The sequence below is a fragment of the Neobacillus cucumis genome, assembly GCF_002860255.1.
Classification (GTDB): domain Bacteria; phylum Bacillota; class Bacilli; order Bacillales; family Cytobacillaceae; genus Neobacillus; species Neobacillus cucumis_A.
In genome coordinates this window covers 1-115,343 of sequence record NZ_PGVE01000037.1, presented here as the reverse complement: position 1 = coordinate 115,343, position 115,343 = coordinate 1, and the positions used below count along the sequence as shown (strand labels likewise).

Annotated in this window: 111 protein-coding genes, 2 pseudogenes and 1 riboswitch (1 of these 114 running past the window's edge); of the genes and pseudogenes, 22 read left to right on the top strand and 91 right to left on the bottom strand. The window is 38.6% G+C overall.

Features of this window, described 5'->3' with window-relative positions; translation table 11 throughout:
* The 15 genes from argF to CVD27_RS09000 form a co-directional block, all read right to left on the bottom strand.
* Nucleotides 1-196, bottom strand: the start of a protein-coding gene (gene argF / locus CVD27_RS09070) for an ornithine carbamoyltransferase (protein WP_257984306.1). 722 nt of this gene lie to the left of the window's left edge; the window shows 196 of its 918 coding nt (coding positions 1-196); its start codon is at nucleotides 194-196; its stop codon lies off the left edge, out of view.
* Between the two features lie 43 nt (nucleotides 197-239).
* Nucleotides 240-3,476 (bottom strand): carbamoyl-phosphate synthase (glutamine-hydrolyzing) large subunit, encoded by a 3,237-nt coding sequence (gene carB, locus CVD27_RS09065; protein ID WP_101647575.1) that lies wholly within the window; start codon nucleotides 3,474-3,476, stop codon nucleotides 240-242.
* Nucleotides 3,463-4,539: a carbamoyl phosphate synthase small subunit gene (locus CVD27_RS09060; RefSeq protein ID WP_101647614.1), complete on the bottom strand. Its 1,077-nt coding sequence runs from the start codon at nucleotides 4,537-4,539 to the stop codon at nucleotides 3,463-3,465. The genes carB and CVD27_RS09060 overlap by 14 nt, the downstream gene beginning before the upstream one ends.
* Before the next feature lie 5 nt (nucleotides 4,540-4,544).
* Nucleotides 4,545-5,744 (bottom strand): acetylornithine transaminase, encoded by a 1,200-nt coding sequence (locus CVD27_RS09055; protein ID WP_101647574.1) that lies wholly within the window; start codon nucleotides 5,742-5,744, stop codon nucleotides 4,545-4,547.
* The gene (gene argB / locus CVD27_RS09050) at nucleotides 5,744-6,541 is read right to left on the bottom strand and encodes an acetylglutamate kinase (protein WP_101647573.1); all 798 of its coding nucleotides are present in this window, start codon (nucleotides 6,539-6,541) and stop codon (nucleotides 5,744-5,746) included. The genes CVD27_RS09055 and argB overlap by 1 nt, the downstream gene beginning before the upstream one ends.
* Before the next feature lie 13 nt (nucleotides 6,542-6,554).
* Complete coding sequence (gene argJ, locus CVD27_RS09045; RefSeq protein WP_101647572.1) at nucleotides 6,555-7,817, bottom strand: bifunctional glutamate N-acetyltransferase/amino-acid acetyltransferase ArgJ; 1,263 nt, start codon at nucleotides 7,815-7,817, stop codon at nucleotides 6,555-6,557.
* 40 nt (nucleotides 7,818-7,857) lie between these two features.
* Nucleotides 7,858-8,895: an N-acetyl-gamma-glutamyl-phosphate reductase gene (gene argC, locus CVD27_RS09040; RefSeq protein ID WP_101647571.1), complete on the bottom strand. Its 1,038-nt coding sequence runs from the start codon at nucleotides 8,893-8,895 to the stop codon at nucleotides 7,858-7,860.
* Between the two features lie 237 nt (nucleotides 8,896-9,132).
* Nucleotides 9,133-9,897: a type I 3-dehydroquinate dehydratase gene (gene aroD / locus CVD27_RS09035; protein WP_101647570.1), complete on the bottom strand. Its 765-nt coding sequence runs from the start codon at nucleotides 9,895-9,897 to the stop codon at nucleotides 9,133-9,135.
* Nucleotides 9,898-9,952: 55 nt separating this feature from the next.
* Nucleotides 9,953-10,510, bottom strand: coding sequence for a shikimate kinase (locus CVD27_RS09030; protein WP_101647569.1), 558 nt, complete (start codon nucleotides 10,508-10,510; stop codon nucleotides 9,953-9,955).
* A gap of 186 nt (nucleotides 10,511-10,696) precedes the next feature.
* Nucleotides 10,697-11,596: a nickel transporter permease gene (gene nikC / locus CVD27_RS09025; RefSeq protein WP_374703057.1), complete on the bottom strand. Its 900-nt coding sequence runs from the start codon at nucleotides 11,594-11,596 to the stop codon at nucleotides 10,697-10,699.
* Between the two features lie 16 nt (nucleotides 11,597-11,612).
* Complete coding sequence (locus CVD27_RS09020; RefSeq protein ID WP_101647568.1) at nucleotides 11,613-12,620, bottom strand: ABC transporter permease; 1,008 nt, start codon at nucleotides 12,618-12,620, stop codon at nucleotides 11,613-11,615.
* Nucleotides 12,621-12,750: 130 nt separating this feature from the next.
* Nucleotides 12,751-14,370, bottom strand: coding sequence for an ABC transporter substrate-binding protein (locus CVD27_RS09015; RefSeq protein ID WP_101647567.1), 1,620 nt, complete (start codon nucleotides 14,368-14,370; stop codon nucleotides 12,751-12,753).
* Nucleotides 14,371-14,420: 50 nt separating this feature from the next.
* A complete protein-coding gene (locus CVD27_RS09010) occupies nucleotides 14,421-15,389 on the bottom strand; it encodes an ABC transporter ATP-binding protein (protein WP_101647566.1) in 969 nt (322 codons plus the stop codon).
* Nucleotides 15,370-16,377, bottom strand: coding sequence for an ABC transporter ATP-binding protein (locus CVD27_RS09005; RefSeq protein ID WP_101647565.1), 1,008 nt, complete (start codon nucleotides 16,375-16,377; stop codon nucleotides 15,370-15,372). The genes CVD27_RS09010 and CVD27_RS09005 overlap by 20 nt, the downstream gene beginning before the upstream one ends.
* A gap of 231 nt (nucleotides 16,378-16,608) precedes the next feature.
* Nucleotides 16,609-17,373, bottom strand: a complete 765-nt coding sequence (locus tag CVD27_RS09000) for a MerR family transcriptional regulator (RefSeq protein WP_101647564.1) — start codon at nucleotides 17,371-17,373, stop codon at nucleotides 16,609-16,611.
* A 352-nt stretch (nucleotides 17,374-17,725) separates the two neighbouring features.
* On the opposite strand from CVD27_RS09000, the gene CVD27_RS08995 reads away from it, so the two are divergent.
* Nucleotides 17,726-19,222: a peptide MFS transporter gene (locus CVD27_RS08995; RefSeq protein ID WP_101647563.1), complete on the top strand. Its 1,497-nt coding sequence runs from the start codon at nucleotides 17,726-17,728 to the stop codon at nucleotides 19,220-19,222.
* A gap of 52 nt (nucleotides 19,223-19,274) precedes the next feature.
* Here CVD27_RS08995 and CVD27_RS08990 read toward each other — a convergent pair whose 3' ends face one another.
* The 19 genes from CVD27_RS08990 to CVD27_RS08900 all read right to left on the bottom strand — a co-directional run bounded on the left by CVD27_RS08990 (nucleotide 19,275) and on the right by CVD27_RS08900 (nucleotide 40,552).
* Nucleotides 19,275-19,490, bottom strand: coding sequence for a hypothetical protein (locus tag CVD27_RS08990; RefSeq protein ID WP_257984305.1), 216 nt, complete (start codon nucleotides 19,488-19,490; stop codon nucleotides 19,275-19,277).
* A gap of 155 nt (nucleotides 19,491-19,645) precedes the next feature.
* Nucleotides 19,646-20,389: an amino acid ABC transporter ATP-binding protein gene (locus CVD27_RS08985; RefSeq protein ID WP_101647561.1), complete on the bottom strand. Its 744-nt coding sequence runs from the start codon at nucleotides 20,387-20,389 to the stop codon at nucleotides 19,646-19,648.
* A gap of 15 nt (nucleotides 20,390-20,404) precedes the next feature.
* Nucleotides 20,405-21,064, bottom strand: a complete 660-nt coding sequence (locus tag CVD27_RS08980) for an amino acid ABC transporter permease (RefSeq protein WP_101647560.1) — start codon at nucleotides 21,062-21,064, stop codon at nucleotides 20,405-20,407.
* Nucleotides 21,065-21,163: 99 nt separating this feature from the next.
* Nucleotides 21,164-21,943 (bottom strand): amino acid ABC transporter substrate-binding protein, encoded by a 780-nt coding sequence (locus tag CVD27_RS08975; protein WP_180960207.1) that lies wholly within the window; start codon nucleotides 21,941-21,943, stop codon nucleotides 21,164-21,166.
* Between the two features lie 177 nt (nucleotides 21,944-22,120).
* Nucleotides 22,121-23,050: a ketopantoate reductase family protein gene (locus CVD27_RS08970; protein ID WP_101647558.1), complete on the bottom strand. Its 930-nt coding sequence runs from the start codon at nucleotides 23,048-23,050 to the stop codon at nucleotides 22,121-22,123.
* Nucleotides 23,051-23,061: 11 nt separating this feature from the next.
* Nucleotides 23,062-24,132 carry a branched-chain amino acid aminotransferase gene (locus CVD27_RS08965; protein ID WP_101647557.1) on the bottom strand — a complete coding sequence of 357 codons (1,071 nt, stop codon included), beginning with the start codon at nucleotides 24,130-24,132 and terminating at the stop codon, nucleotides 23,062-23,064.
* A gap of 236 nt (nucleotides 24,133-24,368) precedes the next feature.
* On the bottom strand, nucleotides 24,369-25,397 hold the full coding sequence (gene dmpG / locus CVD27_RS08960) for a 4-hydroxy-2-oxovalerate aldolase (protein WP_101647556.1): 1,029 nt from the start codon (nucleotides 25,395-25,397) through the stop codon (nucleotides 24,369-24,371).
* 23 nt (nucleotides 25,398-25,420) lie between these two features.
* Complete coding sequence (locus CVD27_RS08955) at nucleotides 25,421-26,308, bottom strand: acetaldehyde dehydrogenase (acetylating) (protein WP_101647555.1); 888 nt, start codon at nucleotides 26,306-26,308, stop codon at nucleotides 25,421-25,423.
* Nucleotides 26,309-26,358: 50 nt separating this feature from the next.
* Nucleotides 26,359-27,138 (bottom strand): IclR family transcriptional regulator, encoded by a 780-nt coding sequence (locus CVD27_RS08950; protein ID WP_101647554.1) that lies wholly within the window; start codon nucleotides 27,136-27,138, stop codon nucleotides 26,359-26,361.
* Between the two features lie 249 nt (nucleotides 27,139-27,387).
* A complete protein-coding gene (locus CVD27_RS08945) occupies nucleotides 27,388-28,071 on the bottom strand; it encodes a DUF2294 domain-containing protein (RefSeq protein WP_257984304.1) in 684 nt (227 codons plus the stop codon).
* Between the two features lie 96 nt (nucleotides 28,072-28,167).
* On the bottom strand, nucleotides 28,168-28,860 hold the full coding sequence (locus CVD27_RS08940; RefSeq protein WP_101647552.1) for a Na-translocating system protein MpsC family protein: 693 nt from the start codon (nucleotides 28,858-28,860) through the stop codon (nucleotides 28,168-28,170).
* Nucleotides 28,861-29,110: 250 nt separating this feature from the next.
* A complete protein-coding gene (locus tag CVD27_RS08935) occupies nucleotides 29,111-30,241 on the bottom strand; it encodes an ATP-binding protein (protein WP_101647551.1) in 1,131 nt (376 codons plus the stop codon).
* A gap of 259 nt (nucleotides 30,242-30,500) precedes the next feature.
* Nucleotides 30,501-31,961 carry a protein adenylyltransferase SelO gene (locus tag CVD27_RS08930; RefSeq protein WP_101647550.1) on the bottom strand — a complete coding sequence of 487 codons (1,461 nt, stop codon included), beginning with the start codon at nucleotides 31,959-31,961 and terminating at the stop codon, nucleotides 30,501-30,503.
* A gap of 161 nt (nucleotides 31,962-32,122) precedes the next feature.
* Nucleotides 32,123-32,752, bottom strand: a complete 630-nt coding sequence (locus tag CVD27_RS08925) for a nucleotidyltransferase family protein (RefSeq protein ID WP_101647549.1) — start codon at nucleotides 32,750-32,752, stop codon at nucleotides 32,123-32,125.
* A gap of 69 nt (nucleotides 32,753-32,821) precedes the next feature.
* Nucleotides 32,822-34,516, bottom strand: coding sequence for a sigma-54 interaction domain-containing protein (locus tag CVD27_RS08920; protein ID WP_101647548.1), 1,695 nt, complete (start codon nucleotides 34,514-34,516; stop codon nucleotides 32,822-32,824).
* A 331-nt stretch (nucleotides 34,517-34,847) separates the two neighbouring features.
* Nucleotides 34,848-36,311 (bottom strand): sodium/proline symporter PutP, encoded by a 1,464-nt coding sequence (gene putP / locus CVD27_RS08915; protein WP_101647547.1) that lies wholly within the window; start codon nucleotides 36,309-36,311, stop codon nucleotides 34,848-34,850.
* 116 nt (nucleotides 36,312-36,427) lie between these two features.
* Entirely contained in the window at nucleotides 36,428-37,999 is a 1,572-nt protein-coding gene (gene pruA, locus CVD27_RS08910) for an L-glutamate gamma-semialdehyde dehydrogenase (RefSeq protein ID WP_101647546.1), read from the bottom strand.
* A 27-nt stretch (nucleotides 38,000-38,026) separates the two neighbouring features.
* A complete protein-coding gene (locus tag CVD27_RS08905; RefSeq protein ID WP_101647545.1) occupies nucleotides 38,027-38,941 on the bottom strand; it encodes a proline dehydrogenase family protein in 915 nt (304 codons plus the stop codon).
* Between the two features lie 384 nt (nucleotides 38,942-39,325).
* Entirely contained in the window at nucleotides 39,326-40,552 is a 1,227-nt protein-coding gene (locus tag CVD27_RS08900) for a C40 family peptidase (RefSeq protein WP_101647544.1), read from the bottom strand.
* 351 nt (nucleotides 40,553-40,903) lie between these two features.
* On the opposite strand from CVD27_RS08900, the gene CVD27_RS08895 reads away from it, so the two are divergent.
* Complete coding sequence (locus CVD27_RS08895) at nucleotides 40,904-41,566, top strand: glycosyltransferase family 2 protein (RefSeq protein ID WP_101647543.1); 663 nt, start codon at nucleotides 40,904-40,906, stop codon at nucleotides 41,564-41,566.
* 98 nt (nucleotides 41,567-41,664) lie between these two features.
* Here CVD27_RS08895 and CVD27_RS08890 read toward each other — a convergent pair whose 3' ends face one another.
* From CVD27_RS08890 to CVD27_RS08870, 5 genes are all read right to left on the bottom strand, one after another.
* A complete protein-coding gene (locus tag CVD27_RS08890; protein ID WP_101647542.1) occupies nucleotides 41,665-42,393 on the bottom strand; it encodes an amino acid ABC transporter ATP-binding protein in 729 nt (242 codons plus the stop codon).
* Nucleotides 42,390-43,034, bottom strand: coding sequence for an amino acid ABC transporter permease (locus CVD27_RS08885; protein ID WP_101647541.1), 645 nt, complete (start codon nucleotides 43,032-43,034; stop codon nucleotides 42,390-42,392). The genes CVD27_RS08890 and CVD27_RS08885 overlap by 4 nt, the downstream gene beginning before the upstream one ends.
* 58 nt (nucleotides 43,035-43,092) lie before the next feature.
* Nucleotides 43,093-43,863, bottom strand: coding sequence for a transporter substrate-binding domain-containing protein (locus CVD27_RS08880; RefSeq protein WP_101647540.1), 771 nt, complete (start codon nucleotides 43,861-43,863; stop codon nucleotides 43,093-43,095).
* Between the two features lie 217 nt (nucleotides 43,864-44,080).
* Nucleotides 44,081-44,647 (bottom strand): DUF4256 domain-containing protein, encoded by a 567-nt coding sequence (locus tag CVD27_RS08875; protein WP_101647539.1) that lies wholly within the window; start codon nucleotides 44,645-44,647, stop codon nucleotides 44,081-44,083.
* A gap of 78 nt (nucleotides 44,648-44,725) precedes the next feature.
* Nucleotides 44,726-46,111 carry an aminotransferase-like domain-containing protein gene (locus tag CVD27_RS08870; protein ID WP_101647538.1) on the bottom strand — a complete coding sequence of 462 codons (1,386 nt, stop codon included), beginning with the start codon at nucleotides 46,109-46,111 and terminating at the stop codon, nucleotides 44,726-44,728.
* A gap of 113 nt (nucleotides 46,112-46,224) precedes the next feature.
* Between CVD27_RS08870 and CVD27_RS08865 the strand changes: the two genes are divergently transcribed.
* Nucleotides 46,225-46,944, top strand: a complete 720-nt coding sequence (locus tag CVD27_RS08865) for an AzlC family ABC transporter permease (RefSeq protein WP_101647537.1) — start codon at nucleotides 46,225-46,227, stop codon at nucleotides 46,942-46,944.
* Nucleotides 46,935-47,261, top strand: coding sequence for an AzlD domain-containing protein (locus CVD27_RS08860; protein WP_101647536.1), 327 nt, complete (start codon nucleotides 46,935-46,937; stop codon nucleotides 47,259-47,261). Before CVD27_RS08865 ends, CVD27_RS08860 begins: the two co-directional genes overlap by 10 nt.
* An 89-nt stretch (nucleotides 47,262-47,350) precedes the next feature.
* On the opposite strand, the gene CVD27_RS08855 is transcribed toward CVD27_RS08860, so the two are convergent.
* The 9 genes from CVD27_RS08855 to cax all read right to left on the bottom strand — a co-directional run bounded on the left by CVD27_RS08855 (nucleotide 47,351) and on the right by cax (nucleotide 57,142).
* Entirely contained in the window at nucleotides 47,351-48,364 is a 1,014-nt protein-coding gene (locus tag CVD27_RS08855) for a tRNA dihydrouridine synthase (protein WP_101647612.1), read from the bottom strand.
* Between the two features lie 224 nt (nucleotides 48,365-48,588).
* A complete protein-coding gene (rlmD, locus tag CVD27_RS08850; RefSeq protein ID WP_101647535.1) occupies nucleotides 48,589-49,977 on the bottom strand; it encodes a 23S rRNA (uracil(1939)-C(5))-methyltransferase RlmD in 1,389 nt (462 codons plus the stop codon).
* Nucleotides 49,978-50,068: 91 nt separating this feature from the next.
* Entirely contained in the window at nucleotides 50,069-50,806 is a 738-nt protein-coding gene (gene pdaA, locus CVD27_RS08845; RefSeq protein WP_374703058.1) for a delta-lactam-biosynthetic de-N-acetylase, read from the bottom strand.
* A 94-nt stretch (nucleotides 50,807-50,900) separates the two neighbouring features.
* On the bottom strand, nucleotides 50,901-51,866 hold the full coding sequence (locus CVD27_RS08840) for a nuclease-related domain-containing protein (RefSeq protein ID WP_101647533.1): 966 nt from the start codon (nucleotides 51,864-51,866) through the stop codon (nucleotides 50,901-50,903).
* 267 nt (nucleotides 51,867-52,133) lie between these two features.
* Entirely contained in the window at nucleotides 52,134-53,678 is a 1,545-nt protein-coding gene (locus CVD27_RS08835) for a fumarate hydratase (RefSeq protein ID WP_101647532.1), read from the bottom strand.
* A 168-nt stretch (nucleotides 53,679-53,846) separates the two neighbouring features.
* Nucleotides 53,847-54,044, bottom strand: a complete 198-nt coding sequence (locus CVD27_RS08830) for an SE1561 family protein (RefSeq protein WP_101647611.1) — start codon at nucleotides 54,042-54,044, stop codon at nucleotides 53,847-53,849.
* Between the two features lie 129 nt (nucleotides 54,045-54,173).
* The gene (locus CVD27_RS08825) at nucleotides 54,174-54,983 is read right to left on the bottom strand and encodes a YfkD famly protein (protein WP_101647531.1); all 810 of its coding nucleotides are present in this window, start codon (nucleotides 54,981-54,983) and stop codon (nucleotides 54,174-54,176) included.
* A 102-nt stretch (nucleotides 54,984-55,085) separates the two neighbouring features.
* Nucleotides 55,086-55,706: a YczE/YyaS/YitT family protein gene (locus CVD27_RS08820; protein ID WP_101647530.1), complete on the bottom strand. Its 621-nt coding sequence runs from the start codon at nucleotides 55,704-55,706 to the stop codon at nucleotides 55,086-55,088.
* Nucleotides 55,707-56,083: 377 nt separating this feature from the next.
* The gene (cax, locus tag CVD27_RS08815) at nucleotides 56,084-57,142 is read right to left on the bottom strand and encodes a calcium/proton exchanger (protein ID WP_101647529.1); all 1,059 of its coding nucleotides are present in this window, start codon (nucleotides 57,140-57,142) and stop codon (nucleotides 56,084-56,086) included.
* A 168-nt stretch (nucleotides 57,143-57,310) separates the two neighbouring features.
* Between cax and CVD27_RS08810 the strand changes: the two genes are divergently transcribed.
* Nucleotides 57,311-58,489: an MFS transporter gene (locus CVD27_RS08810; protein WP_101647528.1), complete on the top strand. Its 1,179-nt coding sequence runs from the start codon at nucleotides 57,311-57,313 to the stop codon at nucleotides 58,487-58,489.
* Nucleotides 58,490-58,675: 186 nt separating this feature from the next.
* A complete protein-coding gene (locus CVD27_RS08805; RefSeq protein WP_101647527.1) occupies nucleotides 58,676-60,592 on the top strand; it encodes a heavy metal translocating P-type ATPase in 1,917 nt (638 codons plus the stop codon).
* 233 nt (nucleotides 60,593-60,825) lie between these two features.
* Here the strand turns inward: CVD27_RS08805 and CVD27_RS08800 are convergent, their stop codons facing one another.
* The gene (locus CVD27_RS08800; RefSeq protein ID WP_101647526.1) at nucleotides 60,826-61,662 is read right to left on the bottom strand and encodes a YihY/virulence factor BrkB family protein; all 837 of its coding nucleotides are present in this window, start codon (nucleotides 61,660-61,662) and stop codon (nucleotides 60,826-60,828) included.
* 14 nt (nucleotides 61,663-61,676) lie between these two features.
* A complete protein-coding gene (locus CVD27_RS08795; RefSeq protein WP_101647525.1) occupies nucleotides 61,677-62,051 on the bottom strand; it encodes a YtxH domain-containing protein in 375 nt (124 codons plus the stop codon).
* Nucleotides 62,052-62,274: 223 nt separating this feature from the next.
* Here CVD27_RS08795 and CVD27_RS08790 point away from each other — a divergent pair, with 223 nt between their 5' ends.
* On the top strand, nucleotides 62,275-62,499 hold the full coding sequence (locus CVD27_RS08790; protein WP_101647524.1) for a DUF1128 domain-containing protein: 225 nt from the start codon (nucleotides 62,275-62,277) through the stop codon (nucleotides 62,497-62,499).
* 47 nt (nucleotides 62,500-62,546) lie between these two features.
* Here CVD27_RS08790 and map read toward each other — a convergent pair whose 3' ends face one another.
* Nucleotides 62,547-63,293 carry a type I methionyl aminopeptidase gene (map, locus tag CVD27_RS08785; RefSeq protein WP_101647523.1) on the bottom strand — a complete coding sequence of 249 codons (747 nt, stop codon included), beginning with the start codon at nucleotides 63,291-63,293 and terminating at the stop codon, nucleotides 62,547-62,549.
* A 305-nt stretch (nucleotides 63,294-63,598) separates the two neighbouring features.
* Between map and CVD27_RS08780 the strand changes: the two genes are divergently transcribed.
* The gene (locus CVD27_RS08780) at nucleotides 63,599-63,928 is read left to right on the top strand and encodes a helix-turn-helix domain-containing protein (RefSeq protein ID WP_101647522.1); all 330 of its coding nucleotides are present in this window, start codon (nucleotides 63,599-63,601) and stop codon (nucleotides 63,926-63,928) included.
* A 53-nt stretch (nucleotides 63,929-63,981) separates the two neighbouring features.
* Here CVD27_RS08780 and CVD27_RS08775 read toward each other — a convergent pair whose 3' ends face one another.
* A complete protein-coding gene (locus tag CVD27_RS08775; RefSeq protein WP_257984303.1) occupies nucleotides 63,982-64,104 on the bottom strand; it encodes an anti-repressor SinI family protein in 123 nt (40 codons plus the stop codon).
* A gap of 31 nt (nucleotides 64,105-64,135) precedes the next feature.
* Nucleotides 64,136-64,225, bottom strand: a riboswitch (cyclic di-GMP riboswitch).
* A gap of 453 nt (nucleotides 64,226-64,678) precedes the next feature.
* Complete coding sequence (locus CVD27_RS08770) at nucleotides 64,679-65,059, bottom strand: DnaJ family domain-containing protein (RefSeq protein ID WP_101647520.1); 381 nt, start codon at nucleotides 65,057-65,059, stop codon at nucleotides 64,679-64,681.
* Nucleotides 65,060-65,198: 139 nt separating this feature from the next.
* Here CVD27_RS08770 and CVD27_RS08765 point away from each other — a divergent pair, with 139 nt between their 5' ends.
* Nucleotides 65,199-65,402, top strand: coding sequence for a hypothetical protein (locus CVD27_RS08765; protein WP_101647519.1), 204 nt, complete (start codon nucleotides 65,199-65,201; stop codon nucleotides 65,400-65,402).
* Nucleotides 65,403-65,415: 13 nt separating this feature from the next.
* Here CVD27_RS08765 and hutH read toward each other — a convergent pair whose 3' ends face one another.
* Complete coding sequence (gene hutH, locus CVD27_RS08760) at nucleotides 65,416-66,933, bottom strand: histidine ammonia-lyase (protein ID WP_101647518.1); 1,518 nt, start codon at nucleotides 66,931-66,933, stop codon at nucleotides 65,416-65,418.
* Between the two features lie 318 nt (nucleotides 66,934-67,251).
* Here hutH and CVD27_RS08755 point away from each other — a divergent pair, with 318 nt between their 5' ends.
* From CVD27_RS08755 to CVD27_RS08735, 5 genes are all read left to right on the top strand, one after another.
* Entirely contained in the window at nucleotides 67,252-69,342 is a 2,091-nt protein-coding gene (locus CVD27_RS08755; protein ID WP_101647517.1) for a DNA topoisomerase III, read from the top strand.
* A 107-nt stretch (nucleotides 69,343-69,449) separates the two neighbouring features.
* Nucleotides 69,450-70,721, top strand: a complete 1,272-nt coding sequence (locus CVD27_RS08750; protein ID WP_101647516.1) for an MDR family MFS transporter — start codon at nucleotides 69,450-69,452, stop codon at nucleotides 70,719-70,721.
* Between the two features lie 84 nt (nucleotides 70,722-70,805).
* A complete protein-coding gene (locus CVD27_RS08745; RefSeq protein ID WP_101647515.1) occupies nucleotides 70,806-72,038 on the top strand; it encodes an aminopeptidase in 1,233 nt (410 codons plus the stop codon).
* Nucleotides 72,039-72,461: 423 nt separating this feature from the next.
* Complete coding sequence (gene mscL / locus CVD27_RS08740) at nucleotides 72,462-72,854, top strand: large-conductance mechanosensitive channel protein MscL (RefSeq protein WP_101647514.1); 393 nt, start codon at nucleotides 72,462-72,464, stop codon at nucleotides 72,852-72,854.
* An 88-nt stretch (nucleotides 72,855-72,942) separates the two neighbouring features.
* Complete coding sequence (locus tag CVD27_RS08735; RefSeq protein ID WP_257984302.1) at nucleotides 72,943-73,581, top strand: Bax inhibitor-1/YccA family protein; 639 nt, start codon at nucleotides 72,943-72,945, stop codon at nucleotides 73,579-73,581.
* 221 nt (nucleotides 73,582-73,802) lie between these two features.
* Here CVD27_RS08735 and CVD27_RS08730 read toward each other — a convergent pair whose 3' ends face one another.
* From CVD27_RS08730 to safA, 12 genes and pseudogenes are all read right to left on the bottom strand, one after another.
* Entirely contained in the window at nucleotides 73,803-75,542 is a 1,740-nt protein-coding gene (locus tag CVD27_RS08730) for an aromatic amino acid hydroxylase (RefSeq protein ID WP_101647513.1), read from the bottom strand.
* Nucleotides 75,543-75,588: 46 nt separating this feature from the next.
* Nucleotides 75,589-75,975 (bottom strand): annotated as a pseudogene (locus tag CVD27_RS08725) (sigma-70 family RNA polymerase sigma factor); the annotation flags it as partial.
* A 26-nt stretch (nucleotides 75,976-76,001) separates the two neighbouring features.
* Nucleotides 76,002-77,336, bottom strand: a complete 1,335-nt coding sequence (locus CVD27_RS08720; protein WP_101647512.1) for a polysaccharide biosynthesis protein — start codon at nucleotides 77,334-77,336, stop codon at nucleotides 76,002-76,004.
* A gap of 104 nt (nucleotides 77,337-77,440) precedes the next feature.
* Nucleotides 77,441-79,201: an FTR1 family iron permease gene (locus CVD27_RS08715; RefSeq protein WP_101647511.1), complete on the bottom strand. Its 1,761-nt coding sequence runs from the start codon at nucleotides 79,199-79,201 to the stop codon at nucleotides 77,441-77,443.
* Between the two features lie 34 nt (nucleotides 79,202-79,235).
* Nucleotides 79,236-80,525 (bottom strand): iron uptake transporter deferrochelatase/peroxidase subunit, encoded by a 1,290-nt coding sequence (efeB, locus tag CVD27_RS08710; RefSeq protein WP_101647510.1) that lies wholly within the window; start codon nucleotides 80,523-80,525, stop codon nucleotides 79,236-79,238.
* Complete coding sequence (gene efeO, locus CVD27_RS08705) at nucleotides 80,526-81,374, bottom strand: iron uptake system protein EfeO (RefSeq protein WP_101647509.1); 849 nt, start codon at nucleotides 81,372-81,374, stop codon at nucleotides 80,526-80,528.
* A gap of 131 nt (nucleotides 81,375-81,505) precedes the next feature.
* Nucleotides 81,506-82,138 (bottom strand): response regulator transcription factor, encoded by a 633-nt coding sequence (locus tag CVD27_RS08700; RefSeq protein WP_101647508.1) that lies wholly within the window; start codon nucleotides 82,136-82,138, stop codon nucleotides 81,506-81,508.
* Nucleotides 82,135-83,181, bottom strand: coding sequence for a sensor histidine kinase (locus CVD27_RS08695; RefSeq protein WP_101647507.1), 1,047 nt, complete (start codon nucleotides 83,179-83,181; stop codon nucleotides 82,135-82,137). Before CVD27_RS08695 ends, CVD27_RS08700 begins: the two co-directional genes overlap by 4 nt.
* On the bottom strand, nucleotides 83,178-83,912 hold the full coding sequence (gene liaF, locus CVD27_RS08690; protein WP_101647506.1) for a cell wall-active antibiotics response protein LiaF: 735 nt from the start codon (nucleotides 83,910-83,912) through the stop codon (nucleotides 83,178-83,180). The genes CVD27_RS08695 and liaF overlap by 4 nt, the downstream gene beginning before the upstream one ends.
* Before the next feature lie 123 nt (nucleotides 83,913-84,035).
* Nucleotides 84,036-84,680: a PspA/IM30 family protein gene (locus tag CVD27_RS08685; protein WP_101647505.1), complete on the bottom strand. Its 645-nt coding sequence runs from the start codon at nucleotides 84,678-84,680 to the stop codon at nucleotides 84,036-84,038.
* A gap of 36 nt (nucleotides 84,681-84,716) precedes the next feature.
* Nucleotides 84,717-85,061, bottom strand: a complete 345-nt coding sequence (locus tag CVD27_RS08680) for a lmo0954 family membrane protein (RefSeq protein WP_101647504.1) — start codon at nucleotides 85,059-85,061, stop codon at nucleotides 84,717-84,719.
* A gap of 151 nt (nucleotides 85,062-85,212) precedes the next feature.
* Nucleotides 85,213-85,824 carry a SafA/ExsA family spore coat assembly protein gene (safA, locus tag CVD27_RS08675; protein WP_101647503.1) on the bottom strand — a complete coding sequence of 204 codons (612 nt, stop codon included), beginning with the start codon at nucleotides 85,822-85,824 and terminating at the stop codon, nucleotides 85,213-85,215.
* Between the two features lie 144 nt (nucleotides 85,825-85,968).
* On the opposite strand from safA, the gene CVD27_RS08670 reads away from it, so the two are divergent.
* From CVD27_RS08670 to CVD27_RS08665, 3 genes are all read left to right on the top strand, one after another.
* Entirely contained in the window at nucleotides 85,969-86,337 is a 369-nt protein-coding gene (locus tag CVD27_RS08670) for a DUF1360 domain-containing protein (RefSeq protein ID WP_101647609.1), read from the top strand.
* Between the two features lie 80 nt (nucleotides 86,338-86,417).
* A complete protein-coding gene (locus CVD27_RS28000) occupies nucleotides 86,418-86,564 on the top strand; it encodes a hypothetical protein (protein WP_180960203.1) in 147 nt (48 codons plus the stop codon).
* A 149-nt stretch (nucleotides 86,565-86,713) separates the two neighbouring features.
* A complete protein-coding gene (locus tag CVD27_RS08665; protein WP_101647502.1) occupies nucleotides 86,714-88,246 on the top strand; it encodes an FAD-dependent oxidoreductase in 1,533 nt (510 codons plus the stop codon).
* A gap of 41 nt (nucleotides 88,247-88,287) precedes the next feature.
* Here the strand turns inward: CVD27_RS08665 and CVD27_RS28695 are convergent, their stop codons facing one another.
* The 5 genes from CVD27_RS28695 to CVD27_RS08645 form a co-directional block, all read right to left on the bottom strand.
* Nucleotides 88,288-88,422, bottom strand: coding sequence for a hypothetical protein (locus CVD27_RS28695; protein WP_257984301.1), 135 nt, complete (start codon nucleotides 88,420-88,422; stop codon nucleotides 88,288-88,290).
* A gap of 55 nt (nucleotides 88,423-88,477) precedes the next feature.
* On the bottom strand, nucleotides 88,478-89,947 hold the full coding sequence (locus CVD27_RS08660; protein ID WP_101647501.1) for an amidase family protein: 1,470 nt from the start codon (nucleotides 89,945-89,947) through the stop codon (nucleotides 88,478-88,480).
* Nucleotides 89,948-90,044: 97 nt separating this feature from the next.
* Complete coding sequence (locus CVD27_RS08655) at nucleotides 90,045-91,190, bottom strand: DEAD/DEAH box helicase (protein WP_101647500.1); 1,146 nt, start codon at nucleotides 91,188-91,190, stop codon at nucleotides 90,045-90,047.
* 100 nt (nucleotides 91,191-91,290) lie between these two features.
* A complete protein-coding gene (locus CVD27_RS08650) occupies nucleotides 91,291-91,590 on the bottom strand; it encodes a DUF5658 family protein (protein WP_101647499.1) in 300 nt (99 codons plus the stop codon).
* Between the two features lie 114 nt (nucleotides 91,591-91,704).
* Nucleotides 91,705-92,544, bottom strand: coding sequence for an MBL fold metallo-hydrolase (locus tag CVD27_RS08645; RefSeq protein ID WP_374703056.1), 840 nt, complete (start codon nucleotides 92,542-92,544; stop codon nucleotides 91,705-91,707).
* Between the two features lie 242 nt (nucleotides 92,545-92,786).
* On the opposite strand from CVD27_RS08645, the gene CVD27_RS08640 reads away from it, so the two are divergent.
* A complete protein-coding gene (locus CVD27_RS08640; RefSeq protein ID WP_101647498.1) occupies nucleotides 92,787-93,140 on the top strand; it encodes a hypothetical protein in 354 nt (117 codons plus the stop codon).
* Between the two features lie 47 nt (nucleotides 93,141-93,187).
* Here the strand turns inward: CVD27_RS08640 and CVD27_RS08635 are convergent, their stop codons facing one another.
* From CVD27_RS08635 to CVD27_RS08625, 3 genes are all read right to left on the bottom strand, one after another.
* Nucleotides 93,188-95,155, bottom strand: coding sequence for a WG repeat-containing protein (locus tag CVD27_RS08635; protein ID WP_101647497.1), 1,968 nt, complete (start codon nucleotides 95,153-95,155; stop codon nucleotides 93,188-93,190).
* A gap of 75 nt (nucleotides 95,156-95,230) precedes the next feature.
* The gene (locus CVD27_RS08630) at nucleotides 95,231-96,247 is read right to left on the bottom strand and encodes a 4Fe-4S binding protein (protein WP_101647496.1); all 1,017 of its coding nucleotides are present in this window, start codon (nucleotides 96,245-96,247) and stop codon (nucleotides 95,231-95,233) included.
* A 207-nt stretch (nucleotides 96,248-96,454) separates the two neighbouring features.
* Entirely contained in the window at nucleotides 96,455-97,441 is a 987-nt protein-coding gene (locus CVD27_RS08625) for a Gfo/Idh/MocA family protein (RefSeq protein WP_257984300.1), read from the bottom strand.
* 223 nt (nucleotides 97,442-97,664) lie between these two features.
* Between CVD27_RS08625 and CVD27_RS08620 the strand changes: the two genes are divergently transcribed.
* Nucleotides 97,665-99,323: a glutamine--tRNA ligase/YqeY domain fusion protein gene (locus tag CVD27_RS08620; protein ID WP_101647495.1), complete on the top strand. Its 1,659-nt coding sequence runs from the start codon at nucleotides 97,665-97,667 to the stop codon at nucleotides 99,321-99,323.
* Nucleotides 99,324-99,502: 179 nt separating this feature from the next.
* Here CVD27_RS08620 and CVD27_RS08615 read toward each other — a convergent pair whose 3' ends face one another.
* The 6 genes and pseudogenes from CVD27_RS08615 to CVD27_RS08595 all read right to left on the bottom strand — a co-directional run.
* Entirely contained in the window at nucleotides 99,503-99,997 is a 495-nt protein-coding gene (locus tag CVD27_RS08615; RefSeq protein WP_101647494.1) for a carbonic anhydrase, read from the bottom strand.
* Nucleotides 99,998-100,086: 89 nt separating this feature from the next.
* Nucleotides 100,087-100,452 carry a DUF2294 domain-containing protein gene (locus CVD27_RS08610; protein WP_101647493.1) on the bottom strand — a complete coding sequence of 122 codons (366 nt, stop codon included), beginning with the start codon at nucleotides 100,450-100,452 and terminating at the stop codon, nucleotides 100,087-100,089.
* A gap of 178 nt (nucleotides 100,453-100,630) precedes the next feature.
* Nucleotides 100,631-103,243 (bottom strand): DUF2309 domain-containing protein, encoded by a 2,613-nt coding sequence (locus CVD27_RS08605; RefSeq protein ID WP_101647492.1) that lies wholly within the window; start codon nucleotides 103,241-103,243, stop codon nucleotides 100,631-100,633.
* The gene (locus CVD27_RS08600; RefSeq protein ID WP_101647491.1) at nucleotides 103,240-104,763 is read right to left on the bottom strand and encodes an NADH dehydrogenase subunit 5; all 1,524 of its coding nucleotides are present in this window, start codon (nucleotides 104,761-104,763) and stop codon (nucleotides 103,240-103,242) included. Before CVD27_RS08600 ends, CVD27_RS08605 begins: the two co-directional genes overlap by 4 nt.
* 390 nt (nucleotides 104,764-105,153) lie before the next feature.
* On the bottom strand, nucleotides 105,154-105,285 hold the full coding sequence (locus tag CVD27_RS28690; RefSeq protein ID WP_257984307.1) for a hypothetical protein: 132 nt from the start codon (nucleotides 105,283-105,285) through the stop codon (nucleotides 105,154-105,156).
* Nucleotides 105,281-105,874 (bottom strand): annotated as a pseudogene (locus CVD27_RS08595) (ketopantoate reductase C-terminal domain-containing protein); the annotation flags it as partial. The gene CVD27_RS28690 and the pseudogene CVD27_RS08595, both read right to left, overlap by 5 nt.
* Before the next feature lie 176 nt (nucleotides 105,875-106,050).
* Between CVD27_RS08595 and CVD27_RS08590 the strand changes: the two are divergent.
* The 3 genes from CVD27_RS08590 (at nucleotide 106,051) to CVD27_RS27995 (ending at nucleotide 107,278) form a co-directional block, all read left to right on the top strand.
* Nucleotides 106,051-106,416 (top strand): DUF2294 domain-containing protein, encoded by a 366-nt coding sequence (locus CVD27_RS08590; RefSeq protein WP_101647490.1) that lies wholly within the window; start codon nucleotides 106,051-106,053, stop codon nucleotides 106,414-106,416.
* A 136-nt stretch (nucleotides 106,417-106,552) separates the two neighbouring features.
* Entirely contained in the window at nucleotides 106,553-107,017 is a 465-nt protein-coding gene (locus tag CVD27_RS08585) for a low molecular weight protein-tyrosine-phosphatase (RefSeq protein WP_101647489.1), read from the top strand.
* 102 nt (nucleotides 107,018-107,119) lie between these two features.
* Entirely contained in the window at nucleotides 107,120-107,278 is a 159-nt protein-coding gene (locus CVD27_RS27995) for a hypothetical protein (protein ID WP_180960202.1), read from the top strand.
* A 40-nt stretch (nucleotides 107,279-107,318) separates the two neighbouring features.
* Here CVD27_RS27995 and CVD27_RS08580 read toward each other — a convergent pair whose 3' ends face one another.
* From CVD27_RS08580 to CVD27_RS08530, 11 genes are read right to left on the bottom strand one after another with little or no spacing between them, the layout of a single operon-like run.
* Nucleotides 107,319-108,347, bottom strand: a complete 1,029-nt coding sequence (locus tag CVD27_RS08580) for a PAS domain-containing sensor histidine kinase (protein WP_101647488.1) — start codon at nucleotides 108,345-108,347, stop codon at nucleotides 107,319-107,321.
* 6 nt (nucleotides 108,348-108,353) lie between these two features.
* Complete coding sequence (locus CVD27_RS08575) at nucleotides 108,354-108,818, bottom strand: GAF domain-containing protein (protein ID WP_101647487.1); 465 nt, start codon at nucleotides 108,816-108,818, stop codon at nucleotides 108,354-108,356.
* 12 nt (nucleotides 108,819-108,830) lie between these two features.
* Nucleotides 108,831-109,484 carry a response regulator gene (locus CVD27_RS08570; RefSeq protein ID WP_101647486.1) on the bottom strand — a complete coding sequence of 218 codons (654 nt, stop codon included), beginning with the start codon at nucleotides 109,482-109,484 and terminating at the stop codon, nucleotides 108,831-108,833.
* A gap of 14 nt (nucleotides 109,485-109,498) precedes the next feature.
* Nucleotides 109,499-110,158: a sensor histidine kinase gene (locus CVD27_RS08565; protein ID WP_101647485.1), complete on the bottom strand. Its 660-nt coding sequence runs from the start codon at nucleotides 110,156-110,158 to the stop codon at nucleotides 109,499-109,501.
* Between the two features lie 50 nt (nucleotides 110,159-110,208).
* The gene (locus CVD27_RS08560; RefSeq protein ID WP_101647484.1) at nucleotides 110,209-110,490 is read right to left on the bottom strand and encodes a hypothetical protein; all 282 of its coding nucleotides are present in this window, start codon (nucleotides 110,488-110,490) and stop codon (nucleotides 110,209-110,211) included.
* On the bottom strand, nucleotides 110,477-110,788 hold the full coding sequence (locus tag CVD27_RS08555; RefSeq protein ID WP_101647483.1) for a hypothetical protein: 312 nt from the start codon (nucleotides 110,786-110,788) through the stop codon (nucleotides 110,477-110,479). Before CVD27_RS08555 ends, CVD27_RS08560 begins: the two co-directional genes overlap by 14 nt.
* Nucleotides 110,781-110,972 (bottom strand): hypothetical protein, encoded by a 192-nt coding sequence (locus CVD27_RS08550; RefSeq protein WP_101647482.1) that lies wholly within the window; start codon nucleotides 110,970-110,972, stop codon nucleotides 110,781-110,783. The genes CVD27_RS08555 and CVD27_RS08550 overlap by 8 nt, the downstream gene beginning before the upstream one ends.
* On the bottom strand, nucleotides 110,962-111,486 hold the full coding sequence (locus CVD27_RS08545) for a Rieske (2Fe-2S) protein (RefSeq protein WP_101647481.1): 525 nt from the start codon (nucleotides 111,484-111,486) through the stop codon (nucleotides 110,962-110,964). The genes CVD27_RS08550 and CVD27_RS08545 overlap by 11 nt, the downstream gene beginning before the upstream one ends.
* An 11-nt stretch (nucleotides 111,487-111,497) precedes the next feature.
* Nucleotides 111,498-112,058, bottom strand: coding sequence for a 4Fe-4S dicluster domain-containing protein (locus CVD27_RS08540; RefSeq protein ID WP_101647480.1), 561 nt, complete (start codon nucleotides 112,056-112,058; stop codon nucleotides 111,498-111,500).
* Nucleotides 112,058-114,226 carry a molybdopterin oxidoreductase family protein gene (locus tag CVD27_RS08535; protein ID WP_101647479.1) on the bottom strand — a complete coding sequence of 723 codons (2,169 nt, stop codon included), beginning with the start codon at nucleotides 114,224-114,226 and terminating at the stop codon, nucleotides 112,058-112,060. Before CVD27_RS08535 ends, CVD27_RS08540 begins: the two co-directional genes overlap by 1 nt.
* Nucleotides 114,213-115,298 carry a hypothetical protein gene (locus tag CVD27_RS08530; RefSeq protein ID WP_101647478.1) on the bottom strand — a complete coding sequence of 362 codons (1,086 nt, stop codon included), beginning with the start codon at nucleotides 115,296-115,298 and terminating at the stop codon, nucleotides 114,213-114,215. Before CVD27_RS08530 ends, CVD27_RS08535 begins: the two co-directional genes overlap by 14 nt.
* Between the last annotated feature and the right edge of the window lie 45 nt (nucleotides 115,299-115,343).

The following is a 115,343-nucleotide window of genomic DNA, read 5'->3' as shown; positions in this document are numbered from 1 at the left end:
CTCCTAGCTGGAGCATCCCCACTTCAAAGGAAACTCTTGTACGTGTAGAGGACTTTTCAAATATCATCCCTAATACTTTTCCGCTTAAGAATGAATGAGGTTTACCTTGTTTTTGTAATTTTTTTAATTCCACTGCTTCATTAAGCAGATAAAGGATTTGATCGGTACTATAATCGGCTAGCTGCAAAAAATTCATACCCTTAAATGTTTGTTTGCTGCCGATGCTTTTTCCGTCCGTATTAATTGCTTCTAACATGAACGGCACCTTCTTTCTCATAATTGTAATACTCGCTAACCGTTCGTACTTCGTATTCAGCCCCAAGCTTCTTTTGCACACCTAATGTTGTTTCAATTGTATCTAGATGTGTAAACACAGGTACTTTATAGCGGACTGCATACTCACGTATTTGGAAACCAAATTTGTTTTTATTACGACCTTGGTTCGGTATATTAATAACAGCCTGAATCGGCTTATTTCGGAAAATATCACTTAAATCATTTTCATCTTGAACCACTAAATCTATATCAAAGCCATTTGACTTCAGAAACAGAGCCGTTCCTTCTGTGGCTGCAAGCTTGTAATCTTCGTTTACCAATTCCTTTAAAATGGCAAGACTATCAGTTTTTTCTCTGTCCGAAATCGAGCAAAGGAGATAACTTTCTTCTTTGACTCCATTGATTAAAGGTACAGATTTTTGCAGGGCTGCCTGAAAAGTAGTTCCGATTCCAAGTGCCTCGCCTGTTGACTTCATTTCAGGTCCGAGTACATGATCGACTCCCTTAAGCTTACTTGACGAAAATACAGGTGCTTTAACGGCAAAGTAACCAGGTTCTGATAATAATCCTAGATCTTGGCTTAACTCTGAAAGTGAATCACCTAATTGAACATTAGTTGCCCACTCGATCATTGGAACCCCAGTGACTTTACTAATAATCGGCACTGTTCTTGATGAGCGTGGATTTACTTCAAGCACATAAACTGTCTCATCATAAATAACAAACTGGATATTCATGATGCCCACAACTGGTGCTGACTTTGCGATTCTGCCTGCATAATCAATTAATGTTTCTTTTACTTTGTTAGTAAGTGAAATAGGTGGAAATACCGTGATACTGTCACCGGAATGAACCCCTGCTTTTTCGATATGTTCAAAAATCCCAGGAACTACAATCTGATTTCCATCACTAATGACATCCACTTCACACTCTTGACCTGGTAAAAACTTATCTACTAATAACGGCCACATCTCTGCATGTGAATTTCCCTCAAGCTGGGCAATATATTGTGACAATTCTTCTTCTGAAAAAATGGTAAACATCGATTGACCGCCAATAACATACGATGGACGGACAAGCACCGGGTAACCTAAGACTGATGCTGCTTTGAACAGTTCTTCTGGATGAGAGACAGTTTTCCCTTCAATATGTGGAATAGCTAATTCATCTAGAAGTTGATAAAATTCCTTTCGATCCTCTAAACGATCCACATTCTTAACTGTTGTCCCTAAGATCTTGATTCCTTCTTCTTCTAAATCATGAGCTAGATTAATCGCAGTTTGACCGCCAAACTGGATTAACACGCCATCCACTTTTTCTTTTTCAATTACATGTAAGACATCTTCAGCTGCGAGCGGTTCAAAATACAAGCTGTCGGCAACCGAATAGTCCGTACTTACTGTTTCTGGGTTGTTATTAATTACGACGGCTGCAAAACCTTTTTTCTTGAGAGCTTTAGCCGCGTGAACAGAGCAATAATCAAATTCGATTCCTTGCCCGATACGAATCGGACCAGAACCAATAACAAGAATCTTTTTCTTATCTGTGATGTCTACCTCATCACTGCCATGCCAAGTGGAATAATAGTATGGTGTCACGGCATCAAATTCTGCAGAACAAGTATCTACCATTTTGTAGCCAGGCTTCCACCCAAGCTCTTTCCACTTGTCTCTTACTTGTTTTTCAGGGATTTGAAAGATTTGTGCTAATAATTTGTCAGCTACATTGTTTCGTTTGGCTTTTTTAAGCAGGTCGATTGGAACAGTCATCCATTGATAGGAAGCTAGTTCCTTTTCTAACGCAACGATTGAGCTAATTTTGTGTAAAAACCAGAGGTCAACTTCAGTTAGTTCTTGTATTTTTTGAAGAGTGATGCCTCTTCTAAATGCTTCGGCAATGACAAATAGCCGCTTGTCATTTGCTGTTTTAAGAAGATCAAACAACGAGGACTCATCTAATGACTCATTAGCTGTTTGACAGAGACCGTAAACATTCATTTCCATAGAACGGATGGCTTTGTTTAAAGCCCCTTCAAACGTTCGGTCAATTGCCATAACTTCCCCAGTTGCTTTCATTTGTGTTCCTAGTGTCCGGTCTGCTTCAGGGAATTTATCAAATGGAAAGCGAGGCAGTTTCACCACAATATAATCAATCGCAGGCTCAAAAGAAGCAAATGTATTACCTGTTATCGGGTTCACAATCTCATCAAGATGATAACCAATTGCACACTTTGCTGCCATTCTTGCGATCGGATATCCAGTTGCCTTTGAAGCAAGCGCCGATGAACGGCTTACCCTTGGATTTACCTCGATAATATAGTATTGATTGGATTCAGGATTTAGTGCTAACTGGATATTGCATCCGCCGATAATCTCTAATTCTCTTATTACTTTTATCGAAACGTCACGAAGCATTTGATATTGTACATCTGTTAATGTTTGTGAAGGAGCAACAACGATGGAATCACCTGTATGAACACCAACAGGATCCATATTTTCCATATTACAAACAATAATGCACGTATCATTTGCATCTCTCATGACCTCATATTCAATTTCCTTCCAGCCTTTAATGCTTTTTTCGACTAAGACTTGATGAATAGGGCTAGCTGCTAAACCTTTTTTTAGCACAATTTCGAGTTCCTCATCGTTATAGGCAAAGCCTCCTCCCTCCCCACCAAGGGTATAAGCAGGACGGATAATGACAGGGAACCCAATTTTTCGAACAAACTGAACTCCTTCTTCATAAGTGTGAATGATCTCAGATTCTGGGACTGGTTCACCAATTTTTAGCATGAGGTTACGGAACTTCTCACGGTCCTCACCATTTTTAATGGATGCCACAGAAGTCCCTAATAATTGCACATTATATTTATCTAAGATTTTTTGTTCAAAGAGCTGGACGGTTAAATTTAATCCTGTTTGACCGCCAAGTGTACCAATTACACCATCTGGCTGCTCTTTTTGGATGATTTTCTCAATCGTTTCTACATTTAATGGCTCAATGTATACTCTATCTGCAACTGCTTCATCTGTCATAATAGTAGCTGGATTATTATTAATGAGAACAACTTCAATTCCCTCTTCTTTTAAGGCGATACACGCCTGTGTGCCGGCATAGTCAAATTCTGCTGCCTGCCCTATCACAATTGGTCCTGAACCAATAACGAGTACTTTTTTTAGATTTTTATTTAACGGCATAAATGTTCTCTCCCAATGATGCGATCTGACTCACAAAATCTTTAAAAATATATTCCGTGTCGCTTGGACCAGGATGTGCTTCCGGATGAAATTGAACGGTTTGAATTGGATACAATTTATGTTGCAGCCCTTCAATCGACTGGTCATTTATATTTCGGTAGGTAACATTAAATACCTTTTGATCAATACTGTCGTCTAGCACAACATAGCTATGATTTTGTGCAGTTATTTTCACCTTTCCAGTGGTTAGTTCCTTAACCGGATGGTTTCCGCCTCGATGCCCGTAAGCAAGTTTTGTAGTTTTTGCCCCATATGACAATGCAATTAACTGATGCCCCAGGCAAATTCCTAGCGTTGGGAAGGCCTGTGTTATTTTTTTAATTTCCGGGAACCATGCTTTTAATTGCATTGGATCTCCAGGTCCATTACTTAATAAAATCCCATCTGGATTTAAAGATTTAATTTTCTCGAATGTAGTTGTGTAAGGAACAATGGTTACAGAACAGTTTTCCTCTAAAAGGGCATGAAGGATGGACTTCTTATATCCAAAATCCATTAGTACCACATGAGGACCATTATTCTTGAAATATTGAATCTTTTTAGTAGATACCTTATCCACCCACATCGTTACTTTTTGATCGCTAGGCAGATTGTTTCCCTTTTCTTTACCTAGATAGCCTTTTACTGTCCCACGGCTTCGTATGGTTTTGACAAGCCGTCTTGTATCTACCTCTGCAATCCCAGGAACTCCTGCACTTTTTAGCTTTTCTGAAAATTTATTTATAGATTGATAATGACTTGGCTCTTCACATAAATCACCAATAACAACTCCCGCTAATGCTGGAGTAATACTTTCATCATCTAATGCATTGGTTCCATAGTTTCCAATAATCGGATAGCAGAAAGTGATTATTTGCCCTGCATAGGATGGATCTGTGATGATTTCCTGATAACCAGTCATACTTGTATTAAAAACGACTTCTCCGAGAGAATCTTTTTCTGCACCTATCAATACACCTTCAAATACTTCTCCGGTTTCCAAAGTAAGATAACCTTTTTCCAAAATACTCACGCGCCTTTCTCTATACTTTGGAATGTTTTTTCCAAGCTTGCAGTAAATTCATTAATTTCTTCTTTTGATACTGTTAATGGCGGTAAAATACGAACAACATTAGGTCCTGCAGTTAAAATTAACAACTGATTAGTAATTGCTTTTTGCACGATGTCTAATGCATTGATATCTACTACTAAACCTTTTAGCAGCCCTTTACCGCGAATTTCTTTTATAAAAGTGTACTTCTCCTTTAGAACCTGAAGCTGCTGATCTAGATAATCAACCTTTCCCTTGACCTGTTCTAATAAGTTACTTTCAATAATATGAGATACTGTTGCAAGTCCGGCTGCTGTTGCCAATGGATTACCGCCAAAGGTACTGCCGTGACTACCCGGTTCAAACCCTTTTGCTGCCTCTTCTTTTGCTATGATGGCACCAATTGGAAAACCGGATCCTAAACCTTTTGCAATACTAATGACATCTGGTTCAATGGAATATTGTTCATAAGCAAATAATGTACCCGTTCTTCCGATGCCTGTTTGGATTTCATCCACCATTAGAAGAATCTGATTTTCTTTACAAATTTGTGCAAGTTTTGTTACCCATTCCGGATTTGCCGGTATAACCCCGCCTTCCCCTTGAATGAGTTCCAGTAAAACCGCTGCAGGTTTAAGGGTGGTAAGCTGTTCAAGTGCTGTCTCATCATTAAATGGAAGGTAGCTAAATCCAGGCATTAGCGGTGCAAAACCGTGCTGAATTTTTTCTTGGCCTGTTGCAGTTAATGTAGCTAAGGTTCTCCCATGAAATGATTGTTGAAAGGTAACAACTAGAGAAGAACTGCTTCCTTTTACTTTATTCGCGTATCTTCTTGCAAGTTTAATAGCAGCTTCGTTCGCTTCGGCACCGCTATTGCAAAAGAAGACCTGATCGCCACAGCTATTTGCTGTTAATACCGCTGCAAGCTGCTGTTGATTAGGAATGTTATATAGATTCGAACAATGCCACAAGTTTTGTAATTGTTCCTCCAGCTTTTCCTTTACTGGGTCTGGAACATGCCCTAAATTACAAGTTGCTATGCCAGAAGTGAAATCTAAGAACTGGTTTCCTTGATCATCCCACACGTAACTTCCTTTTCCCTTTACTAATGTGACAGGGAAACGGCTATATGTGGCCATTACTGGTGTGGTCAGGGAAACGGAAGTATCGTTAACCATTACGCTATCTCCTCTTCTAAGACAATTTTTGTACCGACGCATTTGCCGTTTGAATAATCCAATAGACTATTTTTTTCAAATCCATTAATGATTCCAACTTCAGGGATGTTATGAACAAGACCGTCAATTGCAGCTTGAACCTTTGGAATCATCCCGCCATATATAGTTTCGTCTTCTATCATTTGTTCAATAATGGCCTTTGAGACCTTATCGAGCTTTGTTTTTACTCCGTCATGATCAACTAAGATACCTGGAATATCACTGATGAAACAAAGGTTTGCTTCTAATGATTTGGCAATCGCTGAGGCCGCAATATCACCATTTATGTTGTAACGCTGCCCACTTGCATCGATTCCAACAGGAGAGATTACTGGAATAAAGCCTTGGTTGACAATACCTTCGATGATGCTGTGATTCACTTCAACGACTTCTCCTACAAATCCTAGTGTCTTTGCATTAGGTGTTGGCGCAGCCTTTAGCAAGCCTCCATCCACACCGCTAATCCCTAGAGCATTTCCGCCTACTTCTACAAGGTTTCTAACTACCTGTTTATTAACCGACCCGCTTAATACCATTTCAACAACATCTAACACTTGATGGTCCGTTACTCTTAGTCCGTTCACGAATTTGGTTTCAACGTTTAAACTTTTTAATAAGGAAGTAATTAATGGGCCTCCGCCATGAACGATAATTGGAGTCCACTCACTGGATTTATGCATTTTGACAATATCTTCATAAAAGGATCTTGGCAGATTTTCTAACACACTTCCGCCACACTTAATGACTAAATATTTCATTTTAAGTCCTCCCTTAAGTGCGGTAGGATGCATTAATTTTTACATAGTCATAAGTAAGGTCGCATCCCCAGGCTGTTGCACTGTATTCACCTTGATTTAAGTCAACATATATAACAACATTCTCTTGTTCTAAGTAGCTTTTTACTTCTTCTTCAACAATCTGGCATGGTAAGCCCTTTTCAAACACTTTATAATGGCCAATGGATACCTCTAATAAATTCGGGACAATTGGAACCCCACTGTATCCTGCGGCTGTGACAATTCGTCCCCAGTTAGGATCGGTTCCATAAATGGCTGTTTTTACGAGATTAGAGGAAATAATTGATTTACCAACAGTTTTAGCTGCATCTGTGCTGAAGGCCCCAGTTACTTGAACTTCTACAAGCTTGGTTGCCCCTTCCCCGTCTCTTGCAATCTTTTTGGCAAGTTCCTTACAGACAATTCCTAATCCCTCTACAAAGCTGCTCCAGTCAGGATGTTCCTTTGTTAGCTGTTCATTGCCTGCTAATCCGTTCGCCATAACTAATACCATGTCATTAGTACTTGTGTCTCCATCCACCGTTATCATGTTAAATGTTTGATTTGTAATATCCTTTAACGCAAATAACAGGTCTTCTTGGGCTATATTCGCATCCGTTGTCACAAAGCCAAGCATTGTCGCCATATTCGGATGGATCATCCCTGAACCTTTTGCAGCACCGCCGATTGAAATTGTTTTTCCACCTATTGTTAATTGAACGCCAATTTGTTTGATACATGTATCGGTTGTTAGAATCGCTTGTTTAAAATTCTCCTCGTGTTCATATTCAGATTCAAGAATTTGGCTTATTCCATTATTAATTGAATCCATTGGTAGTAATTCACCAATGACACCAGTTGAGGTAACTGCAACCAGATGAGGCTCTATGCCTAACTGGTCTGCGAAATTCTTTTGCATTTGGCTTGCATCAAGTAACCCCTGCTCACCTGTACAAGCATTGGCGTTACCGGAGTTGACAAGTATCGCTTGAATTTTATTTTCTTTTGCTATACTTTCTTGTGTTACGATTAGTGGCGCCGCTTGAAAAATATTAGTTGTATAAACTCCTGCTACTGCTGCTGGAACTTCCGATACGATATATCCTAAATCAAGGCGTTTCTTTTTAATTCCGCAATGCATACCGCCCGCTTTATACCCTTTTGGTAAGGTTACACTTTCATTTCCAAGTACAACGATCTTGTTGGTTGATGTGGCCTGTGTCAATTTTCTTTTCCCCCTTAAGTTTCCCCTTGGCATTTAACCGGGCATTTTAACTAGTAAATTATTAATCTTTTCATTATGGATACATTGGTAAATCAGTAAGCCCAGTTTGTTCATCCCAGCCATTCATGAGGTTGGCATTCTGAATCGCTTGACCTGCAGCTCCTTTTACTAAATTGTCGATAACGGAAATGACAGTTAACCGATTGGTCCGTTCATCCACATGCAAACCAATATCACAAAAGTTTGATCCCATAACTTCTTTTGTTGAAGGTATATTCCCTTCAGGGCGTACTCTTATAAAATGAGATTCTTGATAAAATTGTTTATATAAATCAATAACTTTTTTTGTTGGAATTTTTTCTTTCAGATGCACATACATCGTGCACATGATTCCCCTTGTCAAGGGAACAAGATGTGTTGTAAAGGTAATCGTTATTGGATTACCACCCTCATCTGAGAGAACTTGTTCTATTTCTGGTATATGTTGATGTTTTCCTAGTTTATAAGCTTTAACATTTTCATTAATCTCCGAGTAATGAGAAGTTAATGACAAACCTCTTCCGGCCCCAGATACCCCAGATTTCGCATCAATAATAATAAAATTTTCATCAGCTAATTTAGATTTTATGATTGGTAAAAGACCAAGAGTAGTTGCTGTCGGATAGCAGCCGGGATTAGCAATAAAGCTTGCCTCCCTAATTTCCTCTTTATAGATTTCACTTAAACCGTACACTGCCTGTTTTAAGTACTTCTCTTCTGGTGATGAATGTTTATACCAATTTTCGTACTCTTCAGCTGACCTTAGCCGGAAATCTCCGGAAAGGTCAATACACTTTATCCCGTTTTCAAGCAGCTGTGGTGCAAGTTTACTGCTTACACCTGAGGGGGTAGCAAGAAAAACAATTTCATTATCTTCACTTAATCTATTAGCATCAAATGTTTCAAGTGGTTGAACAACAATATCTGAAAGATGTGGATACACATCACTAAAATTAACCCCTGCTTGGGAGTTGGATACAACTGAACCAATCTCCAAATATGGGTGCTTATTGATTAACCTGATTAACTCGATTGATCCATAACCTGTTCCACCGATAATAGCAGCTTTCATTTCTTCAACTCCCAAGTCACTTTCATAATGAATTATTATACATACAACTATATAAATATTCAATACTTAAATGACCTAATTTTTGATTTTTACTGAAAATTTATGCGTTTCTTTTTGTAAACGCTTACATTTTCCTATGTAAGATTATACATTTTATATGCAAATAAAAGAAAATCCTATGATCCTATAAAAGAAAAAGTTCCTGATTATCCAGGAACTTCAAATGAAATAATATTGTTATAGACTAGTATGGAGCAGATTCAATACGTTTCGCAGTTCCTTAACCGCTACCTGCCCTGGTGCTGAAGCCTTTTTGGCCGCTCCAAAAGTTAAGGCTGAGCCAAAGATTTCTCCAGCTAAGCGGCTTATAACACCCTTCCCGGACATAGACATAGTAATGATTGGTCTATCAGCATATTGTTCGTTCATAGTAGCAGTGGCATCCAGCAATGTAAGTACATCAGACGTACTTTTAGGCATGACCGCTATTTTAGGAAGGTCCCCGTCCAATTCCTGTGCCTTACGTAAACGCGAAATTATTTCTTCTTTTGAAGGAGTTCCATGGAAATCATGATTAGAGATGATGACAAAAACTTTTTGAGCATGTGCTGCATCTATTAATGCTTTAACTTCATTTTCTTCATTAAATAGCTCAACATCTACAATATCCACCAGACCTGTTTTTACAATATTTTTATTTAACCCAAAATAAAAGGCATCGCTAACCTCTTTTTCCCCGCCCTCTTTAGCACTGCGGAATGTAAACACAAGTGGAATTCCTGAAAGAATCTCACGTATCTGGATTAAGGCCTCTTTTACCTTTTCTATTTCCTCCACATTTTCAAAAAAATCAACACGCCACTCTACTACATCCAAATCCAACGTTTTTAAATAGTTAGCTTCCTCGATTAGTTGTTCTAAGGTTAGCCCTACCATGGGAACACAAATTTTCGGAGCACCTTCTCCAATGGTAGTACCTCTGACTTCAATTATTTTTTTCATGTTTTCCCCAATCCTTTTTCTTCATTTAAAATATGAGTTCCTTGAGGTTACATTGTTACTTAACACCATATAATTCCCAGGCCAGCTTTAATGATTCGACAATATACTCTGCTATTTCTTCTGCATCCTGGTTATCGGTTGATACTTTAGAATGATGAACCGCATAAATCTCCTGACGCTTATAAAACAGTTCTTCGATTTCATCTAACGACTTACCTTGTAATACGGGCCGGCTGTCAATAATTAAACTAATTCGATCCTTCCAATTCTCCCAAGATAAGTCTAGAAAAATAACAAGGCAATTTTCTAAACATACTTGTTTGATTTCTTCCTGTAAAAATGCCCCTCCACCAAGAGAGATAACCTTCATCTTCTGCGAACATAAATTTGTAATTACACTTTTTTCCTTTTCACGAAAGGCCTTTTCTCCAATTTGATTAAATATTTGTGAAGTTGGCATGCCGTACTCTTTTTCTATTTCAGCATCAATATCAATGAAATCGCGATACAACTTTTTAGCGACCGCTTTTCCAATCGTTGTTTTTCCAACACCCATAAACCCTATAAAAACAATACTCATCTCTTTTAAAAAAGAAGAATCCCGATATACCATTTTTAATTCCCCCCTTAAAAAATGTATCTATAATTTTTTTTCAGAAATATATGACATTATCTTGTCATAATTATAATGTTTCACCCTATAGAAAAACAATGTTTATGTGAGAATTTGAGCGTAAACCAGCTACTCTAAAAGAAAAAGACCCCTTTGGAGTCTTATATTTAAAGCTTCTATTTATCTCTAATTTTTCATCTTTGGATCAAGTACATCCCGGAGACCATCCCCCATTAAATTAAACCCTAACACCGTCAGCATAATCGCTATTCCTGGAAAAAAGAGTGTCCAGGGAGCCTGGGTAATATAATTTTTTGAATCTGCCAGCATTTTCCCCCACTCCGGTGTCGGCGCCTGAGCTCCCATTCCAAGAAAGCCTAAGGCTGCTGCCTCAATTATAGAAGTGGCAATCGCTAAAGTTGCTTGAACAATAACCGGGGAAATACTATTAGGTAAAATATGCCGGATGAGGATTCGTGTATCCTTCATTCCCACTGCTCTTGCCGCCATAATATATTCTTCCTGTTTTACACTCAAGACTTTTGAACGGACAAGACGTCCAAAATTGGGAATATTAATCACTGCAATGGCTATTAAAGCATTCTGTAATGATGGACCAAGAATGGCAACAACTGCAATAGCTAATAAAATGCTGGGGAATGCAAGCATGATATCAAAAATGCGCGAGATAATTGTATCTATCCAACGGCCATAATACCCTGCTACGATTCCTAACATTGTTCCAAAAACAACCGATCCTAAAACGGAGAAAAAACCGACCCACAAGGATATTCTTGCTCCATAAACAATACGTGAGAAGATGTCCCGGCCAAAATCATCTGTGCCGAACCAATGATCATTTGAAGGAGGGAGCATTCTGTCTGCTAACACTTGCTCTTTAAAACTATATGGAGCAATGACAGGTGCCAAGATGGCTAAAATGATAAAAAAAATCACTATTCCCAAGCCAGCTAATGCTAATCGGTTTTTATAAAATGAAAGCCATGCTTCCTTCCAAGGTGGTATCTGCTGCTCTTCAACCATTACTGCAGTTATATTTACCTCTTTTTTTGCAAGTTCCGCCACTCAAAAACTCCCTCCTTTATTTTGTATATTTAATCCTTGGATCAACAAAGACGTATAATAAATCCACTATAAGATTAATAAGTACAAAGATGGCTGCAATGATTAAAATACCTGATTGAATCACTGGATAATCGCGATAACCAATCGCATCGTATAAATATCTTCCGATTCCCGGCCAGCCAAAAATTGTTTCAGTTAAGATTGCTCCGCCCAAAAGAAGGCCTGTTTGAAGCCCAATAATTGTTAGTACAGGAATAATGGCATTTTTTAATGAGTGCTTATAAACCACCCAAAACATACTTAATCCTTTTGCCCTTGCTGTACGGATGTAATCAGATTTCATCACTTCTAGCATAGTTGCACGAGTCATTCGTGCTATGATCGCCATTGGAATTGTTGCAAGAGCCAAGCTTGGCAGAATCAAATGTTTGAGGACCACAATAAACTGATCAAATCTTCCTTGTAATAACGTATCTATTAAATATAGATTTGTGATCGCCGAGACAGGATCTCTAACATCCTCTCTTCCTGTCGTTGGAAGCCAGCCTAAATGAATGGAGAATACCCACTGTTCCATTAGACCAAGCCAAAAAATAGGCAGTGATACCCCAATTAGGGCAAGGACCATCGCTGCATAGTCAAACCATGATCTCGAAAACCAGGCACTGATAATTCCGGCATTTACTCCAATGACCACGGCAATAAACATGGCAACAATCGTTAATTCAGCGGTTGCTGCCAGATAAGACCAAATTTCTTCATTAATTGGACCTCTCGTCCTCAGTGAGGTCCCTAGGTCTCCATGAAGTAATGCTTTAATATAATCTACATATTGTATGTACCATGGTCTGTCCAATCCTAATTCCTTTGTCAGGGTAGCAACCGATTCAGCCGTTGCTCTTTGTCCAAGAATCACCTGAGCTGGGTTCCCAGGAATAGCATGAATAATCGCAAAAACAACTAGAGTCATTCCAATTAAAACGGGGATTAAAGAGAATACACGACGGACAGTGTAAGTAAACACATTCTTCACCTCTTTTGTCAGAAAAGTGCAAGCGCCTTGGTCAGGAGCTGGAGCTGGACAATTCTCATAGTCAGATTTAATTTTCCTCTTGTTAAAAAGGGAGGGAAAATCCCTCCCCTTTGTATACCAATTATTTAAATTCTACTTTTGTTAATGCTTCTGAGCCTGTTGGATGTGGCAAGTAATTAACCACGTCTTTCCCTGCAGCTAATAATGGTGTGGAATGTACCAGTGGAACCCAAGGTGCATCATCATGGATAATGACCTGAGCTTGCTCGTAAAGAGCATTACGCTTAGCTTGGTCTGTTTCTGTCTGCGCCTTAATTAAAATATCATGTAATTGGTCATTGCTATAATAAGAATAGTTATTGCTTCCAATACTGTCTTTATCAAGCAAAGTGTATAAGAAGTTATCAGCGTCGCCATTATCACCTGTCCACCCAAGCATGAACATATCAAATTCACCTTTAGTTGCTTTATCTAAATAAGTTGCCCAATCCACAGATTGTATTTTGGCTTTAACACCAATTTTACTTAAGCTTTCTTGAATAACTTCTGCAACCTTCTGTGCTTCAGGCATATATGGACGCGCTACAGGCATAGCCCACAAGTCAGTTTCAAATCCTTTTTCGTAACCTGCTTCTTTTAGTAATTGTTTTGCTTTCTCTAAATCATATGGATATGGCTCGATTGACTTATTATAGCCTTCAATGGAAGGAGGCATTGGATTGGCAGCCTCTAAAGCCTTTCCTCCATAAAAAGCGTTGATAATAGCTTTTTTATCAATGGCGTAATTCATAGCCTGACGAACTAGTTTATTATCAAATGGTTTATGTGTGGTAGTTAATCCAATATACCCTACGTTCATAGATGGACGTTCAATTACTTGAAGCTTGTCATTAGCTTTTACTGTTGCCTCATCTGAATTGTTTAAACCATCCATTATGTCAATTTCTCCATTAGCAAGGGCGTTAAGACGGGCTGTATTTTCAGGAATGACACGGAAAATAACTTTGTTTAACTTAGGGTAGCCTTTTTGCCAGTAGTCCGGGTTTTTCTCAAGAGTGATTGTATCGTTTTGCTTCCATTCAACGAATTTAAATGGACCTGTTCCTACTGGATGTTCTCTAAATTTATCACCGTATTTTTTAACAGCCTCAGGACTCGCAATTCCAAACGGAGACATCGCCAAGTTCTTAAGGAATGGTGCTTGCGGTCTTGTCAAAACAAATTGTACTGTGTAATCATCGATGGCTTTCACTTCCTTAATAACGTGGCCTTTTTCCCCTTTAAAACCACCAAACATGGTATAGTAAGGAAAGCTGTCTGCGTTTCCATTCATCCAGCGGTCAAAGTTAAAAACAACCGCTTTTGCATTAAAATCCGTACCATCGTGGAATTTAACTCCTTGCCGAAGTTTAAATTTGTAAGTTAATCCATCAGGAGTAACTTCCCATGATTCAGCTAGTCCCGGATGAATAGTGGTATCTTGGTCACCATATTGAATTAATGTTTCAAAAATGTTTTCGGTTACTTTAAATGTTTCACCTTCGGTGGAGGTGATTGGATCGAGTGATGTTGAATCTCCACCACGGCCATAGACAAGTGTATCCTTTTTAGATACGTTTCCTGAAGTTGAATCTTTCTTTCCTCCTGTTGCTTCATTTGTTTTGCTGTTACAGCCAGCCAATAACATACTAAAGGCTAGTAGTGATATAAACAGCAGTTTAAAAGACCATTTTTTCTTCATAAACGTTTGTTACCCCCTATAACTTTATTTATTATCATAAATGAGACAAATCACTTGTTATATAAGTGACATGCAACAAAATGACCGTTTATATCTTGTTCTGCTGGTCTAGTTGTTTTACAAATATCCATCACATGTGAGCAGCGGGTGTGGAAAGCACAGCCTGCTGGAGGATTTGCCGGACTCGGAATCTCACCCTCAATTAAAATGGTCTTCTTTTCGATATCAGGGTCTGGGATAGGCACAGCCGAAAGCAGTGCTTTTGTGTAGGGGTGATATGAATTTTCATATAATTCCTCACTATCTGCTAACTCTATTAATCTTCCTAAATACATCACACCAACACGGTCACTTATATGTCGTACTACACCTAAATCATGTGCGATAAATATGTAGGTTAGTTGAAACTCTTTCTGTATATCCTTCATTAGGTTAAGAACTTGTGCCTGGATGGAAACGTCTAATGCTGACACAGGTTCATCAGCAATAATCAGCTTAGGTTTTGTCATCAACGCTTTGGCAATCCCAATTCGTTGACGCTGACCGCCGCTGAACTGGTGAGGATATCGCTTTGCATGATAGCTGCTTAAGCCAACCACCTCAAGCATTTCCCTTACTTGTTTTTTTCTCTCTTCTTTTGTTCCAATTCCATGGACAATGAGTGGTTCTTCTAGTATTTGCTCAATCGAATGTCTAGGATTTAGGGATGCATAGGGGTCTTGAAATACCATTTGAATATCACGCCGGATTTTCCTTAATTCAGCTTTTGACATACTAGTAATCTCTTTATCTTCAAAAACAACCTTACCTTCACTTGCTTCAATTAGACGCATTAGCAGACGGCCAGTCGTTGATTTTCCACAGCCGCTCTCTCCAACAATGCCCAATGTCTCTCCTTTTTTAACATAAAAAGAAACATCATCTACTGCTTTTACTTCACCTTGTTTCCTTCCAAAAAGTCCGCCAGTTATCGGAAAGTACTTTTTCAACCCATTTACCTCAAGAAGTAACTTCGACATGCTTGTCACTCCCCTCCTTCAATGTATATAGGAAACATCGAACTTCATGTTGGTCTTTTTCCAAATTAAATAATTTTGGTTCTTCTTCATGACACTTGCCAAAAGCATCTCGGCATCGTGGAGCGAATCGGCATCCATTTTGAATAGTTCCGGGGGCTGGAACTGTTCCTGGGATGCTATAAAGACGTTCTTTTTTTTCTCTTAGTTCAGGGACCGATTTTAATAGACCCTTTGTATAAGGATGCTGTGGATTTTTAAGGATTGTTCTGACATCACCATGTTCCACAATTTGACCAGAATACATGACAATTACCCGGTCACATATTTCTGCTACCACACCTAAATCATGGGTAATAAGAATAATGGATGTATTTGTTTTTTTATTTAAATCCTTCATTAAAGCAAGAATTTGCGCTTGAATGGTTACGTCAAGAGCTGTAGTAGGCTCATCGGCAATCAGCACTTTCGGATTGCACGCCATAGCCATCGCAATCATGATTCGTTGTCTCATCCCACCCGATAGTTGATGTGGATACTCTTTGAGGATTCCTTCTGCTCTCGGAATCCCTACCAGCCTTAATAACTCCATCCCCCGAACAAATGCCTCTCTTTTTGAAAGGCCTGTATGTAATCTTATAGCTTCAATGACCTGATTACCTATTGTGAATAAAGGATTCAAGGATGTCATTGGTTCCTGAAAGATCATTGAAATCTGATTCCCACGAACTTTGCGCCACTCTTTTTCGGAGATGTTTATTAAATCTTTACCTTCAAAAATAATTTGACCGTTCTCGACTTTTCCAGGCGGTGAAGGAATTAACCCCATAGTTGCTAAGGATGTTACACTCTTGCCGCTCCCCGATTCACCTACAATCCCAAGAATTTCCCCTTCTTTTAATTCAAAACTAATCCCATCAACAGCAGGTACGAGCTTTTTCCCAGATTGAAACGATACTTTTAAGTTCTTTATCTGTAAAATATTACTCACATTTACACCTACCTAATATCCTATTATTTATTTATTCGTCTTCTGAAATATCATAATATAACAAATTTTAAAATTATTATGACATATTTCAAATGAAGATTATTATCGAAATTTGTCAATAAGATAAAAAATATTAAAAAAATCGCCTTATACCACATTGTATTAAAGCGTTACTGCAACGTAGTATAAAGCGCTTAAGATTTCCCTTTTTCTCTTATTTTTATTTTAATATTATTTTCTTATCCCTGTGTAAACATAAATGGCGTCTCTTAAAAATTCTGCTGTACCAGGCTGTTCTTTATCATAGTATGCAGTAAATCTCTCATCATCTACATACATTTGAGCAAGATGAGCATGTGCCTCCTTACTGTATTCTGTCCAATAAAAGCATAACCACTGTTTATGCAGCTCTGCCGCTTTTTGAGCTAACTCCCCTGCAGGATTGCCTGTTTTAAACGCTTCTACTAAAGTTAAAGTGATCCGTTCCGCTAATGAAGTGACTTCCTCATGCTGCTCCTGCGTCATATTCATTACCTTCTGATTTGATTTCTCCACTTTATCATTTCCATATTTTTGGCGGATTTCTGTCCCATACTTTTTTTCGTTTTCCTCTATCATTTTTTTCTTAAACCCTTCGAACTTTTCTTTATTAGTCATCTTCAATCTCCCTTCCGTTGACGCAATGGTTTTATCGACATTGGCTATTAATAGCTCTAGTTGTCTCTTTTTCTCAAGGAGTTTCTCACGATGTTCTCTAAGTGCAGCGGCACCATCAAAGGACGGATTGGTGACAATTTCTTTAATTTTATCTAAGCTTACATCTAATTCCCTGTAAAATAGTATTTGCTGCAGCCGATTGACTTCCGCCTGGCCATAAATTCGATATCCCGACGAATTGATTCTTGCCGGCTTTAGAATCCCGATTTCGTCATAATATCTAAGTGTTCTAGTACTGATCCCGGCCAGACTAGCCAATTTTTGCACTGTATACTCCATTCGCTCACCTCCTCTTAACCTAACGATACACCTTTACGCAACGTCAAAGTCAATCACAAAGACGCTAATTTCTTTCAATCTTTTTAACCATTTATAGATGGAGGTTATAAAATGCCCTTTGGTTTCAAATAATAAACTTATTAATGTACAGCTTCTATTAATATATAAGAGTGAAAAATCATTTTAGTCAGAAATTATTCATTATTTTTAAAAAACTTTCTTTTTCTTTTCAGGATCAAGAATATATTGAGAAATCAAGGTTTTCATTTGTTATTCTCTTGATTACCAAAAAAAGTTTTTGACAATTCAAACACACAATAAGTATCATAGAATAATAAAAGGAGGTTGTACAATGTCAAATGTAAATAGGCAGAAAATTGTGGATAGTGTACCTCAGAAAGGATTCTTTGGACATCCTAAAGGGTTATTCACACTTTTCTTCACCGAATTCTGGGAGAGATTCTCTTATTACGGAATGAGAGCTATTCTCGTTTACTATATGTATTATAGTGTAACCAAGGGTGGTCTAGGAATGGACCAAACCTTAGCCCTGTCTATTATGTCTATATATGGTTCTCTCGTATATATGTCAGGGATTATCGGAGGTTGGTTCGCTGACCGTATCTTTGGTACCTCAAAAGCTGTATTCTATGGTGGAATACTAATTATGCTTGGTCACATTGCCCTAGCAATCCCTGGTAATATTGCCTTCTTCTTTGTTTCCATGGTACTGATTGTGTTGGGGACAGGATTATTAAAACCAAACGTTTCAACCGTTGTTGGTGAAATGTATGCTGAAAATGATAACCGTCGCGATGCCGGATTTAGTATTTTTTATATGGGTATTAATGCCGGTGCCTTCCTATCACCATTAATCGTTGGGTCAAAAGCAATCATGAATACAAGCTTCCACTTAGGTTTCGGTATCGCAGCTGTCGGTATGTTCCTTGGATTAATTGTATTCCTTGCCACAAAGAAAAAAAATCTTGGTCTTGCTGGGACAATGGTATCAAATCCGCTATCATCAGCTGAGAAGAAAAAAGTATATACTTATTTCGCACTTGCTGTTATTGTCATTGCTATTATTTGTTTTATTACGATTCCAAATGGACTTTTAACATTTGAAGCATTTATTAACATTGTCAGTATTTTGGGAATTTTAATTCCTGCTATTTATTTTATTCGCATGTACACTAGCCCAAAAACTACTTCTGTAGAACGTTCACGAGTAATTGCCTACATTCCATTGTTTATTGCATCCGTAATGTTCTGGGCTATTCAGGAGCAAGGCTCTACAATCCTTGCCAACTATGCGGATAAGCGTACACAATTAGATTTTGCTGGAATTAATATTTCTCCAGCATGGTTCCAATCGTTAAACCCATTATTTATTATTGTATTAGCTCCTGTATTCGCAGCGATTTGGGTGAAATTAGGTAAGCGCGAGCCTTCCATTCCTCAAAAGTTCTCATTGGGCTTATTATTTGCAGGGTTATCATTTATGGTTATTCTTATTCCTGCATACTTAGGAGGAACAGATTCTTTAGTAAACCCGTTATGGCTTGTTCTTAGTTATTTAATTGTTGTATTAGGTGAATTATGTTTATCACCTGTAGGATTATCTGCTACAACAAAATTAGCTCCAGCAGCCTTCTCTGCACAAACAATGAGTTTATGGTTCTTATCAAGTGCCGCTGCTCAAGCATTAAATGCGCAAGTTGTTAAATTCTATACACCAGCAACAGAAATGACATACTTCGGTGTCATTGGCGGTGCTTCCATCGTCCTCGGTATTATTCTATTAGCGATGTCACCAAAAATCCAAGGTCTAATGAAGGGTATCCGCTAATACTAAAAAAGGTGAAAGATCTCTAGTAAAGAGAACTTTCACCTTTTTTGATTTAATCATTTTTAAGGTCATTTAATTCATCGATTAACTGTTTAGTTCGTTTAGCATTTCCTTGTGCGAAATTTTCAAGACGTTCTTTTAATTCATTATTATTATGAATCCGTTCTGCTGTGATGAGATAAGTCCTCATCAAATTCTCTTCTATTTCTTTTGAGTTTTCAAGAATTGATACAAGGTTTTCCTCTTCTTTATTCTTTCTATCAAACATATTTAAATCCACCTGAGAAGGACCTCCTTTTTACTTTATCCTTCTCTTACTTAACCAAATTTATGTTATTAGAATAAATTACAATCCCTGTACAAATTTTAATTTACATATACAAAAAGGCCCACTCACTTTTATTGAGAATGGACCTTTACTGTTTATAAACTTCTGTTTAAAAAAGCCTTGGTTCGATCAAACTTGGGATTTGTAAAGAGTTGAGTTGGATGTCCCGACTCTATAATCTCCCCATTATCCATAAATATTACCCGGTTTGCTACTTCTTTTGCAAAACCCATTTCATGTGTAACCACAATCATTGTCATATGTTCTTCAGCCAAATCTTTCATTACTTGCAGTACTTCCCCTGTTAACTCCGGATCGAGGGCCGATGTTGGCTCATCAAACAATAGGATTTCAGGTCTCATCATAAGGGCACGTGCAATTGCTACCCTTTGCTTTTGACCACCTGATAAATTCGCCGGATAGGCCTTAGCACGATCTTTCAGACCAATTTTATTAAGAAGCTCTGAGCTTCGCATCTCAAGGTCAGCAGCTGATTCCTTTTTAACCAATTTAGGTGCAATCATCAAATTTTCCTGAACAGTAAGATGCGGAAACAGATTAAAGTGCTGAAAAACCATTCCCATCTTGGCCGTTATCTGTTTAATCTCAGGGCCCTTTGGATAAATTCCATCTTTCACCAAATAATCACCCGCAATATTAATACTGCCTGCGTCCACTTGTTCAAGATGAACAAGACTGCGGAGCATGGTACTCTTCCCTGAGCCAGATGGACCAATAACAGCTACTACATCATTTTTATTTACATCAAAGGTTATTTTTTTTAATACATCTAAATTCCCATAAGATTTTTTAAGATTTGATACTTCAATAATCGCCATATTCACCCTTACCTTCTATTCATATCTAAATCTATTTTCAATCCATTTAAATATAAGTGTTAATACCAGTGTCATTAAGAGGTATATAAACCCAGCAACAACGAATGGTACGATTGTAAAATCACGATTTACCGCGGTTTCAGCAAAGTGCAAGAGTTCTGGTACTGCCACTGCATAGAGAAGCGCCGTATCTTTTACTAATGTAACCGATTCATTTGCCACAGCGGGCAGGGCAATTCGAAACATTTGAGGCATGATGATTCTTGTGGTCATCTGCCATCTATTCAGCCCTAATACTTGGGATGCCTCATATTGCCCTTTATCAATTGCCAATAAACCTCCACGAAAAATCTCAGCAAAATAAGCTGCATAATTTAAAATAAACCCTAAACAAGCTGCAACAAAACGATCCAAGACTAAATATTCACCAATAACAGGAATCATCGGCAGCCCAAAACAAATGAATAATAATTGCAATAACAGTGGCGTTCCCCTCATGACATAAATATAGGCTTGGGCAAACCAGGACAAGGGTTTAATTTGGCTTCTAACTGCCAAAGTTAACAAAAAACCCATTGGTATAGAAATAATAATCGCAATGAAGAATAACAGAACGGTCATCTGGGCCCCTTCAAGCATGGGTTTCAGAATCGAAATAATGTAATTTATAGACATTCTAAAATTTCCTCCAATTAGAAAAGCGTTAGCAACATTACCAACTAACAAACAAAACAGGCTTTCCGGTGGAAATCCTGTTTTGCCTGCTTATCCATTTTACTTCAATACTTTATCTTCTCCAAACCACTTGGTGGATATTTTGGCCGCGGTACCGTCTGCATTCATATCGTCAAGGGCTTTTTGAAGCTTTTTAAGTAATTCTTCATTACCTTTTTTCACACCTACTCCATATTCCTCAGGAGCTAGTGATTCATCTAATATTTTAAAAGTATCTTTCTCTTTCGTCATATAATATTTAATAACGACCTCGTCAATAACTACTGCATCTAAACGGCCGCTTTTTAAATCGTTTAAAGCTAACACATTGTCTTTGAACTCTGTAACAGTCTTAATTTTTGATTTAATAGGGTTCGCATCTAATGCATCAGAAGCGGAAGAAAGTGATTGAAGACCAACAACTTTACCCTTTAAATCAGCAAGTTTAGCAATGTTCGAATCCTTGCGGGTTACAACTACCTGTGCATTTTTTAAATATGGCTTTGTGAATAGCACCTTTTTCTTTCGTTCGTCTGTAATTGTGTAGCCATTCCAAATAAGATCAATACGTCCGCTGCTTAGTTCAGACTCTTTGGTTTTCCAATCAATTGGCTGGAACTTTACCGTTTTTCCCATTTTTTCAGCAGCAGCTTTGGCGTAATCAATATCAAAGCCAACAATTTTGTTATTTTCATCTCTAAATCCCATTGGTGCAAATTTATCATCAATGCCAATGGTTAGCGTTTTGTCGTCTCCATTACCAGATGTTTTGCTTGAGCATGCTGCTAGAAGTGAGAATACAGCTGCGATTGCTAAAATCATCGTTACGATACGTTTCATCATGTATTACCACCTTTTTAAAGATAAGTTTATAAATCCTTTAGTACGTTACCATATTATCATACTACAACATTATAACATTATAATATTTTAAAACACAAATCATTTTTCTGGTAAAATAAAAAAAGGTTGCAACGCAAAGGAAACAGCCAAAAATAGACTGTTTCCTTTACATTTTCAACCTATCATTGTATAGCGATTTTCAATCAACTTAATTCTATGATACAACTCTTGATTAATCGGTGTCGGTACACCAAACCTTTTCCCCAGTTTAACTACGGTACCAGAAAATAGCTCTACTTCACTAATTCGTTTTGCCTCCACATCCTGGGCCATAGATGGCTTCCCATCTGGACTTAATGTACCTAATACCCCTAACCAATAATCTAAATCCTCTTCTGTTAGTTGAACTCCTGCTTTTTCTGAAAGAGAAATGACCTCTTTCATGGCCGAAATCATCTTCGATCTTGCCGGTCCCTCTTGCTGGACTTCACCATAATTACTTTCAAAGACGGCAACTGTCTGATTTACTCCTACATTGAGCATGAATTTCCCCCATAATCTTGTCAACATATCTGAATCTACCTTATAGGGAACTTCCATTTGTTCAAAAAACTCTGTTACCACATTCACTCTTTCAGAAATCAAACCTGTTTCGCTTTCTCCAAAGCAGATCATTCCCATATGGTCGTAAGTCAATTGGTTACCCACTTTAACCGCATCCATCCCTTGGGCCACACTATATAATATTTTATCCATCCCGTAAATCTCACCAATGATTTCTTCACTGGTGATTCCATTTAATAGAGATAAAATAATAGTGTTCTCTCCAACATGCTTTTGTACTGATTGAATTGCATCCTTTAAGCCATTAAATTTTACCGCCATTATTAGTAAATCGGCAGGCTCACACGGTTCTTCAGGTGTCACATAGTTGAAGTCACAGCACTCACCATTACAAAAAACCCCATTCTGTTGATAGCGTTGAATACGATTTTGATCAGCTATTATTCTTAAATCAGCCCGGGGCATTTTCTTAGCTAATTGGTGTCCAAATAAAATCCCTAATGCTCCCAGACCTATAATAGAGACTTTTTTTATGACCATGGCTTTTTACCTTAGACCCTTACTGCCCATCCAAAAGGATCTTCTTTTATGCCATTTTGGATTCCGGTTAATGTATCGTATACCTGCTTCGATACCGAACCAATCTCACCATTATTAATCACCATTTTCTCATTCTTCCATAATAATTCTCCAATTGGCGAGATAACTGCTGCGGTGCCTGAACCAAATGCTTCCTCTAGTACCCCATCCTGATAGGCTTGCTGAATTTCATGGATAGAAATCTTTCGCTCTACAATTGGAATATTCATATAATTCAAGAGCTCAATAACCGATTTACGGGTAATCCCTTCAAGGATACTACCATTCAAAGCTGGGGTAATAACCTCACCATTGATTTTAAAGAAGACGTTCATACTGCCAACCTCTTCAATATATTGATTTTCTTTTCCATCAAGCCATAACACCTGTGAATAACCATTTTCGCTCGCAATTTCGCCTGCCTTTAAGCTTGCTGCGTAGTTCCCCGCTGTCTTTGCATTTCCAGTTCCCCCAGCAACGGCACGTACATATTCACTTTCCACAGCGATTTTAACCGGATTGATCCCCTCTTTATAATAAGCACCTACAGGAGAAAGAATAATCATAAATTGATAAGTTTTTGCAGGATGTACACCCAAAAATGCTTCCGTTGCGATCATAAATGGGCGGATATAAAGGGATGTCCCTTCCGCAGTTGGGATCCAATCCCGTTCAATTTGAATTAATTGCTTTAAGGCACTTAGTGCACCTTCCTCATCAAGTTCTGGCATAACTAACCGGTCATTGGATCTGTTAAACCTTTTGAAATTTTCATCTGGTCTAAACAATAGAATCTGTTCATCCTTTGTCATATATGCTTTTAATCCTTCAAATACGGTTTGCCCATAGTGAAATACGGTCGCAGCCGGGTCTAAAGTAATTGGTTGATAAGGAACAATTCTTGGATCATGCCATCCTTTACCTTCTGTATAATTCCAGATAAACATGTGGTCAGTAAAGTACTTCCCAAACTCTAAATGGTCAAATGATGGCTTTTGTTTTTTTTCTGTGCTTAGGATTACTTCAAGTTTTAACTCCTTCATGATTATGGCTCCCATCCTTAGTTCTTTAAATCTTTTTAAAAAGTATAGTCACATAATTTTAATACTATTTTGATTATTTTAACATATTTTTCGCTTAATAGTTCAAATAAAAAATTATCCATAAAAAAATATTAGAACCACACTTCTTATATAAAAGAAAAAAAGCAAATAAACTTGTCAAAGACAGTGTCTACTTGCTTGCTAAACGATTAAAGTTTTAATTATGAAACTTTAAACTAACTTAATGTTACTTGTTTGTTATTTCTAGCAATTTCAGCTGCCACTTCGACAATCATATCCTCTTGGCCGCCAACTACTTTACGTTTTCCTAATTCTATTAAAATATCACGTGAATCGACACCGAATTTTGCTGCAGCACGTTTCGCATGAAGAGCAAAGCTGGAGTAAACTCCCGCATATCCTAGCGTTAAACTATCTTTAGTTATTTCCTGAGGAACTTGTAGGATAGGTGCTACAATGTCTTCTGCTAAATCCATCATCTTATATAAATCTACCCCTGTTTTTATCCCCATTCGTTCACAAACTGCGATCAACACTTCAGTCTGTGTATTTCCAGCACCCGCTCCAAGGCAGCGTACACTTCCATCAATCCGAGTTGCCCCTTCATCAATAGCTGCAAGTGTATTCGCCATCGCAAGTGATAAGTTGTTATGACCATGAAACCCCACATTAATACCAACAGATTGTTTTAAGGCACGAATCCGTTCACGTACTTGATCAGGTAATAAATAACCAGCAGAGTCTACTACATACACAGTATCGGCCCCATAGCTTTCCATTAATTGGGCTTGTTCTACTAATTTATCAACTGAAGCCATATGATTCATCATCAGAAATCCAACTGTTTCCATTCCTAGTTCTTTTGCGTAAGCAATATGTTGGGGAGCTACATCTGCCTCAGTCACATGGGTAGCAATACGTGCCATTTTAGCACCTAAATTGGCTGCTTCCTTTAATTCATGCAATGTGCCGATTCCAGGTAGAAGAAGCACAGCAATTTTAGATTTATCAACAACAGATACCGCTGCTTCAATTAATTCCATTTCATTCGTACGGGAAAGACCATATTGGAGAGAAGAACCTGCCAGCCCGTCCCCATGAGATACTTCAATAAAAGGTACGCCCGCATCGTTCAACGCTTTTGTAATTTTAAGTACTTGCTCGACTGTATATTGATGATTAATCGCATGACTTCCGTCCCGTAAAGCCACCTCGGTAATCAGGATCTCTCTCTCATTTGTCATTTTTATTACCCCTCTCTAACAGCTTAAACTGTTTCTTTCGTTAATAGTTTTTTCGCGAATGCTTCAGCAATTCTTACACCAGCAGAAGTCATGATATCAAGGTTACCAGCATACACCGGCAAGTAATCACCAGCACCTTCTACTTCAAGGAAGATAGTCACTTTATTGCCGTCGAAAATCGGTTCCGTACGAACACGGTAACCTGGCACATATGATTGAACCACCTTTTCCATTTCAGCGATTGATTGTCTAATCGCAGCTTCTTCCATTTTCCCTTCTTCCACTAGCGTATAAACCGTATCACGCATCACAATTGGCGGTTCTGCTGGATTCAAGATAATAATTGCTTTTCCTTTTTTAGCACCGCCTACGTTTTCAATTGCCCGCGCAGTGGTCTCAGTAAATTCATCAATATTTGCACGTGTTCCAGGACCTGCACTCTTACTAGCAATTGTTGCAACAATTTCTGCATATTCTACTGGAGCTACACGGTTTACTGCATGAACCATTGGAATCGTTGCCTGTCCGCCACAAGTAATTAGATTGATATTATCTTCTTCAAGGTGGTCTTCAATATTTACAGCTGCACATACATAAGGACCTACAGCAGCTGGTGTCATATCAATTACCTTTATGCCTGCCTCTTTTAAAACTTTGGCGTTATATATATGAGCTTTTGCGCTTGTTGCATCAAAAACAATGTCTGCTTCTAAATTAGGATCTGCCAGGAAACCATCAATTCCTGTCTCCACTCCGGCATAACCTAATTCTCGAGCACGGCGTAAACCGTCCGATTGAGGATCAATGCCAATTACGGCTGTTAATTCTAAAATTTTAGAACGCCCCAGTTTAATCATTAAATCTGTTCCAATGTTCCCAGAACCAAGGATGGCAACTTTTACTTTTGACAAAATACTTCTCCTCCTATACCCTCATTTATTATTTTTTCTCTGTACTTACTCTAATTAGATTGCAGCTTTCCTTTGTACCCCAACTGCCTTGATATCTCAGCTGCTGCATATTTAATACCCATAATTACTTTAGGCAGACGTTCTTCGTCTAACCTCATTTTAGGGGCTGCACAACTTATTGAAGCGATTACCTTTCCTTGATGATTAAAGATCGGTGCAGCCACACATTTAAGTCCTAACTCAATCTCTTCATCATCAAAGGCATAACCTTGCTCCCTGATAGCTGGTAAATGACTTTTAATCACCTCAATATTTGTCATTGTATATTCCGTGAATGCTTCTAAGCTGGAAGATGATAAAATTCGGTCCACTTCTTCTTCACTTAATTGGGACAGAATGGCTTTGCCAACTCCTGTACAATGAAATGGGGCTCTTTTGCCAATATGCGAATAGATCGTTAAGGCACTTTGACCTTCTACTTTATCAATGTAAATTAGTTCATCACGCTGCAAAGTCACTAAGTGAACAGTTTCATTTAGTTCATCAACAAGATCTTTTATGATCGGTCTGGCAATTCCTCCTATATCGAGATGTTTCCCTACGTAATTACCTAATTCAAAGAGTTTGATGCCTAGTTTATATTTCAGATTCTCTGTATTCTGTTCTAGATATCCACGGTGTTCCAAGGTTTTGATAATACCGTGAACGGTACTCTTTGATAGCTTTAATCTGTCGCTAATTTCTTTAATGCTTTGTTCCGAATGTGAAGTCAAAAATAATTCGAGGACATCTGCTGCTCTTTCTATTGATTGAATTAATCGTTCTGTCACTATGATCCTCCATTTCATTCGACATTATCGAATGTCATTCGTAAATATTAAGTACACTTTTATAGTACTCTCCGGGCATCTTTCTGTCAACGTTTTCATTTTTAATTTTTTCGATATAAAAGCCGTATTCTCCCCTTTGGAAAATACGGCTTATTTATCAATAATGATCAGGCTAAACAATCTCAAATTGTTTAAATTCGGTTTGATCCGGAATATAATCTAACGTTTTATGATTGAAATAACTGTGCATTACTTTAGAACAAAGCAGGTGATACTTCTATCTTCGTTAAAGTCCCAATCCACAAAAATATCTGCAACAGGATTTCTAAAGATTTCTTCAAAGCGGCCATCTCGGTGCAAATATGATTTTTCGAGTTCATCCTTGGTGACCAAAAGAGTCTGTTCGAATCCCTTTGCAATCAATGCCTTCTCTATTCGAACTAAAATTCCATCTCGTTTTACCAAAAAAATCTTCGGTGAAATAAAATAGGCTTCTGTTTTCTCCGGCCTTTTTTGTACCAATATACTAATTCTTTCAATCTCTTCGATTATAAGCTTCAGGTCAACATTGGCACCTTGATTCGGATAATCAAGTTCAGTGATAGCGCCTTCAAATTGAATAGTTATCATACCTGTATTTTGCGGATAGTTCCAATCATGGTAAAAGGATTCAATATCCTGTTCAAATTCAAGTTCTAGAATCCCCTTCAATTGGTTAAGAACAGTTTTCATAACTATATCTCGCGAAATTTCAATATTATCGGAATTACCGTGCTCCAATAAAGTAGATTCTAATGGAGACATAAATCCCCGTATGTAAAAAACCAAAAACCTATCATTCGCAAAAGCAGAACAAGATTCCGGTCCACGGCCAAAATTTTTTCTTAGCATTTTACTAGTTAAGCTGCTTATATCATTTAATTTCTGTTGCAATGGGAATGACATATGTGTTTAGACCTCACTTTCGAAAAAGGAAAAAAAACTGCCTGACATTATCATGCCCCGGCAGTAAGATTTTTACTGTTATATTCAGTTATATTCTTTGTTGAAACTAAAGATCAAATAACTTTTATTATTTTTACTGTCCCACATCATAAATATATCCTCGATCGACCGATTATACAGTTCTTCAAATAATTCCCTTTTCTGATAAAAACCCTTTTTGATTTCTCTAGCATAGGTAAATAACAAGTCGGAATTTCCCTGTTCTACCATCAAGTAGTCTAGTGGCAGCATAACTCCTTTTGATTCAATCGCACAGATATTCTGAGTGTACTTAACAACCTTTAACTCGCTGGGAATTTTATGAAGCTCGGAACCCACCATTTGAACTAATTGAAATAACTTCCTCTCAAAACTTTCATCTACCTTCACATCAGGATTGAAACTATTATTCACTAATAGCAATATACCCGAGTTCGAATTATAGTTCCAATCTTGGTAGAAGGAATCGAAAGTAATTCCTAAAACAAGCGATGATTCCTGCACTAACTCTTGAGACAAAGCGGTTATGACAGACCACCGAAAATTCATCAGCAAATTTAATTCTTGCTTTTCCGCTAAAATTTCTTCGGCCGGTGTCATAAAATTACGGATATAAACGTATAACCGGTTTGCTCTAAAGACGGTGTAACAGGTTTCAGGACCTTTACCAAACCCCCTCTTTATGATTTTACTAAAAGAACTGCTCAGAGACAGCAAATCTTCTTTAGTTGCAACCATTCAAATCCCCCTTGATACAATATAAAAAGGCCTAACTTCACAAAAAGGAAGTTAGGCCACGGTTAAGACGACATTAAAAAAATTAGTTTCTACCATTTACCATCACAATAAGAATATATTTTTATAATAAAAAAGACTTTAAATCAGTTTTTCAAAACTAATGACAGCAAGACATTAGACAAAATTGATAATAACATTAAATTCACAGGATAACAACAAAATTAGGCAAAAAATAGCCATGAATGAAAAATTATTGTTCAGAAGATAACGGAAATTCCACATGAAGAGTGGTTCCATTCTTATTACTCTCTATGTATAGATCCCCTTTATGTTCTTTTATAATTTCTCGGCTAACCAGCAACCCCAGACCCGTTCCATTTTCTTTTGTGGTAAAAAAAGGCTGCCCTATTTGATTAAGTATATCTTCGGGAATTCCGCATCCCTGATCGGTGATGCTAATTCGGACCTGACCACAGGCAAGAGGGCTCCCATTTATTTGCACCATCCCCCCCTCGGGCATTGCTTCAATTGCATTTTTTATAAAATTAATAAAAACTTGTTTCAATTGATTTTTATCCCCTGTTATCCATGTGTAAGAAAAATCAATCTGTGTTACTATTTGAATATTATTTAAGAGGGCCTGCGATACCATTAAGGTAATAACTTGCTCTAATAAACTTTGAAGGTTTACTCGCTCATATTTTTGTTTGGTTGGCTTTGCAAGGACCATTAATTCTTTTAGAATTTCTTCAATCCGGTCAATCTCGGAATTAATGATTTCAAAATAGATTCTATTTCCAACGTTTTCTCCCATTAATAATTGTAAAAATCCTTTTATAGCAGTGATGGGATTGCGGATTTCATGGGCAAGCCCGGCAGCCAGCTGACCAGCAGTAGCTTGTTTTTCCGATAAGCGAGATAAATTATTAATTAAGGTATGATACTCTTTTTCACGTTCCATGGTTAACCTGTTCTGTTTTATGGACGTTATATCCTTAATGACTAGATACGTGCCAAGGTAATCCTGTTCAAAAAAAATAGGAATTGAGGTGACATTTACATCTAAAATACTTCCATCAATGACTTGTACCTGAGCATCAAAGTTATCAAGTTTTTCCTGTTCTCTCCCTTTAAAGAAGGTTTGCTCTTGATTTAAAAAGTCTAAGACAAACAGTTTATTTAATGTTATCTGATGCAAAGTTTCCCTCGAATAACCTAAAAAGGGTTCACAAGCATGGCTGGAATATTCAATTTTTCCTTGCAGGTCAATCAAAATAAACGCATCTCGATTTTTCGCTAGGATCGAAAAGTCCTTATCCATGTTCGAATCTCTATATACTTTTAAAAGAACACTCTTTCGGTCGGTTCCATACATAACCATAAGGCAGACCCTCCTTTCTTAAATTTTTCATTTAAAAAAGCCACAATAAGAGCAGAGAATCCCCCTACATCTTACTGTGGCTTTAAAATCTAGCATTAACTTCTAGAATTCGTTACCATTTTAAGTTTTAACTATTTTCACAATTAACCAGTAGAATAGAGCGTTTACTCTATATCCACATTAACTATATTATATTTTTCCATTTTTAGCAATAAATTATCAGTATTTTCTTAAATTTCCATCAAAAAAACTTTTCCACTCATGTACCGCAAAAGGTTTGGTAAGGACGAGTAGACGACTCAGGCAGTGTACAGTATTCCTCCTGTCCCGGATTGTGTGCATACGGGTTTGAGAGAACTTGTAATAGTTTGTTCATTACACTGTAATCTCCTTGAGTAACTGCGGCTTCAAGCGCTTCCTCTACCCGGTGGTTTCGAGGAATTACCGCAGGGTTACTGGTCCGCATTAACTGATTTGATTCCTCTTCCGTTTCCTTCTGCCTACCAAGTCTCGCCTGCCACCGCTCCTTCCATTGTAAAAATTCAGGTGTCCCCAAAAACTTAATATCGTCATATTGAGCAAAAGTTAAAGCACGGAAAGTATTAGTGTAGTCGGCCTGACCATTATGCATTAAATTGAATAGCTCTTCAAATAATGATTCATCCTGTTCCTCTTCATTAAAAATCCCAAGTTTTGCTCTCATTCCTGCAAGCCAATTCGTTTGATACAATTTTATAAATTTGGATATCTCTTCTTGGGCTATTTGGACTGCTTGTTCTTGATTATCGTGGAGAAGCGGCAATAAGGTTTCTGCAAATCTTGCCAAATTCCATCCGCCTATATATGGCTGATTAGCATAGGCATATCGGCCCTCTCTGTCAATCGAACTGAATACGGTGGCTGGGTCATAAACATCCATAAAGGCACAAGGTCCATAATCGATGGTTTCTCCACTAATAGTCATATTGTCAGTGTTCATGACTCCATGAATGAAGCCAACCAGCTGCCATTTTGCAATGAGTGCAGCCTGTCGTTTAATTACTTCCTGAAGCAGCGAAAGATATGGTTTTTCGGATTCCTCAATGAGTATTGGATAATGGCGTTGTATAGTATAGTCAGCCAATGCCTTAAGATCTTCAATATTGCCTTTTCCTGCTGCGTATTGAAAAGTCCCAACACGGATATGACTTGCAGCCACTCGTGTAAGAATAGCACCAGGAAGCAAAGTTTCACGGATAATGGTCTCACCCGTTGTAACAACTGCTAAGCTGCGAGTGGTCGGAATTCCTAGCGCATGCATCGCTTCGCTGATAATATATTCACGAAGCATAGGTCCAAGCGCTGCCCGGCCATCCCCCCCTCGGGAGTATGGGGTCCTGCCAGATCCTTTGAGTTGGACATCAACCCGTTCACCTTGCGGGGTGATCTGCTCTCCAAGTAATATTGCCCGGCCATCTCCCAACATCGTAAAATGCCCAAATTGATGCCCGGCATAGGCTTCTGCAAGCGGTTCGGCCCCTTCAGGAATCTTATTGCCAGCAAACACAGCTGTCCCCTCTTCGCTCTGAAGAGTTTCAGGATTTAACCCTAAAAATACGGCCAATGGTTCATTAAGTACCACTAGGTTTGGTGAAGTTACAGGTTTGGGGTTCTGACTTGTGAAGAAGGACTCGGGAAGTCGGGAGTAACTATTATCAAAATTCCATCCTATTTTTGTCATGGCAACTCCTTTTCTCTATATTATCTTCATTTTATTATTATTCCTTGTAAATCCCTTTTTAATTTTTGCCTTCATATAGTTATTATACCTTTTCGCCTTTAAGGTAATGAGAAATATGCCTTAAGGAATATGAAAAGGCTGCTCCCAAGCAGAGAGTAGCCTCACTTAGAGTTAGCTATTATGTTTTGATAATCGTGTTTTGTATCTACATCCAAAATTGTACCTTCATCATCAACCGACACGTAAATATGTTGATCAGCGAATTTAAAAATCGGTTTTGCCCCCTGGTCACCAGTTATTGTTTTTAAATAAGGGAGCATTGAAGAAGAAATAAAAACGGGATGTCCAGGTGTTCCATTATAAGTTGGTTGAATAATACATTTGGATTGAGCGATTCCCTTTTCTATACTGACTTTGAGGATTTGATCGATTGTCGAAGCCTTTAGTAAGGGCTGGTCACCCAAGAATACTAAAACACCACTTGTTACATTATTAAAGTAATTTATGGCGGCCTTTATAGAACTACTTAAACCTTCTAAGAAGTGTCCATTAATGATCCAATTCAACCGTTCATCTTCAACATGGATAGCTTCTCTTAGTTCATGTTCTTTATAACCCACAACTGCTATGACCTCTTGAAACGGAAACGATAAAACTCTTGTTAAAACAACCTCAAGCATAGGTTTTCCATCAATCGGAAGCAAAGGTTTAAATTTTCCCATTCTTGAGGAAATACCCGCAGCTAAAACTACTGCTTTTATAGGAATCGAATTAATTTGTACCCCTACCACAGTTTTCCTCCTCTTTTACCAAAACGTGAGGTATAAAATGACACTCAAGATGGGGTTTAAGGTATAACCTCATCCTAAACCATATTCTTTTATTTTATTGTAAAGAGTCCCCCTAGAAATGCCGAGCAAACTGGCCGCCGCACTTTTATTTCCATACGTTTTTCTTAATGCCTCTTCTATTTGCAAGGCTTCGACATTCTTTGAGGAAATTTCCGCCGGGGTACCTTCCGCACCTTTTTCCTCGATCTCATTGCTATTAATGTTGCTCTTTATGTTCTCAGGCAATTGTTCAATTGTAATAGAAGGCTTGTCACTCAATAGAACGATCCGTTCGATGGTATTCCTGAGTTCACGTACATTTCCGGGCCAATCATAGTTCACTATATGCATCATTGTTTCTGGATGAACCTCTGGAACCATTTTTTTATATTTAGCGCTGAATTCTTTGATATATTTATCAACCAACGTGACAATATCCTCTTTTCTGGTCCGAAGCGGAGGAATGTCGATTGTTATTACAGAAAGATGAAAATAGAGCTTTTCATTTAGACTCCCTTCCCTTAGCAGCACATCAATGGGTTCAGACGTGGACGTTATAATCCGGGCAGGAGCAGCAATCTTCTCTATCCCTCCAACCCTATAGAAACTGTGATCAACTAGATATTCCAGCAACTTCCCCTGTATGGAAAGCGGCATTTTATCAACATCTTCAATATATAACGTACCATTAGACGCCTGCTCAATCCTGCCCATTTGCAAAGCTTGCTGTTCGGCGGTGTCGTTAACCTTTTGGAAACCAAAAAGTTCAATTTCTAATAGGGATGCGGGAATAACCGAACAATTCAAAGTGATAAAAGCACCATTTGCTTTTGCTCCCCCATAGTGAATCGCTTGCGCTAACATTTCCTTGCCTGAACCGGGTTCCCCTGTTAAATGGACCGGTATATCGGCATGCGCTACTTTTTGCGCAATTTTCAATGACTCTTGAAATCTCGGGCTTCCAGTTACCATCGTAGCAAACGGATTGGCTTTTGGGACGAGTAAAGGTGAGTTTGAGTCCAATTCTTCATTAAGCCGGATAATATTTGTAATATTATGTTCTGTAGCAATACCGCCAATAATTTTGTTTTCAACAATAATCGGTAAGGCATTAATTAGAACATGAGTTTCTTTATTTGGACGATGGTACTCACCTCTTACAAACCGCCCTTCATTCAGAATTCGATGAAGAATAACCGAGTCATCATTAAAATGCTCACCAATCTTCTTACCCAGGATAAATTCCTTTTTAATCTTGTAGGTCTCTTCTGCCGTTGTATTCCAGTAAACAACATTTCCTGATTCATCCACAGCCGTAACAGAATCGCTTATGGTCTCAGCCAACGTTTCAAAATAAGCTGATATCCTTTTATTCTTTTCCTTAAGTTTGTTAATTTCCTTCCCTGATGTTAGGACCCCCATGTATTCCCTTTCATTTTTAAAAAGGACCGGCCTCCTCCAGTCCACTTCCGGCGGGAAACCTTGATCAGCTAAAACCACTGTTGAAGGTAGCCATTTGAGATGCTGAAGCCAGTCAATCACAGGCAGGGAATCGTTCCCTAAAGCCATCAGGTTATATTCATAGTTATTAATGATAAAGTATGTTCCGCCTGCGACAATGACAAAATTATACTCGTTCAGTTTCTTTTTTATTTCATTTAATGGTGTACGATCATTTACAATTGTAAAGGAGTAATCCAATTGATATTGTGCACTTTTGAACATACTAAAATCCTTTCTCGCTTTTCTTTCACTTTAGCACAAAATAAAACGCTATATCCACTTAATTGAATTAAAGATTGTTTCAACGCCAATAAAGCAAAAACATTATTCACATTACTGATTTTGTCTGAATTTCTTAACAACGAATTAATCTTTGTTAGATATTTTAACTCACCTCATTATCAATCACAAAAGCTCAGACTAAGTATAAAAAAGCTGAACCCGTATAGAACGGGCTTCAGCTTTTTTATATGGGATTACTGAATACTTACCCACCGTCTTCTAGAATGTTACTAATCCAACATAATTAGGAATTTCTCTAAGGACAGAACGATTATGCTGATTGTTTGTATTGATCAAATTCTTTCTTTAACTGGTCACTCGGTTCCGGTGTAACTAGACTGACTAACCAGATAGCCGCCAACCCAACAACGAACCCTGGAATAATCTCGTAAAGACTTTTTGCCAATACAGGAACATTGGCCCAAACAATTACAGTAACTGCTCCCCCAACCATACCGGCAAGAGCTCCCCATCGATTCATTCGATTCCAGTAAAGGCTCAACAGAATAACTGGCCCAAAAGCCGCTCCAAAGCCTGCCCATGCATAAGCAACAAGGGAAAGAATAGTGCCATTTTTATTAAAGGCCAGTAATACAGCTATAAAGGAAACAACAAGGACTGAAAGTCTGCTTACAAGCAACAGCTCTTTTTCTGTTGCTGACCTGCGGAAAAAAGTCTTATAGACATCTTCTGTCAGAGAGCTTGCGGTAACCAAAAGTTGAGAAGAAATCGTACTCATGACGGCCGCTAATAAGGCCGCTAACAAAAACCCAGTAATGAGTGGATGGAATAGAATTTCACTTAATTTAATAAAAATTGTTTCTGGATCTGTAAGATGCAGTCCTTGCTTTGAAAAATAGGAAAGGCCAATAAAACCAGTAAACATCGCGCCACCGACAGAGAAAATCATCCATCCCATTCCTATTCTCCTAGCTTTCTTAATCTCTTTAACTGATGTGATTGCCATAAAACGAACAATGATATGAGGTTGTCCAAAATAACCTAACCCCCATGCCATTAAAGAAATAATCCCGAGCAAAGAAGTTCCTTTAAAAATATCAAATAATTTAGGATCAATGCCTTTTATTTCACCAAATGCGGAGTCAAAGCCGCCCACTTGCATAATCGTTACAGCGGGAACAAGAACTAGAGCAATCACCATGATTATTCCTTGAACAAAGTCAGTCCAACTAACCGCTAAAAATCCGCCAAATAAGGTATAGCCAATGACAACAGCAGCGATTATCCAAAGACCTGCCTGATAGTTAAGATTGAACGTTGACTCAAAAAGAACCCCGCCTGATACCATTCCAGAAGAAACATAAAAAGTAAAGAATACAATAATGACAAGTCCGGAAGTTAACCGCAGTATTGACGAGTTATCCCCAAAACGATTTTCCAAATAGGCTGGTATCGTCATTGAATTATTGGCGGTTTCCGTATAAATCCGCAATCTTGGAGCCACGTACAGCCAGTTTAAATATGCGCCTATTGTCAGACCGATGGCAATCCAGGATGCACTCAAACCTTGGGTAAACATCGCACCAGGAAGACCCATTAGCAGCCATCCACTCATATCAGATGCCCCTGCACTTAATGCGGTAACTGCTGCTCCCAGGCCCCTTCCACCAATCATATAATCTGATAGATTAGAAGTTCGTTTGTAGGCGAAATATCCAATTAAAAGCATTCCCACCATATAAATACCAATTGAAATAAGTATTTGTGTATTCAATCGTCATCCCCCATTCTCCGTATTACCCCATAATAACACGATCTCTTTCATAGAAGATACCCTTGGTTCAATTTCTCGGAAGAGCCCCCTCCCAGAGAGCTCTCCGATCCTCTTGGTTATGATAGTTTTTTAGATTTTAACTTAGCTTGAGTAAATAACAGTAAGTAATCGTATCCTCCTGCTTTTGAATCCGTGCCTGACATATTAAAACCGCCAAACGGGTGTGCTCCAACTAATGCACCGGTACACTTTTTATTGATATACAAGTTGCCACAATGCATATTTTCAAGAGCATAGTTGATTCTGTCCTCATCCTTTGAATGGTAAGCACCTGTCAAACCATACTCCGTATCGTTATAAATCTCAATAGCTTCCTTCCAGTCAGCAGCTTTTGTAATCGCTAGAACCGGCCCAAAGATTTCCTCCTGCATGATGCGGGCTTTTGAATCAACATCCGCAAAAATAGTTGGTTCAATATAAAAGCCGTTCCCTTCCGCTCTTGAACCGCCAGTAAGCAGTCTGCCTTCCGTTTTACCAATTTCAATATAGTCCATAATTTTATCGACCGATTTCTGATCGATTACTGGACCAATTGAACAGTTTTCTTCTGGTAGACCAATGGATAAGTTTCTTGTCAATTCTACTACCTTTTCTACCACTTGGTCATAAACTGATTCTACGATAATCGCTCTAGATCCAGCCGAGCATTTTTGTCCCTGAAAACCATAAGCTGAAGCAACAATAGCCGCAGCAGCTGCATCCAAGTCAGCTGTTTCATCAACAACAACACCGTCTTTCCCACCCATTTCGGCGATGACACGCTTTAACCATAACTGGCCAGGCTGTACCTTTGATGCCCGCTCATAAATCCGGCATCCTACAGCACGTGAGCCTGTAAACGAAATGAAACGTGTTTTTGGATGTTCGACCAGATACTCACCTACTTCGATTCCATCCCCAGGCAAAAAGTTAAGTACACCTGAAGGAAGTCCAACCTCTTCCATTAATTCCACAAATTTAGCTGCAATCACAGGAGTTGCATCTGCAGGCTTTAAAATCACGGTATTTCCAGATACAATCGCTGCTACTGTCGTACCTGCCATAATGGCCAATGGGAAGTTGAATGGAGATATGACAATACCAACACCAAGAGGGATGTAAGAAATCTGGTTATCTTCCCCTTCAATTTTAGTGAGCGGCTGATGAATGCTTGTTTCACTCAGACGAATCATTTCCCTGGCATAAAACTCCATAAAATCAATGGCTTCTGCTGTATCGGCATCAGCCTCTGCCCAGTTTTTACCTGACTCATATACAAGATAGGAGGAAAACTCATGCTTACGCTGTCTCATTAGGTCAGCTGCTTTGAATAAATACTCTGCACGTGCTGCAGGGGCAACCTTTTTCCAGGTTTCAAATGTTTTTAAAGCCTCCTGCACAGCCTTTTCAGCTAGCTCTTGATTTCCTTTACTAACAGTTCCAACAATTTCATCAACATTTCCAGGATTAATAGAAACGGTTTGCTCCTCGGTAAATAGCTTATCTTTCCCAACTACTATTGGATACTTTTCGCCAAGCTCCTTTTTTACTTTTGCAAGAGCTGCGTACATTGATTGTTTATTTTCCTCGATTGAAAAGTTTGTAAAGGGCTCGTTTTTAAATGTAGCTACTTGAATTGTTGTTGTCATAAGATTCCTACTCCTTTTATAAATTTGTTATTTTAATAGATTTTTAAGTACAAACCAGACATTTGCAGGTCTTTCTGCTAATCGTCTCATGAAATAACCAAACCAATCGACCCCATAAGGTACATACACTCGGACTTTTAAACCTTCTTTTACAAGTCTTGCTTGAATCTCTTCACAAATACCATAGAGCATTTGGAATTCAAATTGCTCTTTTGGTATTTGATGCTCACTAACGACAGACTTTGTATATTCAATCATTGTTTCATCATGGGTTGCAACGGCAGTATAATTACCGTTTAAAAGGTGCTGCCTAATAATTTTTTTGTAGTTTTCATCCACATCTTTTTTCTCAGGAAAGGCTACAGACGGTGATTCCTTGTAAGCCCCTTTCACAAGGCGCAAGTTTGCATTCAATTTATTTAAGTGGGCAATATCCTGCTGGGTCCTAAAAAGGTAAGCTTGAATAACAAGGCCAACATTGTCATATTCCTTGCGCAGCTCTTTGTAAATATCGATTGATATTTGACAATGCTCATAATCTTCCATATCGATTCGAACAAAATTATTATGCAGCTTAGCCCGATCGAGGATTTTCCGCATATTCTTCATACATAGCTCTCTGCTTATATCAAGTCCAAGAGATGTCATTTTTAGGGAAAGATTTGAATTAACACCAGCTTCACTAATTGCATCTAAAGTTTGAATACACATGGCAGCTGATTCGAGTGCCTCTTCTTCGGTATAAACAAATTCACCCAGATGGTCCAATGTCACAACCTTACCCTCGCTATTTAGCCTTTTAACAGCCTCAATAGCAGATTTAATAGATTCACCTGCTACAAAACGGCTTGCCCCAAATCGCAAACCATATTTTTTTGCGAGTTTATTGGCAGAAGTGTTTTTCCCAAGTGATTGAAACATGTTTCTCATAATTAATTCCAAATCCTTCAATCCTCCTTTTATGATTATGTAAGCCCTTACTCTATTTTAATATTTCTTGAACACTACTGTCTATATATTTTTAACTTAAACAATATTGTTAACTATACAAATTGATTATAGGACGGTTTTGATGTTTATTGAACATAATTGTCATATCATCTGACACACTTTTTACAATGGTGTTTAAATCATCTAAACAAGATTTTTTTAAGTAATAGGTGAATTTTATTCCTGAGTAAAAAAGATCCTATCATTAATTTGATAGGATCTTTTATTTATTACTTCCTATTTATTTATTGTGCCATAGAAAAAAACATCCTATTTTGGTTAATAGGATGTTTTTGGATAATTGGAATTCTAGCTTATCAAAAAACAGAGTAGGATCTAACGTAATACTCTTGCTGCGCTAGAAAATTTAGAAGGATTATAAGCAGAAATTTTTACAACGTCACCTGTTTGTGGTGCGTGTATATATTTTCCGCCTCCGATGTAGATACCTACATGATAGGCTGGGTTACCTCTGAAAACCAAATCCCCAGGCTGTACTTGACTTGGAGAAATTGCGATCCCTACATCTTGCTGGTCACGTGACACCCTAGGAAGATTGATGCCTGCCGCATTCCTAAACACATAGGAAGTGAAACCGGAACAATCAAATCCACTAGGAGTTGAGCCGCCCCAAACGTATGGAACACCTAAAAATTGCTTTGCATACGCAATTACTGCGCTTGCCGATCCAGTGTTAGCTGGTGGCGCTGCAATTGCAGGTGGTGCAGGCTTAGAAGGAGTGCTCTTTACTGGCGCCTGCTGTTGTGCAGGCTGCTCATCTTGTTGTGCTGGCTGTTGTGTCTGCTGCTGTACTTGTTGAGGGCGCTGTTGGGCCTGTTTAGGTTGTTGTTGTGCCTGTTGTTGGGCAAGCAGACGTGCTTGTTCAGCCTGTTGCTGCGCAAGCTGTCTAGCCTTCTCTTCAGCCTCTTGTTGAGCTAATTGGGACTTTTGGCTTTGTAATGTATCTTTTGCAGCTGCTAATTCTTTTTCAATTTCTTTCTTATCTTCCTGAATCTGTTGTTGTTCAGAAGCCAACTCATCTTGGCTCTTTTTTAATTGATCATACTCATTATGCAATTTTTCTTCTGCATTTTTTAATGCTTGTTCTTTTTCATTTAAACCGTTTAGCAAATCAGTATCGCTTTGCATAATACTAGAAATTGCAGTAAAACGAGTTAAAAACTCGGAAATATTGTTAGATGATAATAACAATTCGGCGTAGGTAGCAAGTGACTGTTTGCCTTCTAACTGAATGCTTTTTAATCGCTCAGCGTACACCTGTTTATGAGCATCCAGGGACTTTTGTGCTGCTTCAATTTCAGCCTTGGTGTCTTCAATTTTCCCTTGTTGTGTTTTAATTTGATCGTTCAGTTCTTGACTTTTCTCCATCGCTAGAGAAATTTTGTTGTCTATTTGTTGAACCTTTGTTTCAAAATTATCGATTTGTTCTTGTGTATTGTTAATTTGTCCTTGTGTTACCGGGCTAGCGAAAGTAGGTGTTGCTTGAATCATTGCAGCAATTATGGAAGCGGATACCGTATATTTCAGAAATTTTCTTAGCATAATAGAATCTCCTCTTGTAACCTATATATATATGTATTCTTAATTTATTCTTAAGTTATTCTTAATATATTCCTAGTTTATATTTTAAAGAGAATAAAAACAATGAAACCGTCGATAATGTAATATAAATGTAATTTTATGTAGAATAATCTGATAAAGAGTCGACACATTGTGAAATATTTGTAACAAAGGACATAAAAAAGAAAATGAGATATCCCCCATTTCGATTAAAATCTGTCTATTCTATATAGACCAAATACCTAATTTCCAACCTTTTTAGGAATATCATACAAGCAATAATCTATTCTTCATCATAATCTATCCTGAAGTTTTTTAAAAAGAGGTGAAGAAATGCTAGAAAAGGTTTCAGTTTTGTTACCAATCGGTGGAGATGGAGTCAGAGAAGAATCATTTAAATGGATATTAAAGTTTTATGAAAATCTTTTGCCCGAGGTTGAAATATGTATAGGAAGATTTGATGAAAAGCCATTTTCTAAATCAAAAGCAGTAAATATAGCTGCTGGCAAGGCTACGAGAGATATATTTGCCATTGCCGATTCAGACTTAATATATGATCCAAAGATTATTGAGGAATCCATTAAATATCTGGATACTCACAAGTTAGTCCTTCCTTTTACTAAAATAAACAATCTGACAAAAACAGGCAGCGAGGAATTAATAAAAACAACCCCCTCATGGCCTATTCAGGGAAATTATGATTTTTACCAGCGAGTGGCTGGACCGGGTGGGCTCAATATTATCCGCAGGGAGCATTTTGAACAGGTGGGAGGATTTGATGAAAGATTCAAAGGCTGGGGCGGAGAAGATGATGCCTTTACATTATCTGTACGCTTTTTATGCGGGCCGGCAATTCGACTTCAGCATATTGCCTATCATCTCTGGCACCCAAAAGGCGATATGTCGAATTATAAAAACAATAAAAAGCTGTATGAAGCCTATTTAAGAGGAAAACAATCAATACTAAACGAGCTGGAAAATAGAAAGAATATATAAGAAATAAAACCTTCTATCAAACAAAAATTCGTTTCATAGAAGGTTTTATTTTTCCTTTAATGAGCTATATTGAATATTATTTTATTTAAAATTTCTTTTTATAGTACCTTACTTAGGAAAGCTTTTGTCCTCTCATGCTGAGGGTTTCCGAATAACTGATTCGGTTCATTTTCTTCGACAATATACCCTCCATCCATAAAGATAACACGATCGCCAACTTCCCGTGCAAATCCCATCTCATGTGTTACAACTACCATAGTCATGCCTTCTTTAGCTAGCTGCTTCATGACCTCTAGAACATCACCAACCATTTCCGGGTCAAGCGCTGAAGTCGGTTCGTCAAAGAGCATGATTTTTGGATTCATTGCAAGTGCCCTTGCTATGGCAACCCGCTGTTTTTGTCCGCCAGAAAGTTCTCCAGGATAGCTGTTAGCTTTTTCTTTAAGTCCAACCTTATCAAGTAACTCAAGGGCCGTTTTTTCAGCAGCAGCTTTATCAATAGAAAGAATTTTAATAGGTCCTAAAGTGATATTTTCTAAAACTGTTTTATGAGGGAACAGATTAAATTGTTGAAATACCATTCCAACTTCTTGTCTAACTTTATTGATATTAATTTTGGGGTCCGTTATATTATGTCCGTTAATCACTACCTCACCGCCTGAGATTTCTTCCAGGCGATTTAGACATCGAAGGAATGTACTCTTTCCTGATCCAGAAGGGCCGATTACACAGATTACTTCTTTTTCTTGCACTTCAGCATTAATATCTTTTAATACTTCAAGTTTCCCGAACGATTTTCTTAAGTTTTTCACTGTGATAATGCTCATCGAACCTGAATCCTCCTTTCAACAAAATTAGCCAGAAGGGTTAATAAATAGATAATGATAAAGTAAATAACACCTACTGCCAGCCAAATCTTAAATGCTTCAAAGGTGGCTGAAGCTTGAATTTGACCCTGTTGAGTTAAATCGGCAATACCAATAACAGATAAAAGAGAAGTATCTTTTAAACTAATAATGGATTGGTTTGTAATGGTAGGGAGCATTCTTCTAAAAGCCTGAGGCAGGACCACGTAACGCATGGTTTGTGCTCCCGTAAAACCAATTGATCTAGCTGCTTCTGTTTGTCCCTTATCAATGGATTGAATACCGGCTCTGATAATTTCTGCAAAATAGGCACCTGCATTGATAGCAACGGTAATAATACCTGCTGTTGTGCTGTTTAAGGAAATCAAATGCAGTGAATTTACTCCGAAATAAATAAAAAACAACTGTACAATAAATGGAGTGCCTCGAATCGCATCAACATATATCTTAGCAATCCAATTTAATATTTTTATTGGCGCAAGCCGCAGCAAGGCCATCACTAAACCAATTATAAAACCAAGAATAATAGCAATAACAAAGATATAAAGTGTGACTTTAAGTCCATTTAATAAAATTGGTATAGATGCAGTAATTACGTCCATTTTTTTCATCCCCTTTCAAGAAGAAAGCGCGCTTTTATGCGCGCCCGTTAATCTTTACTTATTCACCAAGATAAGATTTTACAATTTTATCATATGTTCCATCTTTTTTGAGTTCAGCAAGACCTTTATTAATCTTTTTTAATACATCCTGATTTTGACCTTTTAAAACAGCAATTCCATATTGGTCTCCATTTAATCGATCACCAACAATTTTCAAACCAAGGTCCTTTTGCGCAATAGCGTAAGAGATAACAGGATAGTCTTCAATCAGTGCATCTGCATTTCCATTAGAAACTTCTTGGAACATGGCAGGACTATCATTAAATTGAACAACATTAATTCCTAGTTTCGATGCATTATCTTGTGCAAATTTAGCACCTGTTGTACCTTTTTTAACTGCAACTGTTTTTCCTTTAAGGTCATCAACCGATTTGATATTTGAATTATCTTTTTTAACAACTACTGTTAATCCTGCATCAAAATATGGAGTTGAGAAATCTACTACCTTTTTTCTTTCATCTGTAATACTCATTCCAGCAATAGCTACATCAAGCTGATTGGCTTGCATGGCTGGAATAATTCCACCAAAATCCATTGGATTAAGTTCAATTTTAAAGCCCTGATTTTTCGCAATTGCATTAATTAAATCAATATCGATACCCTTATACTCATTTCCATCTTTATATTCAAATGGAGGATAAGTAGTATCTACCCCAACTTTATATACCTTTTCACTACCTGCTTTCTCTCCTGTTGTTTCCTTGCTTCCGCAAGCGGCGATAAAGATGGTAAGAATTAAAAATAAACTAAATAAACCAATTTTCCTCATTTAGCACACCCCTATTATTTGATTATTTTTAATAGAATAAAAACAATACTTTATTAATATAGCACAACTATTAAATATTATAGAAGTATTAATTTTTGGTATTTACATAAAAGTCCTTCTATTATAAAAAGATAGTTTTTAATTAATCTTTTATTGTTTATTATCTTAATATTCTGATTATATTATTTGAATATAATAAAGCATTTCACACCCAAAATTAGATTCTTAGTGAACCGCGGAAACCCCTGGCAGCATAGTAGGATTCTGCTCCATTGTGATACACAAAGACCGTGTCGTAGCGGCGGTCACAAAAGATGGCCCCACCGAGTTTCCTAATATTAGCAGGTGTTTTCACCCAGCTCGATGTTTTAGTATCGAAATTTCCAAGTTGCTGCAGTTCCCGGTATTGTTCTTCGGTTAAAATCTCAATCCCCATTTCAGCAGCCATATTCAGAGCACTATTTTTTGGTTTATGTTCTTTCCTTGACTCTAGCGCTTCACGATCGTAACAAATACTTCTGCGGCCTTTTGGACTTTCAGCTGAACAATCATAAAAAATGAATTCGTCCGTTTTTGTATCATGAGTAATAACATCCGGTTCACCGCCAGTTGTTTCCATTTCATTGAGCGACCACAGTTTTTCAGTATTCTTTTCTAGCTTAGCTTGTACTTTAGCCCATTCAAGTCCTATATGGCGATTCATGTTTTTCTCAAAACGAGCTTTCAATATTCCTAGTATTTCTTCACATTGTTCAGATGACAACTTCCTTTTTTCAATTTTCATACTAAAACCTCCTCGTACAAAATGTTTTGGAACTCCTTTTAATATGTAGCAACACACGAGATGTGGTTGACTAGATAGTTACGACTCTAGCAAAAATCTTTTTAAGATGCAAAGCCCTTTCTCCAATTCATCGGAATCCTTAGGAGATGTTAGTGAAATACGAATAAATTGCGGAGTTTCATCTTTTTTGACCAAGAAACGATGAGAATGATAAACATGTATCCCCCGTGTTAAAGCAACATGCTCAAACTGATTTAGCTGCCATTCTTTATGCAATGGTAACCAGCGAAAAAAACTAATAGGATTTTCACTCGGATGTTCGAATTGAAAATATTTCTGATAAACCCGATTCCTTTCTTGTGAAACTTCCCGTTTTTTCTTAATGATTTGTTCAGCAGCCCCCGTATTAATTAATTCTGTTATAATTTCTGCATTTAAGGCAGATGTTTTTACGTTGAGATTGAAAATTCCATACGTAATTTTTTCAACAAACTGATTGGCGTAAGCAATAAATGCAACTCGAATACCAGAACTGAGTGATTTGGCAATACTCAGGATATAAACAAACTTTTCCGGCACAAAATGTGAAATAGGGAAATAGCCATTTGGTGCCAGGAAAGAGTATACGTCATCCTCTATTAAAATAAGCCCGTATTTATTGATGACCTCTGCTATTTCCTTTCTTCGATTCATATTCATAGTTACAGCAGTAGGATTATTGCAAGAGGGACTCAAATAAATTCCCTGCAATGAATTTGTTCTGCAGACTGCATCTAATCTCTCCGGTTTCATACCTAACTCATCCCCCTCAATAGGGATTAATTGGATATTCAGTATTTTGGCCAGTTCAATAAAATTAGGATAAGTATACATATCCACTGCTATTTTATCTCCCGGATGAAACAAGGCCATTAGAATCAGCGAAAACGAATTTTGCCCTCCAGAAGTGATCGCAATATTTTCAATGGGTACATCCATGTTAAAACGCTGCATCCACTTTTTGGCTGCCATTCGGTGATAAGGCATTCCCAGAGGGTGTCTGTAATCTAATAAATTTTCCAGATAATCCTTGGCGGCAATGCTTTTAATCGCTTGTGCGACGAATGAATTTATGCTGTCAAGGGGCTTGATAATGCCCATCTCTATATAATTCTTATTCTCATCACTGTCCGCCATAAAAATAGCATTTTTTATATTGGGAGTTACAAAGGTTCCCCTTCCGGTAACGGCATAGATTAATCCTTTTACTTCGCATATTTTAAATGCCCTTGTGACAGTGCTGAGGTTAATATCAAGATAATCTGCTAATTCCCTTTGAGGAGGAAGTTTCGTATTGGGTGCGAGAAAGCCATTGAGTATATCATATTCCAGCAAACTGGCAACCGATCGATACAATGGAGGGACAAGCTGTTTTTTATCCGGCTTCCACGACATAGGATAATCTTCAAATGAATTGACTGGCATATAACATCCTCCTCTCGAAAAATTGTATTGCATACAATTATATCATTGAAGCCATACAATGAGGATGATAAAGTTAGTTTAATATAAATTATTTTGATAAGTGGGGGAATATAATGAACATAAGTGAAAACACCTTTATGCGGGAAGAAAGCAGCTTCTTTGCCGGTGTACGGGATTGTCTGCCCACTGTACTTGGTTACTTAAGCATTGGATTTGCTGCAGGTGTGGTGGAAAAAACAGCAGGACTTTCGATTGTTGAAATTGGGCTGATATCCTTGCTTCTATACGCAGGTTCTGGTCAATTTATCGCGGCCGCGATGATTGGGGCTAATAGTCCCACTCTAGCGATTATCTTTACTATTTTCTTTATTAACCTCCGCCATCTTTTAATGAGCGCGGCTATATCGCCTTATTTCCGTCACCTTACACCTTTCAAAAACATATTTATAGGTTCCTTACTTACTGATGAAACCTTTGGTGTAGCGATGAATGAAGCAGCAAGTAAGAAGTGGCTTAGCGAAAAATGGATGTATGGGTTAAATATAACTGCTTATTTAAATTGGTTCATTGCCAATATTGCAGGAGCATTTTTCGGAGAATGGATTTCGAATCCGGAAAAATTCGGTCTTGATTTTGCATTGCCGGGAATGTTTATTGGCCTTCTTGTCCTGCAAATGGTCAGCCGAAGAAAATGGATGAGAGATGTTCTTGTGGCACTAAGTGCTGTTGCCATTGTTGTAGGGGTAAGTTTAGTTGCATCTGGAAGCGTGGGGGTTATTGTGGCGACAATCATTGCCTCTGGCCTTGGAATGGCGGTGGAAAAATGGAAGTAAGATGGTCGATCTTTTTAATTATTTTAGGCTCAGCCCTTGTAACCTTCATTCCCAGAGTGCTTCCAATTGCTATCTTAAGTCGTGTTGAACTGCCAGAATGGGCCATGCGATGGTTGAACTACGTTCCCATTGCCGTTATGGCGGCCTTAGTGGGGCAAGAATTGCTAATGCCAAACGGAAAATTGGAACCTTTACAAAAAAACCTTGAACTAATCGCTGCGTTGCCTGCTTTTATTATTGCGATTGTGACACGGAGTTTATTAGGAACTGTTGTAGTTGGAATCATCTCTATAATGGTATTACGTTTTGTGTTTTAGATTTCAATAAGTAGAAATAAATCAGACCCCTGATAGACATATCCTTTGTTTATCAGGGGTCTGATTTCAAATAAAGCTTTACTAACAGTTTAACGTCCTACTTCGCTTTTACCTTCAATAGGGACACTTCTACTGTTCCCCATTCCATCAAGATTCTCTGACCCAAAGTGATCAAGCAATGCACGCACTTCATCTGTTGACTCTGTGTTCATGAGTTGATTTCTTAATTCACTTGCCCCTCGAAACCCTTTGACATATATCTTAAAAAAGCGATGAAGAGCCTTGAACGAACGCAACTCGTATTTATCATGGAGATCCAGATGTAATCTTAAGAGTTCAAGCAATTCCTTACTGCTATGTTCTTTCGGTTCTTTTTCAAAAGCAAATGGATTATGGAAAATACCACGCCCAATCATAACCCCATCAACACCATATTGATGGGCGAGCTTCAAGCCAGTCTGACGGTCAGGAATATCTCCATTGATTGTCAAAAGTGTATCTGGTGCCACCTGATCACGAAGTTTCTTAATCTCCGGGATCAGCTCCCAATGTGCATCTACTTTGCTCATTTCCTTCCTTGTACGCAGATGAATGGACAGATTGGCAATGTCTTGTTTCAAAATGTGTGTCAGCCAATCCCGCCATTCATCTACCTCCGTGTAACCAAGTCTTGTCTTTACACTTACGGGCAATCCTCCTGCTTTTGCAGCTTGTATTAAATCTGCTGAAACTTCTGGACGAAGGATAAGGCCGCTTCCCTTCCCATGCTGTGCCACATTAGGTACAGGACAGCCCATATTGATATCGATACCCCGAAACCCAAGTTCCGCCATACCAATACTCATTTGCCTAAAGTATTCAGGCTTATCCCCCCAAATATGAGCTACCATTGGCTGTTCATCCTCTGTAAAAGTCAAACGCCCGCGCACACTCTGAATCCCCTGGGGATGACAATAACTCTCACTGTTTGTAAACTCTGTAAAAAACACATCAGGTCTTGCTGCCGCGCTTACTACATGGCGAAAAACCACATCCGTAACATCTTCCATTGGTGCCAATATAAAAAAAGGTCGTGGTAGATCACGCCAAAAATTATCTATCATATTCAAATTCAAATCCTCTCATTATGGGATACCAAGCCAGCCCCTTATCCCAAAATTAAAAAGCAAGGTGTCCCTGCTTCCTTTACACTTATACCATGCTTCGTCACTTTTTATCAAATTGATCGGAAATGTTTATTTTAAAAAGACCCCGAAATCGAAAAAGTAAATTTTAACGAAATCAGGGCCGACTGTCAAATGTTTATTTTTACTAGCAAGAGCATTTTCTAATTAAGCATCTTCAATTCCAAATCCGCCACGACTTCGACATGCGCCGTATGCGGAAACATATCAACAGGTTGAATATAGCTCACTCTATACTTCGAACTTAAAGTTTGAATGTCCTTTGCTAAAGTGGACGGATTGCATGAAACATAAATAAGTTTTTCTGGCTTTACTTGCAATATAGTTTGGAGAAGCTGATTGTCTAGTCCCGTTCTCGGTGGATCGACTACAATCACATCAGGTTTCCAGCCTTTTTTGACCCATTTTGGCAAAACTTCCTCTGCTTTCCCCGGTACATATTTGGTATTAGTAAATCCGTGCCGATTTGCATTTTTCTTCGCATCCTCAATTGATTCAGGGATCACGTCCATTCCTCGAACCTCTGCCGCCTGGTCAGCGAGCCATAATCCAATGGTTCCAACACCACAATAGGCATCCACTACCTTTTCATTGCCAGTAAGGCTAGCTGCTTTTTTCACCTCGTCATAAAGCTTGACTGTTTGGACCGGATTCAATTGAAAAAACGTTCTGGCGGAAAGCTCAAATTGTAAATCCCCTAACGTTTCTTGAATGAACTCTTCACCCGCAAGTGAAATCGTTTCTGTTCCAAAAATAAGCGATGTTTTTTCGCCGTTTATGTTTTGAACAATCGACTTCACCTTGGGCATCCTTTTTTGAATTTCTTCAATAATGGATTCCTTTTTCGGAAGGTCCTTTTGGGTTGTAATCAATACCACCTGCAGCTCGCCTGTTTCCACTCCAACACGGGCGACAATCGTTCTTACAATCCCTTTTCGTGTTTTTTCGTTATAAATAGGGATTTGTAAATCTTGTAAGATCGCCTTGACTGTCGTTACAGCTTCATTCGTCTGTGAATGCTGAACAGCACAATGTTCAATATCTATAAGCTGGTGTGAGTTCATTCCATATAATCCTGCTAACACACGGCCATTTTTCTGCGCGACTTGGAAGCTGCTTTTATTCCGGTAGCCCCAAGGATTTTCCATCCCTATCGTTTCGCGGATATCCAATTGATCCACTTTAAGCTTCGTATGCCTTTCAAGAGATTGGATGATTATATCGCGCTTTTCTTTGAGTTGCTGCCCGTATTGCAAATGCTGAAGCTGACAACCGCCGCACTGTTCATAAAATGAACATGGCGGCTGGACACGATGAGGTGATTTTACCCGTATTTTTTTAATTTTTGCTTCGGCATATTTAGGGTTAATATTTGTGGCTTCCACCACCACTTCTTCTCCTGGAAGGGCTCCTGGTACAAAGACAACCTGCCTTTTAAAATAACCCACGCCTTCTCCATTGATCCCCAGTCTTTTTATCGTTAATGGGAATGTTTGTTTTAATTGTATTTTAATCCCTTGATCGGTTTTCATTTTCTCACTCCAAATTTTTCAAAAGCTTGAGATGTATTATAGCATGATTCATTACAAAAGCCGAATTCAGTTGAATCCGGCTTTCAGTTTATTATTTTGGTTTAGGAAAATCATCCAGGCTTTTAAATTTGTAGCCTTTCTTTTTAAGATCCTTTATTGCTTTTTCTAATGCATCGGCATTGTCCTTTGAAATGGAATGCAGCAGCAGAATACAGCCTGGATGAATTTGTTTCATAATATGATTATAAGAATATTGCCAGCCTTTTTGCTGATTAACGTTCCAGTCAACAAACGCAAGAGACCAAAAAACATGTGTGTATCCCTCTTCTCTTGCGATTTGCATGGTTCTTTCACTAAATACCCCACGCGGTGGACGAAGGTACTTCATTTCTTTTTGTCCCGTTACTTCCTTTGTTTTCACTTTTACTTTTTGCAGCTCTTCGCGGATTCTTGCATCACTGACTACTGTAAAATCAGGATGCCCCCAGGAATGGTTGCCGATAATATGTCCTTCTTTCACCATTTGTTTTGCCAATCCCGGTTGAGAATTCAAAAAGTGGCCCGTTACAAAAAAGGTTGCTGGTACTTTTTCCTTTTTCAAGACTTCGAGTATTTTTGGCATGTAGCCATTTTCATAGCCGCTGTCAAAAGTAACATACACGACTTTTGAACTCGGATTTCCTTTGTAAAAAGCTCCGTATTTGGCAAGAATCTGGTCATATCTGGCACCAGCTTCCGGCGGAATCTCATTTTCAGCTCTCTTAAAACCCCAGTGGATCGGCTGATTGGATACTGCAGCATATGTACTTGATGGTAGAAGTAAGCACATGATGGCAAGGAAAGTGATTAAGCGTTTCATCCATGTTCCCCCTAGTTTTATTTTTTTTAGTGTTTGTTTTAGAAGGGAAAAGGATAATTAGTATTTATAGGAAATCATTAGGCAGGTGGTAGATGCGGCCTTTTTTCGTTCCAGTTGAAGGTAAATTTAGTAATTCCAATTGATAGGAAGAGGCTCTTCTTGTGGGAAGTTGAAGAAATTCTCGGAGTTCCGAATTTGTAATCGAGGTGTTAATAAGTAGAAAGAAATCATTAATCGCTTTTAGGCTGCCTTCTTTAGAAATTTTTAGACAAACAGGGCAAAGCCACTTGTTTTTTTTGTATTCCATAGGCATGTATAAACAGTTTGAACAGCAAACCCCTGGTAAAATATCACTTTTATTTATACTGAGTGATCCTAAAAAGTCTGCTCTATATGGGGTGTGTTTACTCAAAAGTAGTCTTTTTATTTTTCCAACCGTTTTTGAATCTACTCTATCTTTAGGATAGTATTTCTCTAGTTCTTCAATTTTTTTTAGAAGGTCGCCGGCTTTACAAATCTTTTTTTCTGCCTCCTGATACCCTTGAGCAACTTTGACTTCTGCTGAGGATTTAGTGAAAACTACTACTGTTTCAATAGGAATAGGGGGAATTTGATATTTTTGAAAAAAATATTGTAAAAGGATTTTATGCCTATTCACCTGTGAAATTGGATTATCATAGACCATTTTTATATTATTAATCTCTTGTGTTAACTGATGCTTCTCTAAAGTAAGTATTCCGGAATAGTTTTTTGACTCTAAGAGGATGATTAATCTTGGAGAAAGAAGGTGAGCATCCATTTGGAAGAAGGAATCTCTTGCAGGAAGTCGTAGACCTTGAAAAATATGATGATTCTTTTCTGGGAGTAATCCGAGAAAATAGTTTAAGGTTTTCTCTCCCTTATATCCCGAAGCTAAAATCCTGATTTTCACCTCCACTTCTGCCATCTTTGGATGATTACTAGGTAATCTTCTTTGAGCAGCTTCTGCCTGTTGTAACGTTATGGGCTTAATTAATGGTAAATCGAACAAATTTTTCCCTCCTTTAGCTAATTTATTATCTATTTCGACATCATTTATAGAATTCCTCCTAACACTTTTTTAATCGACTTTAGTGCTTTAATGCTTTATTAACAAATTTCGGGGCGATATTAACAAAAATTTTAGGATATTAACAAATTCCGGCGTGATATTAACAAAATTTGCTACGATATTAACAAATTCCAAGAGATATTAACAAATCCCCCGACAACCCAAAAAAAGGCTAGGCGCACCACTCACGCCTAGCCAACAAACAACTTATTTAAATACCGGTTCCTTAAACTGAGCCAGCTTTTCCAATGATGACTTATCCACATCAGCATGTAAGCTGTTTCCGTGTGAATCCATCGTTACTACAGCAGTAAAACCTTCAACACGAAGGTGCCACATTGCCTCTGGAATTCCAAACTGCATTAAATCAACGCCTTCTACCCCTTTAATACAATCCGCATAATATTGAGCCGCGCCGCCGATTGCATTCAAATAGACACCGCCATGCTCGTTTAATGCTGCCAACGTCTTAGGACCCATTCCACCCTTACCAATAACTGCGCGGATTCCGAACTTCTTCATGATGTCACCTTGATACGGCTCCTCACGAATACTTGTAGTTGGACCAGCAGCCTTTACATGCCACTCTTCATTTTCATCCTTCAGCATGACAGGACCGCAATGATAAATGATCTGTCCATTTAAATCAACCGGGGCATCATGATCACTTAAATATTTATGAATCGCATCGCGGCCTGTATACATTAATCCATTAATCTGGACAACGTCGCCAACCTTCAACGAACGAATCTTTTCTTCCGTAATCGGTGCCTCTAACGTAATTACATCCGCAGATGATGCAGCAGCCGTTTCTTTTTCAGTCTCAGTAACAGCGAAATCAATAAACTCCCCATCCTGGTAAGCCCATTCTTTAATTTCGCCAGTCTCCGCATCCACACTTACACCTAAGCGTCGGAAAGCCCAGCAATTGTAGGCAACGGAAACGTAAAAGCTCGCTGGAATACGGTTCATAACCCCAATTTTACAACCAAGAAGGGTTGCTTCACCGCCGAAGCCCATGGTCCCAATACCTAATTTATTTGCATTTTCCATTACATACTCTTCTAGCTTGCGAAGATCTTCGTTTGGATTTACATCTTCAACAGAGCGGAATAATTGCTCTTTAGCTAAATCATAGCCTGAGGAACGGTCGCCTCCAATACCAACGCCGATAAAACCAGCGCTGCAGCCTTGGCCCTGCGCCTGGTATACCGAATGCATGATACATTTGCGAATCCCATCAAGGTCACGGCCCGCACGGCCTAGTCCTTCTAACTCGCAAGGAAGGCTATACTGGATGTTTTTATTTTCACAGCCGCCCCCCTTCAAAATTAGGCGGACGTCAATGTAGTCCTTTTCCCATTGATCAAATTTGATGACTGGAAGGCCAGCACCAAGGTTATCACCGCTGTTTTTTCCAGTTAAAGAATCAACAGAGTTTGGACGTAATTTTCCTTCATTCGTCGCAAGGACTATTGCCTTTTTGATAGCTTCTTTAATTTCTAATTGGTTAACGCCTACAGGTGTTTTAATTTTAAAAGTTGGCAGGCCTGTATCCTGACAGATTGGTGAAACTTGGTCGTCTGCCATTTTAATATTATTGGTGATAGTTGCAAGACTCATCGCGGCACTTGTTCCTGCATTTTCTTTTTGCTTTGCAGCTAACACAGCACGTCGAACGTCTTTAGGAAGTTTGGTTGATGTTTCCACAATTAGTTCGTACATGCTTTCTTGAAATTTTGCAATATTCAATTCGAGTACCCCTTTCCCTTAGTTCCCCAATTTTATCTATTTTCAATTTTACAACTTTTTGCACGCTTACATTATACTCCTATAACCACTAGAATTAAAGGATAAGGTTACTGGAAAAGCTCTACTCGCCTAGCCCAGGGAGACAAGTCAATAAAAAAGAGCCTGTTCTTAAACAGACTCACTTACTTCACGATTTTGAAATTCCCGGCATTTTGATTCCATCTCATCAAGCATCAAAATTAAACGATCAATATCCTCTAAATCAGTATCCTCTGGATCGATGGCATCAAGTACATCGATAAACATGTTTAAACGGTGTTTTAGGAAATCCACCTGCGTATTTTTATTTTCAATTGGGCTGCCCAAATAAAACACTCCTTTCATTACCGTTCCATCCTATCGAAATATAGGAATTTTGGCAATGGTTAAACCTATTTTGCCCATTTTTCTAAAAAAAGAACCCCTCTGTTCAAGAGGAGTCCTAAAAACTAAACATTATCTTGGCCGCTCAGACGCAGCAAAACCAAACGAAACATAATCCTGAACAGGGATCCAAGCACCAATGCCTTGAGAGGTAACATTCTTGATAACAATAAACTTCTTACTTCCTTTTAGCATCAAGTAAACTTCCCCGTAGGTTACTTTACCTTTTTCATTTACGCCTGGTGCATATGCATATAAGTAGCCTAGGCGATTTGGGGGAATGTTGTAAATATGGTCGTTCTTCGTACCCGCACCAATAATTGTTTCAAAGGCAAGAGGAAAACGAGTCTTTTCCATAGCCTTTAACAGCATCATCTTTTTTACTTCTTCCGCATCTGGAACTTTTGACGTCAAACCGCCTCTAATTATCTTTTGGGCTTCTTGGACGTATTTAATTTGATATGGGACTTTGCCGCCGCGATTATCGAAATAATTGGTGTTAATTTTTTGATACTCCCAGTTAGGGGAGGTTTCGGATGATTCGTAGTTTAATGGCCACTGGCCAAGATAGATGATTGCTCTATATCCAAGCGCAAACGGAGTGCTGTTAATGCTCGACTCATTAAGCATCCGGATGAGATCAGGATTTTCAATTTTAACCTTTGAAGAATTAATAAGTTTTTTAGTCATATCACTTGGCTGCAGTAACGGTAAGTCCTGCGTCGAATTTGGGTACGTATTTTCTTTTGAAATATTACGTACTGATGGCGGAACTTGATATTTGACTACATCTTTTTTCACCGGGGCTTTTTGAGCAAAAGCAGACGGTATAAAGGTCAACATAAATAGCAGTGTTATAAGTAAAGAAACATTTTTCTTCACGATTGGAACTCCTTTCACTAGGAACATTAAATCAGTCTGTTAATAGTTTTTTCGGAGTTCCTCCATATTATCCATGCTTCTCTATGACTTTTTTTGCTCAAACTATGAATAATTTCTTTGTATTCTCTGCATAGATTTTTCAAAGTAGGGAAAGAACAATTGAATCGCCGGTCCTACAGTAAACGTGATAATCAGCGTTCCATAGGAAATAGGCCCATGAAGAAAAAAGGCCGGTATTAAAGCTGTAATTTCTCCAATGGTTTTTGCAACCATGAGGTTGACACCGAAACGTTCACTTATAGCCAGCATATAATTATCAATCGGGCTTTGAGGAAATTTTGCCTGCAAGTAAATGGAGGCGCCAAATCCTATAATTAAAATACCCACTAATAACATAGCCGACTTCGTAATTAACCCTTCCACATTAAATAACTCGAAAACTGTATTCAACCAAAAGTCAACTAAAGAACCAATAACGATAATCGTCAGTAACGATAGGATGTCAGGTCTTCTTTTTAATAAAAGAGCATTCAAAAGGACTAAAATCCCACCATCAATCATGACCCATCTTCCAACCGATAGGCCTACTTTATTTGTCAAGGCAACATTCAAAGCATCCCATGCCCCTACCCCAATATCAGAAACCTTGATCGTCATGCATACGCCGAAGGTCATGATTGCTAGCCCGATAATAAAAAACAATAAACGTATAGTTATTTTCATTTCTCGCTCCTTAAGTATTGGTACAGAAGTAATAAAATTGTAATAATCTGATTATTTACAAAATTTTAACTAGGATTTATAATAAACTTAACCTTTAAAAAAGGAGGGCAGTAATCAATCAGCTCACAATTTACTTAGACTAAGGAGGTTGGGATTCCCGTCTTATATGAAATTCAACACTCGTGTTTTTTCTATTAATTATTACTAAACATGAAGGTTGGTGATTGATGGTACCCACGATTGAAAGCGATTGATTTAGAACCCTTATAACAAGTGCTGCTTCATTATAGCACAACAAAAAGATTTACCTGTACATTGAAAAAAGTTGAATGAAAAAAAGGAGACTCTATACCATCTGGCATAGAGTCTTTTCAATTTTATAATAAGTAAAATCCAATCCCCATAATGACATAGGCAGCTAGTAATGTTAATCCTTCAAACCAGTTAGATTCCCCGTCATTTGAAATAACCACCATTAACAAGACAGAGGAAACCATGGCAATTAATTCCGGCCAACTGAATATTAGCGGCATTGACTTTTCAAAAAGGAGCGAAATTAATACTAGCACTGGTAAGACAAACATGGCCACTTGTAAAGTAGAACCGATAGCAATTTCTACGGCAATATCCATTTTATTCTTAAAGGCCATTAAAACTGCCGATGCGTGTTCCGCAGCATTACCTACGATAGCAACAATGATGACCCCGATAAATAACTCTGACCAGCCAAACGTTTCTCCAACATATTCAAAGGTATGAACAAGATGTTCGGAAATATACGCGACGGCAATCGTTGCAATGAGAAGGACAGAGATGGCCTTCCCTTTGCCCCATTCGGGAACTTCTTCTTCATGTACCGCTTTAGGGGCACCCGATTGATACACTCCGCGATGGGTAACTAGCTTAAAGAATAGCGCAGCTAAATATAAGAGAATCAAAATGATTGATGTCCCTATACTTAATGTTAGGGTACTGGTCTCATTCATACTGATTGAAAACACTTCTGGAATAACAAAAGCAATCATAACCGCGAACATCAATAATCCAGAATTATGTCTTGCATCATAAACATTAAACTCCTGGCGCTTGTATTTTAATCCGCCCACAAAAAAAGATAGGCCTGCAACAAGCAGTAGGTTTCCTAGAACAGAACCGGTTAGTGAAGCAAGGACCACCCCTACAAGGCCTGCCTTTAATGAAAAGATGGAAATAATCAGTTCAACTGCATTCCCGAAGGTTGCATTTAATAGACCGCCAATCCGGGGGCCGGCCACAATTGCAAGGCTCTCTGTTGCTCTTCCCATATAGCTCGATAAAGCGATAATGGTTAAACAGTACAGAATGAATAAGATTATATTTGACCAATGCATCATCGTTCCAATCACAGAAATAGGAACACCAATGAATGTCATTAGCATAAAAACTTTATTTGTCAATGAATTCCCTCCAGTTCTCTTTATACATTTTCTATAATTTTCCCACTTGAACCTTAATTTACCTAAAAACAAACCAAATGTCTAGGTACAATTCCCTTGCAAATACCTCCCTTTCTAGATACCATCATTGAGGGACTACTAAACTTCAAACAATCGTGAGGATGGTTTATGAATAAAAAAAATTTACGTTTCTGGATCCTTGTCAGTATTGTCGCTATATCAGGTTTTTCTCAGGGTATGCTGCTGCCGCTTATTGCCGTTATCTTTGAAAAAAGCGGGCTATCCCCCTCATTAAATGGATTAAATGCAACCGCTCTATATATTGGAATCCTCTTAGTAGCCCCGTTTATGGAAATGCCATTAAGAAAGTATGGATATAAACCGGTCATCATTTGGGGCGGAGGCCTTGTTGTTATTTCCCTTGCCCTTTTCCCACTTTGGAAAACATTTTGGTTTTGGTTTGCTTTAAGACTTTTGATTGGAATTGGTGACCACTCGCTCCATTTCGCTACACAAACATGGATAACTTCATCTTCTCTACCTGAAAGCCGAGGCCGGAATATTTCCTTATATGGTTTATTTTTTGGGATTGGCTTTGCTACAGGCCCTTTAATGACCCCATTGGTTACTATTAATCAATCCTTACCTTTTATTCTATCTTCAATTTTATGTTTAATTGGTTGGGCTTTTGTTTTTACATTGGAGAATGAAAAACCTGAACAAAGTGATAAAATAAATTCTTTTCTCTCTACGATTAAACAATTTAACCAGGCTTTTAAATATGGATGGGTTTCTTTTTTACTTCCATTTACATACGGTTTCCTAGAATCTTGCTTAAATGGAAGTTTCCCGGTTTACGCACTTAGGACAGATATAAATGTATCTAGTGTTTCCATTTTTCTATCTGTATTCGCCATCGGCAGCATCATTACTCAGCTCCCTTTAGGAATACTGAGTGATCGGTACGGCAGGAAAATGGTCTTAATAACCGTTCTCTTTCTCGGATTTTTAAGTTTTACGATAGCAAGTTTTGTAGAACATTCCTTTATCGGACTTTTCACTGCTTTTCTTTTTTCAGGAATGGCCGTCGGCTCGACGTTCTCACTTGGAATCAGCTTTATGACGGATTTGGTTCCAAAGTATCTGCTGCCAACTGGAAATTTATTATGCGGTATGGCTTATAGTATTGGCAGTTTAATTGGCCCAATCATTGGGGGGTTATTTATTAAATTTTTTCAAGATATTAGTTTCTTTTATATTATTAGCTCCATGCTGCTTGCCGTCTCCTTAACCATATTTTTGTTTGGGAGGAAAACACCTGTAAAACTAGGACAGCAAAATTTCTAGGTAGGCTCTATTAAGCAAATTCATATCTTCATGCATAAGATATATGGTAAAATAGTTAAAAAGAAGAAATAATAAGGATTCAGCGCTGTCATCACATGATGACAGCTTTCGTGTTTTTTAAGGGTAGTGAATTTGATTATTTTTCTCAATTAGAAACAAAGAAAATGAAATAAGGGAGGGAAAACAATGAGTTCCGATGCAAAAGTTCTTTCAAAAGGGATTCAGGAAGTTAGCTTTTTCGAAAAATTAAAACCACATCTAGAATTGATTGCTGCTGGATTAAGTGGTGTTTTCATCTTAGCGGGTTGGCTGTTTGATAAACATGGTGATGGAGCCGCATCCATTATTTCTTATTTATTAGCATTTGTGATTGGCGGCTTTGCTAAAGCAAAGGAAGGTATTGAGGCCACCTATGAAAATAAAGAATTAAATGTTGAAATGTTAATGATTTTTGCCGCAGTTGGTTCTGCCATTATTGGATATTGGACTGAGGGTGCCGTATTAATCTTTATCTTTGCTGTCAGCGGAGCCCTGGAAACGTACACAATGAATAAAAGCCATAAGGAAATCTCGTCCTTAATGGAACTTCAGCCACAAGAGGCGTTAAGAATAACCAATGGGTTTGAAAAGCGGGTCGCTGTTTCTGACTTAATCGTAGGAGATCATATTCTTATTAAACCGGGTGAACGCGTACCCTCTGACGGGCTTATTATCAAAGGGCAAACCAATATTGATGAAGCTGCCATCACCGGGGAATCCATGCCTGTATCAAAAGGGGAGCAAGCAGAGGTTTTCGCTGGTACAGTGAATATGACAGGCTCCATTACGGTTCAAGTAACTAAAGCAAGCACTGATACACTTTTTCAAAAAATTATCCAGCTGGTTCAATCAGCTCAAAGCGAAAAATCACCTTCACAGCTCTTCATTGAGCGTTTTGAAGGAACCTATGTCAAAGTGGTACTTCTTGTCGTGATAAGTATGTTCTTTATACCCTACTTCCTTCTTGGATGGAGCTGGCATGAATCTTTTTACAGAGCAATGATTTTACTGGTTGTTGCATCACCTTGTGCCCTTGTAGCATCCATCATGCCCGCTACCCTCTCAGCCATCTCAAACGGTGCGAAACATGGGATTTTAGTTAAAGGCGGGGTCCATTTGGAAAATTTAGGACATTTAGAGGCCATTGCCTTTGATAAGACTGGTACCTTAACAAAAGGTAAACCCGAAGTAACGGAAGTAATTGTAAAAGAAGGCCTCAATAAAGAAGACCTTATTTTAAAAGCTGCATCGATTGAGAACCAATCAACGCATCCACTGGCACAAGCAATTGTCAAATATACCAAACAAACGTTGAAGAAGGAATTATTACAACCAGACAGCCTTGAAGATATACCTGGCTGGGGTGTAAAAGCATCCATTAACGGAGAGCAGTGGAAAATTGGTAAAGCAGCGTTTGTTGGAAACGACAAGGCCGATAAGTTTGCTGAAGGTAAGGCTAAAGGACTGGCTGGCTCAGGGAACACCCTAGTCTTTATTGAAATTAATGGTGTACTCTGTGCCATGATAGCTATGAAAGATGTGGTTCGGGAAGAAACGAAGCATGCGATTGAGGACCTAAAGAAACAAGGTATCAAGACCATTATGCTTACAGGTGATAGTGAAAAAACAGCAAAAGCGATTGCTGCCGAGAGCCATGTAGATGAATTTTTCTCAGAATGTCTTCCAGAGGAAAAAGTTGACCAGTTAAAACAACTTAAAGAGAAATATAAAACAGTGGCGATGGTTGGAGATGGTATTAATGATGCTCCTGCATTAGCGACTGCTAATGTGGGTATTGCGATGGGAGAAGGAACCGATGTAGCCCTTGAAACAGCTGATATTGTCTTAATGAAAAATGATCTGCCTAAGATTGCTGAAGCGGTCCGTCTCTCTCAGCGTATGAACAAAATCATTAAACAAAATGTTGTTTTTTCTATTGCTGTCATTATGTTACTAATCTGCTCAAACTTCTTTCAATTGTTGGATTTGCCTTTTGGAGTTATCGGCCATGAAGGCAGTACCATCCTTGTTATTTTAAACAGCCTCAGGCTTTTAAAATCATAGTATGGAAAAGCCAGGTGGAGGTTCATCCGCCTGGCTTTTTGTTATGTCCTAGTGATAGCCATTAGATCCGTTAGCAGAACCAGAAGTTTTGTTTCCCTTACTGCCTTTTCCTTTTTGCTTGGTACTTCCATCTTTTTTCGTATGCTTTGTCATCTTATCGTCCTCCCTTGATGTTCGGGGCTATGCCCTCCTTTATAGTTTGGACGGATAAGACGTTTTCATGAAGGTAAGTGTTAGCAGTTTGACCGATATTTTTCACTATAGAAGGCATTCACTTCGCCTCCAAGAATGATAATAAATGCGGAAAGGTATAGCCAGATCATTAAAACAATAATAGCGCCAATGCCTCCGTAAGTAAGGGAATAATTACTAAAATTCCCGACGTAAAAAGATAAACCCATTGACGAAATGATCCAGCCCACCGTGGCAAAGCATGCTCCCGGAAAGGCGCTTCGGCACTTTATCTTGACATTCGGAGCAATCCAGTAAAGTCCTGTAAATATGAGAAATAAAATAATCGCACTGACCAGCCAGCTTAAGGCATTCCAAAATTTAATAAATTGTGAGGTATAACCTAATTTCGAGAATAAAAAAAGGCCTATTTCCCTTCCAAACACAGGCAGGATTACAGCAAGCAAAAAGACAAAAATCATCCCGAATGTTAATAAAACAGCCATTCCCCTTGCCACTATGAAAGAACGGCTCTCCTTCACGTTATATGCCTTATTAAATGCTCGTACGATGGCGTTAATACCATTGGAAGCCGACCAAATCGTACCAATAATCCCGAATGAAAGTAAACCGCCATTTCGATGACTCATTATTTCCTTAACATTTTTTTCGATTAGATCCATTGCCTCTTCAGGTGCAAAGTCACGAATCATTCCGAGCATATCCTGGTGTGGGATTGGAAAATACGGAAGAAGTGTAAATAACACAATTAAGAGTGGAAATAAGGAAAGAAGAAAAAAATAGGCCAATTGCGCACTTAAGCCGGGAAGATCATCTTCTTCTATCCGATGCCAAAGTAATCTTAGCAATGAAGAGCGTACATTTACTTCCTTGTCCATTTTTATCCTCCTTCTTATTTGTGATTGATTTCTCCTTTTCCTAATACATCATCTAAAAGTCCATCCTCTTCATTATGAGCAAAAGTTTCCTTTGTTTCTTTTAGTAATTCTGTTACTTGAGGTGTCAGCTCTCTTAACTCTTCCACTTTATCTGTAATATAGTAAATATCCTCACTAACTGTTTCAAAAGTAGATTTAATTTTTTCAGCTGTTTCCTTAACTTTTTCTGTTACTTCCCCAGGGTGGCGAACAATATAACTCACCTTACTAGAAGTCTTGATTACATTTTCCTTCATCGCCTCGCGGGTATCTTTATCTAACAAGCTCAGAACTCCCCCAGCGACTGCACCTAGAAGCATTCCCTTCCAAAACTGATTCTTTCTAGTCATCTTAACCTCTCCTTCAAGCTGATAATAATCATTGACTGTACATAAAAGAAAATAATAACATTGTATATCTTACCATTAATTTTGCGATATCAAACCCGTCTATGCAAAATCTACACGTTATCTTTATTGATTTTTCTTTGGACAAACTACTATTAAGGTTAGTATTGACAGATACTTTCTAACATGAAAAGATGGGATTATTAATTCGAAAAGGGTGACCGAAATGAATTTATCAGAGAAGTCTGTCGAGAATGTCGAATATATGATCGAACAAATAAAAGAAAAATTAAAAGTACTAAACCTGGGAGCCATAAAACCTTCCCACTTCGATGAAGAAATGTATGAAGAATTAAAAGAGATTTATGAAATGGTTCTTAAAAAGAAATCGTTCAGTCCCAATGAGATGCAGGCTTTAGTTGAGGAACTAGGGAATCTAAGAAAAAAATAAGAAAAAGACCCGTTATACCACTTGAGAGATAACGGGTCTTACTTTTATTATTGTTCAGTTAAAATGATAGGACCATCTTTGGTTATAGCCAAAGTATGCTCATACTGTGCAGAATATTTTCCGTCAATTGTCCTCGCTGTCCATCCGTTAAGGTCCATTTTTGTCTGATAGCGGCCGATGTTTACCATAGGTTCAATGGTAAACACCATCCCCTCTTTGATTCTAGCACCTTTTCCTGGGAGCCCATAATGCGGAACATCCGGTTTCTCATGAATGACTGCTCCAATGCCATGTCCTATAAAGTCACGTACAACGGAAAGCCCTTCGCTTTCAACATAAGTTTGAATTGCATGGCCAATATCACCAATTCGATTGCCCGCAACTGCCTGCTCAATCCCTTTATACAAGGCCTCTTTAGTTACCTTTAATAGATGAGTCGTTTCCTCGGAAAGCTGCCCCACACCGTAAGACCAAGCCGAATCTGCTAACGCCCCATTGTAATTAACTACCATATCAATGGTAACAATATCCCCCTCATTTAATGGCTCTTTCCTAGGAAATCCATGGCATATCTCATCATTTATACTTGCACAGGTTGCATACTGATAGCCTTTATATCCTTTTTGTTCAGGTGTTGCTCCATTCTTCCTTAAGAAGTCATCTACAAATTCTTCAATTTCCCAAGTGGTGACACCTGGTTTAATTAACTTGGCAATTTCCTTATGACACGCTGCAAGAATTTCTCCAGCCTTTTTCATCGCTTCAATTTCCCGTGGTGATTTTAATACAATCATCTGTTTCCCTGCCTTTTTTTGATTATATTATATACATTTATTCTTTTGTTCGTTGTAATATTTATTTGAAAATTATACTTTAACATCTTTATGACAACACATTTAATATTAACGCTATCCACTCCTTTTTTCAAAATAAACTTCCTCTTATAAAAAAACTAGGAAGATTTTCTCAATGTTCATGATATCGTAATAATAGTCCGTTCTTAATATGGTACTTTGAAATTCTTTTTGATAGAATATAATAAGGATATGTGTCCTTTAACGATTCATTGCAAAAATAAAATTTAGGTGTGTGAAATTCAATGATTGGTGACCGCGTTAAAAAATATCGCTTAGAGAAGAAAATGTCACTGTCCGAGCTTGCTGAACAAGCGGGTGTTGCTAAATCTTATTTAAGTTCGCTAGAAAGAAATTTGCAGAAGAACCCTTCCATTCAATTTCTTGAAAAAATTGCCGGAGTATTAAATCTTCCTGTCGAACATTTGATTCACGAACAAATTAATAAGGATGATTTAGATACGGACTGGATGAACCTTGTAAAAGAAGCCATGAATTCCGGTGTTTCAAAAGAACAATTCCGAGATTTTCTCGAATTTAATAAGTGGCGGATTAATCAAAATAATAATGAATAAAAAAAGCATTCTACAAACCTTTTGTAGAATGCTTTTTTTATATGTACCCTTGGTTAACGATTTTGAGTAAGAAAATCACGTACATCCTCGATGGAGAGTCCAAGTTTTCTTGCCTCTAAAATAAGTTCCTGCCACTCCTGATCAATAACATCCACATCTTTTACTGTAATCACCACTACACTCACACTCCCAAAATACATCAGTATTCCAGGCAGCCCGGCCATCCTAGCAGCTTGTTTTTGCCTTAGATCCTCGGCTTTGCGTCCCTGTTTTTCAACAGGTTTGCCCTTTTCTGCTCTCCCTGCTACTTAAGTTCCCCTTCCTTTTTCCTAACACTTTATATCTAGGCCTTTATACTTAATCTTTTTGTGTATGTTCATTATATCGATTGCAATTATTGGAATGTGTTGTATTTTGTCATAATAAACTAATTTTCTTAGGACTTTTTCAATCAAATTTTTCCATTTTTCTACAAAGTTCCAACTTAATTTTACAATTTTGTTATCTCTTTCCTATGAAGATTATATTTGTCTAATTTATGACAAAAGACATATAATATTAACAACATAAAATATACTGAATATTAAAAAAATATAAAAAGGATGTGTTTCTTAATGACTCTAATTCATGTTCTTAACTTTTCCATTCCAATAGTCTTTATTGTCTTTGCCGGCTTTTTATTAGACAGAATTTGCGAACCTATTGAACAAGAAAAAAAAGCTGGTGATGAATAACATTCCATTTCACCATTCAGCTTTGCTTGTTAATTTTACTTTGTACTTTCAACTCATAGTTCTTAAACACTGATGAATTCGTTCTGACCCCTCGTTTTGACATTAACTGATTAAACCTTATTAGTTTTTCATTTAATCTTTTCTGAAGTTGATCTCTTTCATTTTCATCGCATTTTTTGAGTAAATCTTCAATGCCCATCATTTCTTGACGTAATTGTCCTTCTTCCCCCGTATAACCAGCATTTTTCATTATTTTATAGGCCATTCGCAATTCTTCTGGAATTCCGGATAAGTCTTCGTACTTCATTGGTTTTCCAAATCCAGGAAGATTATTAAATTCTCCATCTTGGTATGCTTTTTTAATACGGTCCTCAGAAAGGATCTGAAAAAAATCCATTTTCGCTGCCTCCTTTTTATCACAATCCCTATTTTCATTATACCAACTTACCGTACTATAGAAAATTTGAAAAATAATTCCATATTATTTTTAAGAATGTTTGGGGAAACTACATGCGAAGACGAAAGGAGTGTTGACTTTGGCACGTGGAGAACATTTTGAGCACAAAAAGAAAAATCATCCTGGTAATTTTCCAAAGGAGAGCCTTACAGAAAAGCACGTAAAGGAAGCCATTGGTGATGAAGAATTAATTGTTACTCAGGAAGCTTTTAAAAATAGAATCGAGAATGAGGACGAACAGCGTGTGGACACAGGCCGCTGGCTGCCAAATCATATGAAGTAAAAGGCGTGAGTTTTCACGCCTTTTTTGAAAGGTTTTTAATAAATTGGTCAAATTCAATAGTTTTTAACCAATCGGCGGCTTTTTCAATATCTTTTGAAAAAACCCGATCTGCTTTAATTGAAAGGATTTGTTCCCGCCCTTTTTCATAAAGTGCTTTTGTATATGTTGCCATTTTTTCAGGCCCTCGGAATTCAACAGCCTGCATGGCACAAATGAATTCAATAGCAAGAACTCCCCTTACATTTTGAATGATCTGATATGCATGTCTAGCTGCTATTGTCCCCATACTGACATGATCCTCTTGGTTAGCAGAAGATGGAATCGAATCAACACTGGCTGGATGGGCAAGTGTTTTGTTTTCTGAAACAAGGGCAGCGGCTGCATATTGCATAATCATCGCACCGGATTGGAGTCCTGGCTCGGGGCTTAAGAACGGCGGCAAGTCGTTTAACTGCGGATTAACCAAACGCTCAATTCTTCTTTCTGATATATTAGCCAGTTCAGCCACGGCTATTTTCATGAAATCCATTGCTAAGGCAATCGGCTGTCCGTGAAAGTTTCCACCTGAAATGACCGTTACCCCCTCATTAAAAATTAATGGGTTATCGGTAGCCGCATTCATTTCAATTTCCAATTTTTCTTTCACGTAGTCAAGAACCTGCCATGTTGCACCATGAACCTGTGGAATACATCTTAGTGAATAAGCATCCTGAACCCTTAACTCCCCTTGCCTTGTGGTTAGGAGACTGTCACATAAATATTGACGCATTCTTGCGGCAGATTCTATCTGCTGTTTGTAGCCTCTTGCAACATGAACTTCTTCAGCGAAAGCATCTATAATTCCATTTAATGCTTCAAGCGTCATTGAGGCAATCAGTTCACCTTCAAGGGCAAGCTGTTCTGCTTCTAAATAACCGACTACTCCCATAGCCGTCATGGCCTGTGTTCCATTAATAAGGGCAAGCCCTTCTTTAGCCTCCAGTGTTACAGGCAATATCCCTTCATGAGAAAGGGCATGCAAGGAATCCATCCGATTTCCTTTATAAAATACTTCTCCCTCGCCAATTAACACTAACGCTAGATGGGAAAGCGGAGCGAGATCACCGCTGGCTCCAAGCGACCCTTGCTGTGGAATGACAGGAATTATGTCAGCGTTAACTAATGCTAATAATTTTTCAATAACAACTGGCCTAATCCCAGAATATCCTTTTAACAGCGCATTGGCCCGGAGCAATACCATCGCTTTGGAGACAATTTCAGGAAAGGGTTCCCCTACTCCGCATGAATGGGAGCGAATTAAATTTAACTGGAGATCTTGGACATGTTCTTTATTGATTAAAACGTCGCTAAATTTCCCAAAACCAGTTGTTATGCCATAAACAACTCTATTATCCGAGACGATTTTTTCGACTGACTCCCTGCTTTTTTGGGCTGCCTCCATACTCTTCGTTGAGGCAGTTACCTTTTTTTTGTCATATAAAACCTCTTTTATCTGTTTTAACGTTAAATCATTACCTGTTAATGTAATCATCTGTCTCTCTCCTCTACCAATTTAGAAGAATAAAGAAAAAGGCTGGATTCCTAAACCATTTAGATTTGGAAATCCAGCCTCTTTTTTAATTCAAATTTATTTTTCAGGGAATGCCGCATATCTAACCATCCCATTCTTCAACTATTCTGATAATTTTATTGTATGTGAGGAAAACCTAAGCTGTCAATGAAGGCAGGAAAGGAATTTTCGACTTATTTTGAGGGGGATTCAGCTTTCCTTCACCCAAAATACAAAATCCCTCCGTTTTCCGCTATACTATAATAAGGTCAATTTGTGTTTTACCTGAAAGGAGTAACTATGAAATCACTTGTACTTGCAGAAAAGCCTAGTGTCGCTCGAGAAATTGCCCGAGTCCTTGGCTGCAATCAAAAACATAAAAGTTACATTGAAGGCAGCCAATATATTGTCACATGGGCACTTGGACACCTTATCGAACTAAAAATGCCTGAGCATTATGATACTAAATATAAACAATGGAACCTGGAGGATTTACCGATCATTCCTCAAAAAATGGGACTAAAGGTAATGAAACAAACCAATCACCAGTTCCGTGCAATCGAAGCATTAGCCAAGCGTAAAGACATAAACGAGTGTATTATCGCTACCGATGCCGGCCGGGAAGGTGAACTCGTTGCACGCTGGATTCTTGAAAAACTCCATTGGAATAAACCATTAAAGAGATTATGGATTTCTTCGCAGACAGACAAGGCCATTAAGGAAGGCTTTAAACGATTATGGCCAGGAAAACAATTTGATAACCTTTACCATTCAGCCGTTTGCCGTGCAGAAGCCGATTGGTTGATTGGTCTTAATGTAACACGGGCATTAACTACCAAATACAAAGATCCCCTCTCAGCAGGACGTGTCCAAACACCAACATTGTCGATGATTTTGGATCGTGACCAGCAAATCCAAAAATTTGTACCAAAAGAATACTGGACCATTCGTGCTGAAATAGGTCCACTCACAACCGATTGGGAACGGGACAATGAAAAGCGGATGTTTGATAAAACTAAAGCCGATGCCATAATCGCCAAGATTGAGGGAAAGAAAGCCACACTAGAGAGAATTGAACGCAAGAAAAAATCAGAGATTCAACCGCTTCCCTATGATCTAACGGAGCTGCAGCGAGATGCAAATAAACGCTTTGGTTTTTCTGCGAAAAAGACATTAACCGTCCTGCAGCGTCTATATGAGCAATACAAATTGGTTACCTATCCAAGAACAGACTCTAAATACTTAACGACCGATATGATTGGGACTATGACTGACCGTCTACAAGGCATGCTATCCGGTTACAAGGAGGAGGTACGCCCGCTTTTAGCCAACAACGGGAACATACTTGCAAAACGAGTCTTTAATAATGAAAAGGTCACCGACCACCATGCGATTATTCCAACCGAGGAGCGGTTAAATTTGGGTGAGCTTGATAATGATGAACGAAAGCTTTATGACCTAATTGCTCGACGCTTCCTTACTTTGTTTTTACCACCTTATGAATATGAAACGATTCATGCCATCTTCAAGGTTGAAGGTGAAATCTTTACAGCCAAAGAAACAAATGTCCTTGATTTGGGCTATAAAAAGGTATTTGGAAAAGACGACAATGACTCGACTACAATCGGCTTGCAAAAAATGGCACAAGGCAAAGAATATACAGTTAAAAATAGCACCTTAAACCAGAAGTGGACGGAGCCTCCGTTACGATATTCTGAAGCAGATGTTCTAGCGCAAATGGAAAAATTCGGACTAGGCACACCAGCAACAAGGGCTGAAATTATTGAAAGACTGGTTGAAACGGAGGTCGTTGAGCGCCAAAATGGCCGCTTTATGCCAACAAAAAAAGGAAAGCAGCTCATTGACCTCGTAAATGATGAGTTAAAGTCTCCGGAATTGACAGCTAAATGGGAGCAGGAACTTGAAAAGATTTCAAAAGGAACAGCTGATCCAAAGGTATTTTCACAAAACATCCGCCGTCAAACCGAACAGCTTGTTTCAGAAATAAAAGGAAGCGACAAATCCTATCGTGCTCATAATATAACTGGATCTAAATGTCCTGAATGTAATGAATTCTTAAAGGAAAGAAACACGAAGGAAGGAAAAATCCTTGTATGTTCTAGTCCGACCTGTTCATTTCGAAAACGGAAGGATCCTAAACTATCCAACCGCCGCTGCCCTCAGTGCCATAAGAAAATGGAAGTCCATGAAGGTAAAGCGGGTGTGTACTTCCAATGCCGGCGCTGTAATGTGGTGGAAAAAGCGGAAGAACGGAAAAAGGCTGTTAATAAAAGAGAAGAACGTAAGCTTGTTCAAAAATATTCCCAGAAAGAAGATTTCGGAACAAGTCTTGGCGATTTACTTAAACAAGCATTACAAGATAACGATTAATTTCACTACGCAGGTACGTTCCTTGTACCTGCTTTTTTCTTGAAATCCCTTCCATTGAAATAGTATGATGAAGTGGCACGACATTAGAGAAACGAGGATTTTCCATCATGAGAATAAGGGATTGGGATGCAAATTTAAAAGTTCGATTATTCGCCGAATCGATGGTGAACATCACCTATTGGATGTTTTTTCCGTTTTTATCCATCTATTTTTCCGAGGAATTCGGCAAAAATAAAGCAGGCCTATTATTAGTATTTTCACAGATTTTTTCCGTTTTGGCGAACCTAATGGGAGGATATTGTGCCGACCGTTTTGGGCGTAAACGGATGATGGTCCTAGCCTCTATCGGACAGGGGCTTTCGTTTTTATGTTTTGCCTTGGCAAGTTCCCCATGGCTTCTGTCTCCGTGGTTAGGATTTGCCGCATTCACGGTGGCAGGTGTGTTTGGTTCCTTCTACTGGCCAGCCAGTCAGGCAATGGTCGCAGACGTTGTGGAGGAAAAACATCGCGGTGATGTTTTTGCAATCTTTTATACATCTATAAATATAGCAGTAGTAGTCGGTCCTATTTTGGGATCTATTTTTTATGTCTCCTATCGTTTTCAGCTGTTACTTTTTGCCGGGGCTATCTGTATTTTAGTAGGCTTAATCTTAGCAAGATGGACTCGAGAGACGGTTCCTCAGCAGCAAAAGACTTCACTGTCTACTAATGGTAAATGGTATTACTTTTTAGAAAATCAAATAAAAGACTATGGACTCATTGTAAGGGATAAAACCTTCCTTCTGTTCATTATCGCCGGAGTCCTAGCTGGGCAGACATTTATGCAGCTGGACTTATTGATTCCTGTCTTTATTAAAGATTTTGTAGAAGATCAGATTCTATTTTCGTTTGGCAATTGGTCCGTTGTCGTTAAAGGAGAGCAGGCTTTTGGTATTGTACTAGCTGAGAATGGGCTCCTCGTCGCCTTGTTAACCGTTTATGTAACTAAATGGATGAGCAAATATTACGAAAGAAACGTCTTTGTTCTTTCCTCCATTGTTTATGCGGTATCTATCGTTATTTTCAGCCAGACCAATTGGATATGGGGATTAATTATAGCGATGGCTATCTTTACATTTGCAGAATTAATGGGAGCCGGGCTCCAGCAAAGCTTTGTTTCCAAACTGGCCCCTGAACATATGAGAGGTCAATATTTTGCGGCAGCAAGTTTACGTTTTACAATCAGCCGGACGATTGCCCCGCTTGCCATTCCAATGACGGTCTGGGTTGGTTATGGGTGGACATTCTTTATTCTTTGCCTGCTTGCACTTGTGAGTGCATTCTTATATTGGGTCATGTTTTACGTTTTTGAAAAACAAAGAACTCGGCTTACTGCTTAATTTGCAGCACTGTTGCTAACGGTTTCTTTTTCCAATTAAACAGGCTACAATATAGGAAAGATCTGATAAAAGGAGATACATATCATGAGTGAATTTATTAAAAATCTTGAAAAATATGCAGAGCTCGCTGTAAAGGTGGGTGTTAATATTCAGAAAGGCCAAACCTTGGTTGTTAATGCCACTTTAGAAGCAGCTGAATTTGTCCGTCTTGTCGTCAAAAAAGCATACGAAACTGGTGCTTTTAATGTCATTGTAAATTGGAACGATGACATGGTGACAAGAACTAAATATGATTTAGCACCTGACGAGGCCTTTTTAGAGTATCCAGTTTGGCGTGCAAAGGAAATGGATGATCTAGCGAATAACGGGGCAGCTTTTATGTCGATTATTTCTTCTAGTCCTGACCTGTTAAAAGGTGTAAACCCTGAACGAATCGCTAACTTCCAGAAAGCGGCTGGAAAGGCTCTTGCTAATTATCGTAAAGCGGCACAATCTGACAAGGTTAGCTGGACGGTCATTGCGGCAGCATCTAAAGATTGGGCTGCCAAAGTATTTCCTGATGAACCTGCTGAGAACCAAGTGAATAAACTTTGGGAAGCTATTTTTAAATCGGTCCGAGTGGATGCTGAAAATCCTGTAGGAGCATGGAAAAAACATGATGAAACACTTCATGAGAAGGTTCATTATTTAAATGAAAAAAGATACAAAAAACTTCATTATACTGCGCCAGGAACGGATTTAACGATTGAACTTCCAGTGAAGCATCTTTGGGTAGGTGCAGGAAGTATAAATGAAAAAGGGTTTGAATTCATGGCGAACATGCCGACTGAAGAAGTCTTCACTGTACCATTAAAAACAGGTGTAAACGGTACTGTTGCCAGCACAAAGCCACTAAGTTATGGAGGCAATATCATTGACAATTTCTCAGTCACTTTTGAAAATGGAAAAATTGTCGATGTTAAGGCGGAAGAAGGCGAAGAAATCTTAAAGCGTCTTGTTGAAACAGACGAAGGATCACATTATCTTGGAGAAGTAGCTTTAGTCCCTTACAATTCTCCGATTTCACAATCAAATGTCCTTTTCTTCAACACCTTGTTTGATGAAAATGCATCAAATCATTTAGCCATTGGCAGTGCCTACGCTTTCTGTATTGAAGGTGGAAAGCAAATGTCTTCAGAGGAGTTGGCACAAAATGGCCTGAATGAAAGTATTACACATGTTGATTTCATGATTGGTTCAGCCGAGATGGACATTGATGGGATCACTGCTGACGGAAAAACAGAACCTATCTTTCGGGCGGGAAACTGGGCATTTTAAAAACAAAAGCGGCTGCCCCATTGACTAGGGGCGTGCTTGATTGACGAATCTCATTCACCATTGGTTTCTTATCCCCCGAACAACCCTGGATTTAGCTGCTTCGGGGGTTTTAAACTCCTCTTATCCCCCGAACGACTCGGAATTCAGCTGCTTCGGGGGTTTTAAACTCCTCTTATCCCCCAAAAAGCTCTGGATTCAGCTGCTTCGGGGGTTTTAAACTCCTCTTATCCCCTGAACGACTCAGCATTCAGCTGCTTCGGAGGTTTTGAAAACCAAAAGCAGGACTGATGCAGCAGTAAAGGCGGTTAAAATGAAATTGATATCATAAACGGCCAATATATACCAAAAACGATATTGTTGCCTTTCTTTACGAGTAAAGATAAAATGAACCATTAAGAAAAAAATAGTAGGGGGGCTGCTTAAATGTGGAAAGAATTTAAACAGTTTGCTATGAAAGGAAATGTGATTGATTTAGCCGTTGGGGTGATTATTGGCGGGGCATTCGGAAAAATCGTCTCTTCCCTTGTCGCCGACATCATCATGCCCTTGGTTGGATTACTAACAGGAAAAGTAAACTCTTTTTCAAAACTTGCTTATGGCGATTTAAAATACGGCCTATTTCTTCAATCCGTTTTGGACTTCTTTATCATTGCATTTTCCGTTTTCTTATTCGTGAAGTTCATTAACCGATTTAAAAAGAAAGAAGCACCGGCTGAGGTGGTTGTCAAAGTAGACCGCCAGGAGGAATTGTTAGCAGAAATTAGAGATTTATTGAAAGAAAATCAAAATTTTTTAAAAAGAAATGAAACATCTTGACCACATTTACGTATATCTTAATAAGAAGCTGCAATATTCTATTTAAGTCACTGTAGCTTCATTTAAATCTATTTTGAGGTGAAGAGTTTTGTATACACAAACATCGACTGAATTTATGCCTTCCGTTTTAAGGACGTTTGCACTTTCATTAGCAATCGCCTTCATAGGAACGATGGCAGGGGCATTTGTCGTACCGCCTGGTTTGTTTATGCCGTTAATGATTTTAGAATTTGTTATGCTGATTAGTGCCTTTTTCTTTAGAAGAAAAAAAGCTGTTTCGTATGCCTTTTTATATATCTTTACTTTTATTTCAGGGATAACTCTTTATCCAATCGTTGCTTACTATCTATCAACTTCTGGAGCCAATGTAGTTGGAATGGCATTTGCCAGCACAACTGTTGTCTTTACAGGAATTGCTATTTATGCAGCAAAATCAAAGCATAATTTTTCTTTCTTGGGCGGATTTTTACTTGCTGCCATCTTAGCATTAATAGCCATTTCAATTTATAATATCTTCTTTCCATTAAGCTCAACAGGTATGCTTGCTTATTCCTTTATTGGTGTATTAGTCTTTAGCGGTTACGTTCTCTTTGATATCAGCCGTATGAAGCATTATGGTGTAAGAGCAGAAGATGTACCATTGATGGCATTAAACTTGTATCTCGATTTTGTAAACTTATTTATCAGCATACTTCGTATCCTTGGAATACTTTCAAGCAGAGACTAAAAACCAAAAGCGCAAGCGCCTTGGTCAGCCCCGACATGCATAAGACGAGCCGGCCGAAAGGTTGCTTTTTAACCTTTTGGGCGTCTCGTCTGTAGACCATCGAGGGGCTAGGTGCTGGAGCTGGACGTTTCTAAACCTGTAAAAGGTTATCCACAGGTAGTAAATCTATAATTTCCTGGACCATAACAAAGGAGTTTGGCAAAATGCCAAGCTCCTTTGTTTTATATCTGTACGACTAATTCTATACCCCGGTCTATCATTTGCTTAGTGGAGGGATCCCAATTTGTATTCTCTAGCTTATACAAGATCGCGCTTATATTTGAATGTGTGTTATTAAACATTCTATATAACTCTAATATTTCAAGCCGCAATAACCATTCCATTGGATATTTTTGATCAAGAGCTGCTAACACCCTTTCAAGGTGCATGAAACTATCTTGCCCCATCTTCCCTTCGCGTAATTCTCTGACTTCAGCATACAAGGTTTCGATTTCAGATAATATCGGCCTATCATCCTTCTGTCCGATTTCTGCCTCTGCCAAAGGGAAATCAAAATAGTTATTCGGATCAGCTGCACCCGCAAAAACAGATGTGATCCCTGCGCCAACGGCCATATCATATGTTCCCCAAGAGGGATCGAATAGGACAAGATTCTTATATGTCACTTCACAATTACTAAAACTGATCAAAATAGGTTTGTCCTTAGCGTATAAGATACCTTTTACATAGCCTTTTACTTTTACCCCGCTCTGAAAACATAATACAGAATCATTTCCTTCTTTTATTCCCAGTCCCGATAACTGCCCTGCCTTACAATTTTCTATCACAATGTTTCCTTCTAATTTGCCAATTGGGGTTCCAAAACCTTTACCGTGAATATCTGTACCTTGATCCTTCAACTGTTTATTATTATAGGATAAAGCTGTCGGGCCATTTGTTCGCACATAAATGGCTTCACCATGTTCGTCTTTTAAAATAGCTGAAAGCGTACCTGTTACCTGAAGTCCTGACGAAAGAACAAACGTAACGACGCTATTGGATTGCAGTGCAAGATCCAGACTTTCCGTCCCTCCTTTCCGGAAAGCCATGGTCGAAGCGAATTGTTCAATTTTCTCGGCTAAATCATCAAAGGACTTACAGACAAATAATTGCGGCTGCGGTTTTGTAACATCATAAGGAGTATTAATACATTCTTCAATGGAAAAAGATATTTTTTTCACGTTAGGTTTTAAACAGCTTTGGCTTTCCCCAACCGATGACAGCAATCCAGCACCGTAAATTTTAGGACTATTCAAATTCCCAACTAATCCATACTCTACCGTCCACCAAAACAGTCTAGAGACCTTATCGGCCTCAGACAATCCTTTAACCCTACTCCTGGCCTCTACAACCTGTTGTTCGGCCTCTTTGAGTTGTTCTGGAGTCGAATAAGGGTCTTCAGCAATGATCGTCAAATGGCGAACCGCTTTAAAAACTTCCAATTTCTCTTTACTAGATAGAGCTTTCGCTCCCATTTCACCAATTTTTCTTACAAAGTCCCGATAGGCTTCATCCAATAATATCGGCGCATGACCTGCAGCTTCATGGAGCATATCTGGTGCAGGCGTATAGGCAATATTTTGGATATTCCGAATCTCGGTAGCAATCGGAAGAATTCCGTTTGCTAAAAAGCCGTAAAAAGCGGAGCCTGGAATCAGACCGTTAATCGTCACAGCTCCCCAGCCTACTTTGGCCAACGCCCTATTCATGTCTTCCACCTTCGGAATCGTTTCTGTCTTAATTCCTGAATCTCTTAACCCATTCACATAAGCATAATGAGCGATATCTTTTAAGAAATAATGATTCTGTTTCATAACAAAGCGCCAAACGGCATGGTCGATTGGCGTGTACCGGTGGTAATATTGTGTTGAGATAAATGGCTGTAAATGCTTAGGAATCTTCTGTTTTTCTTTTTCAGTCATTGTGATCTTCCCCTTTTCCAACCTTATTTATTAAGGACGGGAGCAATCAAGCAAGTGACTGCATTTTTGGACGTAGTCTCTCCTTCGCTCTTCTCATTCTCGTTTTTACTGTCGACATTGGCAGGTTACTTTTTTTCGATATCTCAAGCAATGATAAATCTTGATAGTAATATAGATAAATAGGCTCACGATAAATATCCGGCAATGTCCTCACCTTCTCAGCCATTTGTTCTCTGGAGTACTTATGCAGAATCTCCTCTTCGGGAATGGTATGAGATTCAAACTGGACTGAATAGGAATAAATCTCTTCTCTCCAAAAATGCTTAGACTTTTTTTCTTTCCGCCAAAAATCACGGCATTTATTAATCGCAATCATAAAAAGCCAGCTTTTAGATTTCGATTGCTCCTTAAAGGAAGGATATGCTAAGTAAGCGGAAAGTAATACCTCCTGAAAAAAATCTAACGGTTTGTGGCTTTTGTAACCATACCTCTCATAAAAATAGAAACCCCAATCTTCTTACATATGGTTAAATAGTGCATGAGTGCTAATAAAACAGATCCCGTATTCATGCCAATAATCACACCATTCATCTGCCAATCATGAGATGAGCCGAGCCAAAGAATGATGGCAAATGAAATGATTGTCGACCAAATAATATGAAAAAATAACTCTTTTAACATATCAAGCCCAATTAAGAATGCCTGCATTGGCATGACAAAGAAGTGAAACAAGAAAAACGGCCAGAGTAATTGAAGATAGATGGCAGACGTATCAGATTTAAAAAATAAAGATGTTAATTCGGGAGCAAAAAAGTAAAAAATGGCTACTGCCGGAGTACCATACAAAAACGTGATAGTCATCACTTGCTGAAGCATTTTTTGCAAGGTTGCGTAATCCTTTTGCGAATTGGTTTTAGATACAGCAGGAATGAGTACAATCATTAAGGAGTGAGCAATAAAGGCTGGGAAAAATCCTATTGAAGCTGCCACCCCCATCAACATTCCAAATTGCTCGGTAGCGAGCGTACTGGATATTCCTGAGTAAACCAAGGCTCCCTTTATAACAAATGGTTGAAAGGCATTCATTATGGCTGAGAAAAGCCGAAGACCTGTCGTTGGAATCGACACCGCCATTAAGTTTCTCCGTACCCCTTTTCGATTCATATTAGAGAAAGGCTTCCGTTTTAACTGTTGAAATTGAATGATAAATAAATAGAACAGATATAAAAACACAACAACTTCACTGCCAATCAAGGCACAAATAGCAATTAATAAGGATGCCTCAGCATCATATTCAAAAAAACGAAACAAAATAAATAATCCTACAAGCTGTATGGATTTACGAAGAAAATTGGAAACAGCTATCTTCCCCATCTGTTGTACACCCATAAAATAACCTCTAGCTACCGATGTGAAAGAGATAACAGGGACTAGTACTAAAACAAGCCATCTTACATATGGATGGTACGTATTAAACACAGGGATAAACGGCAGGAGTGCAGCAGCTGCTAAAAAAAGAATACTCGTGAAAACGATGGTGATCGTCAGCGCATGATAGAGAATATTACGATGGTAGCGTTGTTCTCGTTCCGCGATAAATTTTGAAATCGAAACCTGTAATTCAAAGCTTGACAATAAGACAAGTAAAAAGATCGATGGAAGAATCGTCATATACAGCCCTAATCCGTGAGACCCCAGCTCTCTAGCCAAAATCATATTAATCAAGACCTCAATCATTTCACCTAAAAAAGCAGAAGCAGCTAGAAAAAAGATTCCTTTATAATAAATATTCAATTTGCAAATCTCCCTTACTCTCGTCTCTTTTAATAACTTATGAGACAAGTCCCATGAATAGTAGGAGAAATTTCCGCAAAAAAAGGACTGGTCACCCAGCCCATTTAAACATTTGTTGATATAACTTGTTTACGTTCACTTTTTTTAACTAAATAGGTCGTGATGAAAATGATGAACAATAATAGTATTTGTGTCAAAGTGGTTTCGTACGTTGGGTAAAGTCCTAGCCAATCAATAAACGGTAACCGTTCTACGGTTGTCGTAGAAAGTACATTTGAAATCTGGAGGGCATGAATACTAATTCCAAGAATTTTAAACGCTAAAAAGTAAATTAAAATCGTCGCTGTTCTAAAGAACAAACGAACCGGAATTTTTACACTGTAGTGAATGATTACATAACCTGCGATCACTAACAGGACGAGTGCCAGACAGATCCCCAGTACTAACTCTGTTAAACTGATATACGGGGTAATACCGGTATAGAAAATAATGGTCTCTGCCCCCTCACGGAAAACAGAAAGAAAACTAATAAAGGCAAAGGACATTAGGCTTCCTTTTGCAATCGCCTGCTGCATTTGCTGATTTATATATTTATTCCAGTTTCCGATACTGGATTTATTATGGAGCCATGCCCCTACAGTCAGCATCATGACGACCGCGACTACACCGGTAATTCCCTCAATATATTCTCTGCTTGAAGCAGCAACAAATTTTGAAAAAACAATATTAATAATAATGGCTAAAATCGCACTGGCCAAAATACCAGCAACCACTCCAGACCAAATCCATTTTTGTTTCGATGATTGCCCCATTTTTTTCAAAAAAGCAATAAGTGTCGCGACAACCAGTAACCCTTCTAATCCTTCACGGAGCAAAATAAGGGCTGCATCCCAGAAAGAGTAACTCGTTTTATTCAATAACGGGGCAAGCCGATTGTCCAGATCTTTCACGATTTCTACAGCTTTATCGGCTTTAACGTCTTGTGAATTTAATAGACTGATTGCCGTAGGAATCTTCGTCTCAATATCACTGTACAGTCCGCTGTCCCGAGTCTGGACATCGCCTTCCACCATCGGCCAAATCGACAGGATTTCGTTTAAATGTTCACTGGCAGTATCATAATTCTTTTGGGAGATGGACTTGTCAGCATCACTGAGTAAATCAGCTAAGTCAGTTAAAGAATAATCTCCTTTTACCTGTTTTGTAACTTTACCCGCAAGAAAGTTTTCGACTTCTATTCTTAATAGATCCAAGTTTTGCTCGGCTTTTTGGAAATCGGCAGGTTCTTGTGTGATGGCAATTCGAATAAGTGCTGAGTATTTTTCAATATTCCCATAAGAAGCAATACTCTCATCATGAACCACCTTTTCTGATGCAGTCCACCCATTCATTAATTTTTGGTATTGAACCTTTAACTGAGTCGTCTCTCCTTCTTCAATCGATTCTTTCATAGCATTAATCAGTGGAAGTAACTGCTTAACCTTTTCTTTTCCTTTTTCTTTATCCTGTGGGTTCTGTTCCTGATCATATTGAACTACCGCACTTGAAAGAGCCGAAAGACTTTTCGAGAGTGCCTCTTTATCGTTACTGTCTTTCTCTAATAAACTTTGAACCTCTTTTAATTCTTGGTCAACCTTTTTTGCTTGTTTGCTATCAGCCTTTTTGATAGACTTCCATTCAGTTGCAAACTGCTCCATGTTTTTTACAACAATAGCCTGGTTGCCATCCTTTGCTTTCATTAAACTATCACCAATTAGTACGAATAGTTCATCATGATTTTCTGCCGCCGTAGCGGGAAGGCTCAATTGAAAAAAACTGATAAGCATCACAATGATTAATAAAGGCTTCCATTTTAAACGCTGCATAATCCTCTCTCCTCTTTAAAAAGAGAACCACTAGTTACATAAAAAGTGTTTCTCCTATAAAACCGCCCTGTTTAGCACCAGGTAAACAAGCAAAAATAGCACTTCCACGATGGGAGGTATACTCATTTAATTTATCCATCTTTGCTAACCTGTTTTGAATCGGGATAAATTGTTTACTTGGTGTACGCTGAAAACCTAAAAATAAAAGACCGGCATCAAAGCTTCCTGTTTTTAAATCCATCCCATCCGAATACGAATATGCCCGGCGGAGTATCTGCTGTGTTCCATCTCCATGAGATAAGCGTACATGGGAATTAACAGGAATGAAATCCTCACCATTTTCTTTTTTATGTGTAAAATCCGGTTTATCCAATTCATTTTTTTGCCCTAAGGGAGCACCGCTCTCTCGATAGCGGCCGAATGTATTTTCTTGCTCACGCAAATTGGTGCGATCCCAAACCTCGATAAACATTTGAATTCGGCGAACCACAAGATAACTGCCATTAACAAGCCAATCGGGACCGTCCCCAGGCTGAACCCATACTTGCTGGTTCAACTGTTTATCACTATTAACATCTGGGTTAACTGTACCATCTTTGAAGCCAAAAAGGTTTCTAGGTGTTTCATTTTTGGGATCTGCCTGCTTGGTACGCTGGAAACCTGTTTGGGCCCAGCGTAAGGTTGCTTTTCCTCTAGCAATCCGGATTAGATTTCTAACTGCATGGAAGGCTACCTGCAAATCATCGGCACATGCTTGGATACAAAGGTCTCCTCCGGTCCATTCCTCTTCTAAAGCGTCAAGAGGGAATGCCGGAAGATCCACTAATTCCTTCGGCTGCTTATGTTTGAATCCAAAACGATCTTGATTGTCCTTTACAAAAAGACTGGGACCGACTCCAAACGTAATGGTTAAATTTGATGGCGACAGCCCCGCGGCTTCTCCCGTATCTTCTGGAGGTAAAAATTCATTGCTTGAAAGTTCACCGACTGCCTTCCCCGCAGTCATCAATGCAGCCGCCTTGGTCCATTCCTTAAACAATTTAGCCAAGTCTTCTTTTTTAGAAGTTGTAACATCTAAGGAAACAAAATAAACATGATTTTGTGTTTTTGTGGTAATCCCACTCTGGTGTTTCCCGTAAAAAGGGACGATCTCTTGATGCGATTCAGGGCCTGATGCCTTACTTTCCTTTAGTGAAAGGACACCACCAAGACCAGATGCTCCTAAAATCACCCCGACGCCGCCGATTCCTGCGGTTTTAAGGATCTCCCGTCTTGAAACCTTTTTTTCAGTTAATACCTCTAAGCTGTTTGGATTCTTTGTCAATTAAGACGCCTCCGTTATAATACCAATTTGAGATAAAGGCTCTGCAAGAGCATCGATGGCTTGGCTGAGTTCTTTTACTTGTGCTTCTGTCAATTCTGTATATAACTTGTAGCCGTCACCGTTTTTATGCTGGTTTAGCAGGCTATAAACATCATTAAAGCGGTCCTGTATTTCTTTTGAAACATCCTTATCTTTTTTCTCTAATGCAGGTTGGAGGAGTTGATAAATTTTCTCCGCTCCTTCCACGTTTGCAGCAAAGTCATATAGATCGGTATGTGAGTAGCGGTCCTCTTCTCCAGTTACTTTTGAAGTGGAAACTTCATTTAAGAGGTCCACCGCTCCTGTAATTAATAAATCCGGTGTAACATCAACTGTATCTACCTTTGCACGCAATAAATTAACATCTTTCATCAGCTGGTCAGCCATTTGTTCATAACCTTTTGTTGTGTTTTCCATCCACAATCCTTTTTCGATTCGGTGGTATCCGCCCCATTCCGCTTCAGGGACATCACCTTCGCGTGCATCAATTTTAGGGTCGAGGTCACCAAAGCTTTCTGCGATCGGTTCTGCACGTTCATAGTGCATGCGTGCTGGTCCATAAAGCTGTTTTGCTTTCTCAATCTCACCGCTTTTAACGGCCGTTGTAAATGCCTCTGTTGCCTTAACAAATTCTTCAATCTCATTTATCGCATAGTTTCTATAGTCAGTTGTAACCCCTTTTAAAGAATCTGTTGAAGTGCTTTTGGTTTCTTTTACTTTCTCTGTAGACGCAGCTTGCTCCTGATTGGAACAGCCAAATAGCAGACTGCTAGATAATAGAACAACACCGGATAATTTATGTAATTTCATATATGAGTTTCCTCCAAGTAGAATAGTAGTGAGAATGATTTTCATTATTATTATAATAACAGCAATTGAGAATAATTTTCAATCATTTTTTTAAAAATAAAAAACCTCCCAAGTTTTGGGAGGCTAATGAATTATTTGATTAGGGAATGTTTAAAAGCATAGATAACCGCTTGAGTGCGGTCTTGGACATTTAGTTTGCTTAAAATATTGCTGACATGGGTTTTTACTGTTTTTAATGCGATAAATAATTCATCTGCTATATCCTGATTTGTTTTCCCCTCAGCCATTAATAAGAGAATCTCTAGTTCCCGGCTTGTTAGGTCTTCATGTGGCAGATGAGTATTTTTTTGACGCATTTTAACCATCATTTTCCCGGTGACTTCAGGTTCAAGGACCGATTGACCATGATAGGTAGCCCGGACAGCATCAGCAATTTCACTTGCCTTAGAGGTTTTCAGCATATAGCTCGTCGCACCGGCTTCAAGGGCCGGATATACTTTTTCATCATCCAAAAAGCTTGTCACGATAATTACTTTAGCCTCAGGCCATTCTTCAATAATTTGCCGAGTTGCTTCAATCCCATCCATTTCTTTCATAACCAGGTCCATTAAAATAATGTCAGGGCGTAATGCTAAAGCGAGTTCCACTCCCTTTTTTCCATTATCAGCTTCCCCCACCACTTCAATATCCTGCTGCGCTGAGAGGTATGCAGATACCCCGATTCTTACCATCTCATGGTCATCGACAAACAATACTCTTATCATTTCACACCATCTCCATTAATCGTCACCGGAACCTTCACTTCCAGTCTTGTTCCTTTATTTTTTACACTTACTACTTTTAACGTGCCGCCAATTTCAACTGCTCGTTCATGCATATTTTGCATTCCATAAGAGCCTGCTTTCATTTCATTCACTTCAAAGCCGATTCCGTCATCGACAATTCTAAGAATAACCAGGTCATCCCGTTTTATTAATAAAACCTCAAATTCACTGGCTTTTGAGTGCCTGAGGGTATTGGAGACAGACTCCTGCAGAATTCGGAATAAATGATCCTCTACGCCTTTATCTAATGGAAAATCCTCTACTTTCCATTTAATATCCATTGTTACCTTTTGAGATAATTCGATTAAGAGTTCCTCAATTCCTTCTTGCAGTGTTTTATTCTTTAATGCAACCGGACGCAGGTGTAAAAGGAGTGCCCGCATCTCTAACTGGGATTGGTGGATCATTTCTTCAACAATTTTTAATTGTTTGGAATCACGGTCATCTTCCGATTGGCTTTTTGTTTCATTAATCGCAGACATCATCATCGAGGCCGCAAATAATTGCTGACTAACGGAATCATGTAATTCCCTGGCCAAGCGGTTCCGCTCCTGCTCGATGATTTGCTGGATTCTCTCCTCTTGCCCTTCTACCTTTTCAGTGGCTAAACGCTGGGATAACTTTGCCTGTTCTGACATTTGTTTGCCAATGTTCTCGATTCGTTTGGCAATGGCCTGTATTTCGGTAACAGATGGTTTCTCCTTCGCCTCGATTTGTCTGCCTTCCTCTAACTGATGCAAAGATTGTTCAATGGACAGTAACTGATTTCGCCAAAAAAGGCCTGAAACTCCTCCTAACAATATCCCTATTGCAATGCTGAAGACAGGAACAAAAACGCCAATCGGAATATTCATGAAATGTCTTGTCCATAATTCCGACCAATTTCCTAATGGAAACACATATATTAATATCGCTCCAATGACTAATGCTATAAAAAAGCAAAACGAAATATTCCAGACTATTTGCCGTTGGGTTGAACTCATATCCGGCTCACCTCTAAATTTCCGACCACAAGCGATGTCACAATTTTCACCTTTGTCTCGGACGTTTCATAGCCGGGGGTTTTTAGATGGAATACCTGATTGAAAATCTTCCCTCCATAATTGCCGAAAACTTTAGTCGACCCCATGACACCGGAATGGTGAATACTTACTTCTGTTTCGTAAGGAACAAGAATCTGAATATTCCCAACAATATTCCGAATGAATATTATCGCTTCACCCTTAGGAAGCATTGTATAACTCAAGTCGATCACTGTATCCCCAATCCCAGTCTGAATGTTTACATCATTCCAGTCATAAACACCATGCGGCGTTTTTTGCTGACCAAGGAGGATATTATTAAACAACGGTTCAGAACTAATCAATGTTTCTTGTGTCTCTGTAGATTCAGTAGAAACCAATTCAGGTGATATTTTTTTAGGCTGTTTTTTTGTATTAATATATTGAATGAAAAAGTGCAATAAAATAGCTAACAATAAAAATTTAAAAGTCATCATATTGACGAGACTAAGAATAAAAAAAATTGTCCCAGCGATGAAAAGAACTCTGCCTATCTTTTTGCCGGATTTCTTTCGGCCTAGATAAATCATACCGCCTGCAATAAAAAGAGAGAATATCAGCCCTCTGTTAAAAAATAAAATCTCCAAGAGCAGGATTACAATTCCGAAAATAACCAACCATCCCAGATAATCATTTTTTGCATTTTTAAACATTGGCCACCCTCCCTTTTTATACAGATAAAAGGCGCAGATGGACTACGCCTTCATTAACCGGCTCTTCAAACTGTCAATTTAATCCTGAAATTCCGCTTTTCTTATAGAATACCATTTTTTTCACTAAATGGACTTGCTTTCTTCTAAATTCATCTCTTTTTCTAATTGTGCAATCTTAGCATCAATAGTGTGGCGGTAAAAGGAGCTATTTACCTGATGTTCAAGCCGATCGAGATAGTTTTCAATTTCCTTAAATTTTGAGTAAGATTGATCAGAGTATCCATCGGCCTCCAGTACGTGGTTAATTCGAAGATTCGCACGGGTAATATTCTCACGGCCCATTAATTCCATTCGGCGCAAGTGCATATCTTTTAGTTTGTGCTTCATTTCCTCATATTTTCTTTCTAAATCTCCAAGCTGCCCGTTCACTTGTTCAAGAGATGCTTTAATACGACTGACCCGTTCCGCATATTGCTGATGCTCAGCCGAAGCAAAATGGTATAATGAGGATTCCCCAGCTTTTGAAGCAATTTCTGCTTGATACTTTCTTTTGTTGGCTAACTCTTCAGCCTGATGATATTCCCTCGTAAATTCATCCTTTAAAGTATATTGCCGCTGCAAGAGTTTTCTTACCTTTTCAGTTTCCTGCTCACACTCGCGAAGATATTGGTTCAGCATAGCAATTGGGTTTTTCTTTTCCTTTTGGTCAAGTGCCTCATGAATATCAGCTGTAATTGTATTTTTAATTCTTGTAAATAGGTTTGTCATGATTATTCTCTCCTTATAAAATTAATTTTTTTATTATTAATAATGTTTTATTTCATTCCACTGTTTTTCAAAATTCATAAATGGATCTTCTTCTTTTCTTTTGTCAAACTTACTCCCGTTCCACTTTTTATAAACAAGGAAAAGAACGTAAGCTGCCGCTAGGCCAATGATTGCCGGTAGATTGTGGATAGAGGCCATCAGGACAATAAAGCCAATAATACCCCAGCCAATTTTTCCTCCCAATGACTTTGTCTTTAAAAATTGTCTAAAGATGAAATATAACAGGACTAAACTAATTGCTAGCCCTACCATCGGACCGATGGTTGATAGCAGGATGAATGCCGCAATACCTCCAGCTAACAGTAAACCAAATTTTTTCATCTTTGTTTCACTCCTTTCTTTTCTTGTTTTCATCTTACCTATTTTTCTTTGCCTTCAAAATTGCGCCTAAGCTTGATTTTGCTATCAGTCTTAAGACGTAGAAAGGGTCAGCCTCTTAAGCAATAGCTTAAGAAACTGACCCTTGGCTGCATTATTTTGAAATAAACATTTGTACCCAGTAATGCCCGTATGAGCCGCCCTTAGCGTAACCAACCCCAATTCGAGTATTAGAACTTAAGATATTGGCCCTGTGACCTGAGCTATTCATCCATGCCTGTACCACAGATTGTGGGGTTGTCTGTCCTGCAGCAATATTTTCCGCCGCTGAACGATAGGAAATACCAAAATTCTTCATCATCGTAAATGGGCTGCCGTACGTAGGACTAGTATGACTGAAATAATTTTTGTCCCTCATATCCATAGCTTTGTAGCGGGCAACACGTGAAAGTTCCCAATCTGCTGTCATAGCTGGTAATCCATTTTTTGCACGTTCCTGATTTGTTAGCTGGATTACCTGATTTTCAATTGATTTGACACCGCTTAAATCAGGTATAGTTACCTTTTGGCCAGGATAAATCAAATTTGGATTCTTAAATTGCGGGTTTGCAGAGATGAGTTCACTAATCCCCACTTGATACCTGACAGCAATCTTCCAAAGTGAGTCACCAGACTGAACAGTGTAAATTTGTTGCGCAAAAGAGACACTTGGAATGCAGAAAAGAGATAGTAAGAACAGAAAACTAAACCAAAAAGATTTTTTCATTTTATTCGCCTCCTCGATATATAATTTTGATTTCCGGCTCAAAATATACAGGCAGAAAAAAATTTCAATATTTCTTTTTGGATGATTTTGGGTACAACAAATTAAATAGTCTATGGAGGACTTAATGTGACAGATATTTCGTGGATGACTTTTATCATGCTAATTTTAGCAAGTTACCGATTAACCCATTTAATTGTTTTTGATAAGATCACCGAATTCATCCGAAGACCATTTGTCAAAAAGGTCAAGATTGAAACGAATGAGGGAACCACTATAAAAGAAGTCCCCACTTCCATGTTTGGCTACTTATTAAAATGTTATTGGTGCGCAGGTGTTTGGAGTGCTATTTTACTAGGCGGAGGCTACCTGCTTTTTCCTAAGGTCACTCTTGTCATTATTTTAATTTTCTCCATTGCTGGCGGCCAATCGATTATCGAAACCTTTGTCGGAGTAAATATAAAAAAGGTGGATTATTATTCTGAGCTTCATAAAAAAGACAGAAACAAAACGTAAGAATAAAGGAAAAATTAGTCCCCCCTGCGCATATATTTAGATAAGCTTGGGAGTTATGCATATGTAAAGGGGGATTTCCAATGGCAATTTGGTGGATTACAACCATCGGTTTTGTCCTTTGTCTTGGTATTGCAGGTGGAACCTTTATTTATTTCTTACGCCAGGGTCTGGATTCTGACGACACCAAACGGATTGATCAAGTCAAATCTGATCAAGATTCTTTGTAGCATCCCTCCGGATAAATCATTTTTTAATCCTCACGACTCGCTAATCGGCGGGTTTTTTTATTAAATTAAGTTCTCCACGGCATTCTCACATGATTTTTTCATTTTAGGAAAAATTAAACATGTGATTATTTTGAAGTGGAGGAATACATATGAGTTTATCTGAAAACAGCCAAAGGTTTCCTCGAACCTATTGGCGTGAAATCGATCTTCCAAATTTTAAGACATTGGATCAGGATATAAATGTTGATGTAGCGATTGTTGGTGCTGGTATAACAGGGATTATCGCTGCCTACCTGCTGGCTAAAGCAGGGAAAAAAACAGCCATCCTTGAAGCGGGAGGAATCTTAAACGGAACAACAGGACATACAACAGCAAAATTAACAGCTCAACACGGGTTAATTTACGATGAGTTTATTAATCATTTTGGCAAAGAAAAAACGAGAATGTATTACGAATCCATGATGCAAGCCGTTCAGTTTGTAGAAAATACGGTGAAAGAGAATGGGATTGATTGTGATTTCAGTAAGCAGGATGCCTATGTGTATGCTACAACGGATGAATATGACGAAAAGCTAAAGACAGAGTGGGAGGCTTACAAAACTCTTGATATTGACGGAGCCTTGAAAGATTCGATTCCATTTAAAATACCAGCAAAAGCCGCTCTAATGATGAGTAATCAAGCACAGTTTCATCCATTAAAGTTTTTAAAAGCAATCTTGGAAGAAGCCCTACAAGCTGGCTGCTTAGTTTATGAAAATACAGTTGCTGATGATATTGAAGATGACCATCAAGAGCCAAAGGTGGTTACAAAGGATGGAAAAAAGGTGACAGCTAAACATGTTATCATTGCTTCCCATTTTCCTTTCTACGATAAACCTGGTCTTTATTTTGCAAGAATGTATGCGGATCGTTCTTACGCAATTGGGATTAAGACCACTCAAGAATATCCCGGCGGTATGTATATAAGTGCGGACAGTCCATCACGTTCAATTCGCTTTACCCCGCTGGATAATGGTGAAAATTTACTGATCATTGGCGGTGAAAACCACAAAACAGGTCAGGGTGTTGATACCTTAAAGCACTTTGAAGAGCTTCAAACCTTTGCAGAAGAGGTTTTTGGAGTAAAGGAATACCACTATCGGTGGTCTGCCCAAGATAATGTTACCTTAGATAAAATGCCTTATATCGGCCCCTACACGGCTGAACGAAAGAACGTTTTAGTTGCAACAGGTTATAAAAAATGGGGGATGACAACCGGTATTTTAGCAGGGCACATTTTGAAAGATTATATTGTTGGCGGAACAAATCGCTTTGCAGAATTATACTCCCCATCACGCTTCCAAGCAGATCCGGATTTAAAGGAAGTCCTTTCTACGAATGCCGATGTTGCCAAACACTTACTAAAGGGAAAGCTTGAAATTGTTGAAAAGATTCCGGAAGATTTACAGGATGGTGAAGGTTCTGTTGTCATGTATCGAGGCAAAAGAGCAGGAGCCTATAAGGACGAGAATGGCAAACTCTATATTGTTGATACGACATGTACCCATCTTGGGTGTGAATGTGAATGGAATCATGCAGAAAAATCTTGGGACTGCCCTTGCCATGGGTCTCGTTATTCGTATGCAGGCGATGTGATTGAGGGTCCTACGAATAAACCATTGGGATTACTTAAAAAAGGGTAATCTAAAAAAACGCCTCCTTTCACAAGGAGGCGTTACTTTATTTATTTGCTATTTGGACGGTTCCGTTTTAATTCTTCACCAGTAGTAAATTCCACTAATTCTGCACTGTCTTTCATGCCCTTTTTACGGTTATTATTACGCTGAGCATTGGCATTACCAAGTTTCTGTTTACCCACACTACCATCTCCTTTTCAAGAAAATCATTAATAGTATGGATGAAACAGATTGCCCCTATTCCTGTACTAAAAACGGCGCTCTCCGATGTCCGGTCATTTGTTCAAAGGCATAAGCAATTTCAATTAAGACAGGTTCACTATAGGCAGTTCCAGCAATTGATAAGCCAACCGGTTCACCTTTTAACGTGTATCCAATCGGAACGGTTATGGTTGGATAACCAGCTTTTGCACTGATGTGTGATCCTTCATCACTTGGTAAAACAATGACATCAAGATTATCTTTTTCTAGTGCAAAATCAATTCCTTGTTTGGTTGAATGATATAGATCAAACTCTAATGCATCAATATAAGCTTGTTCGGTAAGTGATCCACTAGTTTCTTCTGCTTCTTCAAGGACAGCTTGTCCATATTTTAGCATTTTTTCTCTATTTTTATTATTAAATTCAATCAAATCAGCCAGCGTTCTAATCGGAATCGATAGATGCAGTTTACTAAAATAAGCATTTAAATCCGGTTTAAATTCATATGTTAAAACATCATACTTCCATTCGGCTTTAACAGAAGGAATGGAGATATCCTCTATTACTTCAGCTTCTGAGCTTTTCAATTTCTCTAATGCGGTCATAACCACATCTGCCTTATCCTTTTCTAACAGCTCAATGAATCCTTCCGTAGCGATACCGATTTTCTTCCCCTTCAGTCCATCTTTTCGAAGGAATGCTGTAAAGTCAATCCCTATTAAGGGGTTGGTTTGGGTAATTGCATCACGTTCATCACTTCCACATAGAGCCGTCAGTAAAATAGCAGCATCTTCCACTGACCTTGCCATTGGGCCAGCTGTATCTTGAGTATGAGCAATAGGAATAATCCCTCTCCTGCTGATTAAACCAACAGTTGGCTTTATGCCAACTAAAGAGTTTTGGCAAGCAGGATTCAAGATGGAACCAGAGGTTTCCGTCCCGACAGCAGCAGCAGCAAAATTAGCAGCAATCGCCGCTCCAGAACCTGAACTAGACCCGCCAACATCAAATTTTCCAGGTCCATACGGATTAAGCACCTGACCGCCTCTGGAGCTATAACCACTTTTCATTCCATAGGCCATGAAATTGGCCCATTCTGTCATATTGGTTTTCCCAAGTATAACAGCTCCTGCTTGACGCAGCTGTCTTGCCACTGCCGAATCCTCCAAAGCAATGGAATCCTTTAACGCCAATGAACCTGCACTCGTATGCATCTTGTCGTTCGTATCAATATTATCTTTGATTAAAATGGGGATTCCATGTAACAGACTGCGCGGTCCAGAGTGTTTCCGTTCTGCGTCAAGGGCTTCTGCGATATGTATGGCATCGGGATTAATCTCAAGGACGGAATGAATTTCTATGTCAAAAACAGATATTCTCTTCAAATACAAGAGCACAAGCTCTTTTGAAGTTAGTTCACCGCTCGTTAATTTTTCTTGCATCTCTCTGATGGCTGCCTCCTCAAGCCACTCATCATAAAGTTTTTTCAATTTCGAATCATGCATGAATTGTCCCCCCTATTCTCACTATAGTTCAAGTGTAACCCCCATAAATCCTTTTTTCTCATGAAAATAAGCAGTGGAATATACCACTGCTTTCATCTTACTTTTTAAGCTGTTGCCTTCTTTGTTCCTCCGCCACAATTTTCCCTTGGTAAAAGACTCTTTTATGGAGCGGAATTTGTAATTCACGGCAAAAGCGCTTTAGTTCCCGTTCTTCACGCTCGGTTACTAATGAAATGACGGTACCATTAGCCCCCATTCTTCCCGTCCTTCCAGCTCTGTGTACATATTGGCTAATATCCTTCGGAAAGTCTATCTGAACAACATGGCTTACTCCCTGAATATCTAACCCTCGGGCAGCAATATCTGTAGCAATTAGCATTTTCATCTTTCCATCACGAAAATCCTTTAAAGCTGCCTGACGTTCTAACTTTTTCATATCACTATGGAGAATGCCAATAGATAACTCTTTAAACAACAATTTTTCTTTAAATACCTGAATCTCACCTATATCATTAATAAAAGCTAAGGATTTACTTTTCTCTAAACGAGCAATTTTTTCTAGGAGCTTAATTTTATCCCTTTGCTCACATAAAAAATAGATATGTTCTACCTCTCCTGAAGAGGCGATCTCGTCTTTTTCAATTCGCAATACCTCAGGTTCTTTAGCCAATTCCTTAGCTAACTTTTCTGTTGCCTGTTTCATAGTGGCTGAAAATAATATGACTTGCCGGTCAGCCATTGTCGATTTAATGATTTGCTTAACATTCTTTACATGCTCCGGAATTAACAACTGATCGCCTTCATCAAGAACTACCGTTTTAACCTCGTGCATTTTCACCTTTTTTTGCTTAATTAACTCTAATAAACGACCAGGTGTAGCAAAAATTACATGCGGTCTCTTCTTTAATTTTTCAAGCTGCCGTTTTAAGTTCGCCCCGCCAATAATGGAGGTACCTCTAATGCCGCTTCCTTCCGACCACTTTTGGAATACTTGATAAACCTGCATAACAAGCTCTTGCGAAGAAGCTAGTACAACAGCCTGCAAGGAAGGTGTATTACTCTCGATTTTATTTAATAAAGGGAGCAAATAAGCAAGTGTCTTCCCTGTCCCTGTCGGCGACTCGGCAATTACATCTTTTCCTTCAAGTATAAGAGGAACGGCTGTTTCTTGGATGGATGTTGGTGCTTGAAAGCCCGACTTTTGCCATGCTTCCTGTAGAAACGGTTGTAAAGTGTTTAACATTGTGTACTCCTTCTATATCTAAATCAATTTTTACTTTATTATTTGTAATTCGATATCGTATTGATACTATCTTATTATTCTTAAGGTGTCTAGTTTGGAATTATGTTGAAGTATTTAGGTAGAGGACAATCCATACCATGTGATAAGCAAGGACCGATAAATATAAAATACAGGTTGAAATAAGCAGCGTTCGAATTCTTCCCTTAAAAGGTCTTAAATAAAATAAACCAAGCAGAACAAGCGGCAGCAAAATCTTAATAAGATAAAAATAGGTCCAGCCTGTAGCAATGACTTCTCTCATCATCGGGTTCCCTTCTTCAATGAACCCTGAGGAGATACCAAAATGTGTTAAGACAGCATCCATTAAACAAGCAGCGATCAAAAAAATACAGGGTTTCATAAATCCTCCTTCAATGCATACTAATACACACCATTCTTTCTAAATATATATACCCCAATACATTCTTTATTACGAACAAGCAATTCAAATGAAATGGCTGCTGATTAAAGCAGCCTAATTTACAAATCTCCCACTTTCAGGCTTAGCAATTTCATCAAAATGAACGACTAAATACTGAAGATCCTTGGAAAGTTCCTCTCCGCTTATTGGAATCCCATGTCCCGTAACAGCTACTTTTGGCTTCAGTGCCTCCAATTTTTTTACTGACTCATAAGCAGCATCCCAATCAGTTGTATAGTATCTCGGAGGGCCGCTAATTTCCTTTGTTTGTGTTATGACTTTATAAAGGGACTCCTGTTTAACGGTGACAAAGGCATCCCCCGCAATTAACGTTCTGTCTTGTTCACGGAATAAAGAAATATGGCCTGGCGTATGACCAGGGGTATGTATCCATTTCCAGCCATTCATATGAGGAACTGTTCCATCACTTGGAAGCGGATGGACATGCTTACTAATGTCAATTCCATGGTTAGGAAACATCGGAGACATTTTGGCTACCAGTCCGTGGTCCACATTTGGGTCCCCAGGGGGATAATCCTTTTTCCCTGTTAGATACGGAAGTTCATCGTCATGGGCATAGACTGGGATTTCCCAATCCTCTAATATAGACACGATGGACCCGACATGATCGAAATGCCCATGTGTTAGAATAATCGCCTTTGGTACGGCGTTTTCTCCAAAGCGCTCTTTTATCATGTCCTTTATTTGTTCTGCCGATTTTGGCATGCCTGTGTCAATTAAAACAAATTCATAAGGTGTTCCTACCACGACAAGATTGACGATTTGATCAGTGTAACAATATACATCTGGAAGTACAGAAACGCCCATTCCACTCCCAATGGATGTCATTGGAAGAAAGGATTCTTCAAATTTACTATCTTGTGGCTGTTCCAATGAAATACCCCCTTTTCTGATTATTATTAAACTTAGGAGGCAAATTTATGACTTCCGCAAAATACAACACATTAAAAACATTATAACAAACATTTATGTTCTAAATAAAGTAAATAAGTATCTAATAAGTTGAATGGTAGTAAATTCGAAAGGTTTGTGAACATTATCGGTAATTCGATTTAAACGTGTGTAATTGATGATAGAATATACATCAGGATTACAATATATTGGAGTTGAATATGATGTTTAGCAGAATTGCACTTATCGCATTGTTTTTGTTCTTTCTATCTGGAACAAATGGGTTTGCTTATACACATTCAGAAAAATACACTCCTAAATTTGATTTTGTTCAGACAGAATCGATTCATAATAATTCAACATTAACTCTGGTGACAGTCTCAAATAAGAATTCTAATATACAAGCTACAGACACAAAACACACCAATAATGAGACAGAAAATGCTGTTTTGCTTATGAATAAAAACCAAAGTACTGATCCTTCATTTAAAGAATACGTTGTTCCTGCAGCTGTATGTCTTTTCTTATTTATCGGTCTCAGCTTCTATTGGTTAGTTTTTAGGAGAAAAAAACTCTAGATAAAAAAATGAGCGTATATCCTTTCAGGATACACGCTTTTTATTTTTTATTGAAAAGCCCTCCAAAATTCTCCGTTAACATCCAGAAATGCTTTAAGTTCTCCAAAAGGGATTGTAAATGTCGGAAAACCAGCTGCATAAGGAGCAATATCATAAGGGTTAAAAAAGACATTTAAACCTTTTTCATCTATAAAAAATGGCTGATTCGCTTGGATTCCATGGAACTCATTTGGAAAGATATATGAATACTGATCATTACTTTTTATTTGTTTCTCAATAAAATCACTAATAACCTTCACATAAAGGCTCCCAGATTTAAAAAGATCTTTTAATTGATACACTCTGCCAGTTTTAAGGTTTATATGAGCGTATTTTTTTATTGGCATACCGTGGGCAGCACAAAACGGATAGTTATACCCTACTAGTTCCATTACCAATAAATTTTTCCTGAAATAGGTAATCTCATAATCTCCTGTATAATTGAACTCCAACGGGGTGGAAGGTACCTGTTTTACCCCTGCCATTTCCTTTAATATTTTATTTACTTGGGCTGGATGGTCCATCCCCTTAATCTCAGGATAATAAACAAGATAATCATAATTGGGCTTATATTTATGTTCTGCGACTGCATATTTGCTATTTAATGTAAGAATGTTGGTCTGTTCCCAAATCAACTGATTATTTTGATTAAAATAGATCAAACGATGGTCAATATCGCCTTTGATAAGAGTCTTATCAAAGCTTAGCGACCCGCTTCCGCTTACTTGAGGAAGATGGTTCAGTTTGTGCCCCTGATTATCTATAAAGTAGGTATGCTGATCATCGGAGACAGACGCAATTCCGTCGTGAAAGAGTCCGATTTCTCGAAAAATAAAACCGGACAAGATACGGCCTTCATGATCAGACACTGCAAAAACAGAGCGCATACATGCCTGTTTAGGGTCAATCTCCTTCCCAATGGCATAGCGTTTTTCTCCCAAATACAAAATTTGGTTATAATTAGCTTTCAACACAAAAAGTCCTTTAGAATGGATAATTCCATATTTCTCATTACGATTAATTTCTATACTGACGATGGCACGACCATCTATAAATCGATCGGCATTTGTAAACTTTGGCTCTATGACAATGTGTCCTTTCACATCGATATAACCATATTTCCCATCGTTACTTTTCTTAAAGGAAAGTAGATTTTCACCATAATTGCCTACCCATGCATATGGATAGGTATGCAATACCTTCCCTGTCAGATCAATTAATTGATACTGACCTCCCTTAGATTTGACGACAGCTTTTCCTTCTGTAAATTCACTGGCGGATTCATAGATAGTCGCAATAACCACTTTTCCTCTTTTATTTAAATACCCATATTGATAATTTCCTTGCTCATCAGTTTCAGCCGCTTCAACGCGTCCCTCTTTATATTCCGTTCCAATCACAGAGTAGGCCCTTTCGGTAATCTCTTTACCGCTCTCATCAATCACCTTGAATCCTTCACCATCATTAACAATTGAACGGCCTTCTGAAAAGGGCTCAATCGTATCATATTTGGGGCTAACAATAAAATACCCTTTTTCATTGATGATCCCGGCTTTATCCAATAGCCCGACAACCGCTAAATCATTGTCTTGAAAATCCTCCGCTTTGTCATAGATAGGGGGAAGCTTAAAAAAACCTTTCGCATTGATATATCCCCATTTCGTGCCTCCAATTTCCCTAATAGCAGCTGGGAATAAATAAACAGCTCTTAATTCAAAAGATTCATGAAGCATTCGTACAGCCCTTTTCTCAACTGCCTTTGTAACGGGAAAATACGATAAATAAGAACCATACGTATTCTTTAAAACAAATAAATACTGCCCCTGATTATAACGATAAATGCCGAAGACTTCATTTATTCCATCGCCATCCAGGTCTCCCCATTTTATGAGGGCTTGATTGTTGTGATATAAGATTTCTGCTCCAGCAGGGAGGTAAGGCATTACAAGCATTACCTCTCGATTTAAACCACTCATTGTTTCCCACCCATTTTTTTTAATATATATATGAAAATGTTGGGCGTGTGTGTAATGAAGGATTTTTATTTCAAATTAATGACCGATATAACGGGCATCAGGAATTAATTGTTTCCATTCCTCGTATGTAATAATCGTATTCCAGTGGCCAGTTATTATTGCCACTCCAATCACCAAGAAGAAGAAAACAAAGAACGTCACAGGAACAAACCACTTATTTACCTTCTTTCTTGCAACGGTCATATTCAATGTGTCCTTTATCGGACATGCCTCTACACAAGATATACAAGCTGAGCAATTAAGAGAAGTAACCTTTTCCATTTTATGAACCTTTAACCGCTGAGGGCAGACCTTAGTACACATCTCACAATCTGTACATGAGTCATCATTTCTTACAATTTTTGTCATCCTGAAAATGGAGCCTAGTCCAATGATTGCACCATAAGGGCATAAGAATCGGCACCAAAAGTTTCTAAACAATAAAGATAAAATGAAAATAACAATAAGAAACTTCAAAGTAAATCCACTAATGTTTAAGAATAAGAGCAGCATTTTAACATCTGAAACCTTATTATAGTTATCAACCAAAAAACTTTTGGCACTAAAGATATCCATTTGAATAACCATACCAATAAGAAATAGTAATAGAACATACTTTATAGGCGTTAATAGCCAGACAAGCCACATGGGCATGTCAAAGTTCTTTTTAAAGATTTTTCTTCCAACCCAGGCAATGAGTTCATTTGCGGTACCTACCGGACAAATCCAGCTGCAAAAGGATTTTCGGAGAAGAAGTCCCGCTCCAACAAAAAACGAGAGCAAAACGAGTCCTGCCGGATGAATGACATCAAAATCCCCGCTGGTCAGCCAAACCTTCAGGGCGACAAGGGCACTGATTGGCAAAAATCCCTCTACTGCAGATGGACGTTCGACGAAAGGGGTTTTACCATTCGTAACAAAATGCTCGTAAAATTGATAAAATTGCAGACCTATATATAGTGAAAACAGCAAGAACACGGCTTGAACAGTATATCTGGTGATCTGCACAGGCTTACGTTTTAACTGCTTCTTATACCAAGCTTTTGACTTCATTTATAATTTCCTCCATTCATTAATAATCTAACTATAATGAACGCCAGGAAACTGGTAAGTGATATTAATCATCGGCAGATTTCATTTCAAAAAAATTTCACATAACCATTCTTAAATCTGTCAAGTACTTATTTAGCATCCAAATAATATAAAGTAATTTTCAAATTAAAAAAATACCAGCAGATTCGACCGAACCCGCTGGTATTTTTATTTGTCTGCATTAAATACGATTTGATTTTGCTTCCTTGCTTCCTCTGTAATTTTGAGAACGATTTTACTCCAATCCTTTAATTGCTCATATTCTTGATTATTATTGGTTTCGATTATGCCTGCGATATTGATACATTCGTAAACCATGTTTTGTTCTTCTTGATTCACACTTAAGATTTGAATTTCCTTTGTATGTGTATCAAGATACTTAATTTCTGAGATTGGTGCAGCATCCTCAAGAACAAATGTCCCCTTCTCCCCATGTATCTCACAAGGAATAATGGAATCTACTATTTTAGAACAAAGGACAGTACAAACAAATCCTTCATAATCTAATAATAATGTTCCACTGCCATCCACACCGCTTCTCAAAACAACAGGGTGGTAAGAAACCTTCTTAGGTTCCCCGAACAAGCAGACCGCTAAATATAATGGATAAACCCCTAAATCTACAAGTGCCCCGCCAGAATATACGCTCGAAAAAATATTTGGCTCCTCACCTTTTAAAAACAAATCATAACGGGAGGAGTACTTCATATATGGAAGTACCGCACTTCTTAGCTGGCCTGCCATAGGCAGTTTTTCCTTAAGTATTTTAAAATTTGGCGTATGGATATTTCGGATGGCTTCAAATAAATAAACACCATTTTCTTCAGCCGTCTCGTAGGCTTTTTCTAATTCAACCGTATTTGAGAAAATCGGTTTTTCACAGATTACATGCTTTTTATTTTTCAAAAATGTAAGAGCCTGCTCAAAATGAAGAGAATTTGGCGATGCAATGTATACAGCCTCAATCTCTTCACTTTTAGCCATTTCATCGACATCAGTATAAAAATGAGAGGCGTTATATTGGTTAGCGAGTTGTTTCGCTTTATCTTCAGTCCGTGAGTACACCCCAACTAATTGGAATTGTTCACTAAGACTTGCTGCTTGAATAAAAGATTCAGTAATCCACCCGGTACCTACTGTAGCAAACTTTATCATTTTAGTTACCTCTTCCTTTTAATTTCTTCAAGATACCATTTTATCCTTTTTACAACTTGCTTACCAATATAAACTAATATTTTTTCATAATCTTTCTGTTTTGAATATGATTTGTTGGGAACAATGGAAAAATATTAGAATTTATGTTATATGTAATAGATATTAAGAAAAGTTCAGGGCTTTGACTTAGGGCCGGAGGACACTGAAGAAAGAGGTTGAAAAGGTGGAAAATCAAACATCCAATTTCATAAAAGATATTATGATAAAAGATTTGGAATCAGGTAAACACCAAAAGATCGTGACACGATTCCCACCAGAGCCAAACGGCTATTTACATATTGGACATGCTAAATCCATTATCATTAACTTCGGTTTAGCTGATGATTTTAATGGACAAACCAACTTACGTTTTGATGATACCAACCCATTAAAGGAAGATATCGAGTTTGTAAACTCCATTAAGGAAGATGTAAAATGGCTGGGATTTGAATGGGATAACTTATATTTTGCTTCCGATTATTTTGAGGAAATGTACAACCGAGCAGTTTTATTAATTGAAAAAGGACTTGCTTATGTGGATGACCTGTCAGCAGATGAAATACGTGAATACCGAGGCACCTTAACAGAGCCGGGGAAAAATAGTCCTTTCCGTGACCGTTCTGTGGAAGAAAATCTTGACCTATTTAAACGGATGCGTGCGGGTGAATTTGGTAATGGTGAAAAGGTACTCCGAGCAAAAATTGATATGAGTTCACCGAATATCAATCTACGCGATCCCGTTATTTATCGAATTGCCCATGCAACACATCATAATACTGGTGATAAATGGTGTATTTACCCAATGTACGCTTTTGCACATCCGCTTGAGGATGCCATTGAAGGGGTAACCCATTCCATTTGTACCATTGAATTTGAAGATCAACGTCCATTATATAATTGGGTTGTTGAAAAATGTGAAATGAAGAGCACACCACAGCAAATTGAATTCGGCCGTTTGAATGTGACCAACACTGTAATGAGTAAGCGGAAACTTAAGCAGCTAGTGGAAGAAGGCTTTGTTGATGGCTGGGATGACCCGCGTATGCCGACCATTTCCGGTATGAGAAGAAAAGGTTTTACACCGGAATCCATTCGTGCCTTTGTTAAAGAAACAGGTGTTCACAAAGGTTCTGGTGCAGTTGATTCACAAATGCTTGAGCATTATGTCCGTGAAGACTTAAAATTAAAGGTACCTCGGACAATGGGGATTATAAACCCGTTAAAAGTGGTCATTACCAACTATCCAGAAGGCCAAATTGAATTATTAGATGCAGAAATCAATCCAGAGAATCCAGATATGGGGATGAGAAAGATTCCTTTTTCTCGTGAAATTTATATTGAAAAAGATGATTTCATGGAGAATCCGCCAAAGAAATATTTCCGCTTATTCCCTGGCAATGAGGTTCGTTTAAAACATGCTTACTTCATTAAATGTGAAGAAGTTGTAAAGGATGCAAATGGTGAGGTTGTCGAACTTCGCTGTACCTATGATCCAGAAACTAAGAGTGGAACGGGCTTTACAGGAAGAAAAGTCAAAGGAACCATTCATTGGGTGGAAGCTACCCATGCTGTTCCAGCTGAATTCCGCTTATATGAGCCGCTTATTTTGGAAACTTCTGAAGTAAACAGCGAGGAAGAAAAAACGTCTTTCCTTGATCATGTAAATCCAAAATCATTAGAAGTACTGCAAGGCTTTGTCGAGCCAAACATGAGGGAAAGCCGACCACAGGATAAATTTCAGTTCTTCCGCCACGGCTATTTCAACGTCGATCCAAAGGATACCACAGTTGATAAGCTTGTCTTTAACCGAATTGTTTCATTAAAAAGTTCGTTTAAAATATAACATTTGGTGCGAAAACACAATAATCAGGATAAAAAATGCTCAGAGCATAAAAACTCTGAGCATTTTACTATTTAATCGGCCTATTGAGCATAAGTTTCCGTTACTGAATCGTATGTATCCTAACTTTCGTACGTCTCCTTAAATCTTTTCCCATTTTACTATATTAGGTAAATAATTTCTTATACAATTTTTGATAGCTTTTCATTCTGCTGTTCAATAAATAATACCTTGACCTTTAAATGTGACGGAAGCAGTGGATGATGGCGAATGATGTGGACTGTTTTTTTGACACTATCCATTAAAGTTTTGCCCCCCTGTAACCAATCACTCACCGTACCCTTAGGAAATTCCGGCTTGGTATTTTTAAAAAGGTAATCCAGTGTTTGAATCTTCTCATTTAATTCTTTGTTTTTATTAATTTTGATCAGCATATCCTCAGTATCTTTTTGATAATCATCTGTGAAGGCCACAACGATTTCTTCTACATTTTCCTGAAAGACCGCAATGATGATGTCCCTCATTAATTCATCGAAGGGGTGTGGAATGACTGGTTGATATCTTTGCAAGATAATCATATTTTCCGGGTTGACTTTGGCTTCTTCTTTTATAAAACGTTCTAATTTATGGTCCATACCAATCACATATAGTACTTTTTTCTTTTCATCTTTAGACATCATATTCACCCCATTAATATTTGTATTCTACTCTAAATAAGTTTCTGATACTTCCCTTTAGAAAAAGTGTTCAAATTTTTTTCTTATTACTAACTTAATTTGCTTTGCAGATTGCTAGAAAGCTTAAAGATCATTGCTCGTTCTCCAGTTTGCGTACTAATATCGGTGTGAAAGCTAATTACTTCTTCCCCTGTTATCGTTAAGATGATTTCCTTTATATCACCCAGACCGGATTCCACTAAACTGTTGCGATATTCTTTTACTGATAACAATCCTTCTTTATCCTGACATACTTCATATTCTGCAGGAGTTAATATAGCGCCAAGAATCACAATCACCATATCCCGTAAGATATCTGATTTAACTGATACGGAGCCCCGTCCAAGATAATTTTTCTCCCAATGTGTTAAGGCTTTACTTATTTCAGCTTCAAGCATTCCTTTTGATTTCTCCATACCAATTCCTTTCCTTTATTCAAAGTTACATTCATGGATAGCCAAACATTGCCTATAATATTCTAAAAACAATCTTTTTTTCTAAATTACACTTTCTTTCGGAAAGTTAGCTGCCTTTTGCTATAAGGAGCCGAAAAAAGCAGCCCACACAAGTATATTTATATAAAACCGGGAATTGTTAAGACCAACTTTCCCATTGTCCTTCCGGGTCAATGGATGCAAGCCGAATCCATCCGTTTTTCACTTTTTGCTGAAAGGAATGATCGTGGTACAGCATCCGTTTTACATATTCCCTCGGTGCTTGGATGACCACCAGCAAACGTAGTGGCTCATGATATGGCTCTTCATCTGATTTCATTACAGACTGCCAGGGAAGTCCGGATAGTAAGTCACTGGCGTTTCCCTGCATGACCCCTAGACCAGCTGTCACGGTTTGGGTTGTTTTATTCCCACTTCCATAATAGTGAGGGGCAACTGTAGATGCATAATATTGAAGGTTAATCCATTGAGCTACCGTTGCCGGACCAGAAATAATGTTTGCGAGAATATCACCGTTTTTATCCTTCTTCCAGTTATAATTATTGAGGAAAACTCTTCCACCCAGATTGCATCCTTTGGTCAGCCGGCGTTCCCCGATGATAAACGCAGCGTTGCGCGCCAAGCCCCATTCCGGACGTACCTCACTCCAATCTTCAGAAAGCCGCTGTGCCTCAGCCTTCGGATTTTTACAATAGGTTCCGAGATTTGTCAATAGCGGAATCCGATCGGCATTGGCTTCCTCACTCACCTTTGGCAACTCGGCTTGGACACGATTAAAAGCTTCCTTAGCTTCATCTGATAGTTCTGGAACGTAAATCCAACGCAATTCATCAAGTGTGGTAATATGCTCAGCAGCTGCAAAAACTGTATTTTTCGGAATGATTATTCCCTCTGTTTCAAGGCTCTTCCTTACGGTTTCCAGATTACACATTGTTGCCAGCACTCTTGCATTGAATCCGCTTGATGCTCCTCCACATGCTCCGCAGTCGAGTGAGGAACTATATGGATTGTTCGTGCTGTGACTTCCATGCCCACAAATAACCACTAGTGGAGCAAAATGATCGGTGAGTCCCATCATTATTAGAGCCTGCCGTACATAGTGTACTTTTTCTTTCACCGAAAAGCCAATTGGCAGAACTGTTTCCGATGTTCGCATTTGGTCAAGCGAGAGTTCCGTGGATGGTTTACGCAGCCATCTTTCTTGCAATTCCCTTAATGTCCTGCCTGCACTCCGAGGTACAAAACTGCGAGCCAGCGTTTGCAGGCTGAGCCAAGGACCGCTAATTTCCGGCAATACCATACTGGAAATCAGATGATGTTTCATCGTATTAAATGTATAACTTATTGAACTGACGACATGATGCCGTTGTTGATAGAATTCAGACTCCAGTGAAAACTCTTTTATTTTGTATTGCGGTTTATACATTACAGGCAAAGAGTTATGCGTGTGGTTACTGCCAAGCTCGCAGGTTTCAATTGGTAGTCCGAAAAAGCCTGCTGTTCCAAAAGTCTTAAAATCTCCTCCTCTTTCAAGTTTGCTGCGAAAAGACTCTGAACGAACATCAATGCAAAATACAAACTGAGCCAGTGCCGGCTTTATGTTTTCTTCCTTCTCTGCCGGCCATTGGGATGTAAGCATCTTCTCTAATTGGTCTTCATATGTTTTTTCCCATGCTTCAAGCCAAAGTCGATTGCGTAGAATCTTATCAAAACGATATGCAAGGGTCAAATATGCCTTTATTTCTGTGGATGATAACTTTGACCAGCCATTGATTGGCAGGTTCCCCCATTCCGCCCAGGCTTTAATCAATGGTTCTAAATGTATTTTATTATTTCTTTTTTCAGGCAAGGGAAGAAAGGGTTTAATTAAAGCCCATTCCATCGAAATTCGGACAGCTAAATAGTCAAGCAGCAGCGAACTTTCTTCGCTTGATTGCTGCGAACGCCAAAGCATCATGCCACTCCAACCCGGTAAAGCAAGCAAATGCGCTTCAAAATAGTCCTGAATTTCTGAATGTCTAATGTCGAGTGCAAGTAAAACTTCCATTAAGGCTGCATCAGCTTCTTCTGGCAAATCACTTAGCTCTTTACGTACCTTACGGCTAAGTGTCGGGTCGTACTGAACTAATTTCCGCCACGCACGATAGAAACCCTCTTCACGATTTGGCATGGACCAGACAGCTTGGGACTCATCAAGAAACAATTTACACCACTTAATAATATCGCAGTTAAGATCGTGAGCTGCATTTACCCTTCTCAACTGTTCCAAGCGCTGGCTATATGTTTTGATTGTATGTTTTTTGGTCATTTGTAATGTAAAGTGATTTAGTTTTTTTGCCATGCTTTTTAATTCAGGTTCTTCGAAAGTGCTGGAAGATAGTTGATTTTGAAAGAGTGCAGCTCGGCAAAACCGCTCTGCGACCTCATGCGGCAACTCCAAAGATTGTGTGTTTAGCCAATGTTGAAGTCCATTTTCTAAAAAATCCCGATGAATCTTGCCCCGTTCCCACGCAGACTGAAAAACGGAGTCACTAGGAAAGATATCTATATCACAAGTATCTTTGAGCCAGTGAGCCGTCTTTTCAAACGTTTGTCCCTCCAAGCCTGCCCAGGGGTTACGTGCTGCAAATGTGTTAAGAGGCCCGAGCGGTGCAATAACGCTGCTTGCGGATTTTACCAGGTCATTAAGATTAAAATCAAGACTATCAGGAGACTTTTCCCAATGTAATGTTTCTGCTAATGTTGAATTCATCGTAAATGACCTCCTCTAAAGAATGATTGTGTCAAATACTTAGGATGACTTTCGACCAAATTATTTTGAGGCTCACCCAATCGTACTAGCCAAAGATAAATAACAGCATAGGCAGCTGATGAACGATGACGAGCAAGCCATACACCTGCAGCACTACCAGTCAATAAAAAAATCAGAAGTAAAATGGCTGCCGGTTCTGATGGTTGAATTCCCTTCGGGATTGAATTTTGTAATACACCCTTAAAAACTTCATGTATGAAATTATATACAATTGCAGCTATTACAAATAAAGTACATCCTGCAATCCGCGCGATATGTCCAGATCCAAAAGCAACAAGCTGGGTCCAGGCTAATGAAATTGACCACCCTAAGGTAAGAGCGCTTATTAATTGATAAATCTCACCAGCAGAAGATATCCAAAGACCAAGTGCCGTCAGAAGACCTAAAATCCCGCCTGTGATTGTCCATAATAATGACGATGGCTGGTTCGAACCAGATGTTGACTCCTTTTGATGATGAAGCACAGAGCCAGCCTGTAAGAAAAGAGTTGACTTAAATAGACCATGTAGGACAGCGTGGATAATGGCTGCCAAAAAAGCACCTAATGCACATTGGATTAACATGAACCCCATCTGCGAAATTGTAGACCCAACCAACTGCCGTTTATAATCAACCTGGACCAGCATAATTCCGGTACCTATCATTACTGAAATACTAGACAATACAAGTAAAACGATTTGGGCAATATCTCCACTAAAAAGCGGTGAGAACCTAGTCAAGATAATTCCGCCTGCATTCACTAATCCAGCATGCATTACCGCAGATACAGGCGTTGGAGTTACTACTGAATGCAATAGCCAGCGTTGGAAGGGCCATTGTGCTGAAGGAATTACGACAGTCAAGATTAGCATCAAGCTAATACAAGTTCTTTCCCATAAATCAAGATGTGTAAGACTGCTTTTGGTGAGGACAATTGACAACTGCCAATGCCCGGTAGCTTGGGTTACCCAGATGACAGCTCCCAACAGGATAAGCCAGCCTATTGCAAACAGACGTCCTGATTGTTTAGCTGCGTTTCTAGCAACACTCCACTCTTTATTTAATCCTATCAGCAATATTAGCCCCAGGAGTGTAGCCCCCCAGCTAATCAGCAACAGGCGAAGATCATTACTAAGCCAGACAACTGAATCAGCAGTAGTAGTAATGGTCAGTAAGGCAAAATATTTCCGATAGGAACGATCACCCAAAAAGTAACGAAAAGAATAGCGCTGCACGATAAAACCGATGGTAAGGACAAACAATACCAGCATCCATGATAGGGCATCAAGTCGCCAGGGGCCGTAAATCATGGTCCCTTTGGTCGCAACAAGGGCTAGTAGGGCAGCGGCTGGAGGCAGCAATGTGATACCGATATGAATCCGAACAAAAGACAGTGGAACCCTTGGATATAACAGGAACAGTCCACTGAGCACCGATATCGTAAGCAATATAAAAAATATTTCTGGCAGGGAATTTAACATTTTTCTCCCCTCCCTCGATGGACAGAATAAACCAACATTCTAAATATCAGACTTTGACCGATTTTCCTCATTACACTACATTCCTTTCTGTTTAATTTTAAAAAAACAAAAAAACCGACAATTTTTAAGGATAATGGTCAAAACCATTAAACTTTGAAAATTGTCGGTTTACTTTTAACGGGCCATTCGGGCCTTTTAATAGTCTACCTATTATGTAATATGATTTTCATTCCTAAGGAGGTAGATTTACAGATTACCTCTTTGTTAGAGATTTACTTTTTCATAAAATCAATACATAGTTAAACCTTATGCTAAAGTAATCTATTTCATCAGGAAAACATTTAATCAATTTATTTATGAAAAAAATTTTACTATTAGAGAAACATTATGTCAAGTTGAAATTTGGTACAAACTTACTGGGTCTTCGAGCAATTCGCTATATCTTTCATACCAAATTTTTTTCGCAATTATTGTCGACGGTGATAGTGCCTCTTTCATCGGTTCTTTTATAATGTTTTTCATAAACTATCAGATTCGCATAAACCGCTTCTAAAACTGGAACTGGAAATGTCCCTTTTACGGGCGGTCTCTAGGAGGTATCCTTGCAAATGATCAGCTTCAATCGGAAGTGATTTTTCCATATCGCGCTGCATGGAAGCCTTCATCATGTATCCTAATCCATCAAATTGGCTTAAAATTCGCTGTTCAATATCATTGGGCAGCGGAGCATCTAGCCGTTTCATCACAGAAACAATTTCATTTAATAATTTGCTGATCGTCGCTCTCCCGCTGCGGCTCTCACGAATTGGGCCGATTGGCGCCCTCAATAATGTTGTGATTCCTGACAATGTTGTAATAAATAAATATTTCTCCCAAAGATCTTGAACAATTTTTTCACTTAACCGATAGTCGGTGTTTGATCCGCTAAAGGCATCCTCAATTCTTATAATTCTTTCAGATCTTTCCCCGCATAATTCGCCAAATACAATATCATGTTTGGACTTATTTTCCGCCCTTCTCTTTCTAGAAAGGTAACATCGAGCTCCTTTTCGGCTAAACGGCCACCAAAATATCCACCGACTGCACCTGCACCAACTACCAGTACTCTCATCGTATACCCCTCCCTACTAGAAAACTCTTATAAATCTAGTATAAGGGATGTGCATTCACACTGCTGTAATAAAAATGGTTTTTCCGTGACACAGCTCTAATCCCCTTTCAGGATTGCAAAGCAAGAATGTTTGTTAGACTATATATATGTAACTTTTCATAGAGAGGGGAATCATTTTGGACAAGTCAAAAGGAATGCTTGAAGCCGAAATAAGTAAAGCTTTAACTCATTGGGAAAAAAGCTATCTTGGACGTGGGTCAATATCTGTTAAATCAGATATCTTACAAGACATGGTGATTGTTACGTTACATCGTATACTAACTCCTGCTGAATATTCACTATGCAGCAATAAAGAGGGAAAGTTATCTGTAAAAAGGAACCGAAATAGTTTGGTAGAATCAGGCCAGGAAGACTTAAAGGAAATTATCTTAACAATAACAAAGCAAGAGGTAGTGAGTTTTCACACAGATATTAGTACAACTACGGGAGAACGAGTAATGATCTTTAAACTTTCAAGTGATTTAGAAAACAAATTAGCATAAAAGGGATACCTTGGAAATTTTTGCACATATCGTTTTTTCTGCATATTGTTTAGATGAATGGCTTTTAGCACTAGCGCCGTTCCACAATTTGGTTCTGCTACATATTTTATTAGATAATTTAAAAGGGGAAAAGTGTATGATCAACGTTTTATTTATATGCCTGGGGAATATTTGCCGTTCACCGATGGCCGAAGCTTTGTTTCGACACTTAGTCAAAAAGGAAAAATTGACAAATAAAATCGCAGTTGATTCCGCTGCAACCAGTTCTTGGCAAATTGGCTTCCCTCCGCACGCAGGAACTCTTGAAATTCTAAAGAAATATAAAATCTCTTCAGATGGGCTTATTGGACGCAAACTAAGAAAAGAAGACTTTTGGAGATTCGACTATATTATTGGTATGGACAAAAACAACGTAAAAAATATTTACAGAATAACAGGCAAGCCTAATCATCCAAAGGTCATTAGGCTACTCGACCTGACCAAATACAGGAAAGATATCCCCGATCCATTTTTTACAGGTGATTTTGATGAAACCTATCGTCTTGTTTCAGCAGGGTGCAGGGCATTACTCAATAAAATACGCAAAGAGCAAAACTTATAACAAGATTGTCCATAGATAGGGCTCAAATCTTCGGGATATATTGAGTGCGGTTTTGTAAATAATATGATTGTTAATCCATAAATTGAATTGAGGAGGACTAGAATGCAAAAGGATCAGCAGCCTAAAGAGAATTTAAATTCTATTATGAATCCAGAATTTGCCGGAACAAATGCACAAAAAGTAAAACAAGAAATTCAAAAAGATATAAGCGCAGGACAAGGTGCAATAACTTCCCGAGAGGCAGGAGCCATGCGCGATTAATAAAAAAAAATAGTAGTGCAAGAAGATAGAACCAGGCAGTTTACTTAAGACCTGGTTCATTTTTATTGGATATGGGTATTTCTAAAATTACCTTTGTTCCTTTTCCGGGTAAAGCGATAATAGAGAACTCACCACCAACAGATCGAGCCCGTTCATCCATACTAAACAAACCTACTCCAAGGGTCTGCTTCTCTACATCAAACCCTACTCCCTTATCTTCTACCATGACCCTAACTAGATCATCCATTTCTCTTATCGTAACTGATGCTTCGGAAACTTCCGCATATTTCCGTATATTGGTTAATGCTTCTTGAATAATACGATAGATGGTCAATTCAATACTAATCGATAAACGCTGGTTTAATACACAATCAAAAAAGACATCTATATTGTAATGGTCGGAATAACGCGATAGAAAAGATCGGATGGCTGGGACTAGACCAAGATCATCAAGAACAGATGGACGCAGTTCCCACGAGATTTCCCTTATCTCTTCAATCAATTGCGCAGCTTCCTCCTGCATCTGCAACAATAATGGATGATCAAGTTCAGACATTAATCGATTAATCGTAATTAAATGACTATAAAGATTTTGGCCAATCCCATCATGTAGATTACGTGACAAACGTTTCCGTTCTTCTTCCTGAACATCAATAATGGAGCTCATCATTTTTTGAAGCTCCTCTTCGACACGCTTTCTTTCGGTAATTTCATAACGAATGGCTACATATTGATAGGGCTTTCCTTTTTCATTTAAAAACGGAACAATGGTTGTATCAACCCAATAATAGGTCCCATCTTTGGCTTTATTTAGAATCTCGCCCTTCCAGACCTTCCCACCTCCGATAGTTCTCCACATTTCTTTGAAAAAATCCCTGGAATGATAACCTGAATTCACAATTCGATGGTCATTACCAATGAGCTCTTCCCGTGAGTATTTCGAGATATAGCAAAACTGGTCATTCACATATGTAATCGTACCACTCGAATCAGTTATAGCGACAATGGAAGATTCATCAAGGGCAAACTTATAATCCATCAGTTCATTTCTCGTTTGCTTTATATCCATGATACTTTAACCCCCTGATCTAAAATCCATGTAATCCTTTAATATTTGTTCCAAAGCTTCAGCTGATTCTTTAACCCATTCTTGCTCCGTTTCGCTGAAAACGCTAGAATCACGGTTACCCGCCAGTAATACACCTTTTGGTGCACCATTAAAAAATATAGGAACGGCATAACAAGTATTCAGCTTTTCGGCAAGAGCGATTGGATAATCTGTCACTTTTCCTGTTGCTTGATGAGGGAAATTAGCCATTTTCATTGGGACTCCCGTTGAGATGACTTTTCCAGCTATTCCTTTTCCAAAACGAACGGTAATTAATTTATATTTATCATTTAAATTACCAACCGCATAATGCCACCTTACATCCGGCCCCACTCGATTTTGAATGGCGAGACCAACAAAATCACAAGAAGCCTGTTCCTTTAATTGATCACAAACTTTTATAACCTCTGGCAAGTCATTGATCTCCATCATCCCAGGCTCCCCTTATATCCCATAACCTAAGAGCCCTTTTTTCACTGCGTACTCCACAAGCTCTGGCCGGGTCTTCATCTGCAGTTTCTCCATTACTTTACCTTTGTGGGTCTCCACGGTTTTTACACTAATGACTAACTGCTCAGCTATTTCCTTGTTTGAGTAACCCTTTGCAATAAGAGTAAGCACTTCTTGTTCACGGTCAGATAACAGATGGTAAGTATCATTACTATCCTGCTTGACACCCGATAAGTATTCTTCCATTAAACGTTTCTGTGCTGCTGGGTGGAGGTACGCATCCCCATTTGCCACCGATTCAATGGCAGACATTAACTCGGCATGTGGTGCACTTTTTAAAATACAACCTGAAGCACCGCCTTCAATCGCACGGAAGAGGTACTCCTCATCATCATGCATAGTTAATATCAATATATTAACGGTAGGCATGAGTTTTTTTAACTCTGTGGTTGCTGAAAGACCGTCTTTTCCATGGGGCATGCTTAAATCCATCACGACAACATCTGGTTTCATTTTCAAGGCCTTTTTTATGCCTTCGTTTCCTTCCGACGCTTCGCCTATAACTTCCATTTCAGGATTGGTATTCAACAACATCTTTAACCCGCTTCTGACTACTGCATGATCATCAACTAACAGAATTTTTATCAATGATAAAATCTCCTTTATTTCAATAAGGGTAACGATAATTCAATAGATGTCCCTTCTCCTATTTTAGAAGATATCCTGCACTTACCGCCAGTTAGATGCATCCTTTCTTTCATTACCGCAAGTCCTGATGAAAGATGAGGGTGGTCATGTTCTTCTAGGTGAAATCCTTTACCAAAATCATGAATGGTAATCTTTAATTCTGTTTCTGTCCAAAGGAATATCATATTTGTTTTCGATGTGTCTGCATATTTCGCAATATTTGCCAGTGCTTCCTGGCAAACACGAAAAACAGCAATATTTGCGCGCTCTGGCAGGGAGGTCTCTTTACCAACTGATTCTAAGTCCACCAATATTCCAAAGGTAGAAGTATATAACTTAAGATAACTTTTCATTGCCGGAAGGAGCCCAAAGGTGGTTAAGGTTGGCGGATGCAATTCTACAGATAGTAATCGTATCTCCTGAATGGTCTTTTCAATTAACTGCGACATTTCACGCACATAACTTTTCATATTCTGCTCAGTTAACCCAGATTCCACAAACTGCAATCCTGTTAAAATACTATATAAATTTTGACCAACACCTTCATGCAGTTCTTGGGCAATCCGTTTAATCTCTTCTTCCTGTGAATCAATAATGTAAGAATTGATCTTTTGCTTTGACTGTAGTACATCCATTAAGGTTCCCCCCTTTCCTCTGTTTAACAATTAAAAAAGCCAGGTTCTTGTTAAAAGACCTGAACCTTTTTTACATTATAAGTTAATCCACTGTCCGCATCAAAAGCAGACCAGACTTCATCTGACCAGTTGACTTTACTTTTGGCCGGAACCGCAAAGAAATAGAAATCATCAATATAAAAACGAATGTGCGTTTTATCAGGACAATACTGAACTTTTTTGATAGTCTTCTTTACACTAGCGCCCCTGTCGCCTCCCTGTTCGTCCTGAATGAAAATTTCAACGGGGAGCCCTGTAAACCTTTTTACATCTTCTATATTAATGAGTTCCACAGCTATTACATCCTCTCAGAACAGGATAGATGAACATTTTATAGCCTTGCAGATACTCCCAAAATGCCTCTGCAGCATGTTCCTCAATAAATTGGATGGTCTCTTCTTCTGAATCCCAATTGCTCATCCCTTTAATCTCCGCCACGACGATTTCAATGCCTTCGCTTGTTTTTTCTTCCAAAAACCAATTTAATCGCTTCTTCGCAAAGGTTTGTTTTAATAATTCATCAATTTCATTTGCAAAACCGCCTGATGCTGGTCTTACGAAACAAAAATCAATATAAGTTTCACTAGTCATGGATATTCACACCTCTCTTATAAATAAGAAAGGCAGCCGGAAACAAAACGACGTTGATGACAGCAGCAATGATGGTGTTCGTATAATGTTGATAGAAGTATTGATGAACCATCCATTGTGTAAAAATAATATTTAGCATAAGTACAGCTAAAAGGAGTCCAACAGGTACATAACTACGCTTCATAACGTTTCACCCCCACGGCATAAACCGCACCGTTTTCTACTTTGACATATATTTCAGGAAGTGGGCGTCTTGGCGGTCCGGCAATTGGCTCACCTGTTTTGACATCAAATTTACCGTGATGACATGGACATAGCATCTCACCATCGTCCTTTTTCCAAAAAACAGGACAGCGCAAATGTGTACACGCATTTTGATAAGCCACGTATTTATTTTCAGACAGCCTGATTAAAATGGCGCTGTCGTGTTCACCAGGGAAAGCAAAATCAACAGCATCTCCCACTGGAAGTGCACTAACGTCAGTAATTTTGTGTTTTGGATACTTTTTGTCACTCAGACCTGTTAATTCCTTTGCCGCTATGGCCCCCCATGGAAGGGAGGATACAGCAAATACGCCCGCAGCCCCTACCAATGTTTTCATAAAACCACGGCGGTCCAGCTTTCTTTCATTATTTCTATTAATATTGTGTGTATAGTTATCTTCATTGAACGGGATTTTATTATTTTTACCTGTCATGTTAATCCCCCCTAAAACAATTTAGTGACGCCCTGAAGGATACCAGGAAGATTCACTTTAACATTTGTTTCGCCTTCTAAGTACGGCATACTTGTTACCCATTTACCATTATCAAGGTTAAATTGCCTTTGCTTTGCCTCAATTTCCTCATCTGTAAGCCATTGTAATGTATTGGAAGGACAAACACTCGCACACATAGGTGGAATTCCATCCTTTGAACGGTCGATACACAAATCACACTTATACATTAAATTCTGCTCGGTATCAAACTTAGGTATTCCATAAGGGCAGGCAATTGTACAGTTTTGGCATCCAATGCATTTTTCAACAAGAGCTGATAAAACCGCTCCTGTCTCATGAATTTGGATAGCCTGTGCGGGACAGCTCCTCGCACATGCCGGATTCACACAGTGTAGGCACATGAGAGGCATCGTTTGACGGTTAACAAGCGGGTTAACGTCATAAACATAGTTTCGATTTCGCTGCTCGTGCCCGCCGCATTGTGTACAGGCAGCCAAACAAGAACGGCACCCGATACAGTTTTCAAGTTCTAAATATAATCTCTTTTTCATTACTGAACCGCCTTTCTTGTAAGTTTTTCTATCTGCGCTGCACAAGCTTTAAATTCCGGCATCCTTGACATCGGATCAAGTGCGGCAATCGTTAGTAGATTAATAGATTTATCATGACCAAAATGGTAAGGCACAAAGACTGTGTCCTTCCGGATGGCCTCCGTAATTTTCACTTTATATTCCGCTTCACCTCTACGAGTATAAAGACGGACATATTCTTCATGATCAATATTGTATTTCGCTGCAGTTTCTGGGTGCACTTCTACATATGGCTCAGGGCACATATCCCGCAAGAATTGAATACGGCGAGTTTGATTTCCAGATAAGTAATGGAAGACAACGCGTCCAGTCGTTAAACGTAATGGATATTTTTCATCCGGTTCTTCTGCTGGCGGACGGTATGGCAGAGCGCAAATTTTTGCTTTCCCGTCTGGATGATAGAACTTTTTGTCTAGGAACATATGGGGTGTTCCAGGATCCTTTTCATCCCGACATGGCCAGAATACTCCGTCTTGCTTGTCAATTTTATCCCATGTAGCCCCATAATAATCAGCATAACCGCCCTTAGACGCGAATCGGAATTCATCTGCCACATCTCTAGCTGTTTTTAAATGGGAGAAGTACTTACCTCTTCCTAAACGTTCAGAAAGTTCCGCTTGAATTTGCCAGTCTGGCTTGGACTCGCCCAAAGGTTCTTGAGCTTTATTAATTTTAATAATACGACCTTCTAGGTTTGTAACCGTTCCTTCATCTTCTGACCATGTAACCGTTGGAAGAACTACATCTGCAAATTCGGCAGACTCTGAAAGATAGAAGTCGGCACACACCATAAAATCTAAGCCCTTTAACGCTTTACGTACAAAGTTTAAGTTTGGTGCCGATACAGCTGGGTTTGAGCAAAGTAAATATAGACCGCGAATGGTTTTTTGCTCCATTAATTCAAACATTTCATAGGCTGAAACACCCGGCTGCGGCATTTCTTCAGGGGTGATTCCCCATACCTTGCAGACTTCTTCTACATGCTTAGGGTTGGTTATTTTACGGTAACCCGGAAGTAAATCTGATTTCTGACCATGTTCACGACCGCCTTGCCCATTACCTTGACCAGTGAATGTAGCAACGCCTGATTTTGGACGGCCAATTTTTCCGGTTACCAGCGCCATATTTGTGTAGGCCGACACGTTATCGACACCTTTGTGCTGCTGCTCAATTCCACGGGCGAACATCACAACGGCATTTGGAGCTTTACCGTAGATTTCTGCGGCACGAATAATCTTCTCAACCGCAACACCGGTTAGTTCGCTAGTATATTCTGGTGTAAATTCTTTTACTAATTCCTTTGTTTCCTCAAAACCATTTGTATGGTTATTTACAAACTCTTCATCAGCATAACCGTTTTGGATTAATAAGTTTAGAATTCCATTAGCCAGCGCAAGGTCTGTTCCTGGTCGTAAGTCTAAGTGAACATCTGCTCTTCTAGCGATAGGAGTTTCACGTGGGTCAGCTACAATTAAGTAACCGCCTCTTTCTTGTACATTCCATACACGGAACATGGATGTTGGATGACATTCGGCTGTATTGCTTCCAGCTATAAATAAACAATCTGATTCATTAATATCTGTCCAAGGTAAAGTCGATCCACGGTCAACACCGAAAGACCGAAGGAAACCGCCGGCCGCACTTGACATACAGAATCGGCCATTATAATCGATATATCGTGTTTGCAGAGCTACTCGGGCAAATTTACCTGTTAAATAGCACTTCTCATTCGTCATTGATACACCACTGAATACGGATAATGTATCTTTGCCATATTCCGCTTGAAGTTCAATGAATTTCTTTGCGATTAAATCATAGGCCTCATCCCAAGTTGCCTCGCGGAAGCCTTCTTTCGTTCCCTTTAAGGAAGCATCGTCACGGATTAACGGTTTTAATATACGATCATTGTGGTTGGTTTGCTGGTAGGCAGTAACCCCTTTAGGACACATTTTTCCGACGGTAACTGGCCAATCATAGCGGGGTTCAACTCCGATGATTTTGTTTGTTTTCGTATCAACACGCAAGTTCATACCGCACTGCATACCGCAATAGCTGCAATGGGTTTTAACCAGCGTTTCATTTGGGTGACGTACATTTTCGATTTCTTTAAAAAACTTATCCCTTTGCATTTTGGTTTGCCTCCTTGACCTTTACTTGGTGTGTTGGGAATCCTGAGAATCTAGCAATACGATACTTTCTACGGCATGGCAGGCACAATTCAGCAAGATTAAAACCATCTTCCATGTTAAATTCCATGTGATTGACACCCAGTACATTGATGACATCGTTTGATTGTTCAACGGATACGAAATGATCTCCGCACACTTTACATTTTTTCATTTCTTGTTCACCGTAATGTTCACGGTAGTTTCTCGCAAAGACACTCATTGGGCGGAAAGGTATATGTGCTAACTTCCCGAATGGAAGGTAGATTAACGTTACAATAACTGAGAATTGGTGGATCAGTGACATTTGCGGCTGCATCCAGCCGTGTAATAATACGTTTTGTACTGTTAATAAAAGACCTGTAACAGAAATAAACAATAATAGATAAAGTGGTAAAAAGTCATACATGAATTTTTGTTCCGCTCTTGCTTGCATATTTTTCAAGCGGCGGTGCAGCGCCATACATACGCCTGTCGTAACCATAATCGCTGCAATATTTAAAGCATTGTAAGACATCCAAGCAATGATTCCATTTGCTTTTACAAGCATGATGTTCATTCCGAATAGTACGATGGTGTAGTATCCATTATCCTCCATCGTGAAGTACATCCAGCTGAATACAAGAGGGAAAGTAACGGCACAAGCTAGGAGACAGCCCCAGCCGATTAAGATATGCTGGGTCCATCGGTAAATTCCCCGATTGCGAATGAAATCGTAAATCGCTAAGTGATTCACAGCTGTCCTAGGGGTGTTTTTTCTAACTAACAGCTTTAACCCTTTTTTGATGATAATTTTGGTTGGGGGCCTTTCCCCCCATGCGATAAATCGATAGAAGAAACCGCCAATAAAGACGAGGGTTCCGACCATGTATCCGTATAGATTTAAGTCGATATGTGTAAACATTCTTGTTCCGATAAATGTTAAGATGACAAGTCCGACGATCGTTAAAAACATAGATTTAGCAAAGTGGGAAGCAAAAGCATCATTTAAGGAGCGCCCCTCTTTTTTTGTTTTTGCTAAAGTAGTCGATTGCATTGTCTTGATCCTCCTCCAAAAAAAATAACACTTCCGTTTTTCTTA

Coding starts and splice junctions, on each gene's coding strand:
- carB (WP_101647575.1), bottom strand. CDS start 3,476: ATGCCGTTAAATAAAAATCTAAAAAAAGTACTCGTTATTGGTTCAGGA.
- CVD27_RS09055 (WP_101647574.1), bottom strand. CDS start 5,744: ATGGTTAACGATACTTCCGTTTCCCTGACCACACCAGTAATGGCCACA.
- argB (WP_101647573.1), bottom strand. CDS start 6,541: ATGAAATATTTAGTCATTAAGTGTGGCGGAAGTGTGTTAGAAAATCTG.
- argJ (WP_101647572.1), bottom strand. CDS start 7,817: ATGCCAAGGGGAAACTTAAGGGGGAAAAGAAAATTGACACAGGCCACA.
- argC (WP_101647571.1), bottom strand. CDS start 8,895: ATGAAAGCTGCTATTATCGGTGGAACAGGTTATGGATCAATCGAGTTA.
- aroD (WP_101647570.1), bottom strand. CDS start 9,897: ATGAAAAAAATAATTGAAGTCAGAGGTACTACCATTGGAGAAGGTGCT.
- CVD27_RS09030 (WP_101647569.1), bottom strand. CDS start 10,510: ATGGTATATCGGGATTCTTCTTTTTTAAAAGAGATGAGTATTGTTTTT.
- CVD27_RS09015 (WP_101647567.1), bottom strand. CDS start 14,370: ATGAAGAAAAAATGGTCTTTTAAACTGCTGTTTATATCACTACTAGCC.
- CVD27_RS09010 (WP_101647566.1), bottom strand. CDS start 15,389: ATGTCGAAGTTACTTCTTGAGGTAAATGGGTTGAAAAAGTACTTTCCG.
- CVD27_RS09000 (WP_101647564.1), bottom strand. CDS start 17,373: ATGGAGTATACAGTGCAAAAATTGGCTAGTCTGGCCGGGATCAGTACT.
- CVD27_RS08995 (WP_101647563.1), top strand. CDS start 17,726: ATGTCAAATGTAAATAGGCAGAAAATTGTGGATAGTGTACCTCAGAAA.
- CVD27_RS08990 (WP_257984305.1), bottom strand. CDS start 19,490: ATGTTTGATAGAAAGAATAAAGAAGAGGAAAACCTTGTATCAATTCTT.
- CVD27_RS08985 (WP_101647561.1), bottom strand. CDS start 20,389: ATGGCGATTATTGAAGTATCAAATCTTAAAAAATCTTATGGGAATTTA.
- CVD27_RS08980 (WP_101647560.1), bottom strand. CDS start 21,064: ATGTCTATAAATTACATTATTTCGATTCTGAAACCCATGCTTGAAGGG.
- CVD27_RS08975 (WP_180960207.1), bottom strand. CDS start 21,943: ATGAAACGTATCGTAACGATGATTTTAGCAATCGCAGCTGTATTCTCA.
- CVD27_RS08970 (WP_101647558.1), bottom strand. CDS start 23,050: ATGGTCATAAAAAAAGTCTCTATTATAGGTCTGGGAGCATTAGGGATT.
- CVD27_RS08965 (WP_101647557.1), bottom strand. CDS start 24,132: ATGAAGGAGTTAAAACTTGAAGTAATCCTAAGCACAGAAAAAAAACAA.
- dmpG (WP_101647556.1), bottom strand. CDS start 25,397: ATGACAAATGAGAGAGAGATCCTGATTACCGAGGTGGCTTTACGGGAC.
- CVD27_RS08940 (WP_101647552.1), bottom strand. CDS start 28,860: ATGGTTGCAACTAAAGAAGATTTGCTGTCTCTGAGCAGTTCTTTTAGT.
- CVD27_RS08935 (WP_101647551.1), bottom strand. CDS start 30,241: ATGGTTATGTATGGAACCGACCGAAAGAGTGTTCTTTTAAAAGTATAT.
- CVD27_RS08930 (WP_101647550.1), bottom strand. CDS start 31,961: ATGACAAAAATAGGATGGAATTTTGATAATAGTTACTCCCGACTTCCC.
- CVD27_RS08920 (WP_101647548.1), bottom strand. CDS start 34,516: ATGTTCAAAAGTGCACAATATCAATTGGATTACTCCTTTACAATTGTA.
- pruA (WP_101647546.1), bottom strand. CDS start 37,999: ATGACAACAACAATTCAAGTAGCTACATTTAAAAACGAGCCCTTTACA.
- CVD27_RS08900 (WP_101647544.1), bottom strand. CDS start 40,552: ATGCTAAGAAAATTTCTGAAATATACGGTATCCGCTTCCATAATTGCT.
- CVD27_RS08895 (WP_101647543.1), top strand. CDS start 40,904: ATGCTAGAAAAGGTTTCAGTTTTGTTACCAATCGGTGGAGATGGAGTC.
- CVD27_RS08890 (WP_101647542.1), bottom strand. CDS start 42,393: ATGAGCATTATCACAGTGAAAAACTTAAGAAAATCGTTCGGGAAACTT.
- CVD27_RS08885 (WP_101647541.1), bottom strand. CDS start 43,034: ATGGACGTAATTACTGCATCTATACCAATTTTATTAAATGGACTTAAA.
- CVD27_RS08880 (WP_101647540.1), bottom strand. CDS start 43,863: ATGAGGAAAATTGGTTTATTTAGTTTATTTTTAATTCTTACCATCTTT.
- CVD27_RS08875 (WP_101647539.1), bottom strand. CDS start 44,647: ATGAAAATTGAAAAAAGGAAGTTGTCATCTGAACAATGTGAAGAAATA.
- CVD27_RS08870 (WP_101647538.1), bottom strand. CDS start 46,111: ATGCCAGTCAATTCATTTGAAGATTATCCTATGTCGTGGAAGCCGGAT.
- CVD27_RS08865 (WP_101647537.1), top strand. CDS start 46,225: ATGAACATAAGTGAAAACACCTTTATGCGGGAAGAAAGCAGCTTCTTT.
- CVD27_RS08860 (WP_101647536.1), top strand. CDS start 46,935: ATGGAAGTAAGATGGTCGATCTTTTTAATTATTTTAGGCTCAGCCCTT.
- CVD27_RS08855 (WP_101647612.1), bottom strand. CDS start 48,364: ATGATAGATAATTTTTGGCGTGATCTACCACGACCTTTTTTTATATTG.
- rlmD (WP_101647535.1), bottom strand. CDS start 49,977: ATGAAAACCGATCAAGGGATTAAAATACAATTAAAACAAACATTCCCA.
- pdaA (WP_374703058.1), bottom strand. CDS start 50,806: ATGTGCTTACTTCTACCATCAAGTACATATGCTGCAGTATCCAATCAG.
- CVD27_RS08820 (WP_101647530.1), bottom strand. CDS start 55,706: ATGAAAATAACTATACGTTTATTGTTTTTTATTATCGGGCTAGCAATC.
- CVD27_RS08810 (WP_101647528.1), top strand. CDS start 57,311: ATGAATAAAAAAAATTTACGTTTCTGGATCCTTGTCAGTATTGTCGCT.
- CVD27_RS08805 (WP_101647527.1), top strand. CDS start 58,676: ATGAGTTCCGATGCAAAAGTTCTTTCAAAAGGGATTCAGGAAGTTAGC.
- CVD27_RS08800 (WP_101647526.1), bottom strand. CDS start 61,662: ATGGACAAGGAAGTAAATGTACGCTCTTCATTGCTAAGATTACTTTGG.
- CVD27_RS08795 (WP_101647525.1), bottom strand. CDS start 62,051: ATGACTAGAAAGAATCAGTTTTGGAAGGGAATGCTTCTAGGTGCAGTC.
- CVD27_RS08790 (WP_101647524.1), top strand. CDS start 62,275: ATGAATTTATCAGAGAAGTCTGTCGAGAATGTCGAATATATGATCGAA.
- map (WP_101647523.1), bottom strand. CDS start 63,293: ATGATTGTATTAAAATCACCACGGGAAATTGAAGCGATGAAAAAGGCT.
- CVD27_RS08780 (WP_101647522.1), top strand. CDS start 63,599: ATGATTGGTGACCGCGTTAAAAAATATCGCTTAGAGAAGAAAATGTCA.
- CVD27_RS08770 (WP_101647520.1), bottom strand. CDS start 65,059: ATGGATTTTTTTCAGATCCTTTCTGAGGACCGTATTAAAAAAGCATAC.
- hutH (WP_101647518.1), bottom strand. CDS start 66,933: ATGATTACATTAACAGGTAATGATTTAACGTTAAAACAGATAAAAGAG.
- CVD27_RS08755 (WP_101647517.1), top strand. CDS start 67,252: ATGAAATCACTTGTACTTGCAGAAAAGCCTAGTGTCGCTCGAGAAATT.
- CVD27_RS08750 (WP_101647516.1), top strand. CDS start 69,450: ATGAGAATAAGGGATTGGGATGCAAATTTAAAAGTTCGATTATTCGCC.
- CVD27_RS08745 (WP_101647515.1), top strand. CDS start 70,806: ATGAGTGAATTTATTAAAAATCTTGAAAAATATGCAGAGCTCGCTGTA.
- mscL (WP_101647514.1), top strand. CDS start 72,462: ATGTGGAAAGAATTTAAACAGTTTGCTATGAAAGGAAATGTGATTGAT.
- CVD27_RS08730 (WP_101647513.1), bottom strand. CDS start 75,542: ATGACTGAAAAAGAAAAACAGAAGATTCCTAAGCATTTACAGCCATTT.
- CVD27_RS08715 (WP_101647511.1), bottom strand. CDS start 79,201: ATGCAGCGTTTAAAATGGAAGCCTTTATTAATCATTGTGATGCTTATC.
- efeO (WP_101647509.1), bottom strand. CDS start 81,374: ATGAAATTACATAAATTATCCGGTGTTGTTCTATTATCTAGCAGTCTG.
- CVD27_RS08700 (WP_101647508.1), bottom strand. CDS start 82,138: ATGATAAGAGTATTGTTTGTCGATGACCATGAGATGGTAAGAATCGGG.
- CVD27_RS08695 (WP_101647507.1), bottom strand. CDS start 83,181: ATGAGTTCAACCCAACGGCAAATAGTCTGGAATATTTCGTTTTGCTTT.
- liaF (WP_101647506.1), bottom strand. CDS start 83,912: ATGTTTAAAAATGCAAAAAATGATTATCTGGGATGGTTGGTTATTTTC.
- CVD27_RS08685 (WP_101647505.1), bottom strand. CDS start 84,680: ATGACAAACCTATTTACAAGAATTAAAAATACAATTACAGCTGATATT.
- CVD27_RS08680 (WP_101647504.1), bottom strand. CDS start 85,061: ATGAAAAAATTTGGTTTACTGTTAGCTGGAGGTATTGCGGCATTCATC.
- safA (WP_101647503.1), bottom strand. CDS start 85,824: ATGAAAAAATCTTTTTGGTTTAGTTTTCTGTTCTTACTATCTCTTTTC.
- CVD27_RS08670 (WP_101647609.1), top strand. CDS start 85,969: ATGACTTTTATCATGCTAATTTTAGCAAGTTACCGATTAACCCATTTA.
- CVD27_RS28000 (WP_180960203.1), top strand. CDS start 86,418: ATGGCAATTTGGTGGATTACAACCATCGGTTTTGTCCTTTGTCTTGGT.
- CVD27_RS08665 (WP_101647502.1), top strand. CDS start 86,714: ATGAGTTTATCTGAAAACAGCCAAAGGTTTCCTCGAACCTATTGGCGT.
- CVD27_RS08660 (WP_101647501.1), bottom strand. CDS start 89,947: ATGCATGATTCGAAATTGAAAAAACTTTATGATGAGTGGCTTGAGGAG.
- CVD27_RS08655 (WP_101647500.1), bottom strand. CDS start 91,190: ATGTTAAACACTTTACAACCGTTTCTACAGGAAGCATGGCAAAAGTCG.
- CVD27_RS08650 (WP_101647499.1), bottom strand. CDS start 91,590: ATGAAACCCTGTATTTTTTTGATCGCTGCTTGTTTAATGGATGCTGTC.
- CVD27_RS08640 (WP_101647498.1), top strand. CDS start 92,787: ATGTTTAGCAGAATTGCACTTATCGCATTGTTTTTGTTCTTTCTATCT.
- CVD27_RS08635 (WP_101647497.1), bottom strand. CDS start 95,155: ATGAGTGGTTTAAATCGAGAGGTAATGCTTGTAATGCCTTACCTCCCT.
- CVD27_RS08630 (WP_101647496.1), bottom strand. CDS start 96,247: ATGAAGTCAAAAGCTTGGTATAAGAAGCAGTTAAAACGTAAGCCTGTG.
- CVD27_RS08625 (WP_257984300.1), bottom strand. CDS start 97,441: ATGATAAAGTTTGCTACAGTAGGTACCGGGTGGATTACTGAATCTTTT.
- CVD27_RS08615 (WP_101647494.1), bottom strand. CDS start 99,997: ATGTCTAAAGATGAAAAGAAAAAAGTACTATATGTGATTGGTATGGAC.
- CVD27_RS08610 (WP_101647493.1), bottom strand. CDS start 100,452: ATGGAGAAATCAAAAGGAATGCTTGAAGCTGAAATAAGTAAAGCCTTA.
- CVD27_RS08605 (WP_101647492.1), bottom strand. CDS start 103,243: ATGAATTCAACATTAGCAGAAACATTACATTGGGAAAAGTCTCCTGAT.
- CVD27_RS08600 (WP_101647491.1), bottom strand. CDS start 104,763: ATGTTAAATTCCCTGCCAGAAATATTTTTTATATTGCTTACGATATCG.
- CVD27_RS28690 (WP_257984307.1), bottom strand. CDS start 105,285: ATGAAAAACATTATAAAAGAACCGATGAAAGAGGCACTATCACCGTCG.
- CVD27_RS08585 (WP_101647489.1), top strand. CDS start 106,553: ATGATCAACGTTTTATTTATATGCCTGGGGAATATTTGCCGTTCACCG.
- CVD27_RS27995 (WP_180960202.1), top strand. CDS start 107,120: ATGCAAAAGGATCAGCAGCCTAAAGAGAATTTAAATTCTATTATGAAT.
- CVD27_RS08580 (WP_101647488.1), bottom strand. CDS start 108,347: ATGGATATAAAGCAAACGAGAAATGAACTGATGGATTATAAGTTTGCC.
- CVD27_RS08575 (WP_101647487.1), bottom strand. CDS start 108,818: ATGATGGAGATCAATGACTTGCCAGAGGTTATAAAAGTTTGTGATCAA.
- CVD27_RS08565 (WP_101647485.1), bottom strand. CDS start 110,158: ATGGATGTACTACAGTCAAAGCAAAAGATCAATTCTTACATTATTGAT.
- CVD27_RS08555 (WP_101647483.1), bottom strand. CDS start 110,788: ATGACTAGTGAAACTTATATTGATTTTTGTTTCGTAAGACCAGCATCA.
- CVD27_RS08550 (WP_101647482.1), bottom strand. CDS start 110,972: ATGAAGCGTAGTTATGTACCTGTTGGACTCCTTTTAGCTGTACTTATG.
- CVD27_RS08545 (WP_101647481.1), bottom strand. CDS start 111,486: ATGACAGGTAAAAATAATAAAATCCCGTTCAATGAAGATAACTATACA.
- CVD27_RS08540 (WP_101647480.1), bottom strand. CDS start 112,058: ATGAAAAAGAGATTATATTTAGAACTTGAAAACTGTATCGGGTGCCGT.
- CVD27_RS08535 (WP_101647479.1), bottom strand. CDS start 114,226: ATGCAAAGGGATAAGTTTTTTAAAGAAATCGAAAATGTACGTCACCCA.
- CVD27_RS08530 (WP_101647478.1), bottom strand. CDS start 115,298: ATGCAATCGACTACTTTAGCAAAAACAAAAAAAGAGGGGCGCTCCTTA.